The 115,343-nt window shown below is 35.2% G+C and carries 98 protein-coding genes and 10 pseudogenes (1 of these 108 running past the window's edge); 87 read left to right on the top strand and 21 right to left on the bottom strand.

Going from position 1 to position 115,343, the window contains the following annotated elements:
* A protein-coding gene (locus ACZDYH_RS12095) for an exosporium leader peptide-containing protein (RefSeq protein ID WP_474886345.1) crosses the window boundary here: on the bottom strand, positions 1–217 show its start. It extends 653 nt beyond the left edge of the window; only the first 217 of its 870 coding nucleotides appear in the window; the start codon lies at positions 215–217; the stop codon falls past the left edge of the window.
* Between the two features lie 245 nt (positions 218–462).
* Here ACZDYH_RS12095 and ACZDYH_RS12090 point away from each other — a divergent pair, with 245 nt between their 5' ends.
* The 8 genes from ACZDYH_RS12090 (at position 463) to ACZDYH_RS12055 (ending at position 3,651) form a co-directional block, all read left to right on the top strand.
* Positions 463–693 (top strand): hypothetical protein, encoded by a 231-nt coding sequence (locus ACZDYH_RS12090; protein ID WP_474886344.1) that lies wholly within the window; start codon positions 463–465, stop codon positions 691–693.
* A gap of 2 nt (positions 694–695) precedes the next feature.
* Positions 696–1,298, top strand: coding sequence for an HNH endonuclease signature motif containing protein (locus ACZDYH_RS12085; RefSeq protein ID WP_474886343.1), 603 nt, complete (start codon positions 696–698; stop codon positions 1,296–1,298).
* A gap of 127 nt (positions 1,299–1,425) precedes the next feature.
* Complete coding sequence (locus ACZDYH_RS12080; protein ID WP_474886342.1) at positions 1,426–1,743, top strand: transglycosylase; 318 nt, start codon at positions 1,426–1,428, stop codon at positions 1,741–1,743.
* A gap of 16 nt (positions 1,744–1,759) precedes the next feature.
* Positions 1,760–2,701 carry a hypothetical protein gene (locus tag ACZDYH_RS12075; RefSeq protein WP_474886341.1) on the top strand — a complete coding sequence of 314 codons (942 nt, stop codon included), beginning with the start codon at positions 1,760–1,762 and terminating at the stop codon, positions 2,699–2,701.
* 2 nt (positions 2,702–2,703) lie between these two features.
* Positions 2,704–2,850 (top strand): BC1881 family protein, encoded by a 147-nt coding sequence (locus ACZDYH_RS12070; protein ID WP_474886340.1) that lies wholly within the window; start codon positions 2,704–2,706, stop codon positions 2,848–2,850.
* A gap of 126 nt (positions 2,851–2,976) precedes the next feature.
* Entirely contained in the window at positions 2,977–3,255 is a 279-nt protein-coding gene (locus ACZDYH_RS12065) for an AbrB/MazE/SpoVT family DNA-binding domain-containing protein (protein ID WP_474886339.1), read from the top strand.
* 4 nt (positions 3,256–3,259) lie between these two features.
* Positions 3,260–3,457 carry a hypothetical protein gene (locus ACZDYH_RS12060; protein WP_474886338.1) on the top strand — a complete coding sequence of 66 codons (198 nt, stop codon included), beginning with the start codon at positions 3,260–3,262 and terminating at the stop codon, positions 3,455–3,457.
* Positions 3,454–3,651 carry a hypothetical protein gene (locus ACZDYH_RS12055; protein ID WP_474886337.1) on the top strand — a complete coding sequence of 66 codons (198 nt, stop codon included), beginning with the start codon at positions 3,454–3,456 and terminating at the stop codon, positions 3,649–3,651. The genes ACZDYH_RS12060 and ACZDYH_RS12055 overlap by 4 nt, the downstream gene beginning before the upstream one ends.
* Positions 3,652–3,655: 4 nt before the next feature.
* Here the strand turns inward: ACZDYH_RS12055 and ACZDYH_RS12050 are convergent, their stop codons facing one another.
* Positions 3,656–4,381 (bottom strand): hypothetical protein, encoded by a 726-nt coding sequence (locus tag ACZDYH_RS12050; protein WP_474886336.1) that lies wholly within the window; start codon positions 4,379–4,381, stop codon positions 3,656–3,658.
* 123 nt (positions 4,382–4,504) lie between these two features.
* Here ACZDYH_RS12050 and ACZDYH_RS12045 point away from each other — a divergent pair, with 123 nt between their 5' ends.
* From ACZDYH_RS12045 to ACZDYH_RS12030, 4 genes and pseudogenes are all read left to right on the top strand, one after another.
* Positions 4,505–4,687, top strand: a complete 183-nt coding sequence (locus ACZDYH_RS12045; protein ID WP_474886335.1) for a DUF6877 family protein — start codon at positions 4,505–4,507, stop codon at positions 4,685–4,687.
* A pseudogene (locus ACZDYH_RS12040) lies at positions 4,677–4,995 on the top strand (hypothetical protein). Before ACZDYH_RS12045 ends, ACZDYH_RS12040 begins: the two are co-directional and overlap by 11 nt.
* A gap of 121 nt (positions 4,996–5,116) precedes the next feature.
* Positions 5,117–5,491, top strand: coding sequence for a hypothetical protein (locus tag ACZDYH_RS12035; RefSeq protein WP_474886334.1), 375 nt, complete (start codon positions 5,117–5,119; stop codon positions 5,489–5,491).
* A 335-nt stretch (positions 5,492–5,826) separates the two neighbouring features.
* Complete coding sequence (locus ACZDYH_RS12030) at positions 5,827–6,207, top strand: hypothetical protein (protein WP_474886333.1); 381 nt, start codon at positions 5,827–5,829, stop codon at positions 6,205–6,207.
* A gap of 349 nt (positions 6,208–6,556) precedes the next feature.
* Here ACZDYH_RS12030 and ACZDYH_RS12025 read toward each other — a convergent pair whose 3' ends face one another.
* On the bottom strand, positions 6,557–7,024 hold the full coding sequence (locus ACZDYH_RS12025; RefSeq protein WP_474886332.1) for an AbfB domain-containing protein: 468 nt from the start codon (positions 7,022–7,024) through the stop codon (positions 6,557–6,559).
* Between the two features lie 324 nt (positions 7,025–7,348).
* Here ACZDYH_RS12025 and ACZDYH_RS12020 point away from each other — a divergent pair, with 324 nt between their 5' ends.
* Positions 7,349–7,912: a recombinase family protein gene (locus tag ACZDYH_RS12020; RefSeq protein WP_474886331.1), complete on the top strand. Its 564-nt coding sequence runs from the start codon at positions 7,349–7,351 to the stop codon at positions 7,910–7,912.
* Positions 7,913–8,107: 195 nt separating this feature from the next.
* Here ACZDYH_RS12020 and ACZDYH_RS12015 read toward each other — a convergent pair whose 3' ends face one another.
* Together ACZDYH_RS12015 and ACZDYH_RS12010 are read right to left on the bottom strand one after the other, a co-directional pair.
* Positions 8,108–8,551, bottom strand: coding sequence for a hypothetical protein (locus ACZDYH_RS12015; RefSeq protein WP_173631365.1), 444 nt, complete (start codon positions 8,549–8,551; stop codon positions 8,108–8,110).
* On the bottom strand, positions 8,552–9,199 hold the full coding sequence (locus ACZDYH_RS12010) for a S1 family peptidase (protein ID WP_217368070.1): 648 nt from the start codon (positions 9,197–9,199) through the stop codon (positions 8,552–8,554).
* A gap of 174 nt (positions 9,200–9,373) precedes the next feature.
* On the opposite strand from ACZDYH_RS12010, the gene ACZDYH_RS12005 reads away from it, so the two are divergent.
* The 22 genes from ACZDYH_RS12005 (at position 9,374) to ACZDYH_RS11900 (ending at position 30,814) form a co-directional block, all read left to right on the top strand.
* Positions 9,374–9,802 (top strand): phBC6A51 family helix-turn-helix protein, encoded by a 429-nt coding sequence (locus tag ACZDYH_RS12005; RefSeq protein WP_474886330.1) that lies wholly within the window; start codon positions 9,374–9,376, stop codon positions 9,800–9,802.
* A gap of 16 nt (positions 9,803–9,818) precedes the next feature.
* Positions 9,819–11,534 (top strand): phage terminase large subunit, encoded by a 1,716-nt coding sequence (gene terL, locus ACZDYH_RS12000; protein ID WP_474886329.1) that lies wholly within the window; start codon positions 9,819–9,821, stop codon positions 11,532–11,534.
* A 16-nt stretch (positions 11,535–11,550) separates the two neighbouring features.
* Positions 11,551–13,068 carry a phage portal protein gene (locus tag ACZDYH_RS11995; protein ID WP_474886328.1) on the top strand — a complete coding sequence of 506 codons (1,518 nt, stop codon included), beginning with the start codon at positions 11,551–11,553 and terminating at the stop codon, positions 13,066–13,068.
* Between the two features lie 73 nt (positions 13,069–13,141).
* Positions 13,142–13,912 (top strand): phage scaffolding protein, encoded by a 771-nt coding sequence (locus tag ACZDYH_RS11990; RefSeq protein ID WP_474886327.1) that lies wholly within the window; start codon positions 13,142–13,144, stop codon positions 13,910–13,912.
* A gap of 60 nt (positions 13,913–13,972) precedes the next feature.
* Positions 13,973–15,097 carry an SU10 major capsid protein gene (locus ACZDYH_RS11985; RefSeq protein ID WP_474886326.1) on the top strand — a complete coding sequence of 375 codons (1,125 nt, stop codon included), beginning with the start codon at positions 13,973–13,975 and terminating at the stop codon, positions 15,095–15,097.
* A 49-nt stretch (positions 15,098–15,146) separates the two neighbouring features.
* A complete protein-coding gene (locus tag ACZDYH_RS11980; protein ID WP_474886325.1) occupies positions 15,147–15,371 on the top strand; it encodes a head fiber protein in 225 nt (74 codons plus the stop codon).
* Positions 15,372–15,400: 29 nt separating this feature from the next.
* On the top strand, positions 15,401–15,742 hold the full coding sequence (locus tag ACZDYH_RS11975; protein ID WP_000868477.1) for a hypothetical protein: 342 nt from the start codon (positions 15,401–15,403) through the stop codon (positions 15,740–15,742).
* 4 nt (positions 15,743–15,746) lie between these two features.
* Positions 15,747–16,553, top strand: a complete 807-nt coding sequence (locus tag ACZDYH_RS11970) for a hypothetical protein (protein ID WP_474886324.1) — start codon at positions 15,747–15,749, stop codon at positions 16,551–16,553.
* 3 nt (positions 16,554–16,556) lie between these two features.
* Positions 16,557–16,931, top strand: a complete 375-nt coding sequence (locus ACZDYH_RS11965) for a hypothetical protein (RefSeq protein ID WP_474886323.1) — start codon at positions 16,557–16,559, stop codon at positions 16,929–16,931.
* The gene (locus ACZDYH_RS11960; RefSeq protein WP_025118136.1) at positions 16,931–17,290 is read left to right on the top strand and encodes a hypothetical protein; all 360 of its coding nucleotides are present in this window, start codon (positions 16,931–16,933) and stop codon (positions 17,288–17,290) included. The genes ACZDYH_RS11965 and ACZDYH_RS11960 overlap by 1 nt, the downstream gene beginning before the upstream one ends.
* Before the next feature lie 2 nt (positions 17,291–17,292).
* Complete coding sequence (locus ACZDYH_RS11955) at positions 17,293–17,700, top strand: hypothetical protein (RefSeq protein ID WP_098869046.1); 408 nt, start codon at positions 17,293–17,295, stop codon at positions 17,698–17,700.
* Positions 17,701–17,713: 13 nt separating this feature from the next.
* Positions 17,714–18,217 (top strand): phage major tail protein, TP901-1 family, encoded by a 504-nt coding sequence (locus ACZDYH_RS11950; protein WP_000852563.1) that lies wholly within the window; start codon positions 17,714–17,716, stop codon positions 18,215–18,217.
* A gap of 50 nt (positions 18,218–18,267) precedes the next feature.
* Positions 18,268–18,480, top strand: a complete 213-nt coding sequence (locus ACZDYH_RS11945; protein ID WP_474886322.1) for a hypothetical protein — start codon at positions 18,268–18,270, stop codon at positions 18,478–18,480.
* Positions 18,477–18,695, top strand: a complete 219-nt coding sequence (locus tag ACZDYH_RS11940) for a hypothetical protein (protein ID WP_000762728.1) — start codon at positions 18,477–18,479, stop codon at positions 18,693–18,695. Before ACZDYH_RS11945 ends, ACZDYH_RS11940 begins: the two co-directional genes overlap by 4 nt.
* Before the next feature lie 70 nt (positions 18,696–18,765).
* Positions 18,766–19,143, top strand: coding sequence for a tail assembly chaperone (locus ACZDYH_RS11935; RefSeq protein WP_474886321.1), 378 nt, complete (start codon positions 18,766–18,768; stop codon positions 19,141–19,143).
* Between the two features lie 89 nt (positions 19,144–19,232).
* Positions 19,233–19,487 carry a hypothetical protein gene (locus ACZDYH_RS11930; protein ID WP_000931846.1) on the top strand — a complete coding sequence of 85 codons (255 nt, stop codon included), beginning with the start codon at positions 19,233–19,235 and terminating at the stop codon, positions 19,485–19,487.
* A gap of 36 nt (positions 19,488–19,523) precedes the next feature.
* Entirely contained in the window at positions 19,524–23,420 is a 3,897-nt protein-coding gene (locus ACZDYH_RS11925) for a phage tail tape measure protein (RefSeq protein WP_474886547.1), read from the top strand.
* Between the two features lie 14 nt (positions 23,421–23,434).
* Positions 23,435–24,931 carry a distal tail protein Dit gene (locus ACZDYH_RS11920; RefSeq protein ID WP_474886320.1) on the top strand — a complete coding sequence of 499 codons (1,497 nt, stop codon included), beginning with the start codon at positions 23,435–23,437 and terminating at the stop codon, positions 24,929–24,931.
* Positions 24,928–29,496 carry a phage tail spike protein gene (locus tag ACZDYH_RS11915; protein WP_474886319.1) on the top strand — a complete coding sequence of 1,523 codons (4,569 nt, stop codon included), beginning with the start codon at positions 24,928–24,930 and terminating at the stop codon, positions 29,494–29,496. The genes ACZDYH_RS11920 and ACZDYH_RS11915 overlap by 4 nt, the downstream gene beginning before the upstream one ends.
* Positions 29,497–29,528: 32 nt before the next feature.
* A complete protein-coding gene (locus ACZDYH_RS11910) occupies positions 29,529–29,819 on the top strand; it encodes a hypothetical protein (protein ID WP_242291499.1) in 291 nt (96 codons plus the stop codon).
* A gap of 14 nt (positions 29,820–29,833) precedes the next feature.
* On the top strand, positions 29,834–30,064 hold the full coding sequence (locus ACZDYH_RS11905; protein ID WP_474886318.1) for a phage holin: 231 nt from the start codon (positions 29,834–29,836) through the stop codon (positions 30,062–30,064).
* An 18-nt stretch (positions 30,065–30,082) separates the two neighbouring features.
* A complete protein-coding gene (locus tag ACZDYH_RS11900) occupies positions 30,083–30,814 on the top strand; it encodes an N-acetylmuramoyl-L-alanine amidase (RefSeq protein ID WP_474886545.1) in 732 nt (243 codons plus the stop codon).
* Positions 30,815–30,911: 97 nt separating this feature from the next.
* Here the strand turns inward: ACZDYH_RS11900 and ACZDYH_RS11895 are convergent, their stop codons facing one another.
* The 5 genes from ACZDYH_RS11895 to ACZDYH_RS11875 all read right to left on the bottom strand — a co-directional run bounded on the left by ACZDYH_RS11895 (position 30,912) and on the right by ACZDYH_RS11875 (position 34,847).
* Complete coding sequence (locus tag ACZDYH_RS11895; protein WP_474886317.1) at positions 30,912–32,054, bottom strand: hypothetical protein; 1,143 nt, start codon at positions 32,052–32,054, stop codon at positions 30,912–30,914.
* A 90-nt stretch (positions 32,055–32,144) separates the two neighbouring features.
* Positions 32,145–32,498, bottom strand: a complete 354-nt coding sequence (locus ACZDYH_RS11890) for a YolD-like family protein (RefSeq protein ID WP_474886316.1) — start codon at positions 32,496–32,498, stop codon at positions 32,145–32,147.
* 240 nt (positions 32,499–32,738) lie between these two features.
* Positions 32,739–34,181, bottom strand: a complete 1,443-nt coding sequence (locus tag ACZDYH_RS11885) for an ApeA N-terminal domain 1-containing protein (protein ID WP_474886315.1) — start codon at positions 34,179–34,181, stop codon at positions 32,739–32,741.
* Positions 34,182–34,205: 24 nt separating this feature from the next.
* A complete protein-coding gene (locus ACZDYH_RS11880; protein ID WP_474886314.1) occupies positions 34,206–34,532 on the bottom strand; it encodes a hypothetical protein in 327 nt (108 codons plus the stop codon).
* Positions 34,533–34,607: 75 nt separating this feature from the next.
* A complete protein-coding gene (locus tag ACZDYH_RS11875) occupies positions 34,608–34,847 on the bottom strand; it encodes a helix-turn-helix domain-containing protein (protein ID WP_474886313.1) in 240 nt (79 codons plus the stop codon).
* A 181-nt stretch (positions 34,848–35,028) separates the two neighbouring features.
* Here ACZDYH_RS11875 and ACZDYH_RS11870 point away from each other — a divergent pair, with 181 nt between their 5' ends.
* Entirely contained in the window at positions 35,029–35,151 is a 123-nt protein-coding gene (locus tag ACZDYH_RS11870; RefSeq protein WP_141520207.1) for a DUF3961 domain-containing protein, read from the top strand.
* 636 nt (positions 35,152–35,787) lie between these two features.
* Here the strand turns inward: ACZDYH_RS11870 and ACZDYH_RS11865 are convergent.
* On the bottom strand, positions 35,788–35,988 hold the full coding sequence (locus tag ACZDYH_RS11865) for a helix-turn-helix transcriptional regulator (protein ID WP_000669088.1): 201 nt from the start codon (positions 35,986–35,988) through the stop codon (positions 35,788–35,790).
* A 185-nt stretch (positions 35,989–36,173) separates the two neighbouring features.
* Between ACZDYH_RS11865 and ACZDYH_RS11860 the strand changes: the two genes are divergently transcribed.
* The 7 genes from ACZDYH_RS11860 (at position 36,174) to ACZDYH_RS11830 (ending at position 41,162) form a co-directional block, all read left to right on the top strand.
* Positions 36,174–36,443 (top strand): hypothetical protein, encoded by a 270-nt coding sequence (locus ACZDYH_RS11860; protein ID WP_474886312.1) that lies wholly within the window; start codon positions 36,174–36,176, stop codon positions 36,441–36,443.
* Positions 36,440–36,742 (top strand): hypothetical protein, encoded by a 303-nt coding sequence (locus ACZDYH_RS11855; RefSeq protein WP_001267618.1) that lies wholly within the window; start codon positions 36,440–36,442, stop codon positions 36,740–36,742. The genes ACZDYH_RS11860 and ACZDYH_RS11855 overlap by 4 nt, the downstream gene beginning before the upstream one ends.
* The gene (locus ACZDYH_RS11850) at positions 36,739–36,921 is read left to right on the top strand and encodes a hypothetical protein (protein ID WP_000170792.1); all 183 of its coding nucleotides are present in this window, start codon (positions 36,739–36,741) and stop codon (positions 36,919–36,921) included. The genes ACZDYH_RS11855 and ACZDYH_RS11850 overlap by 4 nt, the downstream gene beginning before the upstream one ends.
* 115 nt (positions 36,922–37,036) lie before the next feature.
* Positions 37,037–38,221 carry an FtsK/SpoIIIE domain-containing protein gene (locus ACZDYH_RS11845; RefSeq protein ID WP_474886311.1) on the top strand — a complete coding sequence of 395 codons (1,185 nt, stop codon included), beginning with the start codon at positions 37,037–37,039 and terminating at the stop codon, positions 38,219–38,221.
* Positions 38,163–38,783, top strand: coding sequence for a replication-relaxation family protein (locus ACZDYH_RS11840; RefSeq protein WP_081810402.1), 621 nt, complete (start codon positions 38,163–38,165; stop codon positions 38,781–38,783). The genes ACZDYH_RS11845 and ACZDYH_RS11840 overlap by 59 nt, the downstream gene beginning before the upstream one ends.
* Before the next feature lie 105 nt (positions 38,784–38,888).
* Positions 38,889–39,356 carry a fascin domain-containing protein gene (locus tag ACZDYH_RS11835; protein ID WP_025118158.1) on the top strand — a complete coding sequence of 156 codons (468 nt, stop codon included), beginning with the start codon at positions 38,889–38,891 and terminating at the stop codon, positions 39,354–39,356.
* A 342-nt stretch (positions 39,357–39,698) separates the two neighbouring features.
* Complete coding sequence (locus ACZDYH_RS11830) at positions 39,699–41,162, top strand: recombinase family protein (RefSeq protein ID WP_474886310.1); 1,464 nt, start codon at positions 39,699–39,701, stop codon at positions 41,160–41,162.
* On the opposite strand, the pseudogene ACZDYH_RS11825 reads toward ACZDYH_RS11830, so the two are convergent.
* A pseudogene (locus tag ACZDYH_RS11825) lies at positions 41,156–41,461 on the bottom strand (YkvA family protein); the annotation flags it as partial. The gene ACZDYH_RS11830 and the pseudogene ACZDYH_RS11825 overlap by 7 nt on opposite strands.
* A gap of 247 nt (positions 41,462–41,708) precedes the next feature.
* Here ACZDYH_RS11825 and ACZDYH_RS11820 point away from each other — a divergent pair.
* From ACZDYH_RS11820 to ACZDYH_RS11810, 3 genes are all read left to right on the top strand, one after another.
* Positions 41,709–42,395 carry an MBL fold metallo-hydrolase gene (locus ACZDYH_RS11820; protein WP_025688171.1) on the top strand — a complete coding sequence of 229 codons (687 nt, stop codon included), beginning with the start codon at positions 41,709–41,711 and terminating at the stop codon, positions 42,393–42,395.
* Positions 42,396–42,615: 220 nt separating this feature from the next.
* The gene (locus ACZDYH_RS11815) at positions 42,616–42,828 is read left to right on the top strand and encodes a hypothetical protein (RefSeq protein WP_474886309.1); all 213 of its coding nucleotides are present in this window, start codon (positions 42,616–42,618) and stop codon (positions 42,826–42,828) included.
* A 73-nt stretch (positions 42,829–42,901) separates the two neighbouring features.
* Entirely contained in the window at positions 42,902–44,278 is a 1,377-nt protein-coding gene (locus ACZDYH_RS11810; RefSeq protein ID WP_003270559.1) for a DEAD/DEAH box helicase, read from the top strand.
* A gap of 1,479 nt (positions 44,279–45,757) precedes the next feature.
* Here the strand turns inward: ACZDYH_RS11810 and ACZDYH_RS11805 are convergent.
* Positions 45,758–45,970, bottom strand: coding sequence for a hypothetical protein (locus ACZDYH_RS11805; RefSeq protein WP_474886308.1), 213 nt, complete (start codon positions 45,968–45,970; stop codon positions 45,758–45,760).
* A gap of 342 nt (positions 45,971–46,312) precedes the next feature.
* Here ACZDYH_RS11805 and ACZDYH_RS11800 point away from each other — a divergent pair, with 342 nt between their 5' ends.
* Together ACZDYH_RS11800 and ACZDYH_RS11795 are read left to right on the top strand one after the other, a co-directional pair.
* On the top strand, positions 46,313–46,948 hold the full coding sequence (locus tag ACZDYH_RS11800; RefSeq protein ID WP_001223578.1) for a TetR/AcrR family transcriptional regulator: 636 nt from the start codon (positions 46,313–46,315) through the stop codon (positions 46,946–46,948).
* A gap of 64 nt (positions 46,949–47,012) precedes the next feature.
* Positions 47,013–48,257, top strand: a complete 1,245-nt coding sequence (locus ACZDYH_RS11795) for an MFS transporter (RefSeq protein WP_142384893.1) — start codon at positions 47,013–47,015, stop codon at positions 48,255–48,257.
* A gap of 18 nt (positions 48,258–48,275) precedes the next feature.
* Here the strand turns inward: ACZDYH_RS11795 and ACZDYH_RS11790 are convergent, their stop codons facing one another.
* Complete coding sequence (locus tag ACZDYH_RS11790; RefSeq protein ID WP_142384892.1) at positions 48,276–48,749, bottom strand: CDI toxin immunity protein; 474 nt, start codon at positions 48,747–48,749, stop codon at positions 48,276–48,278.
* A gap of 491 nt (positions 48,750–49,240) precedes the next feature.
* Between ACZDYH_RS11790 and ACZDYH_RS11785 the strand changes: the two are divergent.
* The 4 genes and pseudogenes from ACZDYH_RS11785 to ACZDYH_RS11770 form a co-directional block, all read left to right on the top strand.
* Positions 49,241–49,381, top strand: a pseudogene (locus tag ACZDYH_RS11785) (ABC transporter ATP-binding protein); the annotation flags it as partial.
* Positions 49,382–49,480: 99 nt separating this feature from the next.
* Positions 49,481–50,191: a class I SAM-dependent methyltransferase gene (locus ACZDYH_RS11780; protein WP_016122517.1), complete on the top strand. Its 711-nt coding sequence runs from the start codon at positions 49,481–49,483 to the stop codon at positions 50,189–50,191.
* A gap of 115 nt (positions 50,192–50,306) precedes the next feature.
* Positions 50,307–50,714, top strand: coding sequence for a VOC family protein (locus ACZDYH_RS11775; protein ID WP_000063589.1), 408 nt, complete (start codon positions 50,307–50,309; stop codon positions 50,712–50,714).
* A 12-nt stretch (positions 50,715–50,726) separates the two neighbouring features.
* Positions 50,727–51,116, top strand: a pseudogene (locus tag ACZDYH_RS11770) (SAM-dependent methyltransferase); the annotation flags it as partial.
* Between the two features lie 157 nt (positions 51,117–51,273).
* On the opposite strand, the gene ACZDYH_RS11765 reads toward ACZDYH_RS11770, so the two are convergent.
* Entirely contained in the window at positions 51,274–52,959 is a 1,686-nt protein-coding gene (locus ACZDYH_RS11765) for an alpha-keto acid decarboxylase family protein (RefSeq protein ID WP_102956691.1), read from the bottom strand.
* 107 nt (positions 52,960–53,066) lie between these two features.
* On the opposite strand from ACZDYH_RS11765, the gene ACZDYH_RS11760 reads away from it, so the two are divergent.
* The 5 genes from ACZDYH_RS11760 (at position 53,067) to spoIISB (ending at position 55,919) form a co-directional block, all read left to right on the top strand.
* Positions 53,067–53,549 carry a MarR family winged helix-turn-helix transcriptional regulator gene (locus ACZDYH_RS11760; RefSeq protein ID WP_000191888.1) on the top strand — a complete coding sequence of 161 codons (483 nt, stop codon included), beginning with the start codon at positions 53,067–53,069 and terminating at the stop codon, positions 53,547–53,549.
* 166 nt (positions 53,550–53,715) lie between these two features.
* Positions 53,716–54,453 carry a 2,3-diphosphoglycerate-dependent phosphoglycerate mutase gene (gene gpmA / locus ACZDYH_RS11755; protein WP_000594152.1) on the top strand — a complete coding sequence of 246 codons (738 nt, stop codon included), beginning with the start codon at positions 53,716–53,718 and terminating at the stop codon, positions 54,451–54,453.
* A gap of 238 nt (positions 54,454–54,691) precedes the next feature.
* Positions 54,692–55,429: a type II toxin-antitoxin system SpoIISA family toxin gene (locus ACZDYH_RS11750; RefSeq protein ID WP_000624975.1), complete on the top strand. Its 738-nt coding sequence runs from the start codon at positions 54,692–54,694 to the stop codon at positions 55,427–55,429.
* 112 nt (positions 55,430–55,541) lie between these two features.
* Positions 55,542–55,670, top strand: a complete 129-nt coding sequence (locus ACZDYH_RS11745; protein ID WP_000237819.1) for a hypothetical protein — start codon at positions 55,542–55,544, stop codon at positions 55,668–55,670.
* Positions 55,671–55,742: 72 nt separating this feature from the next.
* A complete protein-coding gene (spoIISB, locus tag ACZDYH_RS11740; protein ID WP_000852629.1) occupies positions 55,743–55,919 on the top strand; it encodes a stage II sporulation protein SB in 177 nt (58 codons plus the stop codon).
* Positions 55,920–55,938: 19 nt separating this feature from the next.
* Here spoIISB and ACZDYH_RS11735 read toward each other — a convergent pair whose 3' ends face one another.
* Positions 55,939–56,328 (bottom strand): YxeA family protein, encoded by a 390-nt coding sequence (locus tag ACZDYH_RS11735; RefSeq protein WP_474886307.1) that lies wholly within the window; start codon positions 56,326–56,328, stop codon positions 55,939–55,941.
* A gap of 211 nt (positions 56,329–56,539) precedes the next feature.
* Between ACZDYH_RS11735 and pepD the strand changes: the two genes are divergently transcribed.
* The 3 genes from pepD to ACZDYH_RS11720 all read left to right on the top strand — a co-directional run bounded on the left by pepD (position 56,540) and on the right by ACZDYH_RS11720 (position 59,692).
* On the top strand, positions 56,540–58,009 hold the full coding sequence (gene pepD / locus ACZDYH_RS11730) for a beta-Ala-His dipeptidase (protein WP_000287554.1): 1,470 nt from the start codon (positions 56,540–56,542) through the stop codon (positions 58,007–58,009).
* Between the two features lie 245 nt (positions 58,010–58,254).
* A complete protein-coding gene (locus ACZDYH_RS11725; RefSeq protein WP_102956689.1) occupies positions 58,255–59,064 on the top strand; it encodes a papain-like cysteine protease family protein in 810 nt (269 codons plus the stop codon).
* Between the two features lie 25 nt (positions 59,065–59,089).
* Positions 59,090–59,692: a hypothetical protein gene (locus ACZDYH_RS11720; protein WP_076876379.1), complete on the top strand. Its 603-nt coding sequence runs from the start codon at positions 59,090–59,092 to the stop codon at positions 59,690–59,692.
* Positions 59,693–59,935: 243 nt separating this feature from the next.
* Here ACZDYH_RS11720 and ACZDYH_RS11715 read toward each other — a convergent pair whose 3' ends face one another.
* On the bottom strand, positions 59,936–60,187 hold the full coding sequence (locus ACZDYH_RS11715; protein ID WP_000827560.1) for a response regulator transcription factor: 252 nt from the start codon (positions 60,185–60,187) through the stop codon (positions 59,936–59,938).
* A 374-nt stretch (positions 60,188–60,561) separates the two neighbouring features.
* Here ACZDYH_RS11715 and ACZDYH_RS11710 point away from each other — a divergent pair, with 374 nt between their 5' ends.
* The 16 genes and pseudogenes from ACZDYH_RS11710 to ACZDYH_RS11635 all read left to right on the top strand — a co-directional run bounded on the left by ACZDYH_RS11710 (position 60,562) and on the right by ACZDYH_RS11635 (position 101,070).
* Complete coding sequence (locus tag ACZDYH_RS11710) at positions 60,562–61,440, top strand: helix-turn-helix domain-containing protein (protein ID WP_102956688.1); 879 nt, start codon at positions 60,562–60,564, stop codon at positions 61,438–61,440.
* A 140-nt stretch (positions 61,441–61,580) separates the two neighbouring features.
* Positions 61,581–61,859 (top strand): AbrB/MazE/SpoVT family DNA-binding domain-containing protein, encoded by a 279-nt coding sequence (locus ACZDYH_RS11705; protein WP_000842216.1) that lies wholly within the window; start codon positions 61,581–61,583, stop codon positions 61,857–61,859.
* Positions 61,860–62,320: 461 nt separating this feature from the next.
* A complete protein-coding gene (locus tag ACZDYH_RS11700) occupies positions 62,321–63,571 on the top strand; it encodes a hypothetical protein (RefSeq protein ID WP_139849950.1) in 1,251 nt (416 codons plus the stop codon).
* A gap of 67 nt (positions 63,572–63,638) precedes the next feature.
* Entirely contained in the window at positions 63,639–64,397 is a 759-nt protein-coding gene (locus ACZDYH_RS11695) for a TSUP family transporter (protein ID WP_000347994.1), read from the top strand.
* A gap of 253 nt (positions 64,398–64,650) precedes the next feature.
* Entirely contained in the window at positions 64,651–65,310 is a 660-nt protein-coding gene (locus ACZDYH_RS11690; protein WP_474886306.1) for a CatB-related O-acetyltransferase, read from the top strand.
* Between the two features lie 473 nt (positions 65,311–65,783).
* Positions 65,784–67,097: a D-alanyl-D-alanine carboxypeptidase family protein gene (locus ACZDYH_RS11685; protein WP_474886305.1), complete on the top strand. Its 1,314-nt coding sequence runs from the start codon at positions 65,784–65,786 to the stop codon at positions 67,095–67,097.
* A 187-nt stretch (positions 67,098–67,284) separates the two neighbouring features.
* Entirely contained in the window at positions 67,285–68,433 is a 1,149-nt protein-coding gene (locus tag ACZDYH_RS11680) for an acyltransferase family protein (RefSeq protein ID WP_071740208.1), read from the top strand.
* A 202-nt stretch (positions 68,434–68,635) separates the two neighbouring features.
* The gene (locus ACZDYH_RS11675) at positions 68,636–69,226 is read left to right on the top strand and encodes an SGNH/GDSL hydrolase family protein (RefSeq protein WP_048656308.1); all 591 of its coding nucleotides are present in this window, start codon (positions 68,636–68,638) and stop codon (positions 69,224–69,226) included.
* Positions 69,227–70,285: 1,059 nt separating this feature from the next.
* The gene (locus ACZDYH_RS11670) at positions 70,286–71,539 is read left to right on the top strand and encodes an MFS transporter (RefSeq protein WP_000858613.1); all 1,254 of its coding nucleotides are present in this window, start codon (positions 70,286–70,288) and stop codon (positions 71,537–71,539) included.
* Positions 71,540–71,552: 13 nt separating this feature from the next.
* The gene (locus tag ACZDYH_RS11665; RefSeq protein WP_071740209.1) at positions 71,553–76,109 is read left to right on the top strand and encodes a non-ribosomal peptide synthetase; all 4,557 of its coding nucleotides are present in this window, start codon (positions 71,553–71,555) and stop codon (positions 76,107–76,109) included.
* 2 nt (positions 76,110–76,111) lie between these two features.
* Entirely contained in the window at positions 76,112–82,582 is a 6,471-nt protein-coding gene (locus ACZDYH_RS11660) for a non-ribosomal peptide synthetase (RefSeq protein WP_088362884.1), read from the top strand.
* Positions 82,579–97,461 (top strand): non-ribosomal peptide synthetase, encoded by a 14,883-nt coding sequence (locus ACZDYH_RS11655; RefSeq protein ID WP_474886304.1) that lies wholly within the window; start codon positions 82,579–82,581, stop codon positions 97,459–97,461. The genes ACZDYH_RS11660 and ACZDYH_RS11655 overlap by 4 nt, the downstream gene beginning before the upstream one ends.
* A gap of 321 nt (positions 97,462–97,782) precedes the next feature.
* Positions 97,783–98,487 carry a 4'-phosphopantetheinyl transferase family protein gene (locus ACZDYH_RS11650; RefSeq protein ID WP_002042141.1) on the top strand — a complete coding sequence of 235 codons (705 nt, stop codon included), beginning with the start codon at positions 97,783–97,785 and terminating at the stop codon, positions 98,485–98,487.
* Positions 98,474–99,192, top strand: a pseudogene (locus ACZDYH_RS11645) (thioesterase II family protein). Before ACZDYH_RS11650 ends, ACZDYH_RS11645 begins: the two are co-directional and overlap by 14 nt.
* A 364-nt stretch (positions 99,193–99,556) precedes the next feature.
* A pseudogene (locus ACZDYH_RS11640) lies at positions 99,557–99,772 on the top strand (SDR family NAD(P)-dependent oxidoreductase); the annotation flags it as partial.
* Positions 99,773–100,923: 1,151 nt separating this feature from the next.
* Positions 100,924–101,070, top strand: coding sequence for a hypothetical protein (locus tag ACZDYH_RS11635; RefSeq protein ID WP_006929300.1), 147 nt, complete (start codon positions 100,924–100,926; stop codon positions 101,068–101,070).
* 204 nt (positions 101,071–101,274) lie between these two features.
* Here the strand turns inward: ACZDYH_RS11635 and ACZDYH_RS11630 are convergent.
* Both ACZDYH_RS11630 and ACZDYH_RS11625 read right to left on the bottom strand, forming a co-directional pair.
* A pseudogene (locus ACZDYH_RS11630) lies at positions 101,275–102,028 on the bottom strand (erythromycin esterase family protein); the annotation flags it as partial.
* A gap of 136 nt (positions 102,029–102,164) precedes the next feature.
* Positions 102,165–102,287: pseudogene (locus tag ACZDYH_RS11625) on the bottom strand (vancomycin resistance histidine kinase VanS); the annotation flags it as partial.
* Positions 102,288–102,499: 212 nt separating this feature from the next.
* On the opposite strand from ACZDYH_RS11625, the gene ACZDYH_RS11620 reads away from it, so the two are divergent.
* On the top strand, positions 102,500–103,147 hold the full coding sequence (locus ACZDYH_RS11620) for a lysozyme family protein (RefSeq protein WP_000655733.1): 648 nt from the start codon (positions 102,500–102,502) through the stop codon (positions 103,145–103,147).
* A 252-nt stretch (positions 103,148–103,399) separates the two neighbouring features.
* Positions 103,400–103,906, top strand: a complete 507-nt coding sequence (locus ACZDYH_RS11615) for a GNAT family N-acetyltransferase (protein ID WP_000470145.1) — start codon at positions 103,400–103,402, stop codon at positions 103,904–103,906.
* Between the two features lie 367 nt (positions 103,907–104,273).
* On the opposite strand, the gene ACZDYH_RS11610 is transcribed toward ACZDYH_RS11615, so the two are convergent.
* On the bottom strand, positions 104,274–104,459 hold the full coding sequence (locus ACZDYH_RS11610; protein ID WP_001987408.1) for a hypothetical protein: 186 nt from the start codon (positions 104,457–104,459) through the stop codon (positions 104,274–104,276).
* Between the two features lie 932 nt (positions 104,460–105,391).
* On the opposite strand from ACZDYH_RS11610, the gene ACZDYH_RS11605 reads away from it, so the two are divergent.
* A complete protein-coding gene (locus tag ACZDYH_RS11605) occupies positions 105,392–106,810 on the top strand; it encodes an S-layer homology domain-containing protein (protein ID WP_000680975.1) in 1,419 nt (472 codons plus the stop codon).
* A 24-nt stretch (positions 106,811–106,834) separates the two neighbouring features.
* Positions 106,835–106,948: pseudogene (locus ACZDYH_RS11600) on the top strand (polysaccharide deacetylase); the annotation flags it as partial.
* Here ACZDYH_RS11600 and ACZDYH_RS11595 read toward each other — a convergent pair.
* Positions 106,936–107,028, bottom strand: a pseudogene (locus ACZDYH_RS11595) (peptidase M56); the annotation flags it as partial. The pseudogenes ACZDYH_RS11600 and ACZDYH_RS11595 sit on opposite strands and share 13 nt — an antisense overlap.
* Positions 107,029–107,806: 778 nt before the next feature.
* Here ACZDYH_RS11595 and ACZDYH_RS11590 point away from each other — a divergent pair.
* The 7 genes from ACZDYH_RS11590 to ACZDYH_RS11560 all read left to right on the top strand — a co-directional run.
* The gene (locus tag ACZDYH_RS11590) at positions 107,807–108,139 is read left to right on the top strand and encodes a hypothetical protein (protein ID WP_440038422.1); all 333 of its coding nucleotides are present in this window, start codon (positions 107,807–107,809) and stop codon (positions 108,137–108,139) included.
* A 116-nt stretch (positions 108,140–108,255) separates the two neighbouring features.
* Positions 108,256–108,768, top strand: a complete 513-nt coding sequence (locus ACZDYH_RS11585; protein ID WP_326304282.1) for a protein kinase — start codon at positions 108,256–108,258, stop codon at positions 108,766–108,768.
* Between the two features lie 874 nt (positions 108,769–109,642).
* On the top strand, positions 109,643–110,716 hold the full coding sequence (locus tag ACZDYH_RS11580) for a patatin-like phospholipase family protein (RefSeq protein WP_025709603.1): 1,074 nt from the start codon (positions 109,643–109,645) through the stop codon (positions 110,714–110,716).
* Between the two features lie 990 nt (positions 110,717–111,706).
* Positions 111,707–112,141: a sodium:proton symporter gene (locus tag ACZDYH_RS11575; RefSeq protein ID WP_157418885.1), complete on the top strand. Its 435-nt coding sequence runs from the start codon at positions 111,707–111,709 to the stop codon at positions 112,139–112,141.
* 237 nt (positions 112,142–112,378) lie between these two features.
* Positions 112,379–113,158 carry a YrrS family protein gene (locus tag ACZDYH_RS11570; protein WP_330939535.1) on the top strand — a complete coding sequence of 260 codons (780 nt, stop codon included), beginning with the start codon at positions 112,379–112,381 and terminating at the stop codon, positions 113,156–113,158.
* A 256-nt stretch (positions 113,159–113,414) separates the two neighbouring features.
* The gene (locus ACZDYH_RS11565; RefSeq protein WP_474886303.1) at positions 113,415–114,020 is read left to right on the top strand and encodes a TetR/AcrR family transcriptional regulator; all 606 of its coding nucleotides are present in this window, start codon (positions 113,415–113,417) and stop codon (positions 114,018–114,020) included.
* A gap of 729 nt (positions 114,021–114,749) precedes the next feature.
* On the top strand, positions 114,750–115,343 hold a 594-nt coding region (locus ACZDYH_RS11560), incomplete at its 3' end, for a M9 family metallopeptidase N-terminal domain-containing protein (protein WP_474886302.1).

Genomic DNA, 115,343 nt, shown 5'->3' with positions numbered 1-115,343 from the left:
TTCCGGTAGGACCAGTAATACCAGTGGGACCAGTATTTCCGGTAGGCCCAGTTGCCCCCGTCGGTCCAGTAATACCAGTGGGACCAGTCAATCCAGTAGGCCCAGTCGCACCCGTTGTACCAGTGGGACCAGTAGGAAATTGAAAGGGTTGGATAGGCGAGAATGTAGGCCCGATTGAACCCGGATCTAATGCAGCGGAAGATAAAAACTCATCCAATATAATTCACCTCTGAAAAATTCGTATTACTAATAGTAAATGCAATGATAGAGCAAAGTGAAATGGACAAGCGGTTGTATATTTGAAATTTAATAAAATCGTTATTTAAGAGAAAGGGAGAGCAAGAAATGGAAGGTAATTGGTGCATTATTTGTAGAGAGTATGTTGATGAATGTAATTGTGATGAAGAGGAGGTAGAAAACTAAACAAAAATGCTATTTGAGTAGCTAAGGAGGAGATTAAGAATGAGAAATACATTAGGTGACTTAAATAACCACTTGTTTGCGCAGCTAGAACGTTTAAGCGACGAGGAATTAAAAGGTGATAAGTTAATTGAAGAAATCGGTAGAGCACGAGCGGTTACAGATGTAGCTACACAAATCATTGAAAATGGTTCCCTGGTCTTAAAAGCACAAAAAGTGTATGACGATTTACTGGATGCAAACGCAAAAAAACCAAAGATGTTGGAAGGGTAACGATGAAGCACTGTTATACAGCAGAACAGAAGTTTTTTTTAGCTGAAAATATAAAAGGTCGTACACGGAAAGAATTGTGTGAAATGTTTAATGCGTATTTTGGGCTGAATTTAGGGCTAAATCAAATTACAGCCTATATAAAAAATAACGGCTTACGTAGTGGACTAGATGCAAGATTTACAGAGGGAAGTAAGCCATGGAACAAAGGAAAGAAAGGGATTTGTACTGGAGGGTCACAAACACAATTTAAAAAAGGTCAGAGGCCACATAATTATAAGCCTGTTGGTAGCGAAAGATTAAATTCTGATGGCTATGTAGACATTAAAGTCGCAGAACCCAACAAGTGGAGAGCGAAGCATCAATTACTATGGGAAAAAGAGAATGGACCAATTCCTAAGGGATACGTAATTATCTTTGGTGATGGTGATCGGCGTAATTTTCAACAGGACAACTTAATTTTGGTATCAAAGAAGCAGCTTGCTATTTTAAATAAAAATAGATTAATCCAAAATGATGCAGATTTAACGAGGATAGGAATAGCTATAGCTAACATATATAAGAAAATTGGCGATCGAAAGAAGGATACTAAGAGCAAACGGAAATGAATAAAAGAACAGCTAGCAAAAGCTAACTGCTCAATGAGAGAGAAATACAGTCATGGATGAAAATCTTGATGTACAAATAGTGTATCCATACTTTTATGTTTTATTCGAAAGAGGAGAGGGCAAAGTTATGAAACCCGTAAAAGCGAAATGTGAGGTATGTGAGCACGTGTTTCGTGTCCAGATGCTTGTAGCGCGAATATCAAACCGTGTGGACAAGCACTATTTCATTTGTCCAAGCTGTAAATCAGAATTTGTAAGTTATTATTCGAACCGTGAAATGAGACAGATGCAGAAAGAAATTTCAAAATTATACAACGGTTTCCGTAAATGTTATACGAAAGAACAGGCAGAAGTGATTCAGGCAAAAATCGATAAAAAGGATGTAGAGTTTAAATGGTTACGAGATAAATTACGAACGGATATTGAAAATGATTTACCAAATTAAAGGGGGTTAAAGTTATATGGATATACCTAAACAATTGATGATTGGTAGTGTACCGTACGATGTGGAAGTTGTAAAAGGATGGCTTGAAGAAAGAGAAAACGGAGAAGTAAGAATTGCTGAAGTAACGTATCATGAACAACAAATCAAGATTTCGGACAATGTAGCGAAGCATGAAGGGCAAATGAAAAACGTACTTCATGAAGCGATTCACGCAATGCTTTATGAATATGGATATGATCGTTTAAATAAAGAAGCAAACGTAAATGCATTAACTACAGTCTTTTTCGACTTTATTAAAAATAATATTCGTGGTGGGGTCTCCAGCTTTGTAGGGTATCAGTATTTATTACTTAAAAGTTCAGAAAAAACAAATTTAGAATTTTATGACTCTGATGCGGAGCCTGCGAATCTAAGACTAAAAAAAGAAACAGATGAATTTTCATTTATCAATACCGCAGCAGAACTTGTGAAAGTGGTTAATCAGCACCCACCAGAAGTGGATGTATCAGCAATAGGCGCTGCAATGGCAAAAGCGGAAGTTCATAAGGCTGTGGAACTAGGTGTTACGCATGAACAGATTCAGGAATCAGTTGTTAAGATGACCACGGATAAGCAGACTCGTAAACTGCCAATCGTAGAAGTGAATCGTAGCTCGTTTCCTATGGAAGAAATAGCAAAAATCACGAAAAAAGAAGAAGCGGATCCGACTCATTGGAAAACAGGTATTAAGTATGACGATGAAGGTAAACCGAGATATCGTACACGCTATGAGTGCTGCATGTGTGGGAATCGCGGGAATCAATATGAGTACCAAGAGAATAAATTTACAAAATGCCATAACTGTAACGTGAAACTCAAGATAGTACAGGCAACGAAAAATGGATTTCCTGAGCGCGATGCATTCGGTAATTTTTACGTAGCTAATGAAGAATACAGTGTGATTTTGGATGGTGAGTAAAGATGAAGAATATACCTACAAAAAACATAAGTGAAGAACTGGCGACACGTGAAGGTGTCACAACAGTGCAAGTAAGTCCCCATGAAAAGATTGAAGTAGCCGGTATTACGGTTGAGGGTCCGGCTGTGATTCTTATTAATAAGGACTAGGAGTGGTTGGATGGAAATTATATGTGATTATCCGATTTGGACAACGTGGTTTATCTGCGTAGTATTATTTGGTTTAGCAAGCGTTATAGAAGCTGTTAAAAAGTAAGGAAAAGGAGCTGAAGAGAAATGAAATCAACAGGTATCATTCGTAATATTGATCCATTAGGACGAATTGTAGTTCCAATGGAATTACGCCGTACATTAGGTATCCAGGTAAAGGATCCTATGGAGATTTTCGTAGATGGTGAATCTATTATTCTACAAAAATATAATCCTAATAACTCTTGCCAAATTACAGGCGAGGTTTCAGAAGAAAATATTGAACTAGCTGGCGGTAAACTCGTGCTAAGTCCTAAAGGGGTTGATCAGGTATTAGCGGAACTCGAAGCACGTTTGAAGGGGTGATAAAATGAGCGAACCTAATAAGCAATATACAAATATCGAACTGGAAATGATTTTGGATAACTTTGTAAAGGCGTTACCTATGCAAATGCGTATGCAGCGTGAAATGTCTAAAGTATATAAAGCACGTTTCGATGCACTTGTTTCAGAAGGTTTTACTAAACAACAAGCACTAGAAATTGTAAAGTCACGAGGTATAGAGTGAAAGGTTCGGAAGCAATTTTACGAGTGATGCACCAGGTAGGAGGAGAAATCCCGGCTACGCAGTTTGATACGTGGCTAGGACAACTCTCTCAGTTAGGTCTACTGGAGCAAGTCACGAAAGATAATGAGCATGTTTATTATTACCGGCTTACGGATAACGCAAGACAGTTTTTAGTGAAGAAGGGTGTGAAATAAAGCATCATTCGGAATAGCTTATAAGTTCGCCATCTTGTTCTTCGTCAATTTTATGAACTGTCCTATCCTCTTCGATTAAATAACAAGCGTTTGCGGGTTTATTATTTAAAGTGGTCAAATATATGAAATAGAGTTTATTACTAATCCCTGTGAACTCCTTAGCCGCTTGTTGGAAAATACCTTGACATTGTTTTGCTATATATTCGTATGCATATGTATGATTCAAATCCTCTTCAGATAAGTCGGTTAATACAGCTTGTATTTTGGTTTTAGCGTTTTGTTGGGTTGTCAAATTTGCACCTATGAGTTCAATATCTCCGGTATCCGTATATGTAAATAAATCTGTGTCCTCGACATAGTTTTTTATAGCAGTCAATGTATAACTATCATTCTCTACATCGTAGTCTGCTAGAAGCGCGCTACCTATTGGATGACTATCTATATGAGTTTTTGAACCGAATTGATTCACGTCATTGTAGAAATCAAGTATATAACTGCGTAGGGACGCAGTATCCAATACGTGAGAATTTTTAAATAAACGATTGCGCAAGATTTTCGCTGTATAAAAAGAACTTTCAGAACCAGAGGTTCCCATTATACAGTTAGGAGCAACGAATGTTAACTTACGTTTATAATCAGTATCTATTTCGTCAGTGTTTTCATCACTGAGACGCGTATCACTAACCATAAGAATACCTTTAGGTAATATGATACCAGCAATTAGAGTCATTGTGTCATCCCCATTCGAGTTTATATTTTAATACGACATTGATAATTATAACAGATGGTAACTATGTAAGTCCTGTTTTTAGGGAATATACGTTCTTAGTAGTGAGGTAAAGGAGAGAAACAAGTGAATTATATAGATCGTATCACGAAATTAGCTCCACAAGTACCGGCGGTCGTTTTAGAAGATGTGATGAATCGGATTAAGGATTGGATCGTAAGTGGTGGGAAAGAAGATGATCCGTATATTGAACAGCAACTGAGATTCGTGGAACGTGTGGCCGCAAGGAGTAAAGAACATGACATCTGAAGAAATAAGGAATTTAGAAATCGATGGTGTAGAGGTTCCGTTTTACGACGGGTATGTGACGGTACAAAGGAGTTGTTACGGGTAAGCTCACCTGGAGTCTCCATGTTGTGGATTATGGGGTAAGTGAATTTTTGGCCACGAACCAGTTACGTGATGTGAATATCGAGACAGAGCAGGGCAATGTATATGCTGGAGAAGGATTGATTGCGAAAGTGGCTGAGGAACGGTTTCTCCTAGCTGGAAAATCGGTGCTACGTGGCTATGAGACAACAGCGGCGTGGCACGTGTTTCGAGATTCGGAGAGGTAAATGATTTTAGATTGAAGTAGGGTTTTTATACTAAAATAAGCCTCTTTTGATATAGGTTAAGCACTGGAATGGTAATGTTTAATACGATGTCATTGTAAATAACATTGAGGAAGTGTTAATGGTGAATAACGAATTCGAAAACTATAATTTTGAAAATGAGCTTCAAAATTCTAATGTTAGTGTCAAACAGCAAGTCGAAGTGATACAGTTTGAAGCTGATATTAAAGATGGAAATCCTCTGGATGACGGTTTTTATTCTTTTGGATTTTATGCACATTTAGATCCAAATAAATTTTATCAAATAAGAATGAAAGCACCTCGTACTATGGCAGCAATAAACGGTGGTTGGGCTGCTTCAGAATATGGACCTTTGATAATACAGGAAAGTTACCCAGCTTACGAACATGGAAAGTTTGTACTAGATACGTGGCTTATGACTGTGATGAATCGAGCAGCTAAAAGGGAGTTTTTATTTTTTTTAATAGCTAAGCAGTAATTCCTAAGCGTTTTTTAGGGTATTCGTTTGTAATTTGACGTTGAATATTATCTGTTTTCAAGTTTCCCAGCTATTTACAAGAAAATAAAAATATATAAAAGAAAAGTTTTTAGGAGGGGGTCTAATACACTACAGTACTAAAAAAAGAAAAAGACAATAAAAAAGAACCCCCCCTTAAAAAAATATACCTTATATATATAATATAAATATAAAACTAATAATTATATTATTATATATATAGTAGTATTTATTAATAGGTATATAGTATGTAATACTATTAATGGTTTAAGGTGTTTGTTTTAGGGGTTTGATTTTCTGAGTCAGGAGGTTCGGAGATGACCAGAATTGATGGCTATGTTTCAAAGAAGACAATACAACTATGGCTGGAGAATTACGAATCACTAGCTGTAGGTGATCGGTTCCCTGATGCACCGCCTAGCTTTACTGGACCTGGTGCATTGGATGGGAAAGGTGATGGACGGTTGAATAAGATTGTGTTGGATCAGGCGATTAAACAATTACCGAAGAATATGCGGTATGTCGTATTGGCGCGGTATGTGGTTAAGGTTCCGCGGAAACGAATACTGCATACGCTGAGTATTAATGCCAATGAGTATTATAAGTACTGTGATAAAGCTGTAGATACGCTCTATCTGATAATCAATGGTGACATGGTTGGTATGAACCAGCTAATAAAAAAGTTGAGCAAGGCTTGACAAAGTAGGGTTTTTCTAGGTACAATATATGCTAGGATAGGTATTTTGTGTACATATCCTCCATATTTTCATTATGTCAAAAGCCAGGAACCTAGCACATGGGTACCTGGCTTTTTCTATGCCCGTTGGATTGGACTGACTGTGGCGTATATAGTAGGTAGAAACTAAGGTGACTACTGTAGTGGTTATCTAACTGTCGGCAACACGAAAGATGAAACCGATGGGTGTTTTATCAGCCGAGGTCGCTGAGGGAGAAGGCCCTTTGAAACTCAGGGGGCATAGTCATCTCTAGCTATATCAAAACTTAGTAAATTATAAAAAGGATTTTTGATCCAATGTATGTTTCATATTATTTTGGCCACAAAATTGCAGGATCTGTTATCTGAAATGAGGCATCTGCTTGGCCTAATTTGTCATTTGGGCCTATGAAAGAGATGTAAAGGTGAAAATTCGCATGGCGAATGTACCAGTTAGAAAGATTGGGATTGGTACAACGAAATGATACAAATTCCCAACCATATGGATATGCAAGTCCTGGTTCTATAACAAACGTTGAGTCTGCTTGCATTAGTTGGTCTGCTGGATTATCTGGGTGAAGTTTAATACGGAATTCATGATGCCGTAAGAAAGAATTAGGATAGTTGTAGGAACGAAGTCTTACTAAGTTTCTGCTTTCATCAACATACTCCAAATTAAATGTAGCATCCATTCTATCTAAATCGTTATTTTGAGCGATTGGAGTGAGTTCCCCAAGAAAATTTTGCTGACGGATGAATCTATCATTAAGGTTAAAGGATCGAAAAGAACGCCAAGCCATAATATCACTTCCTTATATTTTTAAAGTAGTTTCAATATTGTATGTGGATATATAAGTTTTAAGAATATTGTCCATACAAAATCGAAAGACAAATCTTTGGATGGAAAACAAAAAGATCCCGTTTACTAATCATCCTTGAGGTATATAATTGGGAAAATACTGGTAAGAGGAAAAAACTGTTCTTTTAGCCGATTGTTTCGACTTCACAAGATGGTGTCACAACTTAAAGGTTTTGACACTTTGCTATGGGTGTGATAGTATCAAGGTATCAAATGGTGTCATAACTTAGTGTCATTAGTTAGGGCCGAAATGGAGCTGATATGAATGAAGTACGGATATGCGAGGGTAAGTACGATTAACCAGGACTTAGAGGCACAGATTCAAACACTGGAGAAGGAAAGCTGTAGTATAATTTATTCAGAGAAGTTCACTGGTACAAAAGCTGATCGTCCTAAGTTTAAGGAACTACTTTCGATACTAGAGTCAGGTGACACACTGGTAGTTACAAAGTTGGATCGCTTTGCTCGTTCGACAGTCGATGCTATACAGACAGTAAGAGAACTGTTTGAAAAAGGTGTGAAGGTACATGTATTGAACATGGGACTGATAGAGGATACACCGACTGGGCGCTTAGTCTTCAATGTTATGAGCGCGTTTGCGGAGTTTGAACGTGACATGATTGTTGAGCGGACACAAGAAGGTAAAGCAATTGCTAAACAGCGTGAAGACTTTAGGGAAGGAAGACCGAATAAGTACAGTAAGAAACAAATTGAACATGCGCTAGGCTTATTAGCTAATAAGCATTCATATAAGCAAGTAGAAGAAATGACTGGAATCAGTAAAAGTACACTAATACGAGCAAAAAAGAAAAAAGAGTCGGAAAAATAATTTCGGCTTTTTCTTTTTGTTCGAGAACATATTCAGTCCCCCGGGGGAGGTCAGATCTGGTGAGGGGCTGGCAGGCGCTCGTAACGTTCCGCCGGAATTTTTAAACTCGGTGGGATAGAAATTGAGTAAATGCAATAAACACACCTACTAATTATATAGCAGGTGTGTTTTATCATGAGAAAGCAATTTGATAGTTTAGTTGATTTGCATTTCGCACCATGCATTAAGCGAAGCTTTACCGATTATCATGAAAATAATAACAATAGCTGGTGCTATAAAAGAAGCTGCCAGACCAACTTTTGCACCAATTAATGCCGATATCGCAGAAACAAATGCTGTTTTATTTTCAGGTGATTGAGTTAATCGCGTTAATTCTTCACGCTCAGCAGCGTAGTCGGGACTTCCGCAAAGTATTTTCTGTACTTCTTTTTTTAGTAAGTCAAAAAACTTTTTTTCTGATTTCGGTTGTGTACTAAAGGGTGATGTATGATCTATAGAGGCTTCTAACCATGCAGTTGCAGCTTCCTCGTGTGAATTAGAAATCAGTAATTCAGATACTACACTTTTTTGATAATCAGGTAATGCATTAAGCCATTCTGTAGATTCTTGTTTTTCGAAAAATGAGTTTATAGTAGTCATTTATAACATCCTTTGTATGTATTCTGTAGAAACAGCGTGTGTTGTTTGATGTAGTGTTTGAGGGTCAATTCCCCCAAGGTTAATACCTCCGTTGACAGCGGGAACATAAGCACCAATTAGTATAGCGATAATCGTGTTGTCTGATTTTCTAATAACGGGTCCGCCGGATTGTCCTGGACGTGCTTGAATGTTAAGGACTAGGTGTTTTGATTTAATATTTTTAGTGCTTAGTAGAATTTTGGCGCCAACTTCACAAGTTTGTTGGGTTAGGACAATTCTACCTAGATCTGAATGCGGAAAACCAAAAATAGTAACTTCTTCACCAGGTATTACAGGGTCAGAATTTCCTACTTTTAAGGGTGCACGGCCAGAAATACCTTCTTTAAAGGACAGAATACAGACATCTCTTAAAGGGTCTATGTTTTCAATTTTAACCGGAAATAACGTAGACCTATTCATTGTGGTATCCTGATATCCTTCCTGAAAAGTATCATTAAGCCTAATCACAAGGTTTTCATCACTACCATTAACAACGTGAGCCGCTGTTATCAGGAGATTATGTTTATCTATAAGTGTACAGGTACCTAAAGCGTGGTAGGTAGTATTATTTTCTATCCTACCTATGGAGAAAATCATGTCATTAATCATTAAATCACCTACTAAAATATAATTTTAGATAAATTTTACCATAACAGTATTATGATTTAACAGTTTTTTGAACTCGTAAATCGTAATATTAATCAATTAATCATACGAATTTTAAGGCAATCGATACTAAATCGGTTGCCTTTTTCTATTTCACGAAGAAAGGGGAGCGAAATGATGGCGAAGTTAGACGAGTTAAAACAGAAACTTACGGCTAAACAAATTCAAGCGGCGTACTTGCTTGTAGAAAACGAGTTGATGGAATCGAATAACGAGGAAAAAAGAACCCAAGACGAAATGGCGAACGAGCTTGGTATAAATCGGACAACGCTTTGGGAGTGGCGAACTAAAAACCAGGACTTCATCGCATTCAAGAGTGAAGTGGCCGATAGTTTTCTAGCAGAGAAGCGCGAGCAAGTGTACAGCAAGTTAATGCAGTTAATTTTAGGGCCGCAACCGAGTGTAAAAGCTATGCAATTGTATATGCAGCGATTCGGTTTACTGACTGATAAGAAAGTAATCGAGGGTGATCTAGGAAATGAGACCCGTACAAATGCGGAAATAGAAGAGCAGCTTCAGAAATTAAAAAAATTGACAGGCGAGTAAAAGGAGGGCGGGCTACATGGCATATATAGACGGTAAATGGTTAGCCCGTCAAGAACGTCAGGAACGTATCAATCTTGTAGCAGAAAGAGCGAAGAAATTACAAGAGTTGTACGAAACTGGTGAGGCTACAGAATATTACATGGATACACTACTTGCTGACATCGATGAGCTAGAAAAGTTAAAAAGGGTGCATCGTGGAGAACATGACATGTTGTACTTCATGTATGAGTATTTTTCGGAAGAAGGGAATCCAGGGAATCCAGATAACTTAATCCCTGCCGGAGTAACGATGGATGATGCTGCAGAGTTTCACCAAACGTTATGTGAGCTATTAGATGACATCACAACAGGTAGGGAGAAAAAGAAAAAAGTAGCATGGAGTGTAGGACGTGGTCATGCAAAAACCGCTTATTTGAGTAACGGTTATTTGTGTCATCAAGTCGTGTATCGATTAAAGCAGTATATTGTTTTGATTTCTGAAACATCCGATGTAGCAGGTGACTTTATATCGTGGGCACGTGATCAGTTAAAGTATAACGAAAAATTACGTCAAGATTTCGGTATCTTACTTCACGAACAAAAGAGTCGAAATGAAGTTGATAATGATAAAGAGTTTGTGACTTTAACAAACACGAAAGTCGAAGCAAAAGGTATAGGGACACAGGTACGTGGGTTACGCCACGGTTCCAAAAGGGTTCAGCTCTATATTTTGGATGATTTGGAGAGTAAAGAAAATACCGCGACAGTTGATTTAATCGCGAAAAATAAGCGTTGGTTCAAGGAAGAATTGCTTCCAGGTTTGAGTCGTCAAGAGGGTGCTTGTATTTATATGGGTACCATCGTTTGTTACGACAGCTTATTGCATCACGTGATTAAAAATCGTCGTGATTTCGTATCCAGGTCATTCCCGGCAATTTTGAAATGGTCAGAGCGCGAAGACTTATGGCAAGAATGGCGTGAGATTCGTCAGGTAGATGAAGAGGGCGCTTCTGATAAAGCTCGTGAATTTTACGAACAAAACAAAGAAGAAATGCTTCGGGGAACAAAAACGTTATGGCCATCACATTTCCCTTACATTGATTTGATGGAAATCAGGGAAGATGACGGAACAAAAGCATTTAACCAGGAGTATTTATGTAACCCGACTGACGAGGAAAGACAGATATTTAAACCTAAATATTTCACGTACTGTACTGAACAAGATTTGAAAGATAAAAACCTTTTATATTACGGTGCTGTCGATTTCGCAATGGGGAAAGAAAAAGGTGACTACAGCGTAGTAGTTACACTTGCGAAAAACGTGGAAACAGGTACATGCTACGTTATCGATATTTTTATGGAGCGTGTTCATCCAAATATATTGCTAGAAAAGGCTGTAGAATACACGCTGGAATATCAATATGAATCGATTGCAGTAGAGGCGCAACAAGCGCAGGAGTGGTTTGCTGAGAAGGTTGCCGAAGCATTACAGAAAAAAGGATATCCTTCATCGACTCGTTTAAAACAAATTAAGCAGCGTACACGAAAAGCACTACGTATTGAGTCGTTATTACCAGATATACAGAGCGGTAAATTACGTTTTATGAAACATTTACGTGCTTTATTGGAGCAATTTGAAATGTATCCGATGCACCCACACGATGACGGTCCGGATGCGGTTCAAATGGCTTTTTCTATCGCATATAAACGTGCAAGACGTAAAGCAGGCACTACAGGGAATTCAAGATATTGAGAAAGGAGGGGCTTGAATGAGAGTACAAGTTGATCATAATTTTATGAATCCAGTGGAAATTGTAATGCCAGTTCGTACCGCACTCGGCGATTCTGAGTGGACACGCATTATGTCCGAGGTTCGCTTGTATGAGCGTTATGAAGGAGACTTAAACGTATGGTCTGATTATAAAAAACCAGACAATCTCGACTACGAACCTACGAAAATACAACTTGATTATCCTCAAAAAATCGTAAACATGATTGCAGCGTGGCAATTTGAAAAAGAACCGAAAGTCACAGTTCCTCCTGATGTGATAGACGATCCAGCTCTTATGATTCACTCAGGATATGAACCTAGTGAGGAGCAACAAGCAGAAAACAGTAGAGCGAAAGCAAAGGAACGGTTATTAACATGGGTTTGGGATGACAATCGAATGCATGAGAAGTTATTAGCAGCAGCAAAAGACAGGGCTATTTCAAAAACTGGTGTGTATGCTCGGATTCATTACGATAAACGTCGCGGTGAATTTAAGATTATTTGGCATCCATCAACAGAAGTTATTGCAAAGTATAGCGACTGGGATATAGACCAACTGGAAGAAATTCATTTTATTGCATGGCTTGATGAAGAACAAACGAAAATGTGGAAATTATCGTATTACTTAGTTTGGCATGAAGAAGCTGGTGAGTACGACTGTGAAATTGAAGAGGCTGTATACAACGGTGACTTAGAAAAACAAGAGGATAGGGTTGAGCGCTCATCAATGGGCATCGATTTTATTCCCGTTGTACCAGTGCCGACTGAAAAGCTCAGTAAGCGAACTACAGGTTATAGTGAGCTTGAAAAAACGATTAAGCTTTCTGACGAAATCGACAAAAAGATGTCTGATTACTCGGATGCGCTACGTTTTGAAATGTTTGCTATTACCTTGTTGACGAACGTAGACGAGGATCCAAAGAATCCACTTCAAGTTGCACCAGGTGCGAAATGGGATTTAGGTGATGGTGCGGAAGATGCAGGTGAACCAAGCGCTAAAAAGCTAGAAAGTGGATTTCGATTTAAAGAAACCATTGAAGCGTATCTGGACCGATTGCAAAAACGCCTACATGAAAAAGCAGAAGTACCAATGGTGAATACGGCTGATATGAATACAGGTGGTATAAATGACATGGCCGTACAGCTTTTATTTAGTAATATCATTTCAAAAACACAACGCTCATGGGTGATATGGCAGTCCCGTCTACAAACCTTAAATGAGTATATTTTACGTTATATGAAAGCTAGGAAGGATGACTCCAAATTCAAATACGATAAAGAAATGTTAGCAAAAGTAGATAACTATTATGCTAGTAAGATTATTTTCGGTTTACCGTTACCGCAAGATCAAAAAGCACTTATCGAACAGTTAGGCGATGAAATTTCAAACGAAATCGAATCAATTAAAGGTGCGATTACGAGAAGTGGTAAAGAAAATGCGGAACAAAAGTTCATGGAGATTATGCAAGAGAGGATGTTGAAAAGACAGTCTCAGGATCCGTATAACGAAAAGTAATACTTGCCTTACGAAATGGCGCTATAAACTTTCGGAAATTATAGCCGACAGGCTCAAAATGGAGGATTTGCTAATGGAATACGCAAAACAAGCTACAGCATTAAAGTATTTTGTAGAAAAAGTACAAAAAACACCTAAGTTCCCACTTCGGTTAGACCTTCAGTTTTTCTCTGATGGTGGCGGTTCTGGAGATGATCCAGACAAAAAACCTGGAGATACTGACGACCCGTCAAAAACTTTTACGCAAGAAGAACTAGACGAAATTGTTAAGAAGCGCTTAGAACGTGAACGTAGTAAATCCGCTGAGAAATACGGTGACTACGATAATGTAAAAGCGAAATTAGCAGAATTTGAAAAAGCTGAAGAAGAGCGTAAAAAGCAAGAAATGACAGAAATTGAACGTTTGCAGGCTGAAAAAGAAGAAGCTGACAAAAAGGCACTAGAAGCTTCCGAAGCAGCGCAAAAAGCACAAGAAAAAGCAAATACACGTATTCTAAATACGGAAATTAAGAGTATTGCACGTGCTTTAGATGCAAATGATCCAGGTGACGTATTGGCGCTTTTAGATAAGTCGACTATTCAACTTGATGAGAATGGTAATTATCAAGGAGTTGAAGAGGCTGTTAATGCGCTAAAGGAAAGTAAACCTTGGATGTTCAAGAAAGTTGTGGGGGCAGATGCAGCTGGTGGCGCGAATCCTGGAACAAATCCGAGAGTGAATGAAATTCTTGCTTTAGAAAAAGAGCTGAAAGAAGCAAAAACAAAAGCGTTAAAAGATTCAAAATTTGCGGGCGAAGTAACACGTATTTATAACAAGTTGTTAGAAGCAAAATCGAAGAAATAACGGATCGTTGATTAAAAGTCAGCGGTTTTTTAATTTTAAAAATTTGAGGGGGCTACAAATATGCCAGTACCAACTACGTACGAATTTCAACAACAAGTAAGACAAATGCAAGCGAATGTGGATTTAATTCTCACGAAAGCACCAGTTCTTTTCGGGTTAATTGGTGTAGGAGACGCTTTAACACAAACTAAATTTGAATGGCAGAACGACTATTTAAACTCTGATACAGGTATTGTAAAAACTGCTGCAACTGTTGGGGATACGGACCTAGTTTTAGAAAAAGGTGAGGCTCGTAAATTCACTGAAAATGCTCTGGTACAAAACGGCTTAGAAGTGCTACGTGTAGTAAGTGTCGATGAAAACGCGGATAAAATCACTGTGCAACGTGGTTATGATAGTACGAAAGCGGAAGCAATTACAGCTGGTGGTGAATTAAAAGTCATTGCAAGACCGAGACCAGAAGGTGAAGATGCTTTCCGTAAGAATGAGATCAATGACCGTTTGGTGTCATATAACTTCTCACAAATCTTTTCAAGATACGCATCTGTTTCACGTACACAACAACAAGTGAACACATACGGCGTATCAAACGAATTAGATTATCAAGTAAACTTGCGTTTACAAGAGATGATTCGTGAAGCTAACACTTCTCTAATCTATGGTCGTAGAAATGTTGGCTCTCCAGCACAACCACGTACTACAGGTGGTTTATTTGCATTTGCGGGTATTGAAGGTTCACATAAGCAAGACTTTAAAGGGAACGAAATTGCGGCAAAACCTTTAAATGACGCTGTAGAACAAGTATTTACTCGAGGCGGTTCAGCAAATACGATTCTATGTGGACCGAATATCGCACGACAAATCACAAAACTTGGTGGCGATACAATTCGTACTACGCGTCAAGATACTGCGGCAGGTTACCAAATCTTATCGTTTGTATCGGATTTACCAGGTGGAGCGATTTCTAGTGTTGTAGTTGATTTAAATATGCCTAAAGATCGTGCGTTACTTCTTGATACAGAAAAAGTAAAGGCACGTTACTTAACTCCAATTTATGATCAAGATGCTACACCAAATGGTGCTGACTACTTCTCTCGTGTCATTCGTGGGGAATTTGGATTTGAAGTTAAGAATGCGAAAGAGTCTATCGCTGTTCTTGAAAATATCTCTAAAACAATGGCTTAAAAGGTAGCGTGTATGCTACCTTTTTTGTATTTTGAAAGGAGTTTTATACATGTCTATTTCTGAAAATCAAGCACAACGTTTAAACAGATCGATGCCGATTGCGAAAGAAACATCACTTGGCAATATTATTAAAGGTCTTGAAGAAAAAGTAGCTCTAATACCCAAAAAGGTTGATAAACAACCAGATAGTACAGCGACTGACGTAGCGGGTGTAGTAAAAGACTTAAACGCCCTTATTGCAAAGTTAAAAGCTGCAGGAGTTATGACGTCTTAACAAAATTACAGTGACGGAGGTGACACCGAATGAAGGTGTCGGAAAGACTGGAGAGTCGGTTAGCAAAAGTTCCAAAAGTAACTCCGGAGGACATCGGAAATTGGTTGTCTGAAGCCGAAACTGAGTCAGAGTTAACTGAAAAAGTAAATGCAAATGCTGTTTTTTATCTTGCGTTGTCTTTTGCTTATGAATCAATTGCAGCAGACGCAGCGCGCTATTTTTCTTATACAGATGGTGAAGAATCGGTTGATAAATCGATGATCTTTGCAAACTATAAGAAGCTATCAGCGGACGCGCTTAAAAAGTACAGGAAGTATCGACGGGGAAAAGGTACTCACCAAACATTTGCTAAACGGGCAGATGGGAGATGATTACATGAGCGATTCTCAACAAGAGATGGATGAAGTACTTGATGCCATTTCCGAAGAATTTAAAGAGGAGCACGAAAAACAAGTTTCTGATACTGTAAAGGCCATTATCCTAATACGTTTGTTTTTAGTTGATTTATTGAATGACTATCAAAAAGATGGAATCGTGAAACGAAGTAGGTTAAATGCGTTATTACGGGACCTTACTTTATACGAAAAAGAATTTCGTAAACAAGCAGAGCGGTCATTCCATACATTGATTGAAAACACGTCGAAATGGACCACATTGAAATTATCAGAAGCAGGTTTGGACGTGAAATCTATAACTGCAGTAAATAAGCAAATTATTCAAGGGATTATAAAAAGACCTGGTGAAGATGGCTTAGTTCTGTCTGATCGTGTATGGAATTTATCTGGAGATATGAGAGATCGATTAAGTAGTGTCATTCGTCCATCGGTATTAAGGGGCGAGAGCATTGCAATGATTTCTCAAAAGATAAAGGAAGTACACGACAATGAGAAATGGAAGGTTGAGCGTGTAGCAGTTTCTGAGAGTACTAACACGTACCGAGCAGCTACTATACAGAATGGATTAGAAAGTGAAATTGTGACAGGTTATCAAATTCTTGATAATGGTCATCGTCACAGATATCATTCAAAGCACATGTGTTACAAGCTAGCGAGACGCGATGCGTACGGTTTAGGGGCTGGAAAGTATCCGAAAAATATTCCGGAAAGCCTTATGAATCAATTAATAAGCCCACATCCACAATGTTCGTCACGGCTGAACTACTTAATAAGCGAGGAGGTGTAGCAATTGCTTACTGAAGATGATATTAAAGAGATTCGCGAAAATCGTGAAATGATTGAGCAGGGACGTAGAGAACCGGTGATTTTATACATTAAAGGGGTTTTTGAAAAGGATCAAATTACAGGAGAAGAAATCCAAGGTGCCCCCCGAAAAGAAACTGTTCAATTAGTTTGGAAGAAATTTACGTCAGTGGAGAAGACGAAGTTCGCTGATCTCGATGTTAAAAAAGGAGAGGCGCTTGTTACATTTCCTCTTAATGTGGACTTAGAGAACATTGAAAAAATTGAACGTAAAGGTGTTTTTTACGTTATCGAACTTATCGATGAACGAGGGCTTGGTGGCGTAAACCGTCGTGAGGTCATTGTAAAGAGGGTGATTTGATGAGAATCAGAGTTGTTGTTAAAGGAAAATCAAATGTGTTAAAAGCACATAATCCCAATAGATACAAAACACCAATTGAGCAAACGGTAGAAAAACATACACGCTTACAAGCTAATCAAGCCTCTAATCGAGCACCGATATTACACGGTCCTTTATCTGAAAGTATTCCTGCAAGTGTAAAGATGGTAGTCGGTGCGAGAATTATTGGTACGTATGGATCTCCTCTCATTTACGCGGCGGTACAAGAATTTACGCACAAAACCAAAAAAGGTTTTATGCGTAAAACAGCATTTGAAGGTGAGCAACCATTTGTTGAGGATATAAACAAAACTGTTCAACGTGTAGCAAAGGGGCATTAATTATGTTGAATGATGTAATGTATTCATTAAAAAAGTTGCTGGATGTTTTTGCGCCTACTACATGGATATACGATGGTGTTTCTGTATCAGGAAAAGACAAACCCTTCATTACCATTGAGGATTTGTCAGGAACAATTAGCAGGTTTTCAAAGGAGAATTTCTCGCGTAATCACCTGATTCAAGTTGGTGTGTATACAGATAAAGTTTTTGATAGGAACGATTTGCAAGATAGAATAATTAACCGATTCGAAAAGGGTTCAATTGACTTGTACGATACAAGTAAAAAGAATCCAGAACGAATCGGTTTTTTTAATGCAAAAGTAAAGGATTTTGAACCACTGTCTCAAAAAGACGTTGAGATTTTAACAGCGAAACATTTGAGTTTTATTACTATAACAATCAGAAATTAGAGGGGGACTAAAAATGGCAGAAGTGAAAAAAAGTAATGCACCTGAGTTTAAAGGTGCCGAAACACTTTACTTGATTGACATTCCGCAGCCTGATGGGAAAACTACAAAAACAGTCCGATTTTTTAACCAAACGTCAGGTTCACGGTCAATTGAGGCTGGAGAAATCGAGTTGAAAACGAAAGATAAGAGTGGATCTGATTACGGTGACGTAACACAATCCGCTAGTATTGAAGGGATTTGTACTGAAGGTGACGAGGGACTTGATTATGTAGAAGAAGCAATTCTTAATAAAGTTTTAGTAAGAATTCATGAAGTTAACCTACGTAGTGCAACCGCTTCTGAGTTTAAAGTTAAATCAGGAACATACATGTTAAATAGTTTGGAACTTTCTCATGAAAATGAGGAGTACTCAAAGTATTCTATCGGCTTAAAATTAAATGGGAAAATTTCTAAAGGGACGCTTAATAAAGTACCTAATGGCGCGCCAACTGGTGACGTAGCTACTCCTGAAGCGTAATAGTAAGTCTATTTACTATTAATTAAGAATGTTTATGGGGGTGGAGATCTTTGGATATATCTAAAGTTGAAAAAATTGCAATCGCATCTTCAATTCTTTCAACATTCGGAGAGGATGCATTGGCTCCTCACGTTGATTTAAATCGTTTATCAGAATTATGTGAGGAATCGACTCGAAATTCAACAGCGAGACAATGTGGTGAAGCGACAGTTAGTGTTTTAAATAAGATTATTGATAGCTTGTCAGAGGAGGGTGGACAATGAAGCTAGATCAACAAGAGCAAGCGGTTATTATAGGCAATACAATTATGATGCTTGGTGGGCATGAAGAGGTAACTAATTATGTCGATCCTAAGAAGTTGGCCAAAGTAAGTGATATTCACAATGAGCTATACGATAATACAACCCCGCGTGAGCGAAGAGAAGCAATGATTAGTTTGCTTAATAAAACAATGGATGAATTTGTGGAAAATAAATAATTGAGATCTGAATAAGCGTTCATATAGACGCTTTTTTATTTTGAACAAAAAATAATTGGAGGTAATTATTATGGCTGAAAAATCATATACACGTTTCGTAATTAATGGTAAAGAACAAGAACTGAAATTCTGTTTACAAGCACTGAGGTTATTAGATGAAAACGGTGGGCCGATGCAATTCGTTTCTCAAACCATGCAGGGCGGAATTACTAATTTCACGGATGTGGTTTATTACGCACTGATTCATACAAATGAGGGAATCACGTATGAGGCAGTAAAGAAAGAGATTGAAAATATGTTTAATGCAGAAAAACTAGACCTTGATGAAATTCTAAAGTACAACAAAGCAGTTGTGTTAAATAGTTTTTTCTTCCAGAAGACAGTGAAGAAACTTCTAGGGACAATGACAGCGGAACAACAGAAATCGTTCGAGAACCTGTACGCATAAATATTGATGAATTGCAAGGTGAGTGTTTTCGTTTTTTTAATATGACCACCTTGCAATCTTGGCGTATTAGTCTCAAGGAATATCACCTTATGTTGAACGGATATAAGGAACAACTACTTGATAAGTACGAGTTTGCAAGTGTACAAGCTTTGTTTAATCGAAATGCTCAAAGTGACAAAATCAAGTCATTAGCGGATATATACACACGTCCAGAAAGTGTTCGTGATATTGAAAAACAAGCAAATGAACGGAAAGAAGTAGTTGAAAAAATTCAAAGGAACGAATCGTTCTTTGATCAAATAGAATCGATGATTAGAAGTCAAATAAAAGAAGAGGAAGGGTAGGTGAGGTGAATGAGCCAGAACAAGGTAGAAACTCAGGTGATTGCGGATATATCTAATTTAATAAGTAACCTTGGACAAGCTACACAAGCATGGAATACATTTTTTCAACAGATTAGTAGACCACCTCCTATCCCACCGGCTCCACAACCGCCGTCACCTCCACCATTACCGCCAGCGCCACCAGCACCACCGCCTCCTGATTATTCAGGGTGGCGTGCTAGATTTCAAGAAGTAGGTAATCAAGCAATTGAAATGGGCCGACGTGTACAGCAAACAGGGCAAACAATGCAAAATGCATTTGGTCCTGCAGCTGCAGCGTCGGCTTTTGCTTTAGGGAGTATGATTCAAAAGTCACGAGAATTTGAATCACAAACTCGTAAAGCGTCGGTTTTAACTGCAGGTGACTACGGTCAAGTAAAGAAAGCGATTCTTGATATGGCAAAGGATTCTGTGTATTCAACAGGGCAGGTAGCAGCGGCTTTTGCTGAAATGGGTGCGAAAGGTTTTGACTCGGCTCAGGCAACGTCCGCATTACCTGGTGTGTTGAGTGCAGCGGCTGCGTCAGGCGAAGACCTGGGGATGGTTGCTGATACGATTACGTCAGCTTTAAACTCATTTGGTATGGAGGCAAGTCAAAGTACACATGTTGCTGATGTTCTAGCAACAGCCGCAAACGCAACAGCTGCAGGTGTTGGGGATATGCAATACGCTTTTAAATATGCGGCGGGTCCAGCAGCTCAATTAGGCATATCGATGGAAGAATTAGCGGCTTCTGTTGGTATTATGTCAAATAGCGGTATTAAAGGGGAGACCGCTGGTACAGCATTACGTGCATCTTTACTACGTTTAGTTAAACCGCCAAAAGCAGCGGCAAATGAGTTGAAACGGCTTGGCGTATCTATTACGGATCAACAAGGTAATATGAAACCATTGTCTCAAATTATTGGCGAGTTGAAATCAGGAATGGAAGGTATGACAAGTGCACAAAAAGGTGCGGCGTTAGCAACAATATTTGGTACAGAAGCTGTATCAGGTATGATGGCACTTGTGGCAGCGGGACCTGAAAAGATTGATGCTTTAACACAATCCTTAGTGAACTCGGATGGTGCTTCTAAAAAAGCTGCGGACTCCATGCTTGAAGGATGGGCCGGGGCACTGACGAAAATGGAATCTTCTCTTGATGCTGCAGCACGTGCATTTACTGATGCATTAGCTCCTGCATTAATGGCTGTAGCTGGAGTAGTTGAAACCTTGGCAAACGCGTTTATGAAATTACCAGCTCCTGTGCAGACGGTGATTGCTTCCGTAGTAGCATTTACTACGGCTTTTTTAGTTATAGCAACGGTAGCGGGTATTGTTATTAACGCAATCGGCGGTGCAATTATTACCCTAGGTCAACTTATGCTATGGATGTCGGGAACATCAAAAGCAGCGGTAATGCTTCGGGCTGCTTTATCAGCATTAAGAGCTGGATTTGCTTTATTGTTAGGACCGGTTGGTGCGGTTATTGCAATTCTAAGCTTGGTAGGTGTAGCACTAGTTCAACTTTATAAACATAATGAAACTTTCCGAAATGCTGTGAATAGTGCGTGGGAATCAATAAAAAGTGGTACAGTAGCGGCAGTTGAAGCTATGAAATCTGCTATTGATTCTTTAGGTTCTTATCTTGGGACAATACCGGAAAAATTTTCAGCAATGGGTACAGCAATTAGCGCAGCGTTAGAGGCAGGGTTAATTAAAGCGGGTCAAGTGTTTTCTGGTTTTGCGACAGCTGTAGAGATTTCGCTAGCTGTAATAAAATCGAAATTTAGTGAATTTGGTCAGGGGATAAGTGGTGCGTTTGGTTCAGCAGTATCAGGACTTAGTTCAGCATTTGCTGGAATTGGATCAGCTCTTTCTCCAGTAATTAACTTTATAAAAATGTCTTTCTCTTCAATAGGAAATACGATAGCTACTTTAACACCATTAATTGTACGTTTAGGTTTATCATTTTTAGGTGTTTCAGGCCCCGTAGGATGGATAATAGCTATTGTAGCTTCTTTAGGTGCTACGATATTTAAATTGATAAATACAAATGATCAAGTGAAGTCTGCTTTTATGTCGGCTTGGCAGTCTATACAATCGATTTTTAGTTCTGTGATGTCTGCGATTTTGCCGGTTGTTCAGTCAATAGCTCAGGGGATTACACAAGCATTTGCACCACTAGCTCCTGAATTTGCGAAAACGGGACAAGTTATAGCAGAAAGCTTCGCCACACTTGGACCTGCTCTTTCTGAGCTAGGTGCGGCTTTTGGTGAGTTAGGTTCTACAATAGCTAATTTGTTTAGTGAAGTAGTACAAGCTGTAGTACCGATAGCACTCGATTTATTCCGTTTGTTCGGAGAAACAATACAAGCCGTAGTACCTTTAGCATCTGATTTATTCAAACTTTTCGGTCAAGTGGTACAAGAAGTAATGCCTATGATTACTGAATTAATTCAGATGTTTGCTGATACGACAATAGAAATTATGCCATTGATAACAGAGGCTATACAACAAGTAGCTCAAATTTTTACTGAGCTAGCATCTACAGTTTTACCGATATTCGCTCAAGCTTTTCAAACAGCATTTCCTATTATTTTACAAGTAATCCAGACGGTGTTTAGTATAGCAGGGATGCTGATTCAAGGATTTGGAGAGGTCCTATCTATCATAGCGACATCAGTAATTCCGATTATTCTCCAGGCGGTACAAGCGGTCTTCCCAGTAATAGCTGAGATTATAGCTGCTGCGATTTCCGTTGCGATTCCTATTATTCAATTATTAGGCCAGGTAATCTCTATCATAGCGACTACAGTTATCCCTTTAATTTTACAAATCGTCCAGGCGGTTTTCCCGGTAATAGTTTCTATAATTCAAGCGGCAATTCCTGTAGCCACTGCGATACTTGAAGGCCTAGCAACAATAATAAAAGGCGTAGTGATCCCGGCGATTCAATTTATTTTGTCGATTGTCCAGGCGGTTTTCCCCGCTATTATGGGCGTAATAACCTCTGCTATTGGGATAATCACCAACATAATAAAGCTTTTCACTTCAGTTTTAAAAGGAGATTGGAGTGGGGCGTGGAACGCGGTGAAAGGCATTACGTCGAGTGTGATGTCATTAATCGGAAATATCATCCAAGGGGCAATAAATTTAATTTCCGCGGTCGTGACTGGTGGGCTAAATTTAGTGAAATCTATTTTTTCTAGTGTTCTATCAGCGATAGGTTCTCTAGTAAGCTCAATTTTCTCGGGGATAGGCTCGGTTATTTCATCTGTTATGAATGCAGCAGGTAGCATCATTTCCTCAATTTGGAATGCTGCTAAGTCAGCGACATCTAACATCCTAAATTCTATCTATAACACAGTGACTCAAATTTTTGGCAATGTAAAGTCATTCCTAAGCGGAATCGATTTAGGAAGCATAGGGAAAAATATGATGCAGGGGCTTTTAAACGGTATAAGTTCTATGGCTGGGGCTATTTGGGACAAAATTACGGACATCGGAAATGGAATTAAAGATAAAATTTCAGGACTTTTATCGATTCACTCACCGAGTCGTTGGTTCAGGGATTTCATTGGTGTCAATATGATGAAAGGGTGGATTAATGGTATTGATGCAATGAAAGGCGCTGTACAAAGAACAACCGAACAAATGACTGAATGGATGAAACCGGAAGCTTTACAAGTAGAGACTGTATACGGAATGCCAAGAGGACTTGGTGCGTACCAGACAGCTAAGCCACAAGCAAGCTCAGGAAATGCGGATTCCGGAACTGCTTCAAATTCTACAGCTAGTGAAAGACAACCCGCGTATATTAATATACAGCTTGGTAGACAAGAGTTTAATAGGTTCGTTGATGATATTACTGGAGAGCAAGAAGCTGTGAAAAAACGGAAAGATGTATTTTAAAGGAGGGCGGTAGATTGTTAGTTTTTAATGGGATTAATTTAGAAGAATATTTCGAGCAAAAATACGAAAAAGGATTTTTTATGGTTAACGATATAAGAGGTCGCGGAATTTTAAGTGACGAAATTAATGAGTTAACGGTACCTCACCGCCCAGGTTCATATTTTTTAAGTAAAAGGACTCCCAAGAGAGTATTAGAAGTAGATTTCTCTCTTAAGGGAGTCTCTCTTTTTGAACTAAGGAAACGGATAGATGAATTGAATGGTTTATTAGATACAGAAGAACCTGTAAAAATTACCTTCACAGACGAACCGGATATTGTGTATTACGGGATTAAGGAATCTGTAGAGGAAACTTTAGAAAAATCTAATATTCATCAAGCAACTATTACACTAATATGTCCAATGCCGTATAAGTTAGGAAAAGAGCAAACCGTTGAATTTAAAAAAGACGTTAGTGGGTTAGTTGCTAATATCCAAAATAAAGGAACAGTTCATTCTAACCCTATCATTGAAATCGATATTACAAAGCCAAACACTTTTTTAGATGTATGGTTCGGCGGAGGATCTTTAAGTGATCGAGATTACTTTCGTATTGGGATGCCGTTAAAAACTGTGGAAAAGCCTGTAGAAAGGAATCAACGTATAGTATGGGATGAAATGGCCACTACCGTCGGATGGAGTAAAGTCAGCTCAATGGAAGATGGGGAACCGGTTGGTGAAATGAAATCAGATAAATATCAATTTTATTGTTCTGATTTTGGGACTGGAACGGGAAAAGGATGGCACGGTGCAGCTGTTAAAAAAAGTATCCCTGGTGGTCCAGTACAAGATTTTATTATGCAAGCCTATGTTACATGTAAGAGTAAAAAGATTAACGAAATGGGACGGGTTGAGATAGCGATACTCGATGAAAACAGCAAAGTTCTTTCGAAAATTGCTATGAATGATCTTTATTGGCAAGCTGAGCAAAATTTTGGAACGATGGTAATTGGATATGATAATAAGCCGGGGAAAACAGGTTTGATCTATGAGAGTGGTGATTACCCGAATACATGGAATCAGTATTTTGGTCGATTGTGGATAGCTAGAACAGGAAATGTATGGGAAGCATATATTTCAAAATTTCTGCCTGGGACGGAAAAGGATGATTCAGAGCGCTTTGCTAGATGGACGGATAAAGACAATAAACATATGGAAAAAGCAGCTCAAATACAGATTAGTATCATGCAGTGGCAGGATGTACCGCCAGTAGAAGCGATGTCAGTTAGTGATTTAAAGTTTTGGAAAGTGAATTTAAATACGAATAACACACCGCCTTATATAGTTGATGTCGGTGATAAAGTCGTGATTGATACAGAAAGTAGTCATGTCAGTATTGAGGGGAAAAACGCAATTAACATAAAAGAGTTTTTCAGTAATTTTCCTGTTATTAATAAAGGCGCTAATATACTCGAAATTATACCATCTGATATTGGAACAGCAAAAGTTAAATATAGGGAGAGATTTCGATGAGAACACCAAGCGGATTACTTCATGTTGTTGATTTCAAAACAGATCAAATTATATCCGCTATTCAACCAAAGGACTACTGGGAAGATAAACGTCATTGGGAAATCAAGAATAACATTGATATGCTAGAGTTCAAAACTTTTGACGGCACTCCACATGCAATTACATTACAACAGCAGAACTTGGTTTTAAAGGAAGTACGAGATGGACGAATTGTTCCGTATGTTATTAACAATGAAGTAGAAAAAGATTCAAATGATAGATCATTAACTGTACACTCTTCCGGTGCCTGGGTTCAAATAGCCAAAGATGGGATTATTAAACCTCAACGTATAGAGAGCGAAACAGTTAATACGTTTATTGATATCGCTCTTGCCGATTCAAAATGGCAACGTGGAATAACGGATTATTCTTCATTCCACACGATGACTATTGATGAATTCATCGATCCCCTCACTTTTTTAAAGAAAATTGCGGCTTTGTTTGAGTTGGAAATACAATATCGTGTTGAAGTATCTGGTTCTCAAATTACTGGATGGTACGTCGATATGATAAATAAACGAGGGAGAGAAACAGGGAAGGAAGTAACCCTGGGAAAAGACTTAGTAGGCGTTAGACGGATTGAACATTCCAGGGATATTTGCACAGCACTTGTCGGATTTGTACGGGGTGAAGGTGAAGAACTTATCACGATTGAGAGCATCAATAACGGACTTGTTTATATTACAGATAGTGATGCCTTTCAACGCTGGAATGTACATGGTAAACATAAATTTGGTTTCTACACGCCAGAAACAGAAGATCAAAATATGACACCGCAACGATTACTGACTTTGATGAAGACGGAATTAAAAAAACGTGTCAATTCGTCAGTTTCGTATGAAGTAGAAGCGCAATCGATTGGACGTATTTTCGGACTAGCACATGAACTAATCAATGAAGGCGATACAATCCGAATCAAAGATACAGGCTTCACACCTAAGTTATACCTTGAAGCAAGGGCAATCGCTGGTGATGAATCATATACGGATCCTTCGCAAGATAAATATGTATTCGGAGACTATCGAGAGATTATAGATTCGAACGAGGAGTTACGAAAATTATATAATAAAATGCGTGCTTGGTTAGAGGGGAAGGCTAACAAGGAACTGTTAGAACAACTAGAAAAGTTGGCCGAAGAAGCAAAGAAAGAATCGGGAAAAGCTGTAAAGGAATCGCAAGAGGCTAAAGATATATCAGAGCAACTAAAAAAAAATATTGAAAATAATATGGTTAATATTATAGAAGGTAAAGAACCACCAACTACTGATCTTAAGCCAAACAAAACGCTATGGCGTGATATTAGTAATGGAAAGCCTGGTATTTTAAAAATATGGACAGGTACAGCTTGGGAATCGGTTGTTCCGGATACAGGACCATTACAAAAAGATATAAAGAATGCACAAACAGAAATTGATACTTTAAAAGAGACAATTGAAGATATACCTGATAAGACTTGGTTAAATCAGCAACTTGAAGGGAAGGCCAACAAAGAGGGTGTTTATACAAAAGATTGGGTAAACGAAAACCTTATTGGAAAGCAAGTGTACGAAACAAACCGTAAAGGTGATATAAAAGTATTAAATGAAACAAAAACGACTGCTGAACGCACAGCTGAAGAAATTAAAAATAAAGCAGAGAAAACGGAGATAACAACTCTAAACGATAATCTTAAACTAGTAAGTCAAACAGCTAATACTGCTAAACAGACAGCCGAATCTAACACTAACACCATTACAGAATTAAAAACTACTGTAAATAATATTTCTGTAGGTTCAATCAATTTAGCTAGCGGTTCAGAAACAGGGTTAAATAAACAGAACATGACTGGAACCTGGTCAGACAGTAAACAAATGACTTTATCGGATAAGGTCAACTATAGAAATAAAATTTTTACTATCTCATTTTTGTTTACTGGTAAAATAACAAAAATCAATACAAATGCTTGGTTTGGCGTAGAAACAGCGATAACGTATGCAGATGGAGAGCAAGAATGGCAAGCTGTACGTGCTGACTCGCAATTAAAGATTAATGTGAATTATAAAGACGAACCACTATCAGTTACATTTAGAACAAAAGATAAAGATGTAACTCAAGTTAAATTCTATTACTCTGGGCGCAATATTGATGGGAATTTAAACTCACACCATGCAAAATTTGAAGAAGGTAACATACGAACTACATGGCAACTTTCTAACGATGAAGTTACCTCTAAAGCAGATTTTACCCAAACAACTAATGAAATTCAACAAACAGTAAATACGAACTCAAAAACAATCTCGAAAGTACAACAAGATCAAGGTACAATGCAAACAACTCTAAATGAAGTGAAGCAGACCACAAATTCGAATTCTCTTAATATTAAAACGCTAACAGAAACACAAACAAATCAAGGAAAGCTCATTCAAGAAAACAAGAATGAAATTACGCAAACAAAAGACTCATTAAGTTCAAAAATTTCGGAAAAGCAAATGAAAGCTTACGTAGGGGCACTTGGTAGTATAAATCAATTTTTCAATACAGAGTTTAAGAAAAAAACAGTTGATGCTAATGGCAATATAACAAATGAGGTTGCTAGTACCGATAAATGGACAGTAGCAGGAGTTGTATCAGGTGCTACAGTAACACCAGTAACAGACAGACGTCATGACGGTTATAACTCGGTCAGAATTGCAAATGCGGGGGTTACAGCAAATAGCTGGACTGGTATTGCTCAAAGTATTGGAGCCTCACAAAATAGCGGTGACTACGTATTGTCTGCATGGGTCTATGTAGTAGATAAAAACTTATTAGACCAAGGAGCGTGCGTTAAGCTTCAATTCTTTAATGGTTCAACCGCATTAGGTTATGAGCAAACTGAAATAAAAGAGTTATTAGTTAATGGCTCCTGGATACTAGTTAGTGTAACCATTAAAGCTCCTGACGTTCCTGTAACTCGTTTGCAAGGAGATATATGGGTACGCCGTAATGGTACAATGTGGGTATCTCAACCGCAGCTACAGCAAGGAAAAGAACCATCTGTATACATGCCAAATCCAAAAGACATTACCAACTATAAAGAATTGGTTGACTTAGTGGCAGATAAGGTTGCGAAAAGTGATTTTGATACAGTAACTACCAACATGCAGACAGAAATTAAGCAGAATACCGAGGAAATAGGTTTTCGTGCTAAAGCGACTGAAGTGTATTCAAAGACGGATGCGGACAAAAAATTTGCTTATGTTTTAGAAATGGAAGCGGCTTTTAGTTTAACAAATCAAAATATTAATTCTAGGGTTAAAAAAGGCGATGTTATATCCCAGATTAATCAATCAGCTGAGGAAATTCTAATTCAGGGGTCCAGAATTAATCTTATAGGATATGTAACAGCTGAGCATATCAAAGGGAAAGTTTTAGAAGGAGTAACACTTAAAACAAGTGGAAACAGATTTGTTGAAATAAATAGGCAAGACATGAAGATTTTTGATTTAGATAGACCACGTGGTTATATAGGATTTATGGAAACAACTGATGGAAGTATCCAACCTTCATTCGTACTTGGCTCTGATAATAGAAAATTCGCTGGCGCAGGATCGTTCTATATTTATCAAACGACTCCACGAATTAATGGCGTTGAAGAACCATCTAAAGCTTGGGCTACACTTGGAATATCTAAAGGAAACAATGCGGAAGGGAACAGTAGATGGTCATCATTTATCCAAATGCAAAATGATGGTGGACATCTGTATGCATATGCAGACGGAAGATTATATTTTGATAATTTGAATGACATTGTTTTTAACTCAGTGGGATGGGCGCCAGGATACGGAAAGTTTATAGTGACAACCACAGAACCGCATTTTTTTACAAATAATAGAGGTGAGTTCTATTTCAAAAGAAAAAATGCGCTTGGGGTTAGATCTATCTACTTTGTAGCTGGTGAAAATGATGATGATTTAAATTTAGCAGATATAAAGATAAGAGCAAGTTATGTGGCTGGTTATGATAACGGACTACAAATAAAGAATGGTATTGGTGGTCAATGGCGAGATATAGAATTAAGAACGCTACGAGCGAATGAAAATGTAAATGCTAACGGTCAAATGTGGGCAAAAGCATTTAACCCTACGTCAGCTAGAAATATGAAAGAAAATATAAAAGATATCCCTTTCTCAGCTCTTGATAAAATCATGAATTTAGCTATTAAACAGTACAACTTCAAGGACGATATGTATGATCTGTATCAAATGCGTGTGAACAAATCAGAGGAACAAACAGAACCATATACAACAAAAGAAATTGAAACTTATTTCGGCATGATTGCAGATGATACGGACGATGTATTTACCGATAAAGAGAAACGAGCCATTAATTTATATAATACTGTTTCCCTTTTTATCGCAGCTTTCCAACAGTTTTACGATGAGTATAAGTTATTGAAAGAAGAAAGCGCACAATCAAAAAGAAGGAATGAAACGCTCGAAACAGATATAGCTGAGCTGAAAGGTATAGTTCAAAAGTTAATAAATGAAAAGCGGGAGCAGCGATAACCTGGTCTTTTTTTATTGTCTAAAAAGGGGTGATGGCGGTGGAGCAAAAAGATGGTGAGCGCATTGCGAAATTAGAAGTACATCTACAAACAATGAGTGCAGCAGTTAAACGAATCGAAGAAAAGCTAGATTACAATCAGAAAAATTATATGCAGCGTACCGAGATAGATGAAATGTTCAAGTTCCGCGATCGTGAAATACGTGATTTGAAATTAGCGCAAGAAAAAAACGATACTAACAAAAAGGCTCATATATCTATGTGGATTTCAGGACTGTCATTGGCAGTCCTTTTATTATTTAATATTTTAAATTTCCTGAAGTGAAAGGGGGTGATTAGATGAAAAATTTAGATAATGCATCAATTACGCGTTTTGTCATTCTAATTATTGCTGTAATCAATAGCGTATTAAACTTAGTCGGCTACCAGACTATCAGTAATGAACTGACAAACTATATCGTAGCTGTAATTACCGGTGGTTATACGCTGTATATGGCCTGGAAAAACAATTACTTAAGTAACAAAGGGTTGCAGCAAAAAGATGTATTAGAAAAAAATAATTTACATTAAAAAAGGGGAAATCAAATGATGGAAATTAAACAAATGTTAGTACCGCAAAGTAGATACGATGTCTTATGCCCGTATGAGATGAATCCAACCGAGATTACATTCCATAATACGTATAACGATGCCCCAGCTATAAATGAGCGAAATAATGTTGCTAACAATAGCACCGGAACATCATTTCATATCGCTGTGGATGATAAAGAAGCTATTCAATTAATTCCATTCGATCGTAACGCTTGGCATGCTGGTGATGGTGCCAATGGAAGAGGGAATCGTCATAGTATTGGAGTGGAAATTTGCTATTCTATGTCCGGTGGAGAAAGATATCGTAAAGCTGAATTGAATGCAGTTGAAGTTATTGCTCAATTAATGATTCAATTTGATATACCAATTAGTAAAGTTAAAACTCACCAAGAGAGAAATGGGAAGTACTGTCCACATCGAATGTTAGATGAAGGTCGAGTTCAGTGGTTTAAATCACAATTAACACAAGCCAGCCAAAAAGAAGACGAAGGAGTGGAGATTATAGTGAATAGATTTAATAAAGTTGTTACGTATGAATTTGGGACAGCGTTAGTACCTACTGTTGTGCAAATGATGGATGCATTAGGATATGAATCTCGTATTATTTCTGTAGGTAATAAACAAGGTTTGGTTCGATTTGAGACAGATTACCGTCAAGGAAATGAACTAGATCGAGCAACAGCATGGTTAGATGCTAAAGGACTTAAATATTTCTATACAAAAGAATAGTTTGATTAACAAAAATAGGAGCCGTCTAAAGTGCCCCCCAATTGTTAGACTGTGTCTAACAATTGGGGTACTTTATTATGGAGGGCTTTACATTTTATTAAATAAATTGGTTTATGTTTTTTTGACTAGTGTCGTTATACTTTAATAGATGTTCATATATTTTTTCTTCAAATAGAGGTGCAAGGATTTTTGGAACAGATAATCTTGAAATTGTAGGTTGAGAATTTCCAAATCTAATCTTATTACCTGAGGCATCAAAGTAATATTGTGTAACGCCTGTGTTTCTAAAGGTATCAAAAGATAGCTTGTTTTTTGCATTAGGATTATGGAATACGAATAAGCCGTCTGCCAAAACTTCCGGAGATTGTGAATTAACAATCATTATCTTGTAAGGCACATCATTATCAGTAAAATCTCTATATAGATTGTATATGTTATTCTCTGCACAAGTAGCTATACCATTTGATGAATTATTTGAGGCCACTGTAGCGGTTAATTTTCCAATTGTGGTTGTAGTTGAAAAAATTATCGCTGAGATATTGGAATACTTCTCATCTAAGAAAATACCTAAAGGTAATTCGCTATTAGTTCCATTTTTAGTTATAGTTTCTTTAAATACAAAATCATTATCATTAGGATTGAAGAACTGTCCGTATAGAAAGGCTATCATCCCATAAATATAATCACTTACATATTTAACACGAGCATAAGAACCTAATGCAATAACGAATGGGTTTTCTGGAGTAACCCATTCACATTGTGTATACTTTTCTTCATATAAGCTATGTTTTCCAAGGATTGAGTTTGAATAACGAGCAATTATCTCATTCATTTCATATTCAAAATTAGATTGTTCATTTGGCGGTTCGAACAAAGCAGGTATCTGAGATACATGATGAATATGTTCTAATTCATAACCTTGTTTCGGATTAGCTGTGGTAGCTTCTACAAGAATATTTGGATTGTCTTTTAGAATAAAGTCGGGTCTATTATAGCTAAAGTCTATTTCATATCCTATATCTTTCAACACTGTGTAAAGATATATTTCCCATAAGGTTGAATGGAAAGAGGTTTGGAATTCTTTTACTATTTTATTGTCCCTATCTTCGAAACCTTCAAACCATTTCTCTAATTGTTTTTTTTGATTTATAAGGGAAGGGGTGTCTCTTAATGTCAAAAATTTTGGGTGTAGTTTTTGTTTTCGTTTTAGTTTAAGTTCTTCAAAAAGGCTTGGGCTCATAACATTCATCACTCTCAATATTATTATAGATAAATACATTATAAATGGATTGTTTGTAAATTTCACGAAATATCGACTAAAATGATATTTCTAGTAAATATTTACTAATTCATCAAACCTAAACTCCGTATTCAAGCCAAAAGCATCTGTACAATACACAGTTTGCGTCATTGGTTCAATATGCAACACATTTATGTATATATCGTGAACCATTCCGTCACGATAGTATGAGATGAGTATTTCCTTTTTATTTTGTAGTGACTGCACAAGTCCGATTTGCAGTTGTTCTTTCATATCCTCAGTAACAATTGGTTTCGGTACTTTATTTAAGTCGTTCAGTATTTCTCTAATCCCTTCGAGTTGTTCTGGTAATGAGGCAAACGGCTGCCATTTTATCATGCCTCTCCCACGTAATTTTGGTGTTCCCCAGTTATGTTTTTCCATGATGATCCCTCGATTCGTATAATTTATGTTCATTATACACGAACAAATGTTCTTTTTGAAGTTTGAAAAATCACCAAATTAATTTTGGTAGGGCTTTCTACAATCTCAATTGTTGGTTATCTTAGGTAAAAGAAAAATGATCATACAGAATTATAAACATTTCATTAATCCGGTGAATACCTCTAAAAACATAAAATCGCCTCCTATAATATAAGAGGCGATTTTATGTCTATTTGAAATTTAAGATTCCACTATTACGTTCAGTTGGTATCCAAGTGTAATGTCATTTTCGATAGCTGAACAAATAATATCATCGTTAATTCCAAGATTCTTGCAAAAATAGTAGTAGAGGATAACGTGTAATCTTTCATTTACGAAATAAAAGTCAGTTTCTTTAAAGTAGAAGTTTGGACGATCACCGTAATGAGTATAGTAATCTCGAGTAATTGTTATGTTACGCGCGAACGTTTTTATTTCCGGTAACTTACGTGAGAAGGTCATATCTTTAATACGAGGATGCAAGTCTTTAAACATGTCTCTAATTCGTCTTTCAAAGCCAAAATGATGTGCGTAATTAAGCACACTTGTCAATTTTGTTTTGAAATCATTAAATGTTTGAGCATCAATGCTTCCTTGTTGTATAGCATTTAACATTTGTTCTTTAATTGGTAGGTATACTTCATCAGGTACAAATTGTCCCGAGACCGTATTAGTATCTCTATGGAAGCTTTCTAAGGCTTTTGTGTAATTTAAAAACTTTGATTCCCTGTCAATAGCTTTCTCATAGAAATTTCTAAGGTAAATCTTTCTAGAGGAATAAGATGAATCAGTAAACCAATTATTCAGGATAGACTCCAAATTGTTTTGAATTTTTTTGTATGGTATATGCAACTTATACTCCCTAATCCTTTGTTCTTCAAACATCTTTTGAGGTAGTATCAAAATACTGAATTTTTCCCGACCTGTAGGATCATAGGTTTCATTCGATGTATGACCTGTTGCTACAATTTTTTTTGGATAAATAGCCTGATTTGTCATCACCGTGAGAAAATCTTGTAGTTCATGAATTATGTCTATATACCAATCTAAATCCATAAACGTGTCTGGAGTTATTTTTAAACTGGCCTGTTGTTTAAAAGTATGTGATTTGTATAGATCTCTTGAAGTAGTGAGTTTATAAGATGATTCTATACTAGTAGATTTTTCTTGTATGTAAACTTTAAAAGTAGAAGGGAACGTATAACCGATAGCTGTTAGTCCGCTTTCAGTTTTGGGTATCGGTGAAAATGGATGCTCTTGTAACCATTCTTCTAACGACGAATAGTTCACTGATACTGAATGAAACTTAATATCTTTTTTAGAACTAAAGTGTTTTCCAGCTATTAACTGATTAAATTTGAGTACCAGGGTTATCGCGTTAAAAGTTGAGCAAGAATCTAAAACCCCGTCACACAAAGTAATAAGCTCTCCATCTTCAGTAACTCCATGCAATATAGGATAGTGGTTATCTATAAATGATGGATCATTTCCAGGATCTTTAGGGTTATCTAGTAACTTTAAGGTGATACCGTCTGAAGAATATTTTATACTACCTGCGATACGGTGCTCATACTCAGGAATCCACCACGTTCCAGTTAATTCAAATTCGTCATAAAATGTTTTTTCCATAATGTCTGTATTCATTATTTAAACCCCTTGTATTATAATTTATTTCCACTCTACTAAAGTACGTTTCTTACAACTTCCACAATCAAAATAGCCATTTCTTTTTGTAATTCTTTGTTTGTGATTACAGTTAGGGCACTGGATTTCTTGTTTTTCAAATGCTGCATATATAAGGCCAAATGAAAAAAGAAACAGTGGGACAGCGAAAAATAACCCGACTATTGTGATACCTAAAATAACAGAAAAAATGATACCAAAAATGCCGAAAACCAATGAAGTTTTGCGGCCAAATTTTTCTTTTGCGGAACTCTTTTTTTGATCCACTTCAATGATAAATGTATTACCGTCTGCCGTTGTTTTTGTCTCCATATTGTCCTCCTTTATTACTTTTAAATAAGTATATCAGAGTATTCGGAAATGTATCTACAAATAAAAACAGTACATTTATTTTATGTACTGTACAACGTCCTCAATACTGTAGGTTTTATCAATGTTATTTTCCGCAGCTAATTGATTTAAAGCATCTAAGATTGACTTTAATGTATCAAAACGTACAAGACCAACCTCACCATTAACTAGATTACTAATAGTGGCTGGACGAACTTTTGATTCCACTGCCAATTTATTTTTGGTAATCCCGATTTCCTCCATCGTTTCTCCTAAAGTGAATACCATAGAACTCATGGTAATACCTCCGTTCATTCCGGTCATTTATTACCTTCCATTTTACACAATTTACATATCAAAGTAAAACTTTTTTCGGAAGACTATTGACGTATGACTCCTAGAGTTATATATTGATACTAATAAAGTTTTACTTCTGGAGTCATACTTTTGTATGGATATGAAGGGTGGAACAGTATAGATGCAAAAAATAAGCGATTACTTCGGTTTAGAAACAAAATCTGATTGTATTTGGTTTTATGGTTTTTATACTGTAGCTTCGGTTTTATTCCTTATCAATATGCTTATAGCTCATGTGCTATAGGCTCTTTCTTTAACTGAATATCGGACAACCTCCAGCCTCGTGAATACCCTCATTAGAAAAAACAGATATACACGAGGTCTAGTTTCCTATTGTCTTTTTTAGGTAACTAAGAGGAGAATCCACACGAGGAATGACCTAACACTCGTTAAACTTGAACAGGTTAGCTAAGCCAACGTCAGAAAGTTAAGCGTCCTAACGAATAACGTTTCCTTGTTTGCGTTGTTAGGAGTCTAGGCGAGTACGGCCATTAACGGTACGGCGGTTGCTTGGCGTGTTACGGCACGGATAGCAGCTGATAATGAAAGAATTATAGGTTACGAGTAATGAAGGATACGCCAGTAGTGCATTTCCTTTCCTGGTTCTTTCTGCAGATAGGACAAGCTTTATCTGTAAAAAGTTAGCTGTGTAAGAGATTACAGCGTTTAAACAGGGTGTTACTATACGGATTCCTTAACCCGATAGACCATGATTGACAGAACGTCTACTTTACGACGCTTTTTATTTTTGAAGCGTTGTAAGGTAGTCATTCTCTGCCCTAGCCGTTGTCCTGTACCCTCATCCCATGATTGTATGCCGAACACAAAAGTCAAGTTTAAAAATAAAGATAAAAACTTATTAAGGCTGGAGGGGGAGGAATTACTCCTCGATGGTCCAGATCTCCTCGATTGGTTTACCGAGTTCTTTGCAAATTAGATAGGCCGTATCAAAACGAGGTTTAGTACGATTACGAACAATTGCACTAAGAGTAGAATCGTCAACTCCAATACGTTTTGCAAAATCACTCTGCTTAATATCAAGCTCTGCAAAGATTACTTTGAGTTTACATTTAAACTTCATATACGTTCACCTCAAGGATTTACTTTCTATATACAAAAATAAACTCCTTCATAAATAGTACAAGCTAGAAAGAAAAAAATTGGTGTGGACGTGCAAAAATGATTCTCCAGGTCATATACCTATATCAAGACCACTTGGTATTCCTCGTGGAAATAAGGACATCAAGAAGGGAAAGGTGAGGAACAATGAGACCTGGATATAAGTATTTAAATCACATGCAACTGTATCCACCCCAAATACTTTACAACATGTACGCAGATGCAAATGACTATGCTGAAGTACGATGTTTGTACAATCACATTGCAAATCACAGTATGTTACAAAATCCAAACTACGTCGATATCGTTGACTTATTAGGAGAAGAAGAGCCTTATGGTCCGTATAACGAAATAGGGATTCAAAAAAGGATTGATGCATACTTAGAGGACTGTAAACAGTGGAGGGATGAGCGATGAGGTGGCAATATGATTACTTGAATGACACGCCGTATCTGTATCCTTCTAAAGAGCTGAGAAGTATGTATAAAGAGTCCAGGGGTAAAGGTGAAGTGAACTCTATTCTAAAACATATGGAAAGACACGAGGTATCTAACAACAAAGAGTACCGCGGTTACTACAGCTTATCTAACGATATTATGGAAGATCTATACGGAGAAGAGGAAGAAATTCTTGAATGGGATGAAATGGTTAATCAGTATCAACCGATTCTCACGTCAAAAGGATTACAACTAAAAAGAAAGAGGGATTCGATATGACACTTGCTGGGGAAGTTGTAGTAATTTGGACAGCGACAGGATTGTCTGTAGTGGCGATGAAGGCAGCTGAGAAAATGGGGATGAGTGTTCCACATTGGCTTCCACGTATGACGATGTATACAACTCTTACCGGCTCGTTTTTGTATCTTCTACGTTATGTGCTAATGGTGTTTCTTTGAAGGAATGGAACCTAGAATCATGGGACATTTTGTTATATAAGAAAAACAACTTGTATGTAAATCTTCCAGTAAAGAGCAACTATATCCTTTAAGGATATATAAGGAGTGAACCCCTATGCTTGAATTGTTATTAATACCTGCAGTTTCGCTCGGGTACGCTTTACTAAATGATAGTTTAAAAGGTAAAGAGGATGATAGAAAGAAGATACAAGTATTCTTTGAAGTAAGTGGGATTGCAATTAGGAAGGATGAAAAATTACATTATCCGGTTTTTCTCGAAAGAAAAGAAGATGATCGTAGTACGACTTATGTATATAAACTTCCGTTAGGGATGCCATCTAAATTAATACAAAAGGTTGAGGATGTTGTAAGTGAAGGATTAAATAAGCCTGTACGTATCAAATACGATAACTACAAGATAATGATTCGGGTATTCAGTAAACGTATCCCAAAAAAGTGGTGTTGGAATGAAGGGCTAGTAAAAAAAGGTGAATGGCAAGTACCGATGGGGCAAAGCCTAGAGAAGCTAATCTATCACGACTTTGATAAAACTCCTCATATGGTACTAGGCGGTCTCACACGAATGGGGAAAACCGTATTTATGAAGGTACTACTTACGACTTTGATTGAAGCGAATCCCGAAAATGCCCACGTATATTTAATCGATTTAAAAGAAAAGGGACTGGAATTTAGCGAGTTCAGTAGTTTAAAACAAGTAGTGGAAGTGGCTGATTCTGTAGAAAAAGCACATCACGTATTAAAACAAATTATGAGTAAAATCGAAGAACGCGGGAAATTCATGAAGAATAATGGTTATAAGAATATAGTTGAAACAAAGGAAAAAGACCGGTATTTCGTTATTGTTGACGAAGGGGCTGTACTTGCTCCAGCAAAAGGATTACCACGTCCAGTTAATAAAATTCGGGAAGAGTGTCAGTATATGCTTAGTTATATAGCGACTGTATCGGGCGGCTTAGGATTTCGTTTGATTTTAGCCACACAGTATCCTACAGTCACATCAATTCCATCAGTAGTAAAGCAGATGTCTGATGCGAAGTTAGGTTTTCGGCTACCAACATATAAGGCATCTGAGGTTGTTCTTGATGAATCGGGACTAGAAACATTGCCGTCCTTACCTGGTAGAGCGATTTATAAAACTGATCGACTAACTGAGCTGCAGGTACCGTTTATTAGCGATGAAATGATGTGGGAACATCTAAAACAATACGAGGTGAAAAAAGATGAACATCCAGACACATATCAAAATAAACCGTCAGATGACGATTCTGACCTCGATTAGAAAACTGAAATTCGCAACACGTAGGCATCTAATGGCGGTGCACGATATGGGAGGGATTCGTAACGCGAACCGTATTTTAAAAGACCTCAGTCCTTATGTAAATAACGCAGTGTATCAAAAAGAATACGTGTATTACTTAAATAAAAAGGGCCGTGAACTGTTCGACGATACAGAGAAGATTGTACCAAATAGTCGACTAGCACACAGCTTAATGAGAAATGAAGCGTGGCTCTACCTGTTTTGTCCCGACGACTGGCAGATAGAAACACCTATACGTTATAAAGTAGATGATAAAAAGAAGACAATTATTCCTGATGTGAAGTTCAGGGATGAAGAAGGTACACTAAATGCTGTAGAGATAGATCGTACGCAAATGATGAATGTGAACGCTGAAAAGATGAGCAGGTACAGGGATTTTTCATTATACTACAAAAATAAATATAACGGAAAAGTACCACTCATTCATTTCTTTACTGTGACAGAATACAGACAAAAAAAGCTGGAGCAGCTTGCAGCTAAATATGATATCTATGCAAAAGTTTATGTGGTTTCAGGAATTTAAAGACTGATACAAGACTTTATATTTTTATAGGCAGAAGCATATCTTTATAACATAGTACATGCGCCTTTTCATAGAATGAGTATCTAAGAAAAAGGAGGGTGTACTATGTATAACAGTTTAAATACTTACAACCAATCCCCACAAGATAGACTTGAGTATGAACATGTATACCGGCAATTTAAAGTGATATCAATTAGAGATGATGCAGGAAAATATGCTAATGCTGAAGGTGGTTGGCTTTTTACAAATAGAGATGCTGTAGGACCATGGGAAAGCTTTACGCTAATTCCAATTACTTGGGAGTCAGGAAATAAATATGCATTAAGGGCTGCAAATAATAATTTTGTATCAGCTGATTATGGTAGTGGTGGGGGCCTAGTGGCTAATAGAATATGGATTGGACCACAGGAACAGTTCACTTTTCAACCTGTTAATATCGGGGGGAGGCGGAAATTTGTAATAATTTCATCGAACGGTAAGTATGTTAGTGCTGATCATAAAAAAAATAATCAATTAATCGCCGATAGAAACGCAGTGGGACCATGGGAACAATTTGATATATACGGACTTTAGAATGTAGAGTATGTTACAGTCTTAACCCCTTAGAACACTAACAGTAACAATACTTATATATTATTACTAATAATATACTCTATATATAATATATATTTATAAGTTATATATTTATATTATATATATAAGGTATATTTTTTATAGAGGGGGTTCTTTTTCTTTTTTGTTTTTATTAGATGTTGTTGTGTATTGTTTACCCCCTCCTAAATTTTTGAGATTTATATATTTTTATTTTGACGACTGTAGAAAGTCGTCTTTTTGTTTTGGTAATAGATTGCTATATGACTCCAGGAGTTATATAATGGTGTCATAATCATGATGGATGTGGGAGGGGGATATTAGTTGAAATATGCTGTATATGTACGTGTATCCACTGATAAAGATGAGCAAGTTTCGTCGATTCAAAATCAGATTGAAATCTGTAGATACTGGATTGAAAAAAATGGATTCGAGTGGGATGAAAATTCAATTTATAAAGATGAAGCTGTTTCTGGAACAGCATGGCTAGAAAGACGTGCGATGCAGTTGATCTTGGGGAAAGCTCGTAAAAAAGAATTAGATACTGTTGTTTTTAAATCTATTCATCGACTGGGAAGAGATTTGAGGGACGCATTAGAAATCAAGGAGATACTGTTAGGGCATGGTGTCCGACTGGTGACGATTGAAGAAGGTTATGACAGTTATTATGAAGGGAAAAATGATTTGAAGTTTGAGATGTATGCAATGTTTGCATCCCAATTACCTAAGACATTATCCGTTTCTATATCAGCAGCGCTAGCGGCTAAGGTAAGAAGGGGAGAGTACACTGGTGGAACAGTTCCGTATGGTTATAAAATTGTAGATAAGAAATATGTGATTAATCAGGAAGAAGCTGAAATTGTTCGGGAAATGTATGAATTATATGACAATGGATTAGGCTATTTGAGAATTTCTAATGCACTAAATGATGTTGGTAAGTATAAGAGATCTGGGAAATTGTGGACTTATTCGGCTGTGAAGCTAATAATTACGAATCCTATGTATAAAGGTGATTATGTAATGGGGAGGTCTACAGAGGTAAAAGTAGACGGAAGAAAAAAGCGGATTCAAGAGCCTAGAGAAAAGTGGGTAGTATTTGAAAATCATCATCCGGCTATAATTGAACGTCCGTTATGGGATAAAATAAATAACCCCAAAATAAATAAAAAAATAAAGCGGCGTGTAGCAGTAACGAATGAATTAAGAGGAATAGCACGTTGTATTCATTGTGGTTCACCGTTTGTTCTACACACTTACAAATACAAAAACAAAGAGGGTGAAGAGCTTAATTATGGTTATTTAACGTGCGGCACGTATAAGTTGACTGGTGGGCGTGGTTGCGTCAAACACTCCGGACTAAGGTATGAAAGATTGCGTTCTCTTGTGTTGCGAAAATTAAAGGAAAAAGAGAGAGATTTGGAAAAAGTATTTAAATTGAATGATAAAGATAAACATCAAGAAAAGCAGAAGAAATTAAGAAAAGAAAAGAAAGAATTAGAGATAAAAAGAGAGCGTTTATTAGATTTATATTTAGATGGTGAATCTATCGATAAAGAAACTTTTACCAAACGAGATGCTAACTTTGCGAAAAATATACAAGAAAAAGAGTTAGAAATTTTAAAATTGGATGACGTTAAAGCGTTGATAGTTGAGCAGCAGAAGGTAAAAGATGCATTTAAGTTGCTAGAGGATTCTGAAAATCTATATCCGATTTTTAAGAAATTAATTGCACGAATAGACATAAGCCAAAATGGGGCGGTAGATATCCGATATAGATTTGAAGAATAGTAGTTTAATTTTTGTCTATATTGGCTGTCCGCATCTGCGTGTCTCATCACGTATTTATGCGCTACAGCGATTGCTAAAACATCATCTAATAAGCCGATCCCAATAATAGCAGCTATATCTGGAATGAAATCAATTGTTAATACGTAATAAGATAAAGCGGCTAATATTATGAATTTCGCTTTATTAGGTAATTCTTTCTTTTTCATTGTATAGAATAAAATAATACTTTCATATACGCTGGATTTACCGAGGTTTACAGAGCTTTTTTTGAACTTTTTCCAAAGGGTCTGTTTCTCCATATAAACACTCCTTTTACAAAAACATAGATTTTTTAAAAGGATGGACAAAGAAGAGAGAGATTAATCAATTTTATTGTTTTTCTTAATTATATATTTCCATAAAAATAGGGGAATACCTGTTCGGAATAATATAATGTGGATTATGTAACGATTCACAGTGTTCCGCTAAATAGTATATATATTGTAAGATGTATGTGGATGATTTAGTTATTATTATGCATTTTATAAGCGGTATGGGGGAAGAAAAATGAAAATAATAGAACTACCAATTGAATTCGAATTTAACGGGCAAAAACAATGTATTTATCCAAGTTTAATTATATTACATAATGAATTAACGTTAGTCGATACAGGATATCCAAGTTTTTTACCTTTAATTGAAAATGCAATATTAAAACATGGATATGAGATGAAAAACTTAAAGAATATAATTATTACCCATTATGATGACGATCATATAGGGGCTGTATATGATTTTAAAGTGAAATACCCAAATATTAATGTTATTGCTAGTGAAATTGAATCTAACTATATTAGTGGTGATATAAAATCAGAGAGGTTAGTTCAAGCTGAAGAAATGTTAGAACGTATGCCAAATGAAGAAAAAGAATTTGGTAAATGGTTTATACAACAGTTAAAAAATATAAAACATATTTCCGTCGATGAAAAAGTGCATGATGGTCAAATGATTTTGAATAATGAATGTCAAATAGTAGCGACGCCAGGACATACTTCGGGGCATATTTCATTATATTTTCCGAATTTAGACTGTGTAATTACGGGAGATGCGGCTGTTCAAGAGAATCGTGAGTTAGTAATAGCTAATCCGAATTTTTGTTTGGATATAGAAAAAGCGAAACAGTCTTTAAATAGGATTAAAAGTTTTAAAGCAGCACAGTATTATTGCTATCATGGAGGAAAGCTTACTGTATAAATTAATGAAAAACGGTCTTTCCTAAATCGAAAAGATCGGTTTTTTAGTTCATATATTTTGCGATTTCAACCAAATCAGTAACATTATATTTCGGTAAAATTGAAATATATATGTAAAGAAGAATATATATAATTTGAGCAAGGGTATAGGGGGAAAAGATGGGTTCGTGATTTGATGTAATAGCAAATGTTATTTTATTTTATTTTATCCTCGAAATGACATGAAATTGAAACACCATATCGCAATATTAAGTGAATTTGAGTGGTTTCGAAGGCTACACGAAGATACAAAGTATACAAGATTAATTTGGAGTAATAGAAAAATTAAAAAGTTCATTCTATCTTCTACTAATATGCAAGCATTAATAAAATCTGAGAAAAAACAAAAAGAATTTGTCCATCTAGTACAGGATGAATATAAAAAAAGAAGATAAGAATTTTTTTGTTTTTCATATTTAGCGAAACAAATGGTACAATGAAAGCTAATGTGAAAAATAAGGAAAAGAAGTGGTCTATTTGAAAAACTTTTTAGAATTAGGAATTAGTGAAACTTTTAATCATACATTACGTGAAAATGGAATTACAGAAGCAACACCAATTCAAGAGAAGGCAATTCCAGTTATTATGTCAGGTAAAGATATTATTGGGCAGGCGAAAACAGGAACGGGTAAAACGTTAGCATTCGTGTTACCGATTTTAGAAAAAATCGATCCAGAGTGTAGTGATGTTCAGGCTTTAATCGTTGCGCCAACAAGGGAACTAGCCCTGCAAATTACAACTGAAATTAAAAAAATGCTTGTTCAAAGAGAAGATATTAATGTACTAGCGATATATGGCGGGCAAGATGTCGCACAACAGTTGAGAAAATTAAAAGGTAATACACATATTGTTGTAGCGACACCGGGACGATTATTAGATCATATACGCCGTGAAACAATTGATTTAAGTAATCTTTCAACGATTGTATTAGATGAAGCGGATCAAATGCTTTATTTTGGTTTCTTATATGATATTGAAGATATTTTAGATGAGACACCTGGTAGTAAACAAACGATGTTATTCTCAGCAACGATGCCAAAAGATATTAAAAAATTAGCGAAGCGTTATATGGATGAGCCGCAAATGATTCAAGTACAAAGTGAAGAAGTAACGGTAGATACAATTGAACAGCGTGTCATTGAGACGACAGATCGTGCAAAGCCAGATGCACTTCGTTTTGTTATGGATCGTGATCAGCCGTTTTTAGCAGTTATTTTCTGTCGTACAAAGGTTAGAGCAAGTAAGCTTTATGATAATTTAAAAGGACTAGGTTATAATTGTGCTGAACTTCATGGTGATATACCTCAAGCGAAACGTGAAAGAGTTATGAAGAGTTTCCGCGAAGCTAAAATTCAGTACTTAATTGCAACGGATGTAGCAGCTCGTGGACTTGATGTAGATGGTGTAACGCACGTATTTAATTTTGATATCCCTGAAGATGTAGAAAGTTACATTCACCGCATTGGCCGAACAGGACGTGCAGGTGGATCAGGTCTTGCAATTACGTTCGTTGCAGCGAAAGATGAAAAACATTTAGAAGAAATTGAAAAAACGCTTGGTGCACCAATACAAAGAGAAATAATCGAACAACCGAAGATAAAACGTGTAGATGAAAATGGAAAACCGGTACCAAAGCCGGCTCCAAAGAAATCAGGTCAAAATCGTCAAAGAGATAGCCGCGAAGGTTCAAGAAGTGAATCAAGACGTGATTCGAGAAATAGCTCGAGAAGTGATTCAAGAAATAGTTCGAGAAATAGTTCTAGAAATGAAAATAACCGATCATTTAATAAGCCAAGTAATAAAAAAGGTAGTACAAAGCAAGGTCAGCAAAGACGTGGCCGTTAAATAGTTATAATTGTAAAAGAGTCGCAAAATATTGTGGCTCTTTTTTTGTTTGTATACAACAAGGATGATGGCAAGAAAAAACAAAAATTTCATTCACCGTATTTGAAATTTATAAAGGAAATTTTATAGTCCAAAACCAGTAGAGCAAGGGTATTACTACCATGTCGCAATTCAAGAACAAGTGCAACTTATGCATGAAAAATATTTAAGCGGAAAAATCGAGAGAAAGCAATTTGTAACATATTCAAACGGTACGGGAATGTTATGCAGTAGCAAAAGAGAACGGAACTTATTATGTCTACTATTTCGGCAGAACACTTTGGTTGAAAGAAAAGGTATTAAAGTGAGCGAGTATTTTCATTACACGTTCCGCAATTATCGAAAGGGAACAAGAGAAGTTTATGAAGGATTAAACTCGTATTGGTTTACGATCGTTGGAAACTGGAAAACTAATTTGTTAGTTTTGATCAATGAGGAACTCGAGAAGCACCACTGCCATCCTTATGGGGAAATTGCTTATGACGATGAAGGTAATGTAGTGATAATATGCGAAATAAGAAAAAAGGACTAGCAGTCGTACCCGCCGTCCTTTAATAGGAGAAAAAGTAATCTTGTTTAGAACTACGCATAAACAGAAAATCTGCTTGTAATTAGTTTTACCCTAAATATACGTGTCTATACAAAAAAGGGATAAGTAAAAAATACTTATCCCCGGAAGGGAAATCCCAAGTACCAAAATGGCTCGTATTGGTCTGCAGGTTCAAAAGTAGTATATGTAAAACGAAAAATCTCATACAAAAAGCAGACAACGATTTTGGTTGTCTGCCAGTGAGTTCAATGAGTTAGCTAATTGTGATAATTTGCATCCCCATTGCGAGAAGAGTGAAGCTGCTAGTTCAAACAGCTTGTTGGTATTATTTTCGATTTCTTAAAAAATATACAGAGAAAGCAGATAAGTGAAGAACCTACCTGCTTTTGCTGTAACAAAAGAAAGAGGTATTAGCCGTGGAAACGGCGGCTTGAAAATAGTATGTATTTTTGTTTGAAAAATATTCAAGAGGTGAAGAAACATGGAATGTTTAAAAGGTGTTTGTGAAATTAATCAGCTAATTAGTAAAACAAAATAGTTATTTGGGAGAAAGGGAAAATGAATATGAGATGAATTGAAGCTGTTGAAGAATTATTTGAAGTGATGAAAGAATACTTTTGGAAGGGAACATCTTTAAAGGGTGAAGCTAATGATTTTAATATTGTATCTTGGCTAATTGAAGAAGCGATCCGTAAAACAAAATAAAGATTTCATTTTGTAGCAATGGGGAATAGATATGTGTACTTATTGGGGGAAAGTAGATAGGGCAAGAACCGGAACAAAATAAAAGAGCGGCTAGCAAAAGCTAACTGCTCAATACAAGGAGATACAGAGAAGACTACTTTAAATGAATGTTGGCATACAGCCTACATACAGTATTGACCGAATATTTATTTTAAATTCAATTTATTTAAAGTAAACATCCCAACAGATAAAATGGTTGCGCCTGCTACAGAACCTAGCCTGTCTCTCCAGCCTAATGTATTTAAAGATGCATCTGTTAAATCCGTAATTAAGAAGATAGCAAACATTAATACACCAAATGCTAAGCATCCCCAAAATGTTTGCAAATATTTAATCATCTTCTTTCGGAACTTGCTCATATAAATCACCCTTATTAATAATTTATATTTTTATAAATAAATTATCGCATGTGCGAAAATTAAAAGTGCGAAATATGCAATATTACATATTGGAACTCAACAAAATACTCCATTGATAAATACATAGATTGAACGGAGGCATCGTTCTTTTCCTAAAATGAAAGGTGACGATAAGAAACATGAGATACGTTTTAAACAAATTGAGCGGACGTTAAAAAATAAAAATTTATAAAGGAAATAGAAAGTATGGTGTTGTATATGTACGATAATAGGAAACTTTTTGCAAACTAAACATATAATTTTAATAGACCGACAGTCGGTCTGGTAGGAAGGAGAACTTGAATGCGAATTGTAAAGGAGTATGAGGAGCGTAGAAAGGAAATTTTAGAAACAGCTGAGCGTTTGTTTCTTACGAAAGGTTATACGAAAACAACCGTGAATGATATTTTAAAAGAAATTGGTATAGCAAAGGGGACGTTTTATCATTATTTTAAGTCGAAGGAGGAAGTAATGGATGAAATCATTATGAGGATTATTAAAGAGGATGTCACTAAGGCGAAAAGGATTGTCTCCAATCCCGATATCCACGTTTTAGATAAGTTATTTAAAATTTTAATGGAACAATCACCAAAATCAGGAGATGTCAAAGAAAAAATGATTGAACAATTCCATCAACCAAATAATGCAGAAATGCATCAGAAAAGTTTAGTGCAATCCATTATACATTTATCTCCTGTATTAACGGAAGTTTTAGAGCAAGGAATAGAAGAAGGCATATTTTATACTCCATACCCACAAGAAACAATTGAATTATTACTCTCTTCAGCACAAGTCATATTTGATGATGGTTTATTTCAGTGGAAACCGGAAGAAATGATGAGAAGAGCTAAGGCTTATATTAAAATGATGGAAGTATCTGTTGGAGCGAAAGAAGGGTCCTTTGATTATATGATCGAGGTTTTAATGAAACAGAAATAGCTTTTTTCTGTTTGGGTGTTATAGACCGGCAGTCGGTCTAGACTAAATGAAGGATGTGATGAGGATGCCAGCAAGTATTCAATCTTCCTTGAAAGATTTTCACTTAATGGTAAGTGGTCAAATTATTACTATTTTAGGTTCAACACTATTACGTTTTGCACTGTCTTTATATGTGCTAGATATAACAGGACGTGCCGATATATTTGCAGGGTTATATGCCATAACGAGTATCCCGTTTTTGTTAGCTCCTCTTGGCGGAGCGATAGCAGATCGTTTCAACCGCCGTAATGTAATGGTCATTTTGGATTTTATAAACGCTGCTATTGTATTAAGCTTTATAGTTTTGTTATTAACTGAATCGGTATCTATTTTATTGATTGGAACAATTATGTTTTTACTAGCAGTCGTTAGTGCAATGTACGCACCAGTTGTTATGGCAAGTATTCCGCAATTAGTTCCAGAGAAAAAGTTAGAACAAGCAAACGGTATCATAAATGGTGTGCAAGCATTATCTAATATAGTTGCACCTGTACTAGGAGGAATATTATATGGCATAATTGGTTTGAAAATGCTCGTCATAATAAGTTGTCTTGCTTTCTTTTTATCTGCAATTTTAGAAATGTTTATTACAATACCTTTTATAAAAAGAGCGCAAGAAAGCCATATCATACCGACAATTATAAAAGATATGAAAGAAGGTTTTCTTTATGTTTTAAAGCAACCTTTTATTTTGAAGGCTATGTTACTTGCAGCTTTACTAAACTTAATTTTGACACCGTTATTTGTTGTTGGAGGACCTATTATATTACGAGTAACTATGCAGAGTAGCGATACGATGTATGGAATTGGAATGGGATTAATTGATTTTGCAACCATATTAGGGGCATTGTCAATCGGTTTCTTTGCTAAAAAGTTACAGATGAAAACATTATATAATTGGATGCTTATCATAGCTTTATTAGTTATACCAGTGGCACTATCAGTTACACCGTTTACTCTTAATTTAGGATACTATCCACCATTTATCCTCTTTATACTTTCTTCTCTTCTAATCGCAATGATTATGACAATTGTATCCATCTATGTGATTACTGTAGTCCAAAAGAAAACACCAAATGAAAATCTAGGAAAAGTAATGGCAATTATAACAGCGGTATCTCAATGTATGGCACCAATTGGGCAAGTCGTATATGGTTTTATGTTTGAAGGATTCAGTACGAAAATTTATTTACCTATATTAGCTATAAGTTTCATAATGATAATAATAGCGGTGGTGATGAAGAAAATATTAAGAAATGAAGGGAACTAGCTTCATATGCTTAGAGTATTAGCGAAACCCAATCCTAATCAATTCTTTATCATTTATTTCAATTACGAATCTATATTCTTTGTCTAATATCCAGTAATAAAAACTGACTGCATCAACGTCAACTAATGATTGGAATACTTTATCAAGATTTGTACTTACTACAGGGATTTCATAGTTATCCCATATTATAAAAATCTGTTCGTCAAAATCTAGTTGGTTTGCTCTAATAAGGGAAATTAGTTGTTCTTTGTTCGAAGCTATGAATTGGTTATCTATCTGTTCCCAATCTATTCTTCCCGAGACAGTTATAGGAAATGAATTCATTAAAATAATAGCAATCTGCTGGCTTTTTTCTTGGGAGAAAATGAGAGTTTCGTTTCCTAGGGATTCAAGGCATTCACTAAACAAAGGGTTTGTGTCATTGTTGTTTTTGTTTTTCAGTGCTCTTAACTTTTGTCGCAATTTCCATTGTCTTGACGATCTATCATCCATTTTTAACATTCCTTATACAATTATTTAATAATGAGTATAGCATATAAGGGAAGTCTTTATGAAAAGGAACTTTTTAAATATAAATTAAATAAAAGCGTTATTTGAAAAAAAGCCTTTTAAGGAAAGATAAGAGGCCATCAAAAAATATAACAACATGAAAATTTTATATTATGTATATACAATTTAAAGAGTTAGTGGAAATAATAAAATGTATAAAATTCTTATAAAAAAGCCCTAGGATTAGGGGATCTAGGGCTTCCTCTGTTGGTATATCTCACACGACATTATAAAAAGAAAAGAACTTAATGAAGGTAACACATGAATGTTTCGTAAATGTATCAAAAAAGTGAACAAAAGCGTTATTTTATTAGAAAAGTATGATTATATGAAATATCATGCATGAAAGAAGAGGCGTTAGCAAAAATACGCCTTAACGAAATCAGCTTGATTTTTCAGTAAAGTAATCTTCTTAAGTGACTCATGTTGTATAGGTAGCAGCGAAAACAGAAAGAGTTCTTTTTATGGCGGACGGAGAAGTTGTTAGTGAAATACAACTAGGCAAGTTTAGGAATGATGATTTAAAAGCGCGAGAAGAGAAGTTGTTAAAATGGTTAGCTGTACTCGTATTTTAAAGACAAAAACTCCTATTGAATGTAGGAGTTTTTTCTTTGTTTGAAAGTTCAAAAAGATATATAATAATTTTCTGACTATTAATTCGTGGAGGGGTATTAATGAAAAATGAAACGTTACACACACAAGAAGACATTTTAAAAATGCTTGATTCATTATTAAGACCTGCAGAACCATTTTGGAATGAATTTTATGAGAATAGAGAAAAGGATGTTCCATTTTTTGAAAATGTTCCAGATGAGAACCTAGTTTCGTATATACAAAAAGAGAGAGTTTCAAAAGGGAAAGTATTAGAACTTGGATGTGGTCCAGGTAGAAATGCCATTTATTTAGCGACTCAAGGATTTGATGTAACAGCAGTGGATTTATCTGTAGAAGGCATTAATTGGGCTAAAGAAAGGGCATTGGCAAAAGAGGTAGCAATTCATTTTATTTGTGATTCAATTTTTAATTTAGAGGTTCAAAACGAATTTGATTTTGTATACGATTCGGGCTGTTTGCATCACATTCCACCGCATAGAAGAATAAATTATGTGGATTTAATTAAAAACTCATTAAAATTGGGTGGTTATTTCGGATTAACATGTTTTGCGGCAGGTGATTTAGATGAGCGAAATGGATCGGAAATAACAGATTGGGACGTATATAGAGGGTGGAGTCTACAAGGTGGTCTTGCATACTCGGAAGAAAAGTTAAGAGAGATATTTAAAGAATTTGAGGTAATTGAGATTAGAAGGATGAAACAAATGAAACAACCGAAAGAAATGTTTGGAGAATCATTTCTTTGGACAGCATTATTTAAGAAGAAATAATAAAGTAGATAATTGACAAACTCATCGTTTTTATAGACAATATATTAAAAGGAACGTACGTTTGTTTTTGGTGGCGTATGTTTTACATAAATACATAACAAGGGGCTGTCTCCATATGAGTAACGCAAATCAAAAAATTACTACGTTTTTAATGTTTGAGGGCAAAGCTGAGGAAGCAATGAATTTTTATACGTCACTATTTGATCAATCAGAAATTGTAAGTATTTCTCGCTACGATGAAAATGGACCTGGTAAAGAGGGAACTGTAATTCATGCAACTTTTACGCTAAATGGCCAAGAGTTTATGTGTATTGATAGTTATGTAAATCATAATTTTACATTCACTCCAGCTATGTCTCTTTATGTAACTTGTGAGACAGAAGAAGAAATTGAAACGGTCTTTCATAAACTAGCGCAGGATGGAGCGATTCTTATGCCTTTAGGTTCTTATCCGTTTAGTAAAAAGTTTGGCTGGTTAAATGATAAGTATGGTGTATCTTGGCAGTTAACTCTTGCTGAATAAAAAAGAAAAAGCGTAGCTTATTTGTTTGTAAAAGATGTTCATCTTGTATGGAATGAAGTTTCTAGGGTTTTAAAGAATAAAGGTGTTCTTATTGCTGGATTTACAAATCCGTTACTATGGATTTTTGATGATAACCAAGAGCAAAAAGGTATTCTGGATGTTAAACATTCAATTCCTTCATCAACATTGGATTATTTACCAGAGGATGAAGTTCAAGATTACATCGATTCAAATCAAACAATAGAATATGCGCATACTTTAGAAGACCAAATCCAAGGCCAAATTGATGCTGGTTTTGCTATAACAGGTTTTTATGAGGATGATTTTGGTGGAACAAGGATATTAGATAAGCATATTAAAACATTTATTGCGACAAAAGCTATAAAGTTAAAGATGGATTAAGAATTTTTGCTTGTCGCACGGGGCGTTAGTCGAAGAACGCTCTTAAAATAGAAAAGGATGGTGCTTTCCATCCTTTTCCTTATGTATTTTGAGTGTCGAAACTATTCTCAAAACAAGTTTTACACTACCAATTGTATAATTAGGTTATGCTTTTATATTAAGAATTTTGCTGACCAAATCTTTTTCCGAGTTTAGCTAACAATTCAGGTTGATCGCTTTGGCTCATTATAACTTCAATAAAGATAAGTTGATTCTTATTAAAAGTTATATTTGTTAAGACTGCTGCTAATTCTGCTTCATTTTCTACTTTAAATGTTAGACTTTTTTCTTCTGCCCCAAATACCATTGATAGTTTATTGTAATCCCACATTTGTATATCATTATAAAGTTGGTTTTGGCCGTGAATGGCACGTTCAACAGTGTATCCGTTGTTATTGATTAAAAATATAATTGGTTTTAAATTTTGACGTAATATAGTTGATAACTCTTGGGCAGTTACTTGGAAAGAACCATCACCAATAATTAAAATGTTGCGCCGTGATAAATTGGCGAGCTGTGTACCAAGTAGAGCGGGCAGTGTATATCCGATAGATCCCCATAACGGTTGTCCTACATATGCAGTGTTATTAGGTAGAGGGATAGCAGCACTACCAAAGAAAGGTGTTCCTTGCTCTACAATTAAGACGTCGTTTTCTTGTAAGAAATGGTACATTTGCTGCCAAAAACGTTTTTGTGTGACCATTTGTGCTTTTGGAATGAACTCTTCAGTAAAAGGTGAGGATTCTAAAATAAATGGCTTAACGTCAAGGGTATCTTTATTACGATGCTCAATTGAATCACTTAAATGTTGTAAAACATCCTGCATTACAACTGGACCGTATTTTTTATCTATAATTTTCACAGTGTAGGGATGGATTTCTATAACTTGTTCTTTTGTAAAACCTTGTGTGAAGCCGCCTGTAATAGTATCAGTTAACTTCACACCAATACTAATAATACAATCAGATTCATCAATTCTTTTTCGCAAGTACGGAGAACTTACATCACCAGTATAAATCCCTATAAATTGAGGCTGTTTTTCTGGGAATATTCCTTTTCCCATACTTAACGTCGCGATGGGAAACCCAGTTTTTTCTACGAATTGATGTAAATTTTCTTTAGCGTGAAATCGATCTACTTCAAAATCAGCTAAAATAACAGGTTTTTTGGCACTATTTATTTTTGAAATGGCATGTAGAAGCATTTTATTTAATGCTTCTTTATTACTTAAAATAGGTTTATTTATAATAGGTTCTGTCGGTTTATTAATTGGTTTATTATACACATCAATTGGCAAATTAATATGAACAGGGCGTTTTTCATTCCAACATGCACGTAATACACGGTCAATTTCCTCAGCTGCATGCTCAGGTGTTACATTTGTTTGTGCCACAGTGATTTCTCGATACATATTGGAAAAGTGATCGAACTTTCCATCGCCTAACGTATGATGGACGATTGCTCCATTTTCCATTACTTTTGTTGGTGGCGTACCCGTGATTTTTATAACTGGCACGTTTTCTGCATATGAGCCAGCAATACCGTTAATGGCGCTTAATTCTCCGACACCGAAAGTAGTAATAAGAGCAGCGATTCCTTTTATGCGAGCGTACCCATCTGCTGCATATGCAGCATTTAATTCGTTACAATTGCCAATCCACTTTAAATTTTCATGTGCTACCACATCATCTAAAAAGGCAAGATTATAATCACCAGGAACCCCAAATATATGTTCAATTCCTAATTCATGTAGTCTATCCAATAAATATGTACTTACAGTATATTGTTTTTTCAAATGAATCATCTCCTAATTGTGCAATGAATGTTTCAATAGACTAAATAAGTTCTAATGCGTTGATTAAAATATTCATTACTAGATTGTGGTATAATTTACATACAGGGGGAAAGTAGATGACACAACATAAAGAAGAACAGATGAATGAGGCATTAGCATTATTTTATTTTGCATATAAAACATTTACTGAAAAGCCAGATGAAATTATAAAAGAATATGGCATTCAACGAGTACATCATCGAATTTTATTTTTTATCGCACGTTTTCCAGGGATAAGTGTAAATGAGTTATTATCACTATTAGAAATAAGTAAACAAGCTCTCCACGGACCGCTACGTCAACTTGTGGAAAAGGGCTTAATTGAGAGTAATGAAGCTATGCATGATCGACGTGTGAAACAGTTGTCTTTAACAGAAAAAGGTACAGATTTAGAGAAAAAACTGAGTGATGTACAAAGACAACAAATGGGTGCTATTTTTTCAAAATTTGGTGAATCATGTGAGGACAATTGGCACCAAGTTATGAATGAAATGGCAAATAGCCGATCAGGTTTTGATGCTTGGATATCCAAACGTGAAATACCAGTCGATCAAAAATAATGAAAAAACTTCTGTTTTTATCGTTTGAAAAAGAACAAATTTTATCCATACATTTGGCAACTATGATTTGGTCATAGAGTGAATGGATAAAAAGATACATTACTAGATACTTTATACGTGTACGCAATGGAACAATAAAATTCACATTTCCGAAAGGGGAATTATAATGATAAAACTTGTACTTATTCGTCACGGACAAAGCTTATGGAATCTTGAAAATCGCTTTACGGGATGGACAGATGTTGATCTATCAGAGAATGGATTAAGTGAAGCGAGAGAAGCAGGAGCAATATTAAAGAAAAACGGATATACTTTTGATGTGGCTTATACATCAGTATTAAAACGCGCAATTCGGACGTTATGGATTGTACTTCATGAGATGGATCTTACTTGGGTTCCAATACATAAATCTTGGAAGCTAAATGAAAGACATTATGGTGCATTGCAAGGGCTGAATAAAGATGAAACTGCACAAAAATATGGTGAGGAGCAAGTTCATATTTGGAGAAGAAGTGTTGATGTAAGACCACCGGCTCTTACTGAAGACGATCCTCGATATGAAGCGACCGATCCAAGATATAAAACACTCAAAAAAGGTGAATTTCCATTAACTGAATGTTTAGAGGATACGGAGAAGAGAGTACTTGCTTATTGGCATTCAGAAATTGCGCCGACATTAAAAAGTGGTAATAAAGTAATTATTTCATCACACGGTAACACAATTCGCTCGCTAGTAAAATATTTAGACAACCTTTCAAGTGATGGTGTAGTTTCATTAAATATTCCCACTAGCATTCCGCTTGTTTATGAATTAGACGAAAACTTACGTCCGATTCGTCATTATTATTTAAGTATGGATGGAGAAGTACCTGAAGGGGAAATTCCGAAACATATTTCTTTTTAATACGAAAATTTGAAATGAATGCTTGTCTACATATACAATATAGACTCATGGTAAAGTGAAATTTTAATCAGTAGGGGTCTTATTTCCCACAAATAACAGGATAAAAGACGTGGTACTTTCTAATATATATGCGATGTAGCTAATTTTAGAAGCTTGTCCACGTCTTTTGTCATAAAGAGAGCAGCTTGCGCATGTAATGATATCGTGAGTAGTTTTTGAATGGAGGGTGATGTGATTAATGATCTCTAACATTCGAATTGGCTTATTTGTTTTAGCGATTGTCTTTGTAGTCCTTGTTTTCTTTTATTGGAAAAATGAGGAGTTGTACGAGGAGAAAAAGCAACGTATTAGAAAGACTTGGTATGGTTTGTTTATCATATCTGTCACTGTGTATTTCATGATAAAAGGAATTGATTTAACCCTCTGGAAAAATCTTTTAATGTTTACTGCAATGGCTATTTTTGTTGATATTGCGTTCATTTTAACACCTAATATTTCTGAAATATGGGGTGCGAAATTTAGCGATATTGGCAAGACAGTTCAATCAATAAAACGATCATTAATTGCATCTAAAGCGAGAGGGGAAATATACACGACAATTATTCAAAATGTTAATCCAGCAGTATTCGGTACGATGGAATGGCATACGGAAGAGGAATATACAAAGAGCTTAAATGCATTTTTAGATTCATATGGGGAAAAGATTGGCGCGAAAATTGTTGTTTTTGAAGCCGCGAAGGAATTAAATACAAACTTTCGTGGTATTCGCTCGCAATTTAGTATTATCGTTCCGTTAGAACATATCGAGCAATTGAATGAGCAGAAAGCGGTGCAAGTAGAAAATGTCGGGATTATACCAGCAAAAATAGTAAGTGACGTTTTCATTGTTATTGATGGAAAGAAAAATAACCTGCAAGATCGGGATTTTGAAAATGTATATAATTTAACAATACATCATAGTTATTTTAGTAAATAAGGACAGAATTTTTTTCTGTCCTTTTCTTCTATACATAAATTAAAAACAAAATCCGACAAAGTTGAATAAAATTGGACAATCATTCCTACACTAGCATGTAGAGGTGATTGTAGTGGTAAAAGATTATGACAATGATTTTTTTAAAGAAGGTAACGAAGATACAACAGATTTCTCTTTAATAAAAGGGGATACGTTGCAGCAAGTAGAAGAATTAGAAGAAGAATTAAAAAGAAAATCATAAGTGTACACTCTTTCTACATTTGCTATATAATATAAATAAAAGGTTGTATCTTTTTGAAAAGGGGGAGAAGAGATGGCTGAAGTCAATGTGCAAAAGTCTTCGTTTTTTAAAGAAAAAAAAGAAGAATCCAATACAGATTTCTCTCTTGTGAAAGGTGCATTAACGGAGAATATAAATCGGTTAGAGAAACTAATGAATAATAGTAGTTCAAAATATATACAGGTGAAAAGAACAAAAGAAAATGCATAGAGCATTTTCTTTTGTTTTTTTATTTAATAGTAAACTTATCTTTTACTTTTTCAGGTAAATCTGCTTTCTGAATCTCTTCATAGGACTTTAGTTCAATTGATGATATTTCATTTTTGCTATTATCATCTTGATCTACATAAAGGCGTAAAAACGCGTCTTCATTTAATTTATGGGCGTTTTCTTTTTTTGTACTTCTAAATGTAATTTGTTTTTTAACACCATCTTCATCATATGCGGGCAGCGTATAGTTTCGTAAGTTTCTACCATCTACCTTTTCAATAGTTCCTTCGCCTTTTATTTGTATGTAATATACATCTTTACCAATTCTATTTAGTGACGCTCTCTCACAGCCAATAGTAAAACTAAAAAATAATAAACATAGTGTAATAATTGCTAAAAACTTTTTCATTTTCTTTATCTCCTTTAATGTGTTTCTTTAAAAAGTATACGATTATTATTAAATGAGAAAAATCGATATAGATTACAACGCCCTTACAATGTTGTAAGAGTGTTGTACATAAAATGAACAATAAAAGTTAAAAGAAAGGTAAAATAATGAATCATGGTATAATGATATGAGACTTACATATTATTTTGTCATTTGGAGAGGAGCTTGAAAAATGTATTCTACTTTAGAACAATTAACAAAGCACCCTGTATTTTATCATTTTGCAGAAATTTCAAAGATTCCTAGAGGATCAGGTAATGAAAAGGAAATTAGTGATTATTTAGTGGGCTTTGCAAAAGAGCGTAACTTAGAAGTTATTCAAGATGAAGCATTAAATGTCATTATTAAAAAAGAAGCAACAACTGGTTATGAAAATGTACCAGCTATTATTATTCAAGGTCATATGGATATGGTTTGCGAAAAAAATCAAGCAACAGTACATGATTTTGAAAAAGATCCAATTGAATTACGAATCATTGGGGACATGTTATATGCAAATCAAACAACTTTAGGTGCTGATAATGGTATTGCAGTTGCGTATGCATTAGCTTTATTAGATTCAAAAGAAATTCCGCATCCAGCACTTGAAGTCGTTATCACTACTGAAGAAGAAACGACAATGGGCGGAGCTTTTGCTATTGATCCAAATCATTTTGAAGGAAAGATATTTATAAATATTGATTCTGAAGAAGATCATAAATTACTTGTAAGTAGTGCAGGTGGTGCGAAAGCTGTTGAAACAATTCCCGTAATTTGGGATGAAACACCAGCGAATATGGATGCATACCGTCTATATGTTGGTGGTCTAAAAGGCGGACATTCTGGTATGGAAATTGATAAACAACGCGGTAATGCGAACAAAGTATTAGGACGAGTATTACGTGATTTATCAGCACATATGGAGTTTAACATAAGTGAAGTTCACGGCGGTTTAAAAACGAATGCAATTCCGCGTGAAAGTGTAGCTACAATTTTAATTCGTACAGAAGATGTAGGAAAAGTAGAAGAAAAACTAGAATCATGGACACGTGTATTACAAGAAGAAATGCGTGCTGTTGATCCAGATGTTCATGTTACACTGACAAAATTGGATGAAACAGTTGAAAAAGTATTTGCTAAAGAGACACAAAAGCAGCTTATTTCATCATTATTCTTAATTCCAAATGGCATTCAAAGCATGAGCATGGATATTAAAGGTCTTGTAGAAAGCTCAACGAATTTAGGTGTTATTGAAACATTGCGAGATGAAATTAAATTACGTAACGAAGTGCGAAGTTCTGTAAGTAGTTTAAAACAACATGTTGCAGAAGAAATAAAATATATTGCTGAATTAGTTGGTGCTACATTTGAAATAGAGTCAGAGTATCCAGAATGGCCATACAATCCAAACTCACAAATTCGTAATTTATTTGAAAAAGTACATCAAGAAAAATACAATAAAGAAATTGAAATCTTCGCTGTACATGCGGGGATTGAGTGTAGCGCATTCGTTCAAAAAATGCCTGAATTAGATGCAATTTCATTCGGACCAGACATCTTTAACGTCCACACTCCAGATGAACATATCAGTATCTCTTCTGTAGTGAATAACTGGGGATTCTTCGTTGATGTAATGAAGGCTACGAAAGAATTAGCTGAGTAATAACGACGGAATAAAAAGGAGCCTATAAAAATTTATAGGCTCCTTTTTTGTATTGGAATTTATCCCGCTATTTGCCGGGCAGCCCGATTGGTTCAACTAATAATCAGTGGGGGATGAATAAAACCACTACTGATTAAAGTTTCAATTTATGAGAAGTCATTTTTCGTTAGTATGTAATATTAAGCTTGAACAATTAATAAGGATGAATTGTTGATGTTTTTTAGTACTGATGAAGGGGTGGAGAAATGAAGGAAAGAAAGCATTTTATTGTTTGTATGTTTTTATTGTTCTTCACATTTAGTTTTATTGGTGTTCAGAAAATAATAGCAGAAGAAGTTGAATTTTCAGGAACAACAGCTCCATTGAATGTAAATGTTAGAGAGGCAAAAAGTTTGAATGCAAATATTGTAGATGTGATTCTCGGAAATACAACAGTATCTTTTAAAGGATGGGAGTATGGTGAAGCGGTTAAAGATTACTGGACAGGAAATTTAGATAATCGTTGGTTTTATTATTTTAAAGATGGAAAAAAAGTATATGTAACGTCAGCGTATATTAATGGAAATCCTCCAAATACATCAATAGATCGTAAATTATCTGTACCTAACATATTACAAGAAAGGTCAAATTGGTGTTGGGCAGGCACTTCGGTTTCAGTTTTAAATTATTTTGGAAAAACTCCTTCACAAGATCAGTACGTTAGGTATGTTAAGGGTGGATCATATAATAATCCTGCAACTTCACGTGAAATACAATATGGATTATCAGGATATGGTGTTAGCTCAGCTATAAGTTCTGGAGCAAAATCATATGATTGGTTCAAAAGTCAAATTAATAGTAATCAGCCGATGATTGCACTCATTATGTGGCAAAATGGAGCTAACATCGGACACTTTCTAGTACTTGATGGATTTTATAAAGGGACAAATGGAACAGATTATATAACGTACATGGACCCTTGGTATGGTGATCATTATAATCATAATTTCAGTACGTTCCATAACAATAATAATTTTTGGTGGAGTGAAACTGTTTATAATATCCATGCAAACTAATAATATTAAAAGCGGGGGTTCATAAATGGGAAAACTACTTAAGCTTGTGATACTGTGCATGTGCTTAATGACCGTTATTATTTTCGCTAGTAAAATTAGTTATGCATCAAAAAATAAAAGTGAATCAGTACAATCGATCGCATTAAAAGATTATCAATATAGTAAGGGAAGTTCTTCTGAAAATTTAAGTTTTGAAAAAATAACAACATCTCCATTTTCGTTACCAATCTATGAAACAATTCCAGCACAGCAAATTTTAAATAGCTCTGAATTTAAGAATTTACTATTACCAACAAATGAAAAGCTGTGGTTTATTATGAAGGGTGAGCAGCCAGAAGGACTAATTGTTGCGAATGATACTGAACCGATTCGAACGGGCGGAGAAAATAGAAGTAAAGATTTATATGGATTATATAAAGCAATAAAAAATAATACAAATGAAACAAAAGATATTAGTTATTTCGAATTTGAAGGGCAAGGAATATTGGTAGTAAATCAAAATAATGATCAAGAAATATACCTTAGTAAAGGTGCCGCTGCCATATTAAAACTTCCTACTGGTCAAAAAGTATTGAGCAGTGAAGTATTACAGAAAATGAAAGAGAGAATTGTAACTGGTTTTGAATAGTGGTAATGTCTGATTCTTTTTTGTGTTTATACAGGGTTGAATAGGGAACAGGATCAATGGTAGCATTAGGGCATCTTTACTGTTTGAAACCTAATAGTGTATATAAAAAGGTTAGAGAAGTTAATTCTCTAACCTTTTTATATTAATGTATGAAATTTAAAAAGTGATGGAGTAAACCAAATAATAAAAATTTGTCTGCTCTTCTATTTTTATTTGCAATTTAAACTCGTTATATTCCGCTATCTATTGTACAACCTTTTTACATAGCTGAATTTTTTTATTTGAAAATAAGGGTGCATCTATAAAACCATAATGATAAACTAAAATACCTAATTCCACTCTAGAATTAATATGCCATTTTTCTTTAATATGATTAATTATCGTTGAAATTCTTCGAGGGGTAACATATATTTTTTTGGAAATTTCTGCATCTGTATATCCTTTTGCTACATAAATAGCTACTTCTAACTCTCTTTCGGTCAACATTCTTTTCATAAAATACGCTCCTTCGAAATTATTTATATAAAAATCAAAAGAAACTATTAAAAGAAATAAAGGTGAAAAATCATATTTATTTTAATCAGGCTATTTGCGGATAGTAAGACTCCCACCTCAAAATTTAGATGTGGCAAAGAAGTCGAACTCCCTGTAAAAGCCTGCCTGGAGTGGACTAATAATCAGTGGGGGGATAAAACTCCCATTAATTATTAGTGAACCATATTTTAATAATTTCTCGTATTGTAATACAAGTTTGTAAAAGAAACTATAAATCCATATAATTAGTAATTGTAACTATATTAATTTTACATTACATTAAAAGTTGGGAAATATTCTTATACTCATAAAGTGTTACATTTGAGGGAGGAAAGATGGAATTCTACAATCTTGGTATTATTATTAAAGAACTTAGAAAGAAAAAAAACATGTCACAATCTGAATTATGTCATGGAATATGTTCACAAAGTCAAATTAGTAAGATAGAAAAAGGTATTATTTATCCATCTAGCATATTGTTGTATCAATTATCTGAAAGACTTGGTATTGATCCAAATTATATATTCGCACTAACCAAAAATAAAAAAATAAAATATATTGAAAATGTAAAATGTGTAATGAGAGATTGTGTGAAACAAAAACAATATAATGAGCTTTACGAAATAGTAAAAAAAGAGAAAAATGATAATAATTTCCAATCGAAAGAGGATAAACAATTTTTATTATGGCATGAAGCGATTGCTATATATTATGTAAATGGAGCAACAAGTAATGCTTTTGACATTTTAAATAGAGCACTAAAACAAACCTTAAGTAGTACTAACTTTTTATCAGAAAAAGAAATAAGCATAATGAATTCAATTGCTATAATACATGCAGAAAATGAAGAGTATGAGAAAAGTATAAATATATTAAAACAAAGTTTAATTAATTTTAATAAGATAGAATTTCCTAGAGAAAAAGAAATCAAATTAAGACTCATTCATACGTTAACAAAATGTTTACACCTTGCAAATCAATATGAAGAAGCAATAAAGTATAGTGAAATAGGTATAAAATTAGCCATAAATATGAATACTTTATACTTATTAGGTGAATTGTTTTTTGAAAAAGGTGCAATTTTATTGAAAGTTCAGCACTCTAATGAAGTTGGTTTAACAGACATAAAAAAAGCATTATTTATATTTGAACTAACTGAAAAAAAACAATATATAAAAATGATCAAGGAAAAATATATTAAAAATCAAGAATAAACAAGAAAGAATTTTAACATAAACTATTCCTAATTGTTATTTATTTCTAAAAAAAGTACTGTAATACGAACTATTCCTAATTGTTGTTTATTGCTAAAATGAATACCGTAATATTAGATAAATATAAAGGGTGGCATTTTATGAAATCAAGAGGAATTACTCGTAAAGCAGATAGTATGGGGCGTATTGTTATTCCAATGGAAATAAGACGGAGTTTAGGAATTGTAGAAAAAGATTCTCTTGAAATGTTTATAGAAGAGGATCAGATTATTTTACGAAAATATCAATCTCCAAGAGCTTGTGCACTTACAGGAGATATTTCAGACAGCAATATTTCGTTAGCGAATGGGAAGATTATCGTAAGTCCAAACGGGATGGAACTGTTAATAAAGAAGTTACAGCAATATCTTTTAAAGTAAAAGATAAGTAAGAACTTTAAAATAGAATATACTTGAAAAAAATCCCTCTATCAATTTAGGGGGGTTTTTTATTGTTATCAATAAAATTGAGGGGCCGTAGTTCGTTCAATGGAATACGAATTACTTTGTAAATAGTCTGACTATTTTTTATAAAAAAACTATTCATTTACATTTTTTGGTTTCGTGTTATATTTTTAATGTTAACATAGTTGTATTGAAAATTCTGATTTTAAAATTAGGAAAACTTTAGAAAATGAAAGAGATTTTTAAATTAAATTTACCAATTCAATAGAGGTTCGTCGGGGAAATGTACCTAAGAAGAAATCTCTTATACTTCACGTTTTTTATTTGTAAATCGGTAGTTCTAATAGCTCTGACGAAAAGCGAAGGAGCAAAAAAGAAATGGATAGTTTGTTTAATAGAAGATAGGGTATAAAAAATAAAACAACGGAGGTTTTATAATGAATAAAGGAATACTGCAGATTACAGAAATTGAAGAAATTAGCATTCCTAATGTATTGAAGGATAAAATGAAGAATCTGATAGAAAATGAATTGAAAACTCATAATCCTTATACTTGTGATCAAGAAATAGCAGCATATTTTTCAAAAGAGTGGCTTAATTGTTTGATTGACTATTCAAAGAAAAATCCGAATTCAGATATGAAAAACCTACTACATATGATAAAAATAGCGAATTGTGGCGGGAACGTACCACCTACTCTTATTAAAAATACTCCATGTGATCCTATGGAAACACTATTACCTGGGGAAAATCGCAGAGGTTTTAATTATGGCGAAGACGAACACGATAGAATGAAAAAATATTTTTATGCAGAATGGGTCACATGGCTTTTTGCTACACTTTTTAATTATGATGCTTTAATTCACCCATCCGAACATGCAGGGAAAAATAGATTTCATCTCATTTCACCTTTAAACAACGATGAAGTTTTGCGAAATGTCGGTGCAAGCACTGGTGGCGGGAACTTTTATCAACATAACGATGCCACAGTGTATACAGATATGAAAGACCAATCAGATATTGAAGCAAGATTGAAAACATTCAATACGAATTTAGAAATTGTATCAAATAGACTTAATAAATCCGTGGAACGAATAGTGTCTGAAATTACTTGTGGCAAATTTACTAGAGTTGATGCTCTTTTATTAAAAGGAGTGTTAAATTTAAAAACTCAAACTCATATTGGAACCCCAAAATTACTTCAAAAGCATCTTGAAGAAAATTTCTTCAGTAAAGATGACATATTGGCGGTAAGTAAAATGCCTATTGCTCATATCGCAGGAATGGCTGATGGTGAAATATCGGGATTTGTAGGAGAAATAAACCAAATTATATTTTTAGATGATAATGGTGATATTATTGCAACTTGTTTGAATGGAGCAGAAAATAGATTGATTTATGTGGGAGAAAGTGAAGAAGAAAAATTGAAATTTGACATGTTTTTAGAACTCTTACGAACAACGCCTACTTATAAGGTTCCACTTACATCTGAAGATTTATTACTTATACCAAATTCATACTATGGTAAACAAACAAATGTAACTCATGGTAGGGAAAGGTTATCTGAGGAAGAATATAAAATCCCGATTGGAAACAATAAATATGGAAGAAGAATTGTTTGCAGACAATACGTTTCCAGTCGATTACGTGATCAAAAAGAAAGTTACTTTACAGATATCATTAACTAGTTTAAAGAGAGGAGGGACGATGGGGAGGTTTGGGTTATAATAGCTCAAGCCTTCCCATATTCTTTGTATGGATTTTACTATTGAATTACTTATACTACTATTTTTAGTAGCTGTATTAGCAGGATGGATAGATACGATTGCTGGGGGCGGTGGTATGATAACTATCCCGATAATGTTATTAGTAGGTATGTCTCCTTCTGTAGCGATAGCGACTAATAAACTACAAGGGAGTAGCGGAACTCTCATGGCAACAGTGTTTTTTATTAAGAAGAAAGAAATTAATCTTAAAGAAATGCGTTTGTCCATCTTAATGACCTTTTTGGGATCAGTTTTGGGTGGATGGCTTGTTTTACAGATACGAGCAGAATATTTAATCATGATATTACCTTTTTTACTTATTATTATTGGTCTTTATTTTCTATTATCTCCAAATATAGCAAACGAAGATCGACCGAGAAAAATAAGTATGTTGTTGTTTGCGTTAACAGTGGCTCCATTCCTTGGATTTTATGATGGTTTCTTCGGCCCAGGAACAGGTAGTTTAATTGCTTTAGCATTCATTCTTTTATGTGGATATAGTGCTACAAGAGCAACTGCAAATGCTAAGATCTTGAATTTTACAAGTAATTTCGCTGCTTTGTTATATTTTATTATTTTTGGCCAAATCGATTGGACAATTGGGTTGATTATGATGCTTGGTCAAATTATAGGATCGTATATTGGAGCGAAGATGGTGCTTACAAAAGGGACGTCATTAATACGACCAATAGTGGTTATTGTTTGCTTTGTCATGGCAATTAAAATTTTTTTACAAAATATAAACTAAATGTAATCAATATATTATTTGGATCAAAGTTAGAGTGTTTTCACGTTCCTATTGCAGTATTACGCTGTTTAAGATGTGTTCAAAATTACACAATTTGACTAGTGTAATATATTGCGTTATGCTTTTTTATAGTATAAAAGAAAGGCTTGAAGATAATGATTCGTCGTTTGAGAAAGCTAAAAAATGTAGCAGTCGTAGTAAGCTTCTAAGTAAATAGCAAAATATATAATACTTAGAAGCGAGGAATAAAGTTATGAAGTATCCATTATTTAATCATTGGTCAGAAACAAAGTATATAAAAGATATAGTAACAAATCCACTCATTGAAGTAGGAGAGTACTCCTATTATTCGGGCTATTATAGCCATCAAAATTTTGAAGATGGCTGTGTAAGGTATTTGTGGGGAGATGCTAAGTCTCAAGCACTTTTCAATCCAATTGAACAGATGGGATGGCATCTTGATAAACTCATTATTGGGAATTATGTTTGCATTGCAAGTGGAGTAGTCATTTTAATGGGTGGTAACCATAATCATCACTCAGAATGGATTACAGTATATCCATTCGCTGAGCAAATTGAACAATCATATGAACCTAAGGGTGATACAGTCATAAAAAGTGATGCTTGGATTGGAATGAATGCTATAATAATGCCTGGCGTTACTATTGGTGAAGGGGCAATTGTTGCTGCAGGATCTGTCGTAAGTAAAGATGTTCCGCCGTATACAATAGTTGGTGGAAATCCTGCTAAGGAAATAAAGAAACGATTCACTGATATAGAGATAAATATGTTAATGGAAATGTGTTGGTTTGATTGGGATAGGAAATTGATTGAGAAGGCAATTCCGCTGTTATCTAGTCCATACATCGAACCATTATTTGCTTTTTATAAAAATGAAGTGAAAAATAAATAAATCAGTTAGAAAAACTACATCCAGTATAGGGTGTAGTTTTTTTATTACAAAAAACTAATAGTTTAGACTAAATAAAATTCATCTCTAATATAGGTCTAGCAAATAGCTGAATTGAATAATTAAAATCCTTGATAGCTAATAAAGCATTAACGGGCAGTAAGACTCCCACTGATTAAAGTTTCACTTTATTTTTTGTAAATATGGAACAAATGTAGCATCTAGATTGTCTATTAATTGTAATCCTAAAAAATATGAAAGTGCGAATCATTTTGAAAAATATAAGGGGATTAAAAATAGGGATATGTGTGGGAGTACAAAGTATCAGGGCACCTAAAAGTGTCGGATGAGATGGTCTATATGAAAACGATCCTAACGTCTAATATGTATATATAATTTGAGAACACTGTCTATTTTTTTGAGATTATGTTAGAATAACGCTTTTTTTGAGTACAAAGGTATTGGAGGTAACAGAAGTGAAAGGTATGTTTTGCAAGAGATTTATTGCAATAGTAACAGTGCTTACACTATTTTTTAGCATGTTCGTTACATTTGGAAGAGCAGCAGCGGAAACAGATCCTGCTATAGACGTTGAAGCGGGATCAGCAATTTTAATAGAAGCAAATTCCGGAAAAATTTTATATGAAAAAAATGCAGATGAATCATTGGCAATTGCTAGTATGACAAAAATGATGAGCGAATACTTAGTTCATGAAGCGGTGGATAAAGGAAAACTTAAATGGGATCAAAAAGTTAAAATCTCTGAATATGCACATAAGATTTCGCAAGATCGTTCATTATCAAACGTTCCATTAGAAAATGGTGGCTCTTATACGGTAAAAGAGTTATATGAGGCAATGGCAATTTACTCTGCAAACGGTGCAACAATTGCTTTAGTTGAAGAGATTGCTGGTAAAGAAGTCAACTTTGTAAAAATGATGAACGATAAGTCGAAAGAGTTTGGAATGAAAGATTATAAATTTGTAAACTCTACAGGCTTAACAAATCACGATTTAAAAGGATATCATCCAGAAGGGACAACTCTAGACGAGAAAAATAAAATGTCTGCAAGAGATTGTGCAATTTTAGCACAACGTCTTATTCAAGATTTCTTCCAAATATTAAATACAGCAAAAATTCCTAAAAAAACATTCCAAGAGGGTGGTAAATATCCAATTGATATGGCGAACTTTAACTGGATGTTAAAAGGTTTAATTAAGCAATATGAAGGTGTAGATGGTTTAAAAACAGGAACGACTCCAGAGGCGGGAGATTGTTTCACTGGTACAGTAGAAAGAAATGGTATGCGACTAATTTCTGTAGTGATAAAAGCAAAATCTCATACGGCACGTTTTGATGAAACAAAGAAATTATACGATTATGGATTTGCGAATTTTGAAGTGAAGAATGTCTATGGAAAAAATTCAGTAGTAAAAGGGCATGAAACAGTTCGAGTAGCAAATGCAAAAGAAAAAGATGTAGTAGTTCAAATGAAGCAAGCTGTTTCGCTTCCAATGCCGAAGGGCAACAAAGACATTTATAAAAAAGAATTTAAAGTATTGAATACGGAACAAGAAGCGCCTATTAAAAAAGGTGCAACAATTAGTAAAATGATTATCTCGCCTAAAGATAATACAGATCCTGGGTTCTTATCGGGTAATTCATTACAAATAGACCTTGTAACAAAATCTGATGTGGAACAAGCAAATTGGCTTACACGTTTTATACGTAAAACAGGATCTTTTTTTAGTGGTATGTGGGATAGTGCGATTGATATAGTAAAAAGCTAATTTTATAGGATACAACTAAATGTTTCACTTTATAAAAATTTAATAAAATCTTTTCTTTGTATTAAATATTTTGTTTTAAATTATGTATATAAAGAAATGGAGGTCAAATTAACTTTGTACTGCTTATATTAGGAATTTAAAGAAAGAATATGTACAATTCTCCCACTACATTCTTATAGTGGCCTTTATGAACAGCAAAATTTACAATTTACAAGGAGAACATTTTATGAGTAAGAGAATAAAAGAATTAGATTCCATACGAGGGTTAGCGGCACTTACTGTGGTATTTGGACATTTTTGTTTAATGCTACCATCGTTGCCTAATTCTATTAAATTTTCCCCGCTTAGGTTTTTATGGGCGGGTGGGGAAGCTGTTATCGTTTTTTATGTACTAAGTGGTTTTGTGTTATCTATGGCACTTTATCATTCAAAAACAAATTATTGGGGATATTTAATTAAGAGATTTGTAAGAATCTATATTCCTTATTATTTTTGGATAATCGTTACCTTTGTTTTATTTATTTTATTTTCGTCGTATGAAGTGGTAGGACTAAGGGATTGGTTCTATGATAGGTGGCAAGGGTCTATAACAAAATTAGATATTTTAAACCACTTTGTGCTTCTTAATAACTTTTTTACGGAAAATTATAATCCAGTTATTTGGTCATTGGCTCAAGAAATGCGTATATCTATTGTGTTTCCTTTGTTATTCCTTCTTTTTTATAAACTGAATTGGAAGAAAACGATACTATTTGCTTTGAGCTTTTCTTTAATTAGTGTTGTTCTTAATATGTTGCATATTGGGAAAGCTGAAGGATTTTATAATGGTTATGCTGATACACTGCATTTTACATCTATGTTTATGGTTGGAATGTTACTTTTTAAGTATCAGGAAAAACTTATCTACTCATATAGGAATATGAAAAAATTTAAAAAAGGATTTCTTATTGCATTAGGGGTTATCCTATATTTATATTCCATTTTAATTTATGGTTTTTCCCGTAATGATACAACTTTCTTATTAAAAGATTGGGGTGTCGTAATGGGGGTTAGTATATTTATTATAATGGCTATAAGTAACCTAAAAGTAAAAGCATTTCTAAATAAGAGTGTATTTGTATATTTAGGAGAAATTTCATACAGTATCTATTTGTGTCATTTTCCAATCATGATGGTACTATTTAAACTATTGTATACAAAGATACCTATCTTTTTCCTTCTTACTTTGTGCATTGCAATGACACTACTTTTTTCTATAGTTTCATATCATTTAATCGAAAAGAAATGTATCAACTGGGCAAAACAAAGAACAATAAATTTTTTGAAAAAAGTATAATTCCTAGATAGATTTTATTTCTTTAGTAAATATATGAATACGACCGATTCCTAAGTATACTTAGGAATCGGTCAATTTTAGATTCTAAATGTAAATATAGTAAAGTGGAATATAATTGAAATCGAAAACCACTTAGAAATAACAATTACGGTGTGAGCTATTGTATAGTATAGATATGGTTAATAATAAAGGGGGAATACATATGTGGAAGCGATTTGTAGCAATTGGCGATAGTTTTACAGAGGGGATAGGGGATGAAGTTGAGGGAATTGCATTAAAAAGCTGGGTAGATTATTTTGTTCAACTGTGTGAAAATGATATAGAATATGCCAATTTTGCAAAGCGTGGGTTAGTAACTAAAGAAATTCAATCGCAGCAATTGGAAAAGGCGCTAACTTTTAATCCAGATTTGGTTAGTCTCATTGCAGGGGCAAACGATGTTTTAAAAGGACGTTGGAATCATGATGCATATAAGAACGATATGGAATTTATGATAGATACATTAAGTAAAGCAGGGGCTGATATTATTATAGCAAACCTTCCAGATTTTACAGTTAGGCTTCCTTTTGCTTCTGAAAAAAAACAAGTAATAAAAGAACAATTATTAGAGGCAAATGAAGTTATACATTCACTGAGCAGAGAGTATAAGCTTCATCATGTTGATTTTTGGAATCATCATTTAGTTAATGACAATACGCTTTGGTCTAAGGATTTAATTCATCCAAACTCAAAAGGATATGTAAAAGTTGCTGAATTAATTTTTAGTAGTTTGCCTGTACAGAAGACAAAATAATAGTTTGCAATGTAACGAATATGATATTAAGTGTATGAAGCTATGTTTTTTAGTAAATGGAAAGAACTAAACATTTAGCAAACAAAGCGTTTCTACGATATATTTCTACAGTAGTGCACAAATACAGAATCACAAAGAAAGATCACTTATGGAAATAGGTGGTCTTTAAATGTTTTTATAACTAAATTAGTATATACTGTATTACTAACAGTTTCGTACTACATAAAAATTAAGTTCTCTTATAGAAAAACTGATTTTATATTATCTTAAAATATAATAAAACGTTCAAAACATATTTTGGGTATGTATCCTAATTGTGAATGATGTGTAATTTTTTTGAAGTATAAATATCCAATAAATAAAATAGGTAGTAGGTGCAGACGTATTAATACTATATTATTCAATTCTTGTTATGAGTACATTAGTGATTGGTAATATTATATTTTTATTATCAACTTTAGTTATTGGAATTAATTTGCATAGAAAATATGTAGGATAAGAAAAAAATATACTTTATTGTATATTTTTTTTGTTTAGTAGGATTTACGGTCTCTTTAAACTATTATGTTAATAAAATTAAAAAACTTAATTATTGATACCCTTATGGTTAAAGCTATCAATAAAATGAAAATATAAATAAATAATAGTTTGTTATGATTTGTGGATTTGGTTTTTTATCCGAATTTTCTGATTCAAATATTTCAACTTTATGAATATAGTAGGTGAAATATTTGTGTGATAGTATTTGAGATAGAAAAAAGCCAACTTTAAAAAGGATGTGAATTGAATGTGTAAACGACTGTAAAGGGTTATATTAAGGCAACGTTTAGCTGTTATTAGTGTAAGGTAAAGATATATTTTGTAACAGTTGATATAAAAATGAAGAAATAGGTACGCTTTCGTTTGTCTGACTATTTTAAATATATGAAAAATAAGACCAGTTTGAGTTTTGACGAAGTTAAATTCTAGGTGAGATGTCAATAATGATTAATTAGGTTTAATAAAGAGGTACCTTATACGCAAAAGCGTTTATATTAGTAACCTAAGGAGCTTGCTTTTATGAAAACTACTGATTCAAAAGGCCTATTAGGAAATAGGGTTTATTTACAAGTTTTCTCTGCCTATTCATTGCTTATGCTTGGTGTTTTTATTGATATGTTAGCGATTATGACTATAGTTGGGTTTGAATGGGAAGTAGATCCTACTATGATTGGATTGATTCCTGTTGCATATGCACTTCCTGGAATTATTTTTGGCTCATGGGCAGGTGTTATTGCAGATCGTTTTAGAAAAATTCCAATTATGATGTTCTGTAATCTAATGGTTGGTCTAATAACAATTGCTCTTTTATTTGTACAAGATATCCACTGGCTCTTAGTGGCATTAATGATTCGTTCTATTTTTATTGTTTTCTATTATCCTGCACAGCAAACACTAACAAGACAGATTGTATCCCCGGACTTGCTTACTAAAGCAGTAAGTATCAACGGAATAGTAGAGCAGGGTACAAAGATAGTAGGCCCCCTTATAGGGGGCATGTTGCTGAGCTGGTTTCAACCAGAGTTCTGCCTCATTATAAGAGCTATAAGTTGTTTATTAGCTACCTTAGTTCTGATACCCACAATAAAATTTAAAGAAACTATATCGAAAGAATTTGTTGAAAAGCAAAAACAAAGTACTTGGACCGCTTGGGTACAAGGGTGGGGTTATGTGTTATCTAATCGGATAATATTATCAACCATGATTTTCGTTACAATAGCCATGGCAGTATTACAATTAGTAGACTCACAATTCCCAACTTTATTTAAGAGCTTATTCCCACATGATAAAAGTAAAATGGGATATATCATTTCTATTATTGGTCTTGGCGGAATACTTGGTGCATTACTAACTCAGAAATTAAAACAATTTCAATATGGCTGGGTAGTATGTGGAGGTATGGTTTTAATGGGAATTGGTTTTGGGGGGATTGGTTTGATAACGCCCGGTACGGTCTTCGTTTTAGCTTATTTAATTAGTTTTATCGCTGGTATCGGAAGTGGGCTGATGCTTGTATCTAATCAAGTCATTTTACAAATAGAATCCGATCAAGATCAAGTAGGAAGAGTATTTGGTATACAAAGCAGTTTAACAAACGCAGTTCTAATTATTTCTCCTGCTATGAGTGGTCCATTAGTGCATTTGTTTGGAGTAACTCAACTCTATGTTTATGGAGGGATTGGGCTTGTTATTATTGGAGTAATTGGAGTTTCACTGCAGAAATATTTATGGGCTAAACATAAACACGAACCTATAAGAGCAAATAATTTTTGAAGGGAAGATTTTTATGACCAATGAGGAATGTTATCCATTAAGCCATCCGCAGCGAAGAATATGGTATACAGAAGTTATTCATTCTGATAAAGGAATATGTAATTTAAGATTTTTATTTAAACTTCATCGGAAAATGAATTATTCAAAATTAAACCAAGTTGTGAATCGCGTTATCAGTGAAAATGACGGTCTGTGCATTAGGTTAAAAGAAAATGGGCATCAGGAACCGAAACAATATTTTATTAAACATGAAGAACAAGAATTTGAGTTTTTTGATTTCAGTAATGTGGAGAATACAAATTTGCTTGAGGAATGGATTGAGCAGAAAACAAAAGAAACGTTTACATTATTTAATTCGAATTTATACTATTTTGCTTTAATAAAATTAAACGATAATGAATGTGCAGTCTTTGGAAATGTTCATCATATTATTATGGATGGTTTATCAATTCAAATATTTACTGAGCAGATTGCAAAATATTATTATGACATGCATAACGAGAATGAGGAAGGCGAAATTAAAAATTCATATGTTCAATTTCTGACCAATGAACAAACATACTTGAATAGTAGTCGCTTTCAAAAAGATCAAAAATTTTGGTTAGAGGAATTTAAAACACTGCCATCTGTGACTGGATTGAAGCCTTATAATACGTACCAAGTTAGTACAAAAGCATCACGTGAGACGTTTATATTAACGGAGCATTTGAAGAGAAAGACGGAAAATTTTTCTGAAGATTACAAAATTAGTTTGTATACTCTTTTTGTCGCTGCTTTCTCGTTGTCCATGTATCGGTGGACCTCATCGCTTGATATTGGTTTAGGAATGGCTTACGGCAACCGTATGACTAAAATGGAACGAAAATTGATTGGAATGATGGTGAGTACAGTTCCTTTAAGAATGGATATTGATTCAGAAGAAGAAGTACTTTCATTTATTAGTAGAGTGTCCAGAAAACAAAGTAAATCATTAAGACACCAGAAATATCCATTTGATTTGTTATTAAAGCAGATTAATAAAGAGAATAACAGTAATGTGAGACTTTTCGGAACTACGATTGATTATAGGGATCGTGATGAAAGTGGTGACTCACTATGGATTCCAAACCGTGAAGAAGTACAAGATTTTGCAGTTCATATTGAAAATCTAATTGATATAGACTCTTTACATGTACATATTGATTATCGTGAGGAGCTATTTTCTAAGGAAGAGATAGAACGATTCTTTAACGTTATGCTAGTGATACTGGAAAATATTTTTGAAAACCCAAAGCAGAAGGTGGCTGAAATAGAAATCATTTCTGAGGAAGATAAAAGAAAAAGTTTAGTTGAGTTCAACAATCCTAAACTGGATGTCCCACCTCAAGTAACTATTCATGAAATGTTCGAACGGCAAGCGATGATTTATCCAAATGCTATTGCAGTTACGTATGAAAAAGAAAAAATTACTTATAAGGAGCTTAATGGACGTGCAAACCAGTTAGCTCATTATCTGCAGAAAAAAGGAGTAGGACCTGATACTTTAGTTGGACTGTGCGTTGAACGTTCCCACGAGATGATTGTAGGTATTTTAGGGATTTTGAAGGCTGGTGGGGCTTATGTCCCACTTGATCCAACATATCCAGAGCAACGACTTCAATATATTTTAGAAGATGCTAGCATTCAGTTATTCGTAACGCAAGAAAGTTTAAAAGAATTGAACTGGTTACCAGAAAATGTTGAGTCGATTTGCCTGGATCGTGATCAAGATGAGATTGGGAAAGAAAGTAAGACTTTGCCGGTTTCTAGTGTCGGTCCCAAAAATCTGGCATATGTAATCTATACTTCGGGATCAACGGGAAATCCAAAGGGCGTTATGATAGAACATCACAATGTCATTCGGTTATTTAAATCGACGGATTGTTGGTATCAGTTTAATGAAAAAGATACTTGGACGCTTTTTCATTCGTATGCATTTGATTTCTCAGTATGGGAAATTTGGGGAGCGTTATTATATGGTGGAAAATTAGTTGTTGTTCCGTACTGGATTAGTCGATCACCTAAGGATTTTTATCAATTATTGGTGGAGGAAGAAGTCACAGTTCTAAATCAGACACCTTCCGCATTTCGACAATTAATACAAGTGTGTGAACAAGAAGATAAGAATAAAAATTTGCAGCTGCGTTATGTCATATTTGGCGGAGAAGCGTTAGAACCTACTAGCTTGTTACCGTGGTTTCAAAGGTATGGGGAGAAAAACCCACAGTTAATTAATATGTATGGAATTACAGAAACTACAGTTCATGTTACATATTATCCAATTACTTTAGATGATGTGCAGCAGGCTTCAAGAAGTAATATTGGAAAGCGGATTCCCGATTTAGAAGTGTATATACTAGACGCTTATCAACAACCTGTTCCTATAGGTGTTGATGGTGAACTTTATATTGGTGGGGCAGGGCTTGCACGTGGGTATTTAAATAGGCCTGAATTAACAGCAGAGCGTTTTATATCTCATCCATTTAGTAGTGATCTGAAAGCAAGATTATACCGGACAGGAGACTTAGCGAGGTATTTGCCAGATGGGAATCTAGATTATCGTGGAAGAATTGATCATCAGGTTAAAATACGTGGTTTCCGAATTGAGATTGGGGAAATTGAGTCTACTTTAAATACATATGCATATGTAAAAGAGGCAGTTGTAATTGTAAGAGAAGATCAGCCGGGCGATAAACGATTAGTAGCATATGTTGTAGGAGATGGAAATGTAGATGCGTGGAGAGAGTATCTTAAAGCGAAACTACCAAGTTATATGGTTCCTTCGGGATTTGTGGCGATGGAAGCTATTCCACTTACAGCTAACGGTAAAGTTGATCGTGAGGCCTTACCTATGCCGGAGGAAAAGCAGATTAATAGTGAATGTGTTGGCCCTCGGAATAGTAACGAACAGATACTAACTACCATTTGGAAGAGAGTATTAGGTGTTAAAAAGGTGGGAATCTATGATAATTTCTTTGAAATTGGTGGCGACTCAATTCTCAGTATTCAAATTATATCTCAAGCAAGTCAAGTGGGGTTAAAACTTACTCCAAAGCAAATGTTTGAATGCCCAACTATCGCTGAGCTGGCACAAGTGGCTATAGAAACGCAGGGAGTACAAGCGGAGCAGGGAATTGTGATAGGTGATGTGCCTCTTACTCCAATTCAGTGCTGGTTCTTCGAGCAAGAACATCCACATACAGAGCATTGGAATCAATCAATGCTTTTAAGAGTAAAAGAAAGATTGGATGTGAAATTACTAGAGGGAGCGATATTAAATTTACTGAAACATCATGATGCTTTACGTTTCCGGTACGAACAGTTACCAAACGGAACGTGGAGGCAGAGAAATGAAGGGACTGATGAGCTGTCAGTACTCCATGTTGTAAAACGGAATCAAGTTAATGAAAAAGAGTGGAATAAAATAATACAAGAAGAGATGAATATTCATCAAGCTAGTTTCAATTTAATTACTGGTCCGTTAATGAAAGTAGTGTACTTTGAAGATAACTTGACTGAAAATGATCGAATATTCTGGGTGATACATCATTTAGTAGTAGATGGAGTGTCATGGAGGATTCTATTGGAAGATTTACAGGTGGTATATAACCAGATGAAACAAGGTCAAGAAATTCGCTTACCTGCGAAAAGTACATCTTTTAAAGAATGGTCTGAACGACTTCAGACATACAGTGATTCGGGTATTTCAAAAGAAGTAAAGGATTATTGGAATGAACAAGTAGAAAAAGAAACGATGAAAATTCCAATGGACTATCCAATACAAGAAACGACAGAAGAATCGATTGATCAAGTGACGAGGACTTTAGGAATAGAAGAAACACAAGCATTGTTATACGAAGTTCTAGTCACTCATAAGACAAGGATTGATGAGGTACTATTAACGGCATTAGGACAAGCTATCGTCGATTGTACAAATCAGCAAACCGTTTCTATTCATCTAGAAGGACACGGAAGAGAAGAGATGATTGAAGGTATTGATTTATCAAGGACAGTGGGCTGGTTCACGAGTATTTATCCCGTTCATCTCAATTTTCAAGGAACTCAGACACCTATTGAAGGGTTAAAGGCAGTCAAAGAACAATTGCGTCGAATCCCAAATCGCGGAGTAGACTATGGTATTTTACGTTACTTGAATAAAGGATTACTTCCGTTTTATCAGCAAAAGCCTTCAATAAGCTTTAACTATTTGGGCCAATTTGATCAGGTGTTTTCAAGGGACTCTTTGTTTATGCAAGAGACAGGATTTACATTTTTAGATCATGCTCCAGATTCCAAACCATCTCATCTAATTGATGTTATCGGAATGTTGAAGGATGAAAAGTTACATTTTATTTGGCTGTATAGTAGGGAACAGTTTTCTAAATTAAAAATTCAAGTGATAGCAGATGGTATGTTGAGGCATCTTCGTCAACTTATAAATAAACCAACAACAGAGTCTGCTTTTACGGTATCAGATTTTGCTGATGCAGAGGATCTTACGGAAGAAAGCTTGAGCAAAGTATTACTTAAATTAACAAAGAAGAGGGTGTAAAAATGGGAGACGTTATTGATATATATGGTTTATCACCTTTGCAAAAAGGAATACTGTTTCATACTTTATACGATCAAGATGATGAATATTCTTTTTCCTATATTGTACAAGTAGGTTTCTTGCTCGGGGGGCAATTGGATGTTGCTACTTTTGAAAAAGCTTGGGAATATGTTATTCAACGACATGAGGTTCTGCGCTCAGTATTTGTTTGGGAGGAAGTAGAAAAACCTCTACAAGCAGTTTACGAACGTCTTCCTTTTACTATTCATCAAGAGGATTGGAGTACCCATTCGCATGAGGAGAAGGAGAAGAAATTACACCAGTTTTTGACTGCAGATCGTAGCAAAGGATTTTTATTGGATGAAGCACCATTGATGAGAGTCACTGCGATTAAAGAAGCAGAAGGGGAAACGAGAATTATTTGGACACATCATCATATTTTACTAGATGGATGGAGTGTGTCATTGGTCTTTAGTGAAGTGATGGAAGTTTATCTCAAGATGATAAAGGGAGAATTGTTGAATCTTCCTAAATCTCTTCCTTATAAAAAATATATCCAATGGATAAATAAACAAGATCAAAGTCAAGCAGAGGAATTTTGGAAAGAAGAATTAAAAGGGTTCTATGCACCTACTCCATTAGCAATGGAAAGAAAGGATCAAGGACAAGAGAAGGGTTATGGGGAGTTTGCTTATCAAGTATCTGAGGAACTTACTGAGAATTTACAAGAGTGGGTACGAAATAGTCGATTAACGTTGAATACGTTAGTACAAGGTGCATGGGCTTATTTGATGAGTAGGTATAGCGGTGACAGTGACGTCGTATTTGGCGTAACTAGCGCTGGACGTCCTACTGATTTAATAGGAGCAGAGAATATGGTGGGGCTATTTATTAACACATTGCCTACCAGAATTCGATTAGCGGATAATACATCAGTAGTAGATTGGCTTCGTAAAATACAAATGAAAGAAATGGAACGAAGACAGTATGAGTATAATTCGTTGATAGATATTCAAGGCTGGAGTGAGGTTCCGCGAAATAGCTCCTTATTTCATACCTTGTATGTGTTTGAAAATTATCCAATTCAAGGTGAGAGAAATGATGATTTAAGATTACTAGATGTTACAAGCACGGAACAAACAAATTATCCTTTAACACTCATTGTAATGCCCGGTAAGAAAATTACTTTAAAGTTGATGTATGATCGAAGCTATTTTAATGAAGAAGCAATAAATCGGATTCAGAATCACTTATTGCAAATATTAATTCAGATGACGAAGAGCCTAGATTCAAAACTATTTGAAATTACTCATTTAACAGAAGAAGAACAGATACAGTTACTAGAGGAATGGAATCATACTCAAGTTAATTATTCGGCTGAAGGCATGATTCATACGATGTTTGAGGAGCAAGTTAAAAAAACACCGGAAGCAATCGCGGCTAGTTACGAAAATGAACAAATTACCTATAAAGAGTTGGAGAAGCGTGCAAATCAGCTAGCTCATTATTTACAAAAGCATGGTGTAGGCCCAGAGTCTCTAGTTGGGGTATATATGGAACGTTCATTACAAATGATGATAGCGTTATTAGGTATTCTAAAATCAGGAGCAGCGTATGTTCCACTTGACCCTACTTATCCAGAGAGTCGACTTCGATATATATTAGAGGATGCTGGAATCGAAGTACTAGTGACGGAAGAGAATTCTAAAAATTTGTTTGTATCTGAAAATATTGAAACGATTTGTATGAATAAAGATTATACTGCAATTGAAAAAGAAGAAACAACCCCATGTATAAGTGGTGTAACAGGAGAAAATTTAGCGTATGTTATGTATACTTCAGGATCTACAGGGAATCCAAAGGGAGTAATGATTGAGCATCATTCAGTAATTAATTATCTAGAATGGATGCAACATAAATATCCGCTCTCTGAAAAGGATGTGGTCTTGCAGAAAACGCCATTCTCATTTGATGTCTCTGTTTGGGAATTGTTTTGGGGCATTCACGTTGGTGCAAGTGTATCTTTCCTACCTCCAGGTGGAGAAAAAGATCCTTCTATTATAGCTGAAGTGATTAAACAACATCAGGTTACTATAGTTCAATTTGTACCTTCGATGTTATCTGTTTTCTTAGATCACTTCAATCATATTGAAATGAACATGAATTGTTCGTCCGTACGCCATGTATTTTCTGGTGGAGAAGAACTAAGTTCAGGGTTAGTTAGACGATTTCAACAGAAATGGAATTATAGTGGACAAGTGAAATTAACCAACTTTTATGGACCAACTGAAGCCACTATTTATGTGAATGCATTTGATATTCAGCCTAATCAAGAATTTGTTTCTATTGGGCAGCCAATACAGAACACGCAATTATATGTATTAGACCAAAATCAACGCTTGCAATCAATAGGAACTGAGGGTGAGTTATATATTGGTGGTGCTGGTTTAGCGCGTGGATACTTAAATCGTCAGAATCTTACTACTGAAAAATTCATTTCGCACCCATTTCGATTGGGGGAACGACTATATCGAACAGGAGATTCAGTAAGATATCTAACTGATGGAAATATAGAATTTATAGGTAGAATGGATCATCAAGTCAAAATGCGTGGTTTTAGGATTGAATTAGGAGAAATTGAAGCCACTTTAGAAAAATGTTCGTTTATTAAAGAGGCTGTCGTATTAGTTAGAGAAGATCGTCCAGGTGATCAACGATTGGTTGCATATGTAATAAGCGATGGAAATACCGAGGAGTGGAGAGAGTATTTACAAAACCAATTACCGAATCATATGATTCCAGCGCACTTTATAGAGTTAGAACACTTCCCGCTTACTCCGAATGGGAAAATTGACCGAAAGGCCTTGCCAGCACCTGATGAGCAAGCTATTGAAGATTTAAATGTGCTACCTCGGACGCCATCGGAAGAGCTTATTGCCTCGGTTTGGAGCCAAGTGTTAGGAACAGAAAATATTGGTATTCAAGATTCCTTCTTTGAACGTGGTGGGCACTCACTACTTGCTACTCAAATTGTCTCTCGATTGCAAGAACTGTTCCAAATTAAAATTCCATTACGTGAACTTTTCAAGCACGATACAGTGGAAGCATTGGCGAAACGGGTGGATCAGTTACGAAAAGAAGATAAAAAACGAGAGGTTGCTCCCCTTGTACCTATGAAACGAGAAGAAATTATCCCACTTTCCTATGCGCAGAAACGTCTATGGTTTATTGATCAATTAATGCCAAATAGTGCTATGTACAATATTCATGCAGCGTGTCGCTTAACAGGTGAATGGTCAATTGAAGCATTGGAGGCCGGATGGAATCAATTGTTGGAGCGTCATGAATCATTAAGGACGATAATTCTAGAACAAGAGGGTGAACCTTTTCAACAAGTTCAATCTCATGTATTCAGACATATTCCTCAAACGAATCTAACAGATCTCTCTTTGGAAGATAGGGAAAGAGAAATGAAACGGCTCATTCAAAACGAAGCTGAGGAACCATTTCATTTTGGACAAGATCCTCTGATTCGAACACGAATATTGAAAGTGGACAGGGAAGAATGGATTCTCATTTGTACGATGCATCATATTATTTCAGATGGATGGTCAATGGGAATCTTACTTGAAGAATGGATGGCTTTTTATGAAGGAGCATTAAGCGGCAAACCGGCGGAATTGAAGGAATTATCTATCCAATATGCAGATTTTGTCATGTGGCAGAAGGAATGGCAAAAAGAAGAAAATTTGAATCAGCACCTTCAATATTGGAAGGAAGAATTATCTGGGGAACTACCGGTTTTACAATTACCGATGGATCGTCCTCGACCTGCAGTTCAAACCCATCGTGGTGCAAGTCAGTCCTTAATAGTGGCGAATTCCCTACAGGAAAAGCTCAAAGATTTAAGTCTGCAAGAAGGATGCACTTTATTTATGACATTGATGGCAGCGTATCAAAGCTTCCTTTCTCGTTATACAGGACAGGATGACATCTTGGTTGGAAGCCCAATCGCTAATCGAAATGTGAAAGAGATTGAGGGATTAATAGGTTTCTTTGCAAATACGTTGGTTTATCGAGCTGATTTCAGTGAAAATCCGTCGTTCCAAGAACTTTTGTCGCAGGTAAGAAAAAAAGCACTAAAAGCATACGAGTATCAGGACATCCCATTTGAGAAAGTGGTAGAATCCGTAAAGCCGGAACGGAATACAAGTCATTCACCAATATTCCAAACTATGTTTACTTTACAGAATGCGAAGCAAGAATTTCCTCAGCTATCTGAAAGACAAATGGAACTCATGGAAAGCCATGCTTCTGTAGCGAAATTTGATTTGAGTTTATTTGTTACTGAGACGGAAGAAGGATTATCACTAACCTTTGAATACAATACTGATTTGTTTGATGATACAACCATTGAACGTATGGCAAGTCATTTTGAGCATTGGTTAAATCAAATTGTCTCTCATCCAAAAGGTGTATTATCAGAACTGAATATGTTATCGAAAGTAGAATATAAGCAACTACTAGAGGAATGGAATAAATCGCGTGTTATAGATATGGAAGAAAGTACGATTCATACAATGTTTGAAGAACAGGTGAAAAAAACACCAGAAGCAATTGCAGTAGTGTGCGAAGATGAAGAACTAACATATCGAGAGTTGGACGAACGCTCGAATCAGTTGGCACATTATTTACAAAAAAATGGTGTAACATGCGAATCATTAGTTGGGATTTGCGTCACACGTTCATCTGAGATGATTGTCGGTCTCTTAGGAATTATGAAGGCGGGAGGAGCATATGTCCCAATTGATCCAGCGTATCCGGAAAGTCGACTACAGTACATTTTAGAAGATGCTCAAATAAAGGTACTGGTGACACAGGAAAAGTTACAACAAAAAATGGTTATACCTAAACTCGTCAACGTGATTTGTATTGATAGTAATCGAGCAGAAATAGAACAAGAAGTAACTACGGTATGTACGAGTGAAGTGACGGGCGATAACTTAGCCTATATTATCTATACTTCAGGTTCCACTGGAAATCCAAAGGGAGTAATGATTGAGCACAGGAATACAGTAACAATGATTCATTGGGCGCATCATACGTATTCCCGAAAGGAATTAGCGGGAGTGTTAGCTTCAACTTCGCTATCTTTTGATTTATCCGTTTTTGAAGTATTTGTTCCCTTAACGATGGGTGGTAAGGTGATTGTCACTGAAAATGCTCTACATCTAGAGAAGTTGTCTACCAAAGGTGTAACTTTGGTTAATACTGTACCATCGGCAGCGAAGGAACTGGTTCGAGCAAAAACAATCCCTTCTTCGGTAAAGGTGATGAATTTGGCTGGAGAACCATTGCCATATTCGCTTGTTCAAGATTTATACGAGAGAAGTACGATCGAAAAGGTGTACAACCTATATGGACCGTCCGAAGATACTACGTATTCCACGTATATGGAATTAGAAAAGTGTGACATGCATAGGGTACCACCAATTGGTAAACCAATATTCAATACAGAAGTATATGTACTGAGTGCCGAACAAAAAATGGTTCCAATTGGTGTAGTTGGTGAGCTATACATTGGTGGATCAGGGTTAGCGCGTGGATATTTAAACCGCCCTGACTTAACGCAAGATCGTTTTATACCGCATCCGTTTAAAGAAGGAGAGCGAGTATACCGGACTGGAGATCTAGTAAGGTATTTACCAGATGGAAATTTGGAGTATGTTGGACGAATCGATCATCAAGTGAAAATTCGTGGGTTCCGGATTGAACTAGGAGAAATTGAAGCGACATTACAAAGGCATACACTGGTTAACGAAGTTATTGTGATGGTGCAGGAAGATTATCCTGGCGATCCGCGTTTGATCGCCTATGTTGTAGGAGACGGGGATGCTCAAAAGTGGCGTGATTATCTCAAGGATCAACTACCAAATTATATGATTCCAGCCTATTTTGTTGGATTAAATGCATTTCCACTCACTCCTAATGGGAAAATTGATAGGAAGGCCTTACCAGCACCAGAGAGACAGGAGATAGCAAGTGGTTATATTGCTCCTCGTACGTCTACGGAAAAAACAATCGTTTCGATATGGCATGAAGTTTTAGGTATGGAAAACATCGGAATTCAAGATTCATTTTTTGAAATTGGTGGCCATTCACTACTCGCTACGCAAGCTGTTTCCAATCTTAAAGAGGCTTTTGGAATCGAGATACCATTGCATGATTTATTTATGTTTCATACGGTGCAGCAATTGGCAGAACAGATTGATCAATTGCTCGATAACAAAAATCAAGAAATGCAGAATGATAGTAAGGAGAATGTAAGTCTTCAAGACTATGTTCAAAAAGAAGCAGAAGTCAGTAATGATGAAGAATTATTGGAACTACTTAAGCAATTAGAGGAGCTATCAGAGGAAGAAGCACAAGGGATATTCGAGAGTAATTTGATTGAGGAAGGGGTAAAAAAATGAGAAGTGATTTACTTGCAAAGCTGAGTTCACTTTCTCCTGAGAAGAGAGCATGGCTTCAGAAGCAAATGCAAAAAAAGGAGAATAAAGAAGCACTCCCGTTGTCTTATGCACAACAACGCTTGTGGTTTATGGACAGATTTAATCCAAACAGTTCTTTATATAATATTCCAACAGTATGGCATCTAAAAGGAAATTGGATACCTGAAGCATTAGAAAAGGGATTCAATCGACTCATTGAACGCCATGAATCATTACGAACTGTTTTTAAAGAAATAGGAGAACAACCTGTGCAACAAATTGTCGAATTCCTTCCTAGAGCATTACCTGTAAGATATTACTCTCAACTTCCTCTAGAAGTAAAAGAAAAAGAGGTAGATAGTTTAATTGCGAGAGAAGCGCAAGAACCATTTGATTTAATGAATGGTCCTTTAATTCGTAATCAGCTTGTTCAATTAGAGAAGGATGAATGGTTATTACTGTGTACGATGCATCATATTATTTCTGATGCTTGGTCCATTGGTATATTCATGAATGAATTACTTGCTTTCTATGAAGAAGAAACGGGCGGAAATCATGCTAAATTAAGTTCACTATCCATTCAATATGCAGACTTTGCGAAGTGGCAAAAGGAGTGGTTGCAAGGTGATGTGCTAAATCGTCAGCTTACGTATTGGCAGGAAGAATTGTCTGGTGAACTTCCTATCTTACAACTGCCAGTGGATCGACCTCGACCGGTTAAACAGACTTACTCTGGGGCTACGCATCATGTAATTTTTCCTTATAAATTGCTCAGTCAATTGAAGGATATAAGTCGACAAGAAGGATCTACTTTATTTATGACTTTAATGGCCGCATACCAGAGCTTTGTTGCTCGTTATACGGGACAAAAAGATATTCTAGTTGGTAGTCCGATTGCAAATCGAAACCATAAGGGAGTAGAAGGATTAATTGGTTTCTTTGTTAATACGTTGGTTTACCGATCAGATTTGAGTGGCACCCCTACTTTTCGAGAGATTTTGAACCAAACAAAGAAAAAGGCGTTAAAAGCTTACGAATATCAAGATATACCATTTGAAAAAGTGGTAGAAGCTGTGCAACCTGAACGAAGCATGAGTCATTCCCCTATATTTCAGACCATGTTTACGCTACAGAATATAAAACAAGAACGACTAGATTTGCCTGATAGAAGTATTGAAATGGTAGAAAGTAATATGTCTATTGCTAAATTTGATTTGAGCTTAACTGCCTATGAAGTGGAAGAAGGTCTATTCGTCTCATTTGAATACAACACGGATTTATTTGATAGTAGTACCATTGCACGTATGGCAGGACATTTTGAGAACTGGCTAAATGAAATCACGTATCATCCAGATGAATCATTTACAAAGCTGTCAATGTTATCGGATAATGAGCAAAAACAACTCCTAGAAGAATGGAATGATACGGACGTAGTTTATGGTCATGATTGTATGATTCATGAGCTATTTGAGCAGCAAGTTGCACGGACACCTGATGCAGTGGCGGTAGTTTATGAGGGTGGAAAGCTAACGTATCAAGAACTTAATGAAAAATCGAATCAATTGGCACATTTTCTACAAAAACGAGGTATCGGACCTGAATCATTGGTCGGTATATGTATTGAACGTTCTCCTGATATGATTATCGGTCTCTTTGGGATTTTGAAGGCAGGTGGGGCTTATGTCCCACTGGACCCAAGTTATCCCGAAAACCGCCTGAGATATATTTTGGAGAATTCACAAATTCAAGTGCTGTTAACAAAAGAAACACTACAGGACTGGTTACCTAAAGATATTCAAGCAATTTGTTTAGACCGGGATCAAGTGATGATTTCTAAAGAGAGTAATTTAGCTCCGGTAAGTGGAGTAACAGCAAATAACTTAGCCTATATCATATACACTTCGGGTTCGACGGGAAATCCAAAGGGGGTAATGATTGAACATCATTCCGTTATCAATCGCCTACAGTGGATGCAGAAAAAATATCCATTGTCCGAGGAGGATACAATCCTACAAAAGACACCGTTTTCGTTCGATGTTTCTGTCTGGGAATTATTTTGGTGGTCATTTGTAGGAGCACGTGTTTGTTTACTTCCACCAGGAGGAGAGAAAGATCCTGCGGTGATTGAGGAGTATATTGAACGATATCGTGTATCCACCATGCACTTTGTTCCGTCGATGTTATCTACTTTCTTAGATTATATGGAACTATATAATTCGAAAAGGGATGTCTCGTCTTTAATTCAAGTTTTTACTAGTGGAGAAGCGTTAAACACTGAGCAGGTTCGCCGGTTTAAGGGGATCTTTTACAATGTTCAGCAAACAAAGTTAATTAACTTGTATGGTCCTACTGAAGCAACTGTGGATGTGACTTATTATGATTGTGATTTAGAAAAAGAAGCAATGCTTATTCCGATTGGTCGTCCGATTGATAATACAGAGTTGTATGTGCTAGATCAATATCAACAAGTCGTCCCGATTGGTGTGGCAGGGGAACTTTACCTTGGAGGAGTAGGATTGGCACGTGGCTACTTCAATCGACCGGATTTAACTACTGAACGTTTTATTTCGCATCCTTTTAAGGACGGGGAACGATTATATCGAACGGGTGACTTGGTGAGATATATGAATGATCGTAACTTAGAATATATTGGAAGAATAGATAACCAAGTTAAAATTAGAGGATTCCGAATTGAATTGGGAGAAATTGAAGCAGCTTTACATGATTACTCATCTGTAAAAGAGGCAGTCGTGTTGGTGAAGGAAGATCGACCAGGAGATAAGCAATTAGTAGCTTATGTAGTGGGTGAAGGGGATACTGGAGAGTGGCGTGAATATCTCAAGAAGCAACTGCCACATTATATGGTTCCGGCATACTTTTTCAAAATTGAAGGTATGCCACTCACTCCAAATGGTAAGGTGAATCGGAAAGCCTTACTGGAATTAGAAGAACAGTTCATAAGTGAAGATATTACTTCATCACGAACACCAGTGGAGGAGCTTATCGTTTCCGTTTGGAGTCAAGTGTTAGGAATAAAAAATATTAGTGTTCAGGATTCCTTTTTTGAAATCGGTGGTCATTCACTACTAGCTACTCAAGTAGTGTCACGTTTACAGGGAATTTTTCAAATCGAATTACCAGTACGTGAACTATTTGAATATACAACGGTGGAGTCACTGGCAAAGCGATTAGATCAGTTACGTAAAGGAGATAAAAAACGAGAGATTCCGCCGCTAATACCAATGAAACGAGGAGAAGCTATCCCACTATCTTATGCCCAACAACGCTTATGGTTCATTGATCAATTTACACCTAATAGTGCCCTTTACAATATGCCAATGGTATGTCGCCTTACAGGGAATTGGCTACTTGAAGCATTGGAAACGGGATGGAATCAACTAATAGAACGTCATGAATCACTGCGGACGGTCTTTCACGAAGTGAACGGTCAACCCGTACAGCAAATTGAACCGTATGCTTTTCAATCAATTCCGAAAACGGATTTAACTATGCTTTCTTCTGAAGATCAAGAAGAAGAAGTTAAACGTTTAATTCAACAAGAAACAGAAGTGCCATTTGATTTAACAGAGGGTCCATTAATCAGGACAAGTATTTTGCATGTGGGAGAGGAAGAATGGATACTCCTTTGTACTCTACATCATATCATTTCAGATGGATGGTCAATGGGAATCCTACTTGAAGAATGGATGGCATTTTATGAGAAAGCAACGGATGGAAAGGTAGCGGAACTTGAACCATTACCGGTTCAATATGCCGACTTTGCTCAGTGGCAAAAAGGATGGCTAAAGGAGGAGGTGCTTGATCAACAACTCCAATATTGGAGGGAAGAATTGTCTGGGGAGCTTCCTGTACTCCAACTTCCTGTGGATCGCCCGCGTCCCGCAATACAAACTCATCACGGGTCGACATACACTATGGTTCTGCCAAGCACGCTACATGATAAATTGAATGAACTTAGTCGAAAAGAAGGGGCTACACTCTTCATGACGCTTTTAGCTGCATATCAAAGTTTTCTATCTCGTTATACGGGACAAGAAGATATTCTGGTCGGAATCCCAATTGCGAATCGGAATTATAGAGAAATTGAAGGACTAATTGGTTTCTTCGTTAACACGCTGGTTTATCGAGCTAATTTGAGTGGTAGGCCGACATTTCAAGATGTACTGTATCAGGTTCGTCAAAAGGCATTGAAGGCGTATGAATATCAAGATATTCCATTTGAAAAAATTGTAGAAGTTGTGCAACCGGAACGAAGTACAAGTCATTCGCCAATCTTCCAGACTATGTTCATCTTGCAAAATATGAAACAAGAATTACCGGTGTTGTCTAGTAGAAGTATTGAAATGATAGAAAGCTATAGTCCAATTGCAAAGTTTGATTTAAGTGTAATGGCAGTTGAGACGGAAGAGGGATTACTTTTTACTTTTGAGTACAATAAGGATTTATTCAATGCTACTACTATTGAACGGATGGCAGGACACTTTGAGAAATGGCTACATGAAGTTTCTCATCGCCCACAAAATCCGTTGCATGACCTGAGCATGCTATCAGAACCCGAGCGTACTTTGTTATTAGAAACATGGAATGACACTGTAATGGAAATGTCTCATCAGGGTCTTATTTGCGACAGATTTGAGGAGCAAGTAGCAAGGCGTCCGGATGCGATTGCGGTAGTTGATCAAACAAAACAGTGGACTTATGGTGAACTGGATGCACAAGCAAATCAGTTGGCAAATGTTTTACAGCGAAAGGGAGTAGCCCCAGAGTCAGTGGTAGGAGTTTATCTTTCGAGGTCAGCTGAGCTGATGGCAAGTTTACTAGGCATTTTAAAAGCTGGTGGAGCTTATGTCGTTTTAGATCCGTTGTATCCAAAATCAAGGTTAGAATACATGATTGAAGATGCAGGAATTCAATTTGTAGTGACGGCGGAAGGACAAGAAGGACATTTCGCACACGTCGAAATGGTGAGGTTAGAAGAATTAACGATGGAAAGCGTAATCGCACCTACACGTCAAATAAATCCAGAGAACTTAGCCTATATTGTCTATACCTCTGGTTCTACAGGAAAACCGAAGGGTGTCATGGTTGAATATCGCTCATTAATGAATATGGTTTCTTGGCATCAGGAAGTTTATCATATTTCAGCAGAGGATCGTGCGACTCAGATTGCAGGGGTTGCTTTTGATTCGGCTGTCCAGGAGATTTGGCCGTATCTAACTGCTGGTGCAGCACTCTACTTGTCAACAGAGGAACTGAGAATTAATCCAGAAGCACTAAGGGACTGGCTCATCGATTCACGAATAACAGCTAGCTTTGCACCTACGCCTATTCTGGAAAGGCTCTTGAAATTATCTTGGCCAGATAAAACGGATCTTCGTTTTATCATTACTGGTGGGGATCAATTAACGCAGTACCCATCTAACGATATTCCTTTTGCGGTAATTAATCAGTATGGTCCATCGGAAAATACCGTTGTTACCACAGATTGTTATGTACCTGTAGGAGTGACAACAGGTACGCCATCGATTGGTCGACCGATTGCGAATACAGAAGTTTATGTGTTAGATTCTCATCTTCAGCTAGTACCAATTGGTGTAATTGGAGATCTCTATATTGGAGGGAAGAGTCTTGCACGTGGATATGCTAATCGTCCGGATCTTACAAAGGAAAAATTTATTCCACATCCTTTCAAGTCAGGAGAACGTCTCTATTATACAGGAGACAAAGCAAGTTATCTTTCTGATGGTAATCTCCAGTTCCATGGACGTATAGATGACCAAGTGAAAATTCGTGGTTTCCGGATTGAATTGGGAGAAATAGAAGCTGTTTTGCAGGCACATTCTTCTGTGAAGGAAGCAGTTGTATTGGTACGAGAGGATAATCAAGGTAACAAGAGATTAGTAGCTTATGTAGTTGGTGAAGGAAGTGTACATGAATGGCGAGAACATCTACAAACACATTTACCTAATTACATGGTTCCAACAAACTTTATTGAGATGGAATTTTTACCACTTACACCGAATGGAAAACTTGATTTGAAGGCATTGCCTATACTTAGTGAACAATCCGTCGAAAATACTGTATACCCACGAACTCCGCTGGAAGAACTTATCGCTTCAGTGTGGGGTCAAGTGCTAGGAATAAAAGAAATTGGTGTTCAGGATTCTTTCTTTGAGCTTGGTGGTCACTCTCTACTTGCTACACAAGTGGTCTCACGCTTACAGGAAGTCTTTCAAATCAAATTACCGGTACGTGAACTGTTCGAATATTCAACGGTCGAGGCATTATCGAAACGAATAGATCAGTTACGTAAGGGGAGCGAAAAACGAGAAATTCCACCATTGGTGCCGATGGAACGCGGAAATAATATTCCACTATCTTATGCCCAACAGCGCTTATGGTTTATTGATCAATTTGCACCTAATAGTGCACTTTATAATATGCCAATGGCATGCCGCCTTACAGGGAATTGGTTACCTGAAGCATTGGAGTTGGGATGGAATCAGTTGATAGAGCGTCACGAATCTTTGCGGACTGTATTTTATGAAGAGGATGGCTATCCTGTGCAGCAGATTCAACCGTACGTTTTCCGTCCGCTTCTCCAAATGGATTTAACTAAGCTTTCATTAGAGGAGCGAGAAAGAAAGTTGGAGCAATGGATTCAAACTGAAGTCGAATCTCCATTTGATTTAGAACAAGGGCCATTGTTCCGTGGGAAACTCATAAGAATTTCAGAAGAAGAATGGGTTCTTCTGTGTAATATGCATCATATTATCTCAGATGGATGGTCGATGGAAATCTTACTTCAAGAATGGATGGCATTTTATGAGAATGCGATTGGTGAAAAACAAGCAGAGCTGGAACCACTACCAGTTCAATATGCCGATTTTGCTCAGTGGCAAAGAGAATGGTTGAAAGATGAAGTACTATATCAACAACTTGCATATTGGAAGGAAGAATTATCTGGTGAGTTACCAGTCTTAATGTTGCCAATGGATCGTCCGCGTCCGCCAGTGCAAACCCATCATGGATTAACTCATAATGTTTTGTTGTCACGCTCATTACTGGATAAATTAAACGAACTAAGTCGTCAAGAAGGGGCCACACTTTTCATGACCTTATTGGCATCGTATCAAAGTTTCCTTGCTCGTTATACGGGACAAACGGATATTATTGTTGGCAGCCCAATTGCAAATCGAAATTATCGAGAAATTGAGGGGCTAATTGGTTTCTTTGTCAACACCTTGGTTTATCGAGCTGATTTAAGTAATGCACCGGCATTTCAAGAGTTGTTATCTCAAGTACGGATAAAAGCATTGAAGGCGTATGAGTATCAAGATGTTCCGTTTGAGAAAATTGTAGAGGTTATCCAACCTGAACGAAATACAAGCCATTCTCCGATTTTCCAAACCATGTTTACTTTGCAAAATACGGGACAGAAGCTACCAGAACTACATGGAAGAAATATAGAAGTAATGGAAAGTAATGCTCCAATCGCTAAGTTTGATTTAAGTTTAACAGCTGCAGAAGTGGAAGAGGGTTTATTACTTACTTTTGTTTATAGAACTGATTTATTTGACAGCTTAACTATTGAATCCATGGCTGAACATTTTGGAAACTGGTTGAATGTAATCGTGGAGAATCCTGATAAATCATTAGCTAAGTTGCCTATATTATCAGGATTACAGCAAAAACAGTTGGAAGAGTGGAATAATAATGCTGTAGCATATCTACGGGAAAGTACGATTCATCAGTTGTTTGAAGAGCAAGTAAATCGTACACCTGATGCGGTAGCAGTGGTAGATGAAAAACAGCAGTTAACATATCGAGAGCTGAATGAAAAAGCTAATCAATTGGCCCACTATCTTCAGCAATGTGGGATTGGGACTGAATCATTAGTTGGAATTTGCTTTGAGCGTTCAGTTGAGATGATTGTTAGTATTATGGGGATCTGGAAGGCTGGAGCAGCATATGTTCCATTGGACCCATCATATCCAGAAAGTCGCATACAATATATTTTGGAGGACACTGAAATTCAAGTATTAGTTACGAATGAGTCATTAGAAGGTTGGATCCCCAAAGAAGTCAAGGCAGTTTGTCTAGATAGGGATCAGGCAATGATTTCAAAAGAAAGCATTCTTTCACCAAAATGTGAAGTAACAGGAGAAAACCTAGCGTATGTTATCTATACTTCGGGATCGACGGGGAACCCAAAGGGTGTCTTGATACAGCATCATTCTGTAATAAACTTGTCGCATGGTTTACAAAAAGAGGTTTTCGAACATGAGATACCATCTAACATGCATGTCGGTTTAAATGCGTCAATTGCCTTTGATGCATCTATTCAGCAATTACAAATGCTGCTTTATGGTTCAAGTTTGTATATTATTCCAAGCGAAGTACGAAGTGATCCGGAGCAGTTTGTAGCTTATATTAGGGAGAACAAGTTAGAAATCTTTGATATAACACCTTCATTGCTTCAATTACTTATAGATGTCGGATTGTTAGAAACGTGCGATTGCGTTCATGTTCCAAGTAAGGTACTGGTTGGTGGTGAAGCAATTATGCCGTCATTATGGGAACAGCTAGTAGAGACTGATAAAATCCAGTTTTATAATGTATATGGTCCTACAGAATGTACGGTTGATGCAACATGCTATCATATCAAAAAAGATAGTAAGAGAGTAACAATTGGGCGTCCATTGCCTAACATCCAAACTTATGTATTAGATAGAAATAGGTTGCCAGTTCCAGTTGGTGTGATGGGGGAACTTTATATCGGAGGAGCAGGTCTAGCAAGGGGGTACTTGAATCGTCCAGAGTTAACATCCGAACGATTTATTTCTCATCCATTCAAAGAAGGCGAGAGGTTATATAGAACAGGTGATCTTGTGAGATATCTTCCTGATGGTAATATAGACTACTTGGGAAGAATGGATAATCAAGTGAAGATTAGAGGATTTCGAATTGAACTTGGAGAGATTGAGTCGACTTTACAAGAGCATGACTTGGTAAAAGAGGCAGTTGTAATGGTTAGGGAAAATCAGTCGGGAGATAAGAGGCTGGTAGCTTATGTAGTGGGCGAAGGCAATTTAGAAGAATGGCGAGAGTATCTTAAAACAAAGCTGCCAATCCATATGATACCTTCCTACTTTGTCGAAATGAAAGAATTACCGCTAACCATAAATGGAAAGATTGATCGGAAATCGTTACCTATACCAGATTATCAAGGAACACAAGAAGGATACGTGGCCCCAAGAAATGAACGTGAACATAAGCTTTCTATCATTTGGGAACGTGTGCTAGGTTCAAAACGTATTGGTATGAATGATAACTTCTTTGAAATTGGTGGAGATTCAATTCTTAGCATTCAGATTGTCGCGCGCGCGAAGCAAGCTGGTTTACAATTGACACCAAAACAAATATTTGAACACCAAACGATTGCTGAGTTGGCGCAAGTAGTCAAAGAAGAACAAGGTGTACAAGCTGAACAAGGAATTATAACTGGAGAGACGATACTTACACCTATTCAGCAAAGGTTTTTTGCACAAAATCATCCTAACCCACATCATTGGAATCAATCCATGTTCTTCAGAACGAAAGAGAAATTGGACATAGGATCACTGGAAAAGGCGGCAGGTAACCTTCTACTTCATCATGATGCTCTGCGTTTAAGATATGAACGTTTACCTAATGGGGTTTGGAAACAGTGGAATGAAGGAATAGAAGAACAATTGATGCTTACTGTCATTTCATTAGACGAAGTGCCGGAAGCGGATTGGCATCAGGTTATTCAAAAAGAGATTAATGTTGCACAAGAAAGTTTGAATTTACATGAGGGTCCGCTAATGAGAATGGTGTATTTTGATGAAGGTGAGCACGCTGGCCGATTATTTTGGACAATTCATCATTTAGCCGTGGATGGTGTTTCTTGGCGAATTTTATTGGAAGATTTGCAAACAGCATATACGCAAGTAGTCCAGGGTCAGAAAATTCAATTACCTATGAAGAGTACATCTTTTAAAGAATGGTCGGAGAAATTACATCATTACGCTGAAACTGGACTATCAAAAGAAGTGCTACATTACTGGGAGGAGCAGGCTGAACAAGACGTAGTTAAATTGCCGGTAGATGGTACTATAAGTAATCCAGTAAGCGCAGTAACTGAGGAAATTACTGTGGTGTTAAATGAGAATGAGACCCGTATGTTATTGCAAGAGACTTTAAGCATTCACCGTGTCCAAATCAATGAAGTATTATTAGCAGCATTAGTACAAGCTACGGCAGCATGTACGGGGCAGCCGATATTGAGCGTAGATTTAGAGGGACATGGTCGAGAAGAGATTATTGAAGATGTTGATTTATCGAGAACTGTGGGATGGTTTACAAGTATTTACCCAGTTCATTTAAATATTACTAGTGCTAATACCCCAATTGCAGCATTAAAAGCAGTTAAAGAACAAGTTCGCAAAATTCCTAATAAGGGTGTTGATTATGGGGTGTTGCGTTACATGAACACAACAATGTGTGAGCCATTAAGCTCCCAATATACACCGTCTATTAGTTTTAACTATCTTGGACAATTTGACCAAATGTTTTCTAGCGATGCAATGTTTATTCCGGAGAACGAATTTAAGCGTTTAGATCATGCTGCCGGTTCCAAGCGATCGCATGTAATTGATGTAATTGGGGTTGTAACGGATGGAAAACTTCAGTTCACTTGGGTATACAATGTTGGACAATTTGCCAAATCAACGATTCAAAGTATTGCACAGAATATGCTATATCAACTGAGTACATTGATTCAATTTTCAGATAGAGAATCTGCACTGACCATTTCGGATTTTGCAATGGCTAATCTTAGCCAAGAAGGTTTGACAAATGTACTAAACAAAATGCATCGCGGAAAGAACAATCAGATTACTGATTTATATCCACTATCACCTTTGCAAGAAGGTATGATTTTCCACACATTGCATGACCAAGGGGATGAACATGTTGCACCGTATATAGTGCAATTGAGTTTTATGATTCAAGGGGAAATGGATATTCCTACTTTTGAGCAGGCGTGGAAATCTGTAATTCAGCGGCATGAAATTTTTCGTACAGCATTTGTATGGGACGAAATTGAAGAACCTGTACAAGTGGTGTATGAAAATATCCCATTTAAAGTGAACAAAGAAGACTGGCGTACAATGACAAGTGAAGAGATAGAGGAAAAAAGAAAAGTCTTTTTGGCATTAGATCGAAAACAAGCCTTCCAATTTGATGAAGCACCATTGATGCGGGTAACAGTCATTCAAGAAGGTGAGGAAGAATATCGGATTGTTTGGACCCATCACCATATTTTACTGGATGGATGGAGTTTACCATTAGTATTTAATGAATTACTTACAGTCTATCAGAAGAGAATGAATGGAGAAGCTGTGAAGTTACCTAAGTCCTCACCATATAAGAAATATATCCAATGGTTAAGAGAGCAAGATAAGGAGCAGGCGGAACAATTTTGGAGAGGGAAGCTAAAAGGTTTTACTGCGCCAACTTTGCTGGGCTTAGAAAGTAAAGAGGAAGAAAAAGGTTACACAGAGAAGGTTACGTATTTATCAGAAGAGCAGACTCAAGCGTTACAAGGATGGGCGAAACGCAATAAACTTACTTTGAGTACAGTAATTCAAGGTGCATGGGCATATCTCATGAGCCGATATAGTGGAGAAAATGACATTGTTTTTGGTGTAACAAGCTCAGGGCGTTCTACGGAGATTATTGATGTTGAAAACATCGTAGGTCCTTTCATTACAACGTCACCGACGCGAATTCAATTGATGGATGATATAAAATTAATAGATTGGTTGCAGAAGATACAAGAGGAAGAGATAGAAAGAAGACAATATGAGTATGCTTCTTTGACAGAGATTCAGGGGTGGAGTGAAGTTCCTAGAGGAATACCGCTGTTCAATAGTTTATATGTGTTTGAAAATTATCCAGTGAAAGAGGAGTCTTCAGAAAATCTGGAAATTGGTGAATTGGAAGGGGTAGAACAAACCCACTACCCATTAGGGTTAGCTGTAGTTCCAGGAATCCAGTTATCGTTAAAGTTAATGTATGACCGTAGTAAGTTTAATAGAGTAACCATTGAACGAATGCTGGGTCATTTACACCAAGTGTTAATGCAAATGCTCAAAAACATTGATCAAAATCTATCGGAGCTAGTATATATTACGGAAGCTGAACAAAGAAAGCTATTGGAAGAATGGAATAATAATACTATATCCTATCCACGTGAGAATGCAATCCATCAACTATTCGAAGAGCAAGTAAATCGTACGCCTGACGCGTTGGCAGTGGTAGATGAAAAACAGCAACTAACATATCGAGAGCTGAATGAAAGAGCTAATCAATTAGCCCATCATTTACAGAAATGTGGAATTGGGACAGAGTCATTAGTTGGCCTTTGCTTTGAGCGTTCAGTTGAGATGGTTGTTGGTCTCATGGGAATTTGGAAGGCTGGAGCAGCCTATGTTCCATTAGATCCATCGAATCCGGAAAGCCGCCTGCAATATATTTTAGAAGACACGGGAATTAGAGTGTTAGTTACAAATGAGGTATTACTAGGATGGATACCTAAAGACATCAAGACAGTTTGCCTAGATAGGGACCAAGCAATGCTTTCTCAAGAAAGCAAACTTTCACCAATATGTGAGGTAACAGGGGAAAACTTAGCGTATGTTATCTATACTTCTGGTTCGACAGGGAATCCAAAGGGGGCTTTAGTACAGCACCATTCTGTAATAAACCTATCCTATGGTTTACAAAAAGAAGTTTTCTCACATGACATACCTAGTAATATGCGCGTCGGTTTGAATGCGTCAATTGCCTTTGATGTATCTATTCAGCAATTACAAATGCTGCTGTATGGTTCAAGTTTATATATTATCCCAAGTGAAGTTCGCACTAATCCGGAACGATTTGTGTCTTATATTAGGGAGAATAAATTGGAAATGTTTGATATGACACCTTCATTACTTCAATTACTTATAGATGGAGGATTACTAGAAACAAGTGCTGATGTTCATGTACCAAGTAAGATATTAGTCGGTGGTGAAGCAATCATGCCGTCATTATGGAAACAGCTAGTAGAGACTGAAAAAATTGATTTTTATAACGTATACGGTCCTACAGAATGTACGGTTGATGCAACGTGTTATCATATCGAAACAGATAGTAAGAGGGTTACAATTGGACGTCCGTTGCCGAACGTTCAAACTTATGTATTAGATAAAAATTTGTTACCTGTTCCAGTTGGTGTAACAGGTGAGCTATATATTGGTGGTGCAGGTATAGCGCGAGGATACTTGAATCGTCCAGAATTAACAACAGAGCGATTCATCCGTCATCCATTTAATGAAGAAGAGCGTTTATATCGTACGGGAGATTTGGTTCGTTATTTACCTGATGGTAATTTAGATTACTTGAGAAGAATTGATAATCAAGTGAAAATTAGGGGCTTTCGTATTGAACTTGAAGAGATTGAAGCGAGTATAGAGAGGCATCCATTGGTAAAAGAAGCAGTAGTTTTGGTAACAGAGGATAAATTAGGAGAGCAGAGATTGGTTGCTTATGTAGTTGGAGATGGAAGTATGCATGACTGGCGTGAATATCTCAAGACACAAGTACCGAATTATATGGTTCCCGCACACTTTATAAAGGTAGACAAGATTCCTCTTACACCGAATGGAAAAGTTGATCGAAAGGCATTGAACAGTTTAACAATTCAAAGAGAAAATAATTTGTCTACACCAATCATTCCAAGGGATGAAATTGAATATCAGTTGATTAAAATCTGGCAGGATGTGTTACAGATAGAAGATGTCTATGTAAATGATGATTTCTTTAATAGAGGGGGACATTCTCTCCTTGTAATTAAATTGATTTCAAAAATTAAGGAGAAGTTTGGAAAAGAGATTAAGGTGTCTACATTGATTAAGAATCCAACAGTGGAAGGAATCGCATGCCTTATTCGTGATAAGCATGATATGACGAAATCAGTAGTAGCGCTAGTTCCACTACAAGAATCAGAGAAAAGACCTTTCTTCTGCGTTCATCCGTTTATGGGGAATGTATTCTGTTACATTCAACTAGCAAGATTGCTTAAGAACCATTGTTCATTTTATGGTTTACAGAATCCTCTTATAGAAAAGAAAGAAATTGACGAGTTAACTTTGCCGGAAGTAATTCAACTTTACATCGAAGAAATAAAACGTGTTCAGCCAGAAGGTCCATATCGTCTTGGAGGATGGTCTTTAGGCGGTGCAATTGCTTATAAAATCGCAACTGTACTAAAGAATCAAGGTGAGGAAGTTGAGTTGTTGATACTAATGGATACTAAAGTACCTTCAGAGCAGGACTATAAAACAAGAGAAGAAATGCTCTCGTATATATATGAGCATTTCATTCCTAGAGATTTTACTGAGCAGGAAGAAGGCCTCATCCATAAACAAGATATGCTTGTGGAGCGATTAATTATGGAGGGAGTACTCCCGCCTGATGCAGATCTTATGAATTTGAAGCAAGTTATCAATGCTCATAGGAAATGCCTGAACTTAATGGCAGAGCATGATTTAATACCATACTCTGGAGAAGTTCTCTACTTTAGTGCTGAGGAAGGAAAAGAGTTGTTTACAGATTGGGGACCTTTATTAAAAGGTAGAGTAAATAGGTATTCAGTCCCTGGATCACATGAGGAAATAGTAGATTCACCTGCAGTTGAAAAAATAGCTATGTATCTACTAAATGAATTTGAAGGAATAAAAGAGAAGTCCATTTTATTAACGGAAAAGTAGAGAGTATAAAAGATGCAAAGCAATGAACGAAAAGGGGAGACCAATACCTGCATATCAAGTGTAGGGAATAATGAATATATTAAGAGCATTACTTTTTAAGGGGATAATGTAAAAAGTAATTGGTAGAGACATAGAAATCTTTGTAATAGAAGCGAATGCCTGATGATATTACTGAGGGAAGGTGCATATTTTCATTGATATGTAAATATGCACCTTTTCTATTGTATATGCAATTTAATAAAGTTAATTTGAGTTTCTGTAACGTTCATATATGAAGCCATTCTTTAAAAAAGGACGTGATTTATCATACAAATTCACGCTGTGAAAATACCAAAGAATATTGAAAGTCATTTGTTTAAGAAACTTAGTAACTTGGTTTCAAATGGGAAGAAAGAGCGAATGAAGCGATTATTAAATTCATGCGACATTAATAGGACCCTGATAGGGGATTTACTAATCCGATCTCTAATCTGCCAAAAGTATAAAATTAATAATGAAGAAATTAGATTTATATATAATGAGTATGGAAAACCTTTTGTTGAAAACTTTTCTGACTTTCATTTTAATGTGTCTCATTCAGGAGAATGGGTGGTTTGTACTACTGCTAATTTTAATGTGGGTATTGATATAGAAAAAGTTTCAGAAATAGAGGCTTTTAAATTAGCAAAAGAATTTTTTTCAGCGGAAGAATTTTATGATATATCTAATATGAATTCTGATGAACAAATTAATTATTTTTATGATTTATGGACATTAAAAGAAAGCTATATAAAAACGATTGGAAAAGGGCTTTATACCCCATTAAATTCATTCTCTATAAAAAAAGAATCACGAACTTCAATTTCATACAAGCATATACCTAAAAACTTTTACTTTAAACAATATAACATTGATCCAAATTATAAGTTATCTGCTTGTGCAACAAGAGATGAATTTCCTCAAGAGATAATAATTAAAGACATTTATACAATTTGCCAAACTATATACAAATTTGAAAGTAAGGAGAAAATCAATGCAGAAGACTAAACTTTTTTGCTTTCCGCATGCTGGGGGATCTGCGTTTAGTTACGCAAAATGGAAAAATCACTTTAATCCATATATTGAGGTAGTCCCGGTAGAGTTAGCTGGTAGAGGATATAGAATTGAAGAAAACTTGTACCAAAGTATGGAAGAGGCAGTAAATGATGTCTACAATAAAATAGTTATGCAGATAGATGATTCGCCCTACATTCTATTCGGGCATAGCATGGGAAGTTTGATCGCCTATGAAGTAGCCAGAAAAATAAAAGATTCTAAAAACGTATCGCCTGAATTTCTTGTTTTGTCCGGTAGAAATCATCCAAATAGTAAAATAAGAAATATCCGACATAATCTTTCTAATGAGCAATTTAAAAGAGAAGTTATTGCAATGGGAGGTACACCATCTGGGGTACTGCAATCAGAAGAATTAATGGAGATTTTTCTCCCTATTCTAAGAGCAGATTTTAAAATCGTTGAGACGTATATTCATGACAAAAATACACAACCATGTGATATTGATTTTCTTATATTTAATGGGGAAAATGATGAATTTACTACATATGATCAAGTAATAAAATGGGAACGATACACAAGTAAAACGTGTACTTTTCATTCTTTTGAAGGTAATCATTTCTTTCTAAATGAAAATATTGAAGAAATAGCAAAATTATAGGAAAGTTAGATTCTAAAAGATTATCGACTAGTTTTTAGGATTTTTCAAAGTATGCTCATGCCTAAGAAACAAAAATATTAATGATGAAAAATACAGGCATTGCTGAAATTTTATTGAATATATGCATAGAAGCCTAAACGAACGGTTTAAATGCAGAAACTCTAAGCAAAATGTATATGAATTGACTTTAGTTTAAGCTTACCTATAATACCATCTAGATTCTTTATTATACTTAATACAAAGTACATAACAGTTAGGGATGCAATATGTGAAGTAAAAAGGCCGACTCTTATAATTATGAGTGGGCCTTTTGGTTTTATGGATATCAAATTAGTGAGCAACATTTCAAAGGGTATCTTGTGATATAACTAAGTAGAATTTTTTAAACAAGGGGATGATGAGATGAATAAATTGAAGGGGAAAATTGCATTAGTAACAGGGGCTAGTAGAGGGATAGGCCGAAGTATTGCCTTACATTTGGCACAGGCTGGTGCGTTAGTCGTTGTTCACTATAGTAAAAGAAAAGAAGAAGCAGAAAGTGTAGTGGATCAAATTAAACAAGATGGCGGTTCCGCGTTTGCGATTAGTGCAGACTTAAGTACTTTTAATGGCATTAACAATGCTTTGTTGATAATTAGCTAAAAAAGTATTGTACGATTAAATGCATTGTGTTACATTTGTGTTACAAGATTGTTACGAAATATTATAATCATTTCTATGTCATTTCCCTTTTGTTTCCTTAATGTTACGAAAGGTATAGATGTTTTATGTGTATAGGAGTGTGTGTAGTAAAGAGTCTGAGTTGAAAATACGTGCACACTTTAAATTTCCTTTCTGTCTGAATGAAGAAGACTACCAACTAATTAAAGGGTTTAAAGTAACAACTTTAAATAAAATGTGCTTCCTTTCCCACACACAATTTAGTACATATTTAAAGTACAGCCTAGTTGCTACACAGACTCTTGTACATATAAACATTAAGGTGAAATAGAGATAAAGATTTATTACATAATAAGCATTACTTAGCTAAAAGTAAAAATATTATCTGTGCATTTTTATGAAATGTCTAGATGATATTTTTTGAAGATTTCTTGGATATGTTTATGGAATAACAATTGCTAATACTTAATGATTCTCTACTACTAAAACATCTGATAATTTATGTAATCGGATTTATAGGATGTATGTACATTCACTTATATAGGGAAAATGAGGTTTTTCATATGAAGTATAGTTACAAAGTGTTTATATTTATTTGGACAATTATTTTATTGTTTTTTCTACTTTATTATGGTTACAGTGAAATTTCCGAAACCGAGCAAGTGCCAGTCATAACAATCAAACAATAAAAATAAGAGATACTAAAAAAGCAAAATATAATAAAAATAGATACCCTAAAATGTTTAAGAACAGGAACAATTACATACATAAACAACCTTACGATTTCCATGCATACCCCGCGTCATTTGGGCAATAGGGGGAAAAGTATTATTATTTGGCGTGCGCAATCTTCCGTCACTAGTAGAAACGGAAATTTCCTTATCCCTGCTGAAGGAGGAAGGTGTCTACCTGCCAGGGATCGGATCTATTCTGCATCTAGAAACATTGGAATTAAAATTGTAGAAAACAAATAGTGAAAAGGGAACATATCTTGTGTTTCCTTTTTTATTCTTGTAGATAAGTCTGGGGAGAAAAAGGGGATTTCTGCACGAAACATAGATCTTATTGATATACTAATTGTGCTTTACGTATAGCTGGGAGTGGATGTGATGGCATTTGCAATTGCTGCGAGATTCCGTCATTCTTTTCATGAAATTGAATTATTAGACATTCCAAATATATTGTTTCCGAGTCCTTGCGGATTTTCATATTTCCAAGGCCGTTGCTTCGCTATTCTTGTTAACTGTTTATCATGATGAACACCGCAGAACTCTTTGTAAAGGCGGAAATTGATTATAGGACCATATGTACAAGTTGAAGGGGAATGGTAAATTGTTCAAAATAATGGTTATAGAGTACAAATAAACATTAAGCAGTATAAAGACTTTCTTAGCGCCTTTGCCTCAAATTCTAACTTAATTGAAAAGAGCCTCCATTACTTTATTGGAGGCTCTTATTTTTCACTTCAGTACAGAAGGTGATATTTTTTCTAACCAGAGAATGCCATCATATTGTTCTGTCGGAATCATGATTTCTTCTTTTAATTTATTTCCCCAATAACTTGCTGCAGTAGGAGTAAACATCCATGAAGTTTCTGGTCGGTTACTTTCTCCTTTTAAGTTAACGAAAACATGGGGACTTCCTACCGGGCTGATGATTTTTTCAACGCTTGGTTCTTCATGTTCATTATGTACAGGAATAACATCTTCATTAACATCATCCCAACTGCTTCCGCTATACGCAAATACACCAATTGTGTCCATTTGGTCTTTGATACGCTGTGGAAGATAATCCATCATATTTGGGCCAACATAATTGTATTGCTGCATCTTCGTAAAGTCTAATATCATTTTTGAAATATGTTTTATTTTTATTGTAATACCTATCCAGTTCAATCAACTCTGACACTGCTGTATCAAATTCACTCTTTACTTCAGGATTTACTTTTTGCAACCATTCTTTTGCATAAGAGCGGAATGAAGATTTATAAAACAAATTCATATCAAAACCAGCTAATGTGAGTGGCTTTCCTTTTTCTTTTTGTTCTTTCATATAGGTAAATAATTGTTCAAGTTCCTCAGTTTTCCATACAGAGTATAAGGATTGTTTCATCGCTTCTGTAGCGGTTGAGTTATCAAAATTTTGCTGAACAGCTGCTGCTTCCCAAAGCCCTGTTTCAAATGCAATCACATCATATTCCAGGTGTAACAGCTTGGGAGGAAGTGCAGGAAGACGAGCTCCCGAAGAAAGCAAAAAAAATAGGTGTGAAATAATCAGTTATTTGTGATGGTGGATTCTCCTAGGTGGAGGGTTCGCCGTTTTTTATTATATGTTATGTTGTAGTTTTTATATAAAGCATATTGAAAAGATAGGTTAAATCTTCTGGAATGATGTCTCCATAATTAATAACTTGTACAATAACCTTTCAATTATCACTAAATCCATTCATATCAACAAGTTGTCCCATATATCCCTTTGTAGCAATATCTTTTAAAGTACGCTAAAAATACCCTTTATTTTATCTTTATCTTATCTTTACCTTATCTTTAAATTTTTATATTAAACTTGAAACCTTAAAGTATTGATATATGAGTCTAAAAAGGGCGGGAGATAGATGTTCATTACATAGTTTGTATATAACCAATTACCTTTGAAAAATTGAATTTCTTATACGAGGAGGAATATATGAAGGATACAAGTAAAAAACAAATTATAAAAGTGTTCCTTATTAGTATTTTAGGCTTAGGAACAATACTTGGAATGCTATATTTTAATCATAAAACCAATATTCAACAAAATAAAGCGCAAGCCACCGAAAAACGTGTATTGCAATATGAGTCTACCTTAAAAAAAGAATTAGAAAAATATAATTTAGGAGAGAAAACACCAATTTTATTAGGAATTATGTATCAAGAGAGTAGAGGTGAGGGAAACGATCCTATGCAGTCATCTGAATCACTTGGATTAAAGCCAAATGAAATTCAAGAGACAAGCTTGAGCATTGAACAGGGGGTAAAGCACTTTGCTAAAATGTACAAATATGGAACGGACAAGGATGTTAGCATGGATACAATTATTCAAAGTTATAATATGGGACCAGGGTATATTGATTTTATTGCTAGTCAAGAAGTTAAACAACACTCGGAGGATTCGGCCAAAAAATTTTCTAAGATGAAAGTTGATCAAAATCCAGCGATGTATACTTGTGGTGGAAATAAAAATAATTTTAGGTATCCATATTGTTATGGTGATTTCACATATGCCACAAAGGTAAATGAAAAAACAAAACTTATTGAAGAACTTCTTCGAAATGTACATAGCTTTTCTAAATAAGTTGCAGAATGAAATATAATGATACCATCAGTTATTAACAATAATATCTAAGAAAAAACTACTTTCTTTCTTAATTAACATAATTTTCAAAAACAAATCCCGTAGATGTTAATATTTGTTATATAATATATTTGTCAAAGCATTATCCCTAAAGTTTCTAAAGTCAAGCTGTAAGATAGTTTGTTTGGCCCGTATTTTCACCTTAAAAGTGGAGTTTAAATATAGTTGCAATTTTTTGAGGGGGAAAAGTAAATGTTTATAAAAACAGAAAGATTATTAATACGAAAATTTGAGTTCAAAGATTGGCAAGCTGTTCATGAGTATACATCAGATATCAATGTTATGAAATACATACCTGAAGGGGTTTTTACTGAAGAAAATACAAGAAACTTTGTGAATGAAAACATTGGTGAAAACGCTAAAAACTTTCCTGTAGTATTAATTGATAAAGATATTCTGATTGGTCATATAGTTTTTCATAAATATTTTGGTGAGCATACATATGAGATTGGCTGGGTGTTCAATCCTAAATATTTCAATAAAGGATATGCTTCTGAAGCAGCACAAGCTACATTGAAATATGGCTTTAAGGAAATGAAATTACATAGGATTATAGCTACATGTCAGCCAAAAAATACCCCATCATATCGAGTAATGGAGAAGATTGGAATGAGAAGAGAAGGCTATTTCAGGAAGTGTATACCACATGGGAATGAATGGTGGGATGAATATTATTACGCTATTTTAGAAGAAGAGTAGTGCCTTGGAACGCATCATTTAAATTGAAACTCCTATTTCCTAAATAGGCAAGTTGGCTATCTTTATTGGAGATTCTTGCTACTAAAGGTGAAGTTTATTTCCGGTATCGCTGACGTGCAAAACTTTGTATAATCTGATCTTATCTCTAAATCACAACTGTTACCCCATCACCATCAAGTTAAAGTTTCATTTTATTTTGCTAACTTGAGGGTGATGTGACGTAACCTTAATTATTTAAAAATTTTAAAAAGGCCCCTTAGTCATGTTAAAGGGACCTTGATTACGTAAATGATCTGTCAACCAATTCATTTTTGATATACAGATCATTTGTATGATAATTTTTATGAATAATTGCTAAATAGTGAATTTACATAAATGCTTTTAGAAGTTCTTGAATTAATGGGATTGCTCCACCTATAAATTTTAAAACTGCCATTGCGATTTCCATATTATTCTCTCCTCTTTTTCGTATTAAAATGTAATAAATCTTTATAACCTTATTATAGTAAGCGCTTACAATAATAACAATACATTTCCGTATGCAATATTGCATATTTATACATTAGATCTCTATTATTCATTTTTTAATGGTACTATAGCGAGGTGAGAGTCTTTAAGGGTTCTCTTTAATAGGAGGAAATATGGAAAGAGTGCAAGCGATTTACAGTAATCAAAAATTTAAGAGTTGGGTTAAACAGGTATTAGCTGTAGGAGGAGTAATAGGGTGCTGTTATTTGGTGTTATATGTTTTCTGTTTCTTAGTTATCATGTAAATAGTATACAACTAAACTAGTAGAGTCTTGCCTAGAGAGGTAAGGCTCTTTATTGTAGTACCTGGAGATGAGCAAACTACATACAATATCTCTCAGGTTTTTCAGATCACTTTGTAGGATTCCTTGTTTAGAACACTAATTCATATCATTGAAAACAGAATTCTATGGATAAAAAATATGTTTTTACTAGATACATACTAAAAAGATAAGCATAAATTATATTAGATTTTGGCAAAATCTTTTTGAATTGGAAAAGGATTTAAATCTTACTTATAGATTTGATTCCTTTTTATATACCATAATCCTTATATTGATACGTAAATATAATACAGTAATAATAAATTAAAAGCAAGAATTTTAGTAGCGGTACGTTCACACATCCATCAACTTAAGATTTTCAAACAAAAAATTCTTTTTTTAATTGATTAATAGTAAACGAGAAAGATTGGCAAATTAACAACTAAAGAGATTTCTTCAGGTAAAATCTATCAAAAGGTCCTTTACAAAATTTATACATAAGTCAATTATAAAATCATGTAAATATTATGTATTTTTGTAAGAGAAATTCATTGACACTTGTGTATATAAGTAACTATACTCGTTACATCAAATTGAATGCGTGATAATACGATTTTATTATTATTACAAACATGTAAATATAAAAATAGAAAATCTCAATTTGATAAATACAATGGTAGAGGTGTTTATTTTAATGAAGCACAAATTAATTGCAACAGGTATCCTTGCAGGAGCTATATTATCCTATTCTTCTAATATTTTAGCAGATACTCATAAATTCCCTGATGTTCCTACATGGGCTGATAAATCAGTTAACTATTTAGTTGATAAACAGGTATTAAATGGTTATCCAGATGGAACTTTTGGTTCAAATGACTCTTTAGACAGAGCTTCGGCTACAAAAATTATGACAAAAGTTTTAGGTATAAAAATTGATCCTAATGCAAAACCATCTTTTACAGATTCACAAAACCACTGGGCTACTCCTTATATTGCTGCTGCTGAAAAAGCTGGTATTGTTAAAGGTGAAGGGAATGGAATCTTTAATCCATCCGGAAAAGTAACTCGTGCTGCTATGGCTACCATGCTAGTAAATGCATATAAACTACAAAGCACAGCAAATCATAACGAGCAGGTTAGATTTGAAGATTTAAAAGGGCATTGGGGAGAAAAACATGCCAATATTTTAATAGATTTAAAAATTTCTAATGGTACCGAGAACGGTTGGCAACCAAATAGATTTATAACACGTGCTGAAGCTGCTCAACTTACTGCAAAAACAGATATGTTACAACAAAATTTAAACGATGAAAAAGAGGTTATTACTGCTACCTCATATGAAGATTTAAATTTAACAGTGGCTTCGAAAATTACAGCTCAAGAGATTGATAGTTTTATTGCAAAATATCATTCAGATAGTCCCTTAGTTGGACATGGACAAGATTTTATCAATGCGCAAAATCAATATGGCGTGAGTGCTCATTATTTAGCAGCGCATGCGATTTTAGAATCTGGATACGGAAAATCAGAAATCGCATATCAAAAACATAATTTATTCGGTCTACGTGCATATGATGGAGATCCGTTTAAATATGCGAAATATTTACCAAGCTACGGCGATAGTATTGCTTATAATGCTAATTATGTACGAGAAAGATATTTAGAAGAAAGTGGTATGTATTATAACGGGTCAACATTAACTGGCATGAACGTGAAATATGCATCAGATAAAGGCTGGGCTAAGAAAATTGCGGGTATTATGGAACGTATTAAACCGTTTCGTGTAGAAGACTATACATATGCAAAAAAATTACCAAAGAATCCTGAAACATTAGATGTCGACGCGTTATCTAATGAAATTCCATATAAAATGTATGCAGACGGTTCAAGCTCAAATGTTGTATCATCAGCTACTTACTATCAGGTACCTTATCCATTTAATTTAAAAATTAAAAGTAGACCAGATGTAGCTGTCGAGGAGAATAAAGTTGGTACAGTAACTCCTGGAACAACCATCTTTATTTATCGTGAAGATCCGAATGGATGGGTAGAATTCTCTTTTGAAGCTAATGGAGAAAAATATTGGACATTAAAAAATAAATTAAGTATGTAATTAAAAAGATCTATTTCACTAGTTTTAAAAGTATGGGATTGTACAATTGATTCTCTAGATTGGAAATACAATAAATTACCCGTTGATGTAGCAGCTGCAAAGATTATTCAAAATGTCTTAGCAGGTGCGACATCCGCATACTTTTTTTGGAAAATGTTGCGCAAAGTAGGTTCATTTTCAGCACTATCTCCTGGTTTACCGTAATCTTCAAGGATGTAATATTCCTTATCTTAAATGTATATATTGAATATATGAATATATTGTGTTATGATGTGAATTAGAAACTCGCGTGTTTCAAATACAACATTTTTATCTTATTGATGACCTCTTATCTTTCCGTAAGAGGTCCTTTTTTATCCCTCCGTATTGCATAGCCGCTAAAATACTATGAAAAGATACTAGAGACTACTACAATGTGATATTCTCTAGTATTTTTTCTTTATCCATATTATCTATTGTTGGGTAATCGATGAATTATTAATTTTTGTATAATTTTCACAAAATAACTTTGAACCATTATTTATTTCAATATAAAATAATAAAGGAGTATATATGAATAGGTATGTCCTTTTTATGTGATGATAATGCGGATTGAAGCGTAATACTGAAACGGTAAATGAGAAGAATCAGGGCCGAAACAGATAGTAAGGAAAGTAAAACAGTAACAGCAGACAATACTTATAATGAAAACGTTCATAATGGACTGTCTATGGATGGAGAAAAAATACGAAAAGATAAAAGGGGCAAATGAATATGAACAGAGCCTTTAAAGGTACCGTATTAGCAGGGATAAGTGTGGGTTTCTTGCCAGCTGGTTGTACAAGAGAAACATATGTCCTAACGCAGTCCAGAATATAAGCAAGTAGATTAAGTATTCTAAGCAGATAAATGAAGACTATAGCGATGAAGAAATTGAAAGACAACTAAGAGGTATAGCATCCTGACTTTCTAAATAACATGAGTGTTTCTATAGAATGAATCCTTAGGAGGGCTATTGTGGAACCTTTAATCAATGCTATTTTATACTTTGTATTTTTATTTGGAGCACTGTTTCTTATACTGGGTACTGCATTGGTTTTATTAATCGTGGCTGCATTACCAGTAATCTGGAAGAAAAATCTATCATTCCTAATGATTAGCTTAGGTATAAATATACTTGTCATTCCATTGTCTTTTTTTATTGGCGGGATGGCAACAGATTCCCCTGGTAGTACGATGCACGATTTTTGGGAAGTATTTTTGTTTATTCAGATATTTCCGTTTCCCCTAGTACTGCTATCTTTAGTTTGGTGGCTTGTGCGTCGAAAAAAAGCAAAAGTTCATGTGTAGCGTTTTTAATGCAAATAAGCTGTCCGTTTGGGCAGCTTATTATATTTATTACTAAGCGTGATTATTTCCAAAATGAATGCAATACCACTATACAGTTAAATTGAAGGTGAACCATATTGAAATCTTATCAAACTTTATCCCACTTGTATGCATTAGGACTAGGCTGCGGACTTTGGAATAGAGAGGAGGTTATTTCATGGTGCGATAGGTTGATTGAAGCAAATGATCACCCGCCATATGAAATTATGGAGATATCTTTAATGTCTAAAGCAAAGCTGATATATATAGAATCGGCTTTACTGTCATATAGCCGCATAGTTGATGAAAACCCCTCGGTAAACATCCTTCTTTCAGTCTTAAATGAAAAGTTAGTAGCTCAGAAATGGAATATTAAACAAGCTATTACTTGCTCTACTCGATTACTAGTAAATAGAGGCTTGTATTGGGAAGAAGAATATTTTGATTTATACAGCCTTAATGATAGCTATGACTTAGCACAGGAAGGTATCCATTTTAATGAAAAAGATGTGATTTCTGCTTATATCGATACATTAGGTGTTTTTCGCATCCATTTTAACGAGTTTGAAGATCTCTATTTACAAGTCATGAAACAGAAGTGGCAAGGGTAGAAGGCAGGAAAAAGAATCATTGAATCGTAAGAGTTACTTCCTGTATTTATCACCAAATTTATCTAGCCAAGACAAATCTGTCTTCGTGTTGATGAATTTTTGTCTCTTAATAACTTAATGCTATCGTTTTTAATTTTTCCGACAGCAAGCAAAGTTAGCATGTTTAATGCATAATGAGACGCCTGTAAATGAGCATTACTATTTAAATTTTTACCAGAGAGTAATTTAGTTAATTAGTAGAAAAAGGAAGGGGCCTATTTGGCTCCTTCCTTTTTCTCATACATACATAACGCTTGTTGACAACTTATGAAATAATAGCATTCATCGCTATTAAAATATAACATTAAAAGCAATTAATTAGATATGTAATTTTGCATATATTGTACTATTTCATGAATAGGAACAAAACTATTTATCTCTTTCTGTATGGAGACAAATAGATTTAGGTTTACTTAAGGTAAGAAGACCTGATCATTGATTACTGGTTAAACCATATTTCTACGTATTTGAAAAAAATATTTTACTGGATTGCATGTTAAAGAGAGTGAGGACTTTATGAAATATAGGTTGTTCCTTGATTTCTTACTCGTGATTTTACTAGGAGGATGCATTGGAAAAGAAGTTACGTTATATACAATTTCAAAAGGGGATATTAGTCAGTGTATCCAAAGATGCGCTCCGCTTCCTGTTTCCTATCCTACTAAATTACCATTCCAAGCAAATTCCTTCTCTTTCAAACAATTCATCCATTAAATAAAGATAATTTGGCCATACGTATCGGAGGACATGAAACCTTTTTAATAAGATTTGGAATATATTTCAATATAATTCCGATACTATAACAGATCGAAAATTTCTCTATTGGAGGTATATAATGGCATATCCATTTCGTAACTTAGTATTTGAAGGTGGCGGGGTAAAGGGAAGCGCTTATATAGGTGCCATCCGTGCACTAAATGAAGAAGGGATTTTACCAGAAATACAACGATTTGGGGGTACTTCAGCAGGAGCGATTACTGCATTACTTTTAGGTCTTTCTATTCCATTCGCAGATCTTGTAAAAATCCACAAAGACATGAATTTCAAAGCGTTTAAAGATGATGATTTTTCGATTGTACAAGATAACATTCGTTTATTTTTTGATGGTTTTGGTATCTATAAAGGGGATTTCTTCACTGAGTGGGTAGGAAAGATTGTTGAAAAGTGGACAGGGAGTAAGGACACAACTTTTCAGCAGTTGTATGACAAAACAGGAAAAGACGTGTTTTTCCAAGGAACGAACGTTTCTACACACGAGCTTCGTACGTTCTCTCGCGAAACGACACCTGATGTCCCGTTAGTAGTTGCTGTGCGGATTTCGATGTCCATCCCATTCTTTTTTAAATCTGTGGAATGGGATAAAGATTATTATGTAGACGGAGGTGTACTCGATAACTACCCAATTCGTTTATTTGATCGGAAAAGTTTTGTGAATAAGGAAGAACACTTCACGACCACAGATACGATTGACGAGGTTAATAAACTGATAAGCAATATGGAGGATCATTCTACACTAAGAAGCTTACACACGAAATACAATGCATCTTTCTTTGATCCTACAGATGAAATTGTCTACAACAAAGAAACACTAGGTTTCCGTTTAGAATCTCAGGCCGAGGTTGCCATGTTAAAACATATCGCAACTTCAACAGAACATCATATTGGCCATTCTCTTATTCATTTTGCATGGAATTTGTCTCAAACCATGATCAAAGGTCATGAGAGTGGAAAAACAACCAAAGAAGATGCTGCCCGCACTGTATTTATCAATACATTCTTTACGCCGTCATTTAATTTCGATATCACAGAAGAAGAAAAGAAAACACTCATGAATTCAGGCTATACTTCTACTAAAGACTATCTACATCAGTTTAATACGTCTGAAGTAAAAATGTTTAATCGACCATAAAGCCGAGTGCAATGCACTTGGCTTTTTTTAATCGTCCTGTAAATTTTTTAGTAGCTAATAAAAATTCAAATAGACTATGCATAGAACAAGAGAGAGGAGATAACAGAAAGTAATAAATATAAGTTTTGATGACCTCTTATTTTGTAAAACTAGGGTGTAGAAAGGGTGAAACAGGTGGAGGAAAAACGAATTATGATTTATAAAATTTTTCGGCTAACACAGTACAAAAGAGAACCCTAAAACCGTGGATGGGAATGTATCAAAAAATGAATAGAGTAAAAAGGCGGATTTCTTGTGAAAGTAGGGATTTACTTTTTCTTTCTACTGATAATAAAGCGTTATGTAGACTGGAAATGTATAAGGTATTCATTGCTATTCCTCCAAAATGCTGATGTTACATCATATTAAAATAACCTCTAATTTAAGTATTGAAATTCTCTAAATCTCGATGTATTATATTCTTGTATTTTCTCACTTTGCAAATCCGAGAAAACATCATCACTTCTGAAAGAACCCGAACTCCAGCGGGTTCTTTGGATTTACTTGAACTTATTTTTGAATCATTGTATTATATTTTCGAGTCTTACTTATATAAATCATTATCAGGAGAATCTGCAAATTTGCAGGTTCTTTTTTTATTTTATTGCAAGTAAACTTTTAGCCAGTCGTTTATTTTCATATTATTGGTTTTTATACGTGTTTGGTAAAAAATCAATGAGTTGCAAAAACATCTCTATTTTTATTCCATAACTTTCTAAATTTTGTTCGCGATATTTTGATATTGTAAAAAAAGAAAATATGTGGCACGATATCACTTTGTTTTTTATACAGCTTTGTAATTAAACTATAATATTGTATTTTTTCTTCATTATTGAAATTAGTAATAATAAAATGTATTATTGAAAAGCACAATTTATAATTCAAGTAATCAAGACTATGCGCTCATAATAATTTGAACATTCAGAAATTATAATATTGTCTAAAAATGAGGTGAGATTCATAGAAACAGTACATATTAAGTGGTATGGCATGTATAGTATAAATGACTTTTATAATAGGGAAGAAGCTTCTAAGAAGGGGATATTTGCAATCTCTAGAGTATATGCTAAGAATGTAACATTGCTCTATATAGGACAAACCAAAAGAAGCTTTATACAAAAGATAAGAGAACTTAATAAAGAGTGGACTTTTGATGAGAGCGAATTAAAGATTACATTAGGAATAATAGAATTTCCTAGTGGTGAACTTTACTCTGAAAAGAAGGTAAAAGAGATAAAATCTCTTTTGATTTTACGACATACCCCATTAGAAAACGAAACATCTTTATTATACTATAGAGGGAAATTTAATTTTAAAATTATTAATAAGGGAAGAAGAGGTTTAATTGTTAAAAAGCTTTCTACAGGAGATCTAATGTGGACGTAATTGGAATCACCTTTGAATAAAATTGAAGGTTTCTTAAGTGCAGAAGCTTATCAATTTTTAATGTATTAAACTATTTTGAATAACATATGTCAGATACTTGAAAAAACACAAATTATATTATGATATGAAATCCTGTATGGAAAGTGTAGTTTATTTCTATTGTTTAATAAAAATATTAAGAATTTTAGGGATAATACATAAAGAGTAGAGGAGAAAGTAAACACGGAGGTTTGAAGAATGGGACAAGTAAGCAGATTTCAAGAAAAACAACAGAATCGTCGTCAAAAGGCAATTTTTAATATTGCATTTACTTTGGTATTAGTGACAGTTGGTATAGTGACATACCAATTGTTTACCCCTTCTAATACATCAACGAAAGCAATTGCTCAAGAAAAGAAAGTAACAAAGATAGAAAAGAAGAAAACTGAAGATAAAGAAACAGCAAAGATAGAAGAGAAGAAAACTGAAGATAAAGAAACAGCAAAGATAGAAGAGAAGAAAACCGAAGATAAAGAAACAGCAAAGTTAGAAGAGAAGAAAACTGAAGGTAAAGAAGCAACAAAGTTAGAAGAGAAGAAAACTGAAGATAAAGAAATAGCAAAGATAGAAGAAAAGAAAAGCGAAGATAAAGAAGCAGCACAGTTAGAAGGGAAACAAAAAGTAGAAAAAACGGTAAAAACGAACGGAAATGAAAATAAAGAGGAAGAAAAAACGGTATCTCAAGAAAAGGATCCTCAAACTAATCCTTCATGGAAGCCAATTGGTACAGAGCAAGGAGCAAAACCTGAAATGAAATTTAAAGAAGGAACAGTAGATTGGAGTGAGATGAAAAAAGCAATCTCTTATGCTGTTGATGTTCCGGAGAGCCAATTGATTTTCGATTTTATTGGAAATAATGGTAATAATAAAGCCTACGGTAATATACGAGATAAGCAAAGTAATAAAAAATATAAGGTTAATATTGATTGGGTAGAGAATCAAGGGTGGAAACCAGCATCTGTACAAGTGGTAAAATAAATAATTGAGATTAAAAAATCCAATATCCTTTAACTTTTAATTATTCCAGTAAAAGGCTAGAGATTAACTATTGAAATAGATAGTCTCCAGCCTTTTTTTATTAGTGGGGAGAAAAGGGTTTTATAAGGAGTGCTTAATATTCAATTATTTGTTAAATTATTATTCGAAATATATAATTAAATCTTATGGAAAAGTTGTAATATAAAGCACATAATATTTTTTTGAAATTCATTAATTTTAATATGAGGTGTAGAGAATGGGGAAATCTCGCGAACAAACAATTGAAAATATTTTAGAAGCGGCTAAGAAAAAATTTGGAGAGAGTGGATATGATGGTACAAGTATCCAAGAAATTGCAAAAGAAGCAAAGGTGAATGTTGCTATGGCTTCGTATTATTTTAACGGAAAAGAGAACCTTTACTTAGAGGTATTTAAAAAATATGGTTTTGCAAAAAAACTACCAAATTTTCTTGAAGAAACGCAGTATAATCCTAAAACTGCTCTAAGACAATATTTAACTTTCTTTATTGCACATATAAAACAACATCCTGAAATTGGAACGCTTGCATATGAGGCAATTATCAAAGAAAGTTCACAATTAGAAAAAATAAAACCATATATTATTGGGAATTTTGGACAATTAAAAGAAATCTTATTGGAAGGGAAAGAACAAGGAGTTTTTCATTTCTTTTCGACAAGCCATGCTATTTATTGGATTACCTCCATAGTCTTATTTCCGAAATTTAAAAAGTTTATTGATTCGATGAATCAAAGTGATTCCGACGATATGCAAACAGAGTGGATAACAGATGATCTTGTAAACAGAATTATTTCTTCATTAATACATAATCCTACATTATAAAATATCCCTTATTTAAAAATGAATCTACAACTGATTCAATTTCCCGATTCATGAAATTACTAAAAAGTATTTGGAGTTATACCCACTAGTATTTCACATCCTTAAATAATTGTAAGTGCCATTATTTAGAATGTATCGGTATAAAAGTACATAATTCTTTTTTTAGATGATAAAAAATTAAAAACTGCTAGTGCCATATGTATGTGTTGAATAGGATTAGTTACGTTATAATTTGTAAGTTTATAAATTACATAGATAGAATTTTTAAATATTTTACATTTCTAAATAAAGTTAAAAATCCACATCTACAGAGGTATTGGTGGGTGTGGATTTTTTAGAGTAAGTGACTAAGATTTCTATGTCATAGGAGGGCTCTTAATACAGTATGCAAATCGTGAATTGTTTGTATACAAACATGAGGTAGTATCTCACTATATAGATATGCGATTAGGTATATTTTATTTGATGAATTATAACTATTTTCTCCAAATATCTAACGAGACCTTACTAGAGATATTGGATTCGTATAACGAATATGTAAATAAAAAATAAAAAAATTAAATAATTCATATGAAAGGATGGGAAGAAGAAAGTAATTTAATAATGTTACTCCTTGAATTATATTATCTATAAATACATGTAAAGTAATATGAAATATTACATATTTAAATAATTACTGTATGTAAAATGTTATATTCTTTGATGGAATATATAATTGGAGGAAACATTATGAATAAGAATTTAAAATTTACTCAAATGATGATTGGGATTAGTACGGTGGCATTATCATTTGGAAGTATTCAAACACAGGTATCAGCAGAAGAAAAAGTACCCTATAATATCTTACAGATAAAACCAATTGGGACAGAAACTTCAAAAGATGAAATCGTACATGCTACAAAAACTGACGAAACATTGACTTTTGAAGAGCGTTTAAAAGTAGGCGATTTTTCACAACGTCCTACTCTGGTTATGAAACGTGATGAAATTCAATTAAAGCAAAGCTACTCTCTGGCAGAACTGAATAAAATGCCTGATAACGAACTCATTGACACACTCTCAAAAATTTCTTGGAATCAAATTACTGATTTATTTCAATTTAATCAAGATACGAAAGCATTTTATCAGAATAAAGAACGCATGAACGTTATCATTAATGAATTAGGACAACGAGGAAAATCGTTTACTAAAGAGGACTCAAAGGGCATTGAAACATTTGTTGAAGTACTACGTTCTGCTTTTTATGTGGGATATTATAATAATGAATTAAGTTACTTAAAAGAGAGAAGCTTCCATGACAAATGTTTACCAGCATTAAAAGCA

The organism is Bacillus sp. EB V-12 (genome assembly GCF_056158125.1).
The sequence above is the reverse complement of the archived record's forward strand: the minus strand, read 5'-3'. Positions and strand labels throughout refer to the sequence as shown.

Excerpts from the sequence above, each read along its gene's own strand:
- ACZDYH_RS12090 (WP_474886344.1), top strand. The coding sequence starts at position 463 with ATGAGAAATACATTAGGTGACTTAAATAACCACTTGTTTGCGCAGCTA.
- ACZDYH_RS12085 (WP_474886343.1), top strand. The coding sequence starts at position 696 with ATGAAGCACTGTTATACAGCAGAACAGAAGTTTTTTTTAGCTGAAAAT.
- ACZDYH_RS12080 (WP_474886342.1), top strand. The coding sequence starts at position 1,426 with ATGAAACCCGTAAAAGCGAAATGTGAGGTATGTGAGCACGTGTTTCGT.
- ACZDYH_RS12075 (WP_474886341.1), top strand. The coding sequence starts at position 1,760 with ATGGATATACCTAAACAATTGATGATTGGTAGTGTACCGTACGATGTG.
- ACZDYH_RS12070 (WP_474886340.1), top strand. The coding sequence starts at position 2,704 with ATGAAGAATATACCTACAAAAAACATAAGTGAAGAACTGGCGACACGT.
- ACZDYH_RS12065 (WP_474886339.1), top strand. The coding sequence starts at position 2,977 with ATGAAATCAACAGGTATCATTCGTAATATTGATCCATTAGGACGAATT.
- ACZDYH_RS12060 (WP_474886338.1), top strand. The coding sequence starts at position 3,260 with ATGAGCGAACCTAATAAGCAATATACAAATATCGAACTGGAAATGATT.
- ACZDYH_RS12050 (WP_474886336.1), bottom strand. The coding sequence starts at position 4,381 with ATGACTCTAATTGCTGGTATCATATTACCTAAAGGTATTCTTATGGTT.
- ACZDYH_RS12030 (WP_474886333.1), top strand. The coding sequence starts at position 5,827 with ATGACCAGAATTGATGGCTATGTTTCAAAGAAGACAATACAACTATGG.
- ACZDYH_RS12025 (WP_474886332.1), bottom strand. The coding sequence starts at position 7,024 with ATGGCTTGGCGTTCTTTTCGATCCTTTAACCTTAATGATAGATTCATC.
- ACZDYH_RS12020 (WP_474886331.1), top strand. The coding sequence starts at position 7,349 with ATGAAGTACGGATATGCGAGGGTAAGTACGATTAACCAGGACTTAGAG.
- ACZDYH_RS12015 (WP_173631365.1), bottom strand. The coding sequence starts at position 8,551 with ATGACTACTATAAACTCATTTTTCGAAAAACAAGAATCTACAGAATGG.
- ACZDYH_RS12010 (WP_217368070.1), bottom strand. The coding sequence starts at position 9,199 with ATGATTAATGACATGATTTTCTCCATAGGTAGGATAGAAAATAATACT.
- ACZDYH_RS12005 (WP_474886330.1), top strand. The coding sequence starts at position 9,374 with ATGGCGAAGTTAGACGAGTTAAAACAGAAACTTACGGCTAAACAAATT.
- terL (WP_474886329.1), top strand. The coding sequence starts at position 9,819 with ATGGCATATATAGACGGTAAATGGTTAGCCCGTCAAGAACGTCAGGAA.
- ACZDYH_RS11995 (WP_474886328.1), top strand. The coding sequence starts at position 11,551 with ATGAGAGTACAAGTTGATCATAATTTTATGAATCCAGTGGAAATTGTA.
- ACZDYH_RS11990 (WP_474886327.1), top strand. The coding sequence starts at position 13,142 with ATGGAATACGCAAAACAAGCTACAGCATTAAAGTATTTTGTAGAAAAA.
- ACZDYH_RS11985 (WP_474886326.1), top strand. The coding sequence starts at position 13,973 with ATGCCAGTACCAACTACGTACGAATTTCAACAACAAGTAAGACAAATG.
- ACZDYH_RS11980 (WP_474886325.1), top strand. The coding sequence starts at position 15,147 with ATGTCTATTTCTGAAAATCAAGCACAACGTTTAAACAGATCGATGCCG.
- ACZDYH_RS11975 (WP_000868477.1), top strand. The coding sequence starts at position 15,401 with ATGAAGGTGTCGGAAAGACTGGAGAGTCGGTTAGCAAAAGTTCCAAAA.
- ACZDYH_RS11970 (WP_474886324.1), top strand. The coding sequence starts at position 15,747 with ATGAGCGATTCTCAACAAGAGATGGATGAAGTACTTGATGCCATTTCC.
- ACZDYH_RS11960 (WP_025118136.1), top strand. The coding sequence starts at position 16,931 with ATGAGAATCAGAGTTGTTGTTAAAGGAAAATCAAATGTGTTAAAAGCA.
- ACZDYH_RS11955 (WP_098869046.1), top strand. The coding sequence starts at position 17,293 with ATGTTGAATGATGTAATGTATTCATTAAAAAAGTTGCTGGATGTTTTT.
- ACZDYH_RS11950 (WP_000852563.1), top strand. The coding sequence starts at position 17,714 with ATGGCAGAAGTGAAAAAAAGTAATGCACCTGAGTTTAAAGGTGCCGAA.
- ACZDYH_RS11940 (WP_000762728.1), top strand. The coding sequence starts at position 18,477 with ATGAAGCTAGATCAACAAGAGCAAGCGGTTATTATAGGCAATACAATT.
- ACZDYH_RS11935 (WP_474886321.1), top strand. The coding sequence starts at position 18,766 with ATGGCTGAAAAATCATATACACGTTTCGTAATTAATGGTAAAGAACAA.
- ACZDYH_RS11930 (WP_000931846.1), top strand. The coding sequence starts at position 19,233 with ATGTTGAACGGATATAAGGAACAACTACTTGATAAGTACGAGTTTGCA.
- ACZDYH_RS11915 (WP_474886319.1), top strand. The coding sequence starts at position 24,928 with ATGAGAACACCAAGCGGATTACTTCATGTTGTTGATTTCAAAACAGAT.
- ACZDYH_RS11910 (WP_242291499.1), top strand. The coding sequence starts at position 29,529 with ATGGCGGTGGAGCAAAAAGATGGTGAGCGCATTGCGAAATTAGAAGTA.
- ACZDYH_RS11905 (WP_474886318.1), top strand. The coding sequence starts at position 29,834 with ATGAAAAATTTAGATAATGCATCAATTACGCGTTTTGTCATTCTAATT.
- ACZDYH_RS11900 (WP_474886545.1), top strand. The coding sequence starts at position 30,083 with ATGGAAATTAAACAAATGTTAGTACCGCAAAGTAGATACGATGTCTTA.
- ACZDYH_RS11895 (WP_474886317.1), bottom strand. The coding sequence starts at position 32,054 with ATGAGCCCAAGCCTTTTTGAAGAACTTAAACTAAAACGAAAACAAAAA.
- ACZDYH_RS11890 (WP_474886316.1), bottom strand. The coding sequence starts at position 32,498 with ATGGAAAAACATAACTGGGGAACACCAAAATTACGTGGGAGAGGCATG.
- ACZDYH_RS11885 (WP_474886315.1), bottom strand. The coding sequence starts at position 34,181 with ATGAATACAGACATTATGGAAAAAACATTTTATGACGAATTTGAATTA.
- ACZDYH_RS11880 (WP_474886314.1), bottom strand. The coding sequence starts at position 34,532 with ATGGAGACAAAAACAACGGCAGACGGTAATACATTTATCATTGAAGTG.
- ACZDYH_RS11875 (WP_474886313.1), bottom strand. The coding sequence starts at position 34,847 with ATGAGTTCTATGGTATTCACTTTAGGAGAAACGATGGAGGAAATCGGG.
- ACZDYH_RS11870 (WP_141520207.1), top strand. The coding sequence starts at position 35,029 with ATGCAAAAAATAAGCGATTACTTCGGTTTAGAAACAAAATCTGATTGT.
- ACZDYH_RS11865 (WP_000669088.1), bottom strand. The coding sequence starts at position 35,988 with ATGAAGTTTAAATGTAAACTCAAAGTAATCTTTGCAGAGCTTGATATT.
- ACZDYH_RS11860 (WP_474886312.1), top strand. The coding sequence starts at position 36,174 with ATGAGACCTGGATATAAGTATTTAAATCACATGCAACTGTATCCACCC.
- ACZDYH_RS11855 (WP_001267618.1), top strand. The coding sequence starts at position 36,440 with ATGAGGTGGCAATATGATTACTTGAATGACACGCCGTATCTGTATCCT.
- ACZDYH_RS11850 (WP_000170792.1), top strand. The coding sequence starts at position 36,739 with ATGACACTTGCTGGGGAAGTTGTAGTAATTTGGACAGCGACAGGATTG.
- ACZDYH_RS11845 (WP_474886311.1), top strand. The coding sequence starts at position 37,037 with ATGCTTGAATTGTTATTAATACCTGCAGTTTCGCTCGGGTACGCTTTA.
- ACZDYH_RS11840 (WP_081810402.1), top strand. The coding sequence starts at position 38,163 with ATGAACATCCAGACACATATCAAAATAAACCGTCAGATGACGATTCTG.
- ACZDYH_RS11835 (WP_025118158.1), top strand. The coding sequence starts at position 38,889 with ATGTATAACAGTTTAAATACTTACAACCAATCCCCACAAGATAGACTT.
- ACZDYH_RS11820 (WP_025688171.1), top strand. The coding sequence starts at position 41,709 with ATGAAAATAATAGAACTACCAATTGAATTCGAATTTAACGGGCAAAAA.
- ACZDYH_RS11815 (WP_474886309.1), top strand. The coding sequence starts at position 42,616 with ATGAAATTGAAACACCATATCGCAATATTAAGTGAATTTGAGTGGTTT.
- ACZDYH_RS11805 (WP_474886308.1), bottom strand. The coding sequence starts at position 45,970 with ATGAGCAAGTTCCGAAAGAAGATGATTAAATATTTGCAAACATTTTGG.
- ACZDYH_RS11800 (WP_001223578.1), top strand. The coding sequence starts at position 46,313 with ATGCGAATTGTAAAGGAGTATGAGGAGCGTAGAAAGGAAATTTTAGAA.
- ACZDYH_RS11795 (WP_142384893.1), top strand. The coding sequence starts at position 47,013 with ATGCCAGCAAGTATTCAATCTTCCTTGAAAGATTTTCACTTAATGGTA.
- ACZDYH_RS11790 (WP_142384892.1), bottom strand. The coding sequence starts at position 48,749 with ATGGATGATAGATCGTCAAGACAATGGAAATTGCGACAAAAGTTAAGA.
- ACZDYH_RS11780 (WP_016122517.1), top strand. The coding sequence starts at position 49,481 with ATGAAAAATGAAACGTTACACACACAAGAAGACATTTTAAAAATGCTT.
- ACZDYH_RS11775 (WP_000063589.1), top strand. The coding sequence starts at position 50,307 with ATGAGTAACGCAAATCAAAAAATTACTACGTTTTTAATGTTTGAGGGC.
- ACZDYH_RS11765 (WP_102956691.1), bottom strand. The coding sequence starts at position 52,959 with ATGATTCATTTGAAAAAACAATATACTGTAAGTACATATTTATTGGAT.
- ACZDYH_RS11760 (WP_000191888.1), top strand. The coding sequence starts at position 53,067 with ATGACACAACATAAAGAAGAACAGATGAATGAGGCATTAGCATTATTT.
- gpmA (WP_000594152.1), top strand. The coding sequence starts at position 53,716 with ATGATAAAACTTGTACTTATTCGTCACGGACAAAGCTTATGGAATCTT.
- ACZDYH_RS11750 (WP_000624975.1), top strand. The coding sequence starts at position 54,692 with ATGATCTCTAACATTCGAATTGGCTTATTTGTTTTAGCGATTGTCTTT.
- spoIISB (WP_000852629.1), top strand. The coding sequence starts at position 55,743 with ATGGCTGAAGTCAATGTGCAAAAGTCTTCGTTTTTTAAAGAAAAAAAA.
- ACZDYH_RS11735 (WP_474886307.1), bottom strand. The coding sequence starts at position 56,328 with ATGAAAAAGTTTTTAGCAATTATTACACTATGTTTATTATTTTTTAGT.
- pepD (WP_000287554.1), top strand. The coding sequence starts at position 56,540 with ATGTATTCTACTTTAGAACAATTAACAAAGCACCCTGTATTTTATCAT.
- ACZDYH_RS11725 (WP_102956689.1), top strand. The coding sequence starts at position 58,255 with ATGAAGGAAAGAAAGCATTTTATTGTTTGTATGTTTTTATTGTTCTTC.
- ACZDYH_RS11720 (WP_076876379.1), top strand. The coding sequence starts at position 59,090 with ATGGGAAAACTACTTAAGCTTGTGATACTGTGCATGTGCTTAATGACC.
- ACZDYH_RS11715 (WP_000827560.1), bottom strand. The coding sequence starts at position 60,187 with ATGAAAAGAATGTTGACCGAAAGAGAGTTAGAAGTAGCTATTTATGTA.
- ACZDYH_RS11710 (WP_102956688.1), top strand. The coding sequence starts at position 60,562 with ATGGAATTCTACAATCTTGGTATTATTATTAAAGAACTTAGAAAGAAA.
- ACZDYH_RS11705 (WP_000842216.1), top strand. The coding sequence starts at position 61,581 with ATGAAATCAAGAGGAATTACTCGTAAAGCAGATAGTATGGGGCGTATT.
- ACZDYH_RS11700 (WP_139849950.1), top strand. The coding sequence starts at position 62,321 with ATGAATAAAGGAATACTGCAGATTACAGAAATTGAAGAAATTAGCATT.
- ACZDYH_RS11695 (WP_000347994.1), top strand. The coding sequence starts at position 63,639 with ATGGATTTTACTATTGAATTACTTATACTACTATTTTTAGTAGCTGTA.
- ACZDYH_RS11690 (WP_474886306.1), top strand. The coding sequence starts at position 64,651 with ATGAAGTATCCATTATTTAATCATTGGTCAGAAACAAAGTATATAAAA.
- ACZDYH_RS11680 (WP_071740208.1), top strand. The coding sequence starts at position 67,285 with ATGAACAGCAAAATTTACAATTTACAAGGAGAACATTTTATGAGTAAG.
- ACZDYH_RS11675 (WP_048656308.1), top strand. The coding sequence starts at position 68,636 with ATGTGGAAGCGATTTGTAGCAATTGGCGATAGTTTTACAGAGGGGATA.
- ACZDYH_RS11670 (WP_000858613.1), top strand. The coding sequence starts at position 70,286 with ATGAAAACTACTGATTCAAAAGGCCTATTAGGAAATAGGGTTTATTTA.
- ACZDYH_RS11665 (WP_071740209.1), top strand. The coding sequence starts at position 71,553 with ATGACCAATGAGGAATGTTATCCATTAAGCCATCCGCAGCGAAGAATA.
- ACZDYH_RS11660 (WP_088362884.1), top strand. The coding sequence starts at position 76,112 with ATGGGAGACGTTATTGATATATATGGTTTATCACCTTTGCAAAAAGGA.
- ACZDYH_RS11655 (WP_474886304.1), top strand. The coding sequence starts at position 82,579 with ATGAGAAGTGATTTACTTGCAAAGCTGAGTTCACTTTCTCCTGAGAAG.
- ACZDYH_RS11635 (WP_006929300.1), top strand. The coding sequence starts at position 100,924 with ATGGCATTTGCAATTGCTGCGAGATTCCGTCATTCTTTTCATGAAATT.
- ACZDYH_RS11620 (WP_000655733.1), top strand. The coding sequence starts at position 102,500 with ATGAAGGATACAAGTAAAAAACAAATTATAAAAGTGTTCCTTATTAGT.
- ACZDYH_RS11615 (WP_000470145.1), top strand. The coding sequence starts at position 103,400 with ATGTTTATAAAAACAGAAAGATTATTAATACGAAAATTTGAGTTCAAA.
- ACZDYH_RS11610 (WP_001987408.1), bottom strand. The coding sequence starts at position 104,459 with ATGCAATATTGCATACGGAAATGTATTGTTATTATTGTAAGCGCTTAC.
- ACZDYH_RS11605 (WP_000680975.1), top strand. The coding sequence starts at position 105,392 with ATGAAGCACAAATTAATTGCAACAGGTATCCTTGCAGGAGCTATATTA.
- ACZDYH_RS11580 (WP_025709603.1), top strand. The coding sequence starts at position 109,643 with ATGGCATATCCATTTCGTAACTTAGTATTTGAAGGTGGCGGGGTAAAG.
- ACZDYH_RS11570 (WP_330939535.1), top strand. The coding sequence starts at position 112,379 with ATGGGACAAGTAAGCAGATTTCAAGAAAAACAACAGAATCGTCGTCAA.
- ACZDYH_RS11565 (WP_474886303.1), top strand. The coding sequence starts at position 113,415 with ATGGGGAAATCTCGCGAACAAACAATTGAAAATATTTTAGAAGCGGCT.